This window comes from Rhodococcus sp. NPDC054953, from assembly GCF_053609225.1.
Genome location: NZ_JBSGXD010000001.1, coordinates 1 through 92074, shown reverse-complemented (window position 1 = coordinate 92074; position 92074 = coordinate 1). Strand labels below are relative to the sequence as shown.

The 92074-nt window shown below is 72.2% G+C and carries 66 protein-coding genes and 1 pseudogene; 40 read left to right on the top strand and 27 right to left on the bottom strand.

The window, feature by feature from the left end:
• The first annotated feature begins 100 nt into the window (after window positions 1–100).
• Entirely contained in the window at window positions 101–472 is a 372-nt protein-coding gene (locus ACWF62_RS00335) for a hypothetical protein (protein ID WP_452629194.1), read from the top strand.
• 43 nt (window positions 473–515) lie between these two features.
• Here ACWF62_RS00335 and ACWF62_RS00330 read toward each other — a convergent pair whose 3' ends face one another.
• The gene (locus ACWF62_RS00330) at window positions 516–1241 is read right to left on the bottom strand and encodes a DUF1906 domain-containing protein (RefSeq protein ID WP_378505804.1); all 726 of its coding nucleotides are present in this window, start codon (window positions 1239–1241) and stop codon (window positions 516–518) included.
• A gap of 209 nt (window positions 1242–1450) precedes the next feature.
• Between ACWF62_RS00330 and ACWF62_RS00325 the strand changes: the two genes are divergently transcribed.
• Window positions 1451–1666: a maltose regulon activator MalT gene (locus ACWF62_RS00325; protein ID WP_378505803.1), complete on the top strand. Its 216-nt coding sequence runs from the start codon at window positions 1451–1453 to the stop codon at window positions 1664–1666.
• Between the two features lie 163 nt (window positions 1667–1829).
• A complete protein-coding gene (locus ACWF62_RS00320; protein WP_378505802.1) occupies window positions 1830–2189 on the top strand; it encodes a PLD nuclease N-terminal domain-containing protein in 360 nt (119 codons plus the stop codon).
• Window positions 2190–2198: 9 nt separating this feature from the next.
• On the opposite strand, the gene ACWF62_RS00315 is transcribed toward ACWF62_RS00320, so the two are convergent.
• Window positions 2199–2954, bottom strand: a complete 756-nt coding sequence (locus ACWF62_RS00315) for a CPBP family intramembrane glutamic endopeptidase (protein ID WP_378505801.1) — start codon at window positions 2952–2954, stop codon at window positions 2199–2201.
• 120 nt (window positions 2955–3074) lie between these two features.
• Between ACWF62_RS00315 and ACWF62_RS00310 the strand changes: the two genes are divergently transcribed.
• Window positions 3075–4772: a fumarate hydratase gene (locus ACWF62_RS00310; RefSeq protein WP_452629273.1), complete on the top strand. Its 1698-nt coding sequence runs from the start codon at window positions 3075–3077 to the stop codon at window positions 4770–4772.
• Window positions 4773–4840: 68 nt separating this feature from the next.
• On the opposite strand, the gene ACWF62_RS00305 is transcribed toward ACWF62_RS00310, so the two are convergent.
• A complete protein-coding gene (locus ACWF62_RS00305; RefSeq protein ID WP_452629191.1) occupies window positions 4841–5296 on the bottom strand; it encodes a carboxymuconolactone decarboxylase family protein in 456 nt (151 codons plus the stop codon).
• A gap of 119 nt (window positions 5297–5415) precedes the next feature.
• On the opposite strand from ACWF62_RS00305, the gene ACWF62_RS00300 reads away from it, so the two are divergent.
• Together ACWF62_RS00300 and ACWF62_RS00295 are read left to right on the top strand one after the other, a co-directional pair.
• Window positions 5416–6309, top strand: a complete 894-nt coding sequence (locus ACWF62_RS00300) for a sigma-70 family RNA polymerase sigma factor (RefSeq protein WP_378505798.1) — start codon at window positions 5416–5418, stop codon at window positions 6307–6309.
• 52 nt (window positions 6310–6361) lie between these two features.
• On the top strand, window positions 6362–7492 hold the full coding sequence (locus tag ACWF62_RS00295; RefSeq protein ID WP_452629190.1) for a DNA glycosylase AlkZ-like family protein: 1131 nt from the start codon (window positions 6362–6364) through the stop codon (window positions 7490–7492).
• Window positions 7493–7766: 274 nt separating this feature from the next.
• On the opposite strand, the gene ACWF62_RS00290 is transcribed toward ACWF62_RS00295, so the two are convergent.
• Complete coding sequence (locus ACWF62_RS00290) at window positions 7767–9104, bottom strand: WS/DGAT domain-containing protein (RefSeq protein WP_452629189.1); 1338 nt, start codon at window positions 9102–9104, stop codon at window positions 7767–7769.
• Between the two features lie 73 nt (window positions 9105–9177).
• The gene (gene htpG / locus ACWF62_RS00285) at window positions 9178–11112 is read right to left on the bottom strand and encodes a molecular chaperone HtpG (RefSeq protein WP_452629188.1); all 1935 of its coding nucleotides are present in this window, start codon (window positions 11110–11112) and stop codon (window positions 9178–9180) included.
• Between the two features lie 228 nt (window positions 11113–11340).
• Between htpG and ACWF62_RS00280 the strand changes: the two genes are divergently transcribed.
• Window positions 11341–11961, top strand: coding sequence for a hypothetical protein (locus ACWF62_RS00280; RefSeq protein WP_378505791.1), 621 nt, complete (start codon window positions 11341–11343; stop codon window positions 11959–11961).
• On the opposite strand, the gene ACWF62_RS00275 is transcribed toward ACWF62_RS00280, so the two are convergent.
• From ACWF62_RS00275 to ACWF62_RS00260, 4 genes and pseudogenes are all read right to left on the bottom strand, one after another.
• Complete coding sequence (locus ACWF62_RS00275; RefSeq protein WP_378506039.1) at window positions 11962–12513, bottom strand: O-acetyl-ADP-ribose deacetylase; 552 nt, start codon at window positions 12511–12513, stop codon at window positions 11962–11964.
• A gap of 66 nt (window positions 12514–12579) precedes the next feature.
• Window positions 12580–13422 (bottom strand): annotated as a pseudogene (locus ACWF62_RS00270) (ADP-ribosylglycohydrolase family protein); the annotation flags it as partial.
• A gap of 88 nt (window positions 13423–13510) precedes the next feature.
• Complete coding sequence (locus ACWF62_RS00265) at window positions 13511–14842, bottom strand: MFS transporter (protein WP_378505790.1); 1332 nt, start codon at window positions 14840–14842, stop codon at window positions 13511–13513.
• Between the two features lie 23 nt (window positions 14843–14865).
• On the bottom strand, window positions 14866–15312 hold the full coding sequence (locus tag ACWF62_RS00260; protein WP_378505789.1) for a hypothetical protein: 447 nt from the start codon (window positions 15310–15312) through the stop codon (window positions 14866–14868).
• 183 nt (window positions 15313–15495) lie between these two features.
• Here ACWF62_RS00260 and ACWF62_RS00255 point away from each other — a divergent pair, with 183 nt between their 5' ends.
• Window positions 15496–15912 carry a hypothetical protein gene (locus ACWF62_RS00255; RefSeq protein ID WP_378506038.1) on the top strand — a complete coding sequence of 139 codons (417 nt, stop codon included), beginning with the start codon at window positions 15496–15498 and terminating at the stop codon, window positions 15910–15912.
• Between the two features lie 96 nt (window positions 15913–16008).
• The gene (locus ACWF62_RS00250) at window positions 16009–16983 is read left to right on the top strand and encodes a pseudouridine synthase (protein WP_378505788.1); all 975 of its coding nucleotides are present in this window, start codon (window positions 16009–16011) and stop codon (window positions 16981–16983) included.
• Here the strand turns inward: ACWF62_RS00250 and ACWF62_RS00245 are convergent.
• Window positions 16940–17839 (bottom strand): LysR family transcriptional regulator, encoded by a 900-nt coding sequence (locus tag ACWF62_RS00245; RefSeq protein ID WP_378505787.1) that lies wholly within the window; start codon window positions 17837–17839, stop codon window positions 16940–16942. The two genes, ACWF62_RS00250 and ACWF62_RS00245, sit on opposite strands and share 44 nt — an antisense overlap.
• A gap of 78 nt (window positions 17840–17917) precedes the next feature.
• Here ACWF62_RS00245 and ACWF62_RS00240 point away from each other — a divergent pair, with 78 nt between their 5' ends.
• The 3 genes from ACWF62_RS00240 (at window position 17918) to ACWF62_RS00230 (ending at window position 21716) form a co-directional block, all read left to right on the top strand.
• Window positions 17918–18838: an EamA family transporter gene (locus ACWF62_RS00240; protein WP_378505786.1), complete on the top strand. Its 921-nt coding sequence runs from the start codon at window positions 17918–17920 to the stop codon at window positions 18836–18838.
• Between the two features lie 109 nt (window positions 18839–18947).
• Window positions 18948–19304 carry a hypothetical protein gene (locus tag ACWF62_RS00235; protein ID WP_378505785.1) on the top strand — a complete coding sequence of 119 codons (357 nt, stop codon included), beginning with the start codon at window positions 18948–18950 and terminating at the stop codon, window positions 19302–19304.
• A gap of 48 nt (window positions 19305–19352) precedes the next feature.
• Window positions 19353–21716 carry a sulfatase-like hydrolase/transferase gene (locus ACWF62_RS00230; RefSeq protein WP_378505784.1) on the top strand — a complete coding sequence of 788 codons (2364 nt, stop codon included), beginning with the start codon at window positions 19353–19355 and terminating at the stop codon, window positions 21714–21716.
• Between the two features lie 86 nt (window positions 21717–21802).
• Here ACWF62_RS00230 and ychF read toward each other — a convergent pair whose 3' ends face one another.
• Entirely contained in the window at window positions 21803–22882 is a 1080-nt protein-coding gene (ychF, locus tag ACWF62_RS00225) for a redox-regulated ATPase YchF (protein WP_378505783.1), read from the bottom strand.
• Between the two features lie 170 nt (window positions 22883–23052).
• On the opposite strand from ychF, the gene ACWF62_RS00220 reads away from it, so the two are divergent.
• Window positions 23053–23256 carry a hypothetical protein gene (locus ACWF62_RS00220; protein ID WP_378505782.1) on the top strand — a complete coding sequence of 68 codons (204 nt, stop codon included), beginning with the start codon at window positions 23053–23055 and terminating at the stop codon, window positions 23254–23256.
• Between the two features lies 1 nt (window position 23257).
• Here ACWF62_RS00220 and ACWF62_RS00215 read toward each other — a convergent pair whose 3' ends face one another.
• Entirely contained in the window at window positions 23258–23833 is a 576-nt protein-coding gene (locus ACWF62_RS00215; RefSeq protein ID WP_378505781.1) for a class I SAM-dependent methyltransferase, read from the bottom strand.
• Between the two features lie 115 nt (window positions 23834–23948).
• On the opposite strand from ACWF62_RS00215, the gene ACWF62_RS00210 reads away from it, so the two are divergent.
• The 6 genes from ACWF62_RS00210 to ACWF62_RS00185 all read left to right on the top strand — a co-directional run bounded on the left by ACWF62_RS00210 (window position 23949) and on the right by ACWF62_RS00185 (window position 31386).
• Entirely contained in the window at window positions 23949–25526 is a 1578-nt protein-coding gene (locus ACWF62_RS00210; RefSeq protein WP_378505780.1) for an FMN-binding glutamate synthase family protein, read from the top strand.
• A gap of 90 nt (window positions 25527–25616) precedes the next feature.
• Entirely contained in the window at window positions 25617–27917 is a 2301-nt protein-coding gene (locus tag ACWF62_RS00205; RefSeq protein ID WP_378505779.1) for a carbon starvation CstA family protein, read from the top strand.
• Window positions 27917–28099, top strand: coding sequence for a YbdD/YjiX family protein (locus ACWF62_RS00200; protein WP_378505778.1), 183 nt, complete (start codon window positions 27917–27919; stop codon window positions 28097–28099). Before ACWF62_RS00205 ends, ACWF62_RS00200 begins: the two co-directional genes overlap by 1 nt.
• Before the next feature lie 62 nt (window positions 28100–28161).
• Window positions 28162–29640, top strand: coding sequence for a DNA-3-methyladenine glycosylase 2 family protein (locus ACWF62_RS00195; RefSeq protein ID WP_378505777.1), 1479 nt, complete (start codon window positions 28162–28164; stop codon window positions 29638–29640).
• Complete coding sequence (locus ACWF62_RS00190; RefSeq protein WP_378505776.1) at window positions 29637–30140, top strand: methylated-DNA--[protein]-cysteine S-methyltransferase; 504 nt, start codon at window positions 29637–29639, stop codon at window positions 30138–30140. The genes ACWF62_RS00195 and ACWF62_RS00190 overlap by 4 nt, the downstream gene beginning before the upstream one ends.
• A gap of 46 nt (window positions 30141–30186) precedes the next feature.
• Window positions 30187–31386 carry an AI-2E family transporter gene (locus ACWF62_RS00185; RefSeq protein WP_378506037.1) on the top strand — a complete coding sequence of 400 codons (1200 nt, stop codon included), beginning with the start codon at window positions 30187–30189 and terminating at the stop codon, window positions 31384–31386.
• Window positions 31387–31419: 33 nt separating this feature from the next.
• Here ACWF62_RS00185 and ACWF62_RS00180 read toward each other — a convergent pair whose 3' ends face one another.
• Window positions 31420–34398 (bottom strand): AAA family ATPase, encoded by a 2979-nt coding sequence (locus ACWF62_RS00180; protein ID WP_378505775.1) that lies wholly within the window; start codon window positions 34396–34398, stop codon window positions 31420–31422.
• Entirely contained in the window at window positions 34395–35588 is a 1194-nt protein-coding gene (locus ACWF62_RS00175) for a metallophosphoesterase family protein (protein ID WP_378505774.1), read from the bottom strand. The genes ACWF62_RS00180 and ACWF62_RS00175 overlap by 4 nt, the downstream gene beginning before the upstream one ends.
• A 118-nt stretch (window positions 35589–35706) precedes the next feature.
• Between ACWF62_RS00175 and ACWF62_RS00170 the strand changes: the two genes are divergently transcribed.
• On the top strand, window positions 35707–36690 hold the full coding sequence (locus ACWF62_RS00170) for a DUF6542 domain-containing protein (RefSeq protein WP_378505773.1): 984 nt from the start codon (window positions 35707–35709) through the stop codon (window positions 36688–36690).
• On the opposite strand, the gene ACWF62_RS00165 is transcribed toward ACWF62_RS00170, so the two are convergent.
• On the bottom strand, window positions 36681–37685 hold the full coding sequence (locus tag ACWF62_RS00165; RefSeq protein WP_378505772.1) for a 4-hydroxy-3-methylbut-2-enyl diphosphate reductase: 1005 nt from the start codon (window positions 37683–37685) through the stop codon (window positions 36681–36683). The genes ACWF62_RS00170 and ACWF62_RS00165 overlap by 10 nt on opposite strands.
• Window positions 37686–37781: 96 nt before the next feature.
• Here ACWF62_RS00165 and ACWF62_RS00160 point away from each other — a divergent pair, with 96 nt between their 5' ends.
• The 3 genes from ACWF62_RS00160 to ACWF62_RS00150 are packed head-to-tail and all read left to right on the top strand — an operon-like array spanning window position 37782 to window position 39861.
• Window positions 37782–38372, top strand: coding sequence for a lipid droplet-associated protein (locus tag ACWF62_RS00160; RefSeq protein WP_378505771.1), 591 nt, complete (start codon window positions 37782–37784; stop codon window positions 38370–38372).
• Window positions 38369–39655, top strand: a complete 1287-nt coding sequence (gene xseA, locus ACWF62_RS00155; protein ID WP_378505770.1) for an exodeoxyribonuclease VII large subunit — start codon at window positions 38369–38371, stop codon at window positions 39653–39655. Before ACWF62_RS00160 ends, xseA begins: the two co-directional genes overlap by 4 nt.
• On the top strand, window positions 39652–39861 hold the full coding sequence (locus ACWF62_RS00150) for an exodeoxyribonuclease VII small subunit (RefSeq protein ID WP_378505769.1): 210 nt from the start codon (window positions 39652–39654) through the stop codon (window positions 39859–39861). The genes xseA and ACWF62_RS00150 overlap by 4 nt, the downstream gene beginning before the upstream one ends.
• Here ACWF62_RS00150 and ACWF62_RS00145 read toward each other — a convergent pair.
• Window positions 39858–40427, bottom strand: coding sequence for a DUF4245 domain-containing protein (locus ACWF62_RS00145; RefSeq protein WP_378505768.1), 570 nt, complete (start codon window positions 40425–40427; stop codon window positions 39858–39860). The two genes, ACWF62_RS00150 and ACWF62_RS00145, sit on opposite strands and share 4 nt — an antisense overlap.
• Window positions 40428–40524: 97 nt before the next feature.
• Between ACWF62_RS00145 and ACWF62_RS00140 the strand changes: the two genes are divergently transcribed.
• The 3 genes from ACWF62_RS00140 to ACWF62_RS00130 all read left to right on the top strand — a co-directional run bounded on the left by ACWF62_RS00140 (window position 40525) and on the right by ACWF62_RS00130 (window position 44455).
• A complete protein-coding gene (locus ACWF62_RS00140) occupies window positions 40525–41802 on the top strand; it encodes a hypothetical protein (protein ID WP_378505767.1) in 1278 nt (425 codons plus the stop codon).
• A gap of 114 nt (window positions 41803–41916) precedes the next feature.
• Window positions 41917–42951 (top strand): class II fructose-bisphosphatase, encoded by a 1035-nt coding sequence (gene glpX / locus ACWF62_RS00135; RefSeq protein ID WP_452629185.1) that lies wholly within the window; start codon window positions 41917–41919, stop codon window positions 42949–42951.
• A 94-nt stretch (window positions 42952–43045) separates the two neighbouring features.
• A complete protein-coding gene (locus ACWF62_RS00130; protein WP_452629184.1) occupies window positions 43046–44455 on the top strand; it encodes a class II fumarate hydratase in 1410 nt (469 codons plus the stop codon).
• 36 nt (window positions 44456–44491) lie between these two features.
• Here the strand turns inward: ACWF62_RS00130 and ACWF62_RS00125 are convergent, their stop codons facing one another.
• A complete protein-coding gene (locus ACWF62_RS00125; protein WP_452629183.1) occupies window positions 44492–45373 on the bottom strand; it encodes a glycoside hydrolase family 16 protein in 882 nt (293 codons plus the stop codon).
• Window positions 45374–45679: 306 nt separating this feature from the next.
• Here ACWF62_RS00125 and ACWF62_RS00120 point away from each other — a divergent pair, with 306 nt between their 5' ends.
• From ACWF62_RS00120 to ACWF62_RS00095, 6 genes are all read left to right on the top strand, one after another.
• Entirely contained in the window at window positions 45680–46639 is a 960-nt protein-coding gene (locus tag ACWF62_RS00120) for an NAD-dependent epimerase/dehydratase family protein (RefSeq protein ID WP_452629182.1), read from the top strand.
• 7 nt (window positions 46640–46646) lie between these two features.
• Window positions 46647–47894, top strand: coding sequence for a hypothetical protein (locus ACWF62_RS00115; protein ID WP_452629181.1), 1248 nt, complete (start codon window positions 46647–46649; stop codon window positions 47892–47894).
• 92 nt (window positions 47895–47986) lie between these two features.
• Window positions 47987–49984: a glycosyltransferase gene (locus ACWF62_RS00110; RefSeq protein ID WP_452629180.1), complete on the top strand. Its 1998-nt coding sequence runs from the start codon at window positions 47987–47989 to the stop codon at window positions 49982–49984.
• On the top strand, window positions 49981–52221 hold the full coding sequence (locus ACWF62_RS00105; protein WP_452629179.1) for a hypothetical protein: 2241 nt from the start codon (window positions 49981–49983) through the stop codon (window positions 52219–52221). The genes ACWF62_RS00110 and ACWF62_RS00105 overlap by 4 nt, the downstream gene beginning before the upstream one ends.
• Window positions 52218–52415 carry a hypothetical protein gene (locus tag ACWF62_RS00100; protein ID WP_378505759.1) on the top strand — a complete coding sequence of 66 codons (198 nt, stop codon included), beginning with the start codon at window positions 52218–52220 and terminating at the stop codon, window positions 52413–52415. The genes ACWF62_RS00105 and ACWF62_RS00100 overlap by 4 nt, the downstream gene beginning before the upstream one ends.
• On the top strand, window positions 52412–53359 hold the full coding sequence (locus tag ACWF62_RS00095; RefSeq protein WP_452629178.1) for a glycoside hydrolase family 16 protein: 948 nt from the start codon (window positions 52412–52414) through the stop codon (window positions 53357–53359). The genes ACWF62_RS00100 and ACWF62_RS00095 overlap by 4 nt, the downstream gene beginning before the upstream one ends.
• Here the strand turns inward: ACWF62_RS00095 and ACWF62_RS00090 are convergent.
• Together ACWF62_RS00090 and ACWF62_RS00085 are read right to left on the bottom strand one after the other, a co-directional pair.
• On the bottom strand, window positions 53338–54672 hold the full coding sequence (locus ACWF62_RS00090) for a lipopolysaccharide biosynthesis protein (protein ID WP_452629177.1): 1335 nt from the start codon (window positions 54670–54672) through the stop codon (window positions 53338–53340). The genes ACWF62_RS00095 and ACWF62_RS00090 overlap by 22 nt on opposite strands.
• Entirely contained in the window at window positions 54669–55520 is an 852-nt protein-coding gene (locus ACWF62_RS00085) for a glycosyltransferase family 2 protein (protein WP_452629176.1), read from the bottom strand. Before ACWF62_RS00085 ends, ACWF62_RS00090 begins: the two co-directional genes overlap by 4 nt.
• Window positions 55521–55720: 200 nt before the next feature.
• On the opposite strand from ACWF62_RS00085, the gene ACWF62_RS00080 reads away from it, so the two are divergent.
• The 8 genes from ACWF62_RS00080 to ACWF62_RS00045 all read left to right on the top strand — a co-directional run bounded on the left by ACWF62_RS00080 (window position 55721) and on the right by ACWF62_RS00045 (window position 65412).
• Window positions 55721–56911, top strand: a complete 1191-nt coding sequence (locus ACWF62_RS00080) for a 4-hydroxybenzoate 3-monooxygenase (RefSeq protein WP_452629175.1) — start codon at window positions 55721–55723, stop codon at window positions 56909–56911.
• Window positions 56912–57028: 117 nt separating this feature from the next.
• Window positions 57029–57844, top strand: coding sequence for a 2-amino-3,7-dideoxy-D-threo-hept-6-ulosonate synthase (locus tag ACWF62_RS00075; RefSeq protein ID WP_452629174.1), 816 nt, complete (start codon window positions 57029–57031; stop codon window positions 57842–57844).
• Window positions 57845–57891: 47 nt separating this feature from the next.
• Window positions 57892–59076, top strand: a complete 1185-nt coding sequence (locus ACWF62_RS00070; protein ID WP_452629173.1) for a 3-dehydroquinate synthase II family protein — start codon at window positions 57892–57894, stop codon at window positions 59074–59076.
• A 4-nt stretch (window positions 59077–59080) separates the two neighbouring features.
• Window positions 59081–60211, top strand: coding sequence for an LLM class flavin-dependent oxidoreductase (locus ACWF62_RS00065; RefSeq protein WP_452629172.1), 1131 nt, complete (start codon window positions 59081–59083; stop codon window positions 60209–60211).
• Complete coding sequence (locus ACWF62_RS00060; protein WP_452629171.1) at window positions 60204–62762, top strand: AMP-binding protein; 2559 nt, start codon at window positions 60204–60206, stop codon at window positions 62760–62762. Before ACWF62_RS00065 ends, ACWF62_RS00060 begins: the two co-directional genes overlap by 8 nt.
• A complete protein-coding gene (locus tag ACWF62_RS00055; protein WP_452629170.1) occupies window positions 62759–63643 on the top strand; it encodes a beta-1,6-N-acetylglucosaminyltransferase in 885 nt (294 codons plus the stop codon). Before ACWF62_RS00060 ends, ACWF62_RS00055 begins: the two co-directional genes overlap by 4 nt.
• Window positions 63640–64941 (top strand): lipopolysaccharide biosynthesis protein, encoded by a 1302-nt coding sequence (locus ACWF62_RS00050; protein ID WP_452629169.1) that lies wholly within the window; start codon window positions 63640–63642, stop codon window positions 64939–64941. Before ACWF62_RS00055 ends, ACWF62_RS00050 begins: the two co-directional genes overlap by 4 nt.
• 45 nt (window positions 64942–64986) lie before the next feature.
• Window positions 64987–65412, top strand: coding sequence for a Rieske (2Fe-2S) protein (locus ACWF62_RS00045; protein ID WP_452629168.1), 426 nt, complete (start codon window positions 64987–64989; stop codon window positions 65410–65412).
• Here ACWF62_RS00045 and ACWF62_RS00040 read toward each other — a convergent pair.
• From ACWF62_RS00040 to ACWF62_RS00005, 8 genes are read right to left on the bottom strand one after another with little or no spacing between them, the layout of a single operon-like run.
• Window positions 65396–66280 carry a glycosyltransferase family 2 protein gene (locus ACWF62_RS00040; RefSeq protein WP_452629167.1) on the bottom strand — a complete coding sequence of 295 codons (885 nt, stop codon included), beginning with the start codon at window positions 66278–66280 and terminating at the stop codon, window positions 65396–65398. The two genes, ACWF62_RS00045 and ACWF62_RS00040, sit on opposite strands and share 17 nt — an antisense overlap.
• A gap of 11 nt (window positions 66281–66291) precedes the next feature.
• Window positions 66292–67266, bottom strand: coding sequence for a glycosyltransferase family 2 protein (locus ACWF62_RS00035; RefSeq protein WP_452629166.1), 975 nt, complete (start codon window positions 67264–67266; stop codon window positions 66292–66294).
• A gap of 5 nt (window positions 67267–67271) precedes the next feature.
• Window positions 67272–68294: an endonuclease/exonuclease/phosphatase family protein gene (locus ACWF62_RS00030; RefSeq protein ID WP_452629165.1), complete on the bottom strand. Its 1023-nt coding sequence runs from the start codon at window positions 68292–68294 to the stop codon at window positions 67272–67274.
• Between the two features lie 9 nt (window positions 68295–68303).
• Complete coding sequence (locus ACWF62_RS00025; protein ID WP_452629164.1) at window positions 68304–68534, bottom strand: phosphopantetheine-binding protein; 231 nt, start codon at window positions 68532–68534, stop codon at window positions 68304–68306.
• Window positions 68535–68584: 50 nt separating this feature from the next.
• Window positions 68585–69850: an enterobactin transporter EntS gene (gene entS, locus ACWF62_RS00020; RefSeq protein WP_378505743.1), complete on the bottom strand. Its 1266-nt coding sequence runs from the start codon at window positions 69848–69850 to the stop codon at window positions 68585–68587.
• A gap of 2 nt (window positions 69851–69852) precedes the next feature.
• On the bottom strand, window positions 69853–70899 hold the full coding sequence (locus tag ACWF62_RS00015) for an ABC transporter substrate-binding protein (RefSeq protein ID WP_452629163.1): 1047 nt from the start codon (window positions 70897–70899) through the stop codon (window positions 69853–69855).
• 38 nt (window positions 70900–70937) lie between these two features.
• Window positions 70938–83225: an amino acid adenylation domain-containing protein gene (locus tag ACWF62_RS00010; RefSeq protein ID WP_452629272.1), complete on the bottom strand. Its 12288-nt coding sequence runs from the start codon at window positions 83223–83225 to the stop codon at window positions 70938–70940.
• 55 nt (window positions 83226–83280) lie between these two features.
• Window positions 83281–92070, bottom strand: coding sequence for an amino acid adenylation domain-containing protein (locus tag ACWF62_RS00005; RefSeq protein ID WP_452629271.1), 8790 nt, complete (start codon window positions 92068–92070; stop codon window positions 83281–83283).
• Window positions 92071–92074 lie beyond the last annotated feature (4 nt).

Here is a 92074-nt window from a genome sequence, read left to right as displayed (position 1 = left end):
GACCTCCCCGCGCGTTTCGCTTTCTGGGTGGGAGGGAGAGGAGAGAAACAAGACGAACCCCACAAAACCAACACCCACGGAAACTTCCCTCGACCTCACTTTGTCCCCTCCCTCCCCCCCCCCCGAGGCCGCACAGGGTGCCGTCTCCTCCGCGCAGAGCGCCGCGCAGGGCGCGGTCTCCTCCGCGCAGTCCGCCGCGAGCAGCCTCGCGGACCGTGCCACCGGGGCCGTCGACGCCATCCAGGCAGGCACCTTCACCGCCGCGTTCCGGGCGGGCTACCCGGAACTCGCCGAGGGCCGCGACGACGCCGCCATCGAGGACATCTACGCGCAGACCTGCGCCGCGATCGATCAGAACATCGACGAGTCGACGGTCATTGCCGAACTTGAGGTCCGCGCGGGCAACAACGGCACGCTCGCCACCGAGCAGCAGGCCAAGCAGATCTACAACATCGCCAAGCCGCTGTGCTAGCGAACCGGTGACCGCGGCCTGACGGGTCCGCCAAGCAGGCCCGTCAGGCCAGCGACCATTGGCCGTAGTCGGCCCGGAGGATCGAGTTCAGGTCGACACCGACGCCGCCGACGGCGCGCTTGTCGATCTCGAACTGGTGCAGGTGCGCCTCCGGGTGCACGTACCCCTCGGGTGTCCCCCAGTCGTGCTGCCAGAAGTACGCGCCAACGCCGGCGTCGAGGAGACGGTCGATCGTGCCGGAGTTCGCGTAGACGCCGGTGTTCTCCTGCCCGACGACCGCTTCCCATCCCCGCAGGTACGGAATGATCTGGGTGGTGATCTCCTGCGCGGTCGGGTTGTCGTCGATCGACGCGTAGATCGGCCTGCCCTCCGGTCCGCCGGCGGCGCGGTGCAATTCCAGGCCCCGCTCGGCGTGCCGGGTGCCCGCGTCGAGCCCGCCCCGCCAGTCCGAGGTGGCGCCCTTGCCGAACTGGTAGCAGGAGACCACCTCGAGTCCCGCCGCGGTCAACGCCGACGCCTCGTCCGCCCGCATCGGCTTCCCGAGCATCCACTGCGCCTCCGGCCTGCGGTCGGAGACGTACCGGATCGCACCCGCGTGCCCGGCCGCGGAGATCGCGGCGGCGTCGGGAACCCCGCCGGAGTAGTCGATCAGCGTGCCACCGACCGGCGCCGCGGACGCCGCGAAGCTGCCCGCCCCGAGTGCCGCGGCACCGAGCGCGGCCGACCCGACCGCGGCGTACCGGAACAGTTCACGTCGGGTTACCTGCACGGTGCCTCATTTCGCCGGGGACGTTTGCAGAATTGCACCACACCACAGTGGTGCCTGCCAGTCGCACGAACCCCTTCCGGTCTCACCCGCACCACGACCGGCGCTGCCCTGCCCGGCGTCGGCGGTACGCTCGGGACATCACCGCCGGTCGGCGGCACCCGTCGATCACACGACCTCCCATCCGACCTCCCCGAGGAGCGCGAGGCGTCATGTCGAAAGAGACCTGGTGGGCGATCGCCCCCGAAAGCCCCTTCACGTTCGAGCAGCGCCCCAACGGCGACCTCGTCGTCGCGAACCGCGACGGCGCCGAGGAGCACGTGCTGCACGGGTACGAATGGATGCACATCACCCCCGACGACCCGCAACGAATCAAGGTGCACGGCGAGGGCCCGCCGCCGTTCGGACGCTGGGTGCGGCTCGACTAGCAAGTTCCGCGTTTCTGAGCAATCCCTAAGTACTGCTCACAACCCCGGCGGAACGCCGGACCCACCCCGTAGCCTCCCTGCGGGGGTCAGGGGAACGGCCGACCCGGTCGATCCCCCGGCGACAGGCGTCACACACGCCCGGAAGGGGAGGAACGACTTCACCATGACACTCATCGTGTTGGCAGGGATCACCGCACTGGTCTGGGTCTGGCCCGTCGTGGATGTCCATACCAGGGCGCCGTGGCAGGTCAGGGTGTTGCCGCGCACCGCGTGGCTCGCGGTGACGCTCCTGCTACCGGGTATCGGCGGCGCATTGTGGCTGCTCGTCGGCAGGCCGCGTCGTCCGATGCCGCTTCCCGAGCAGCACGTCCACCCGGCCGTCCACTTCGCCCGCGAACGCGAACGGGCCAGGGAGCAGGCGCTGCTCGACGAGGAGGACGAGTTCCGCCGTCGCTTCCGCGAGCGGGTCGCCGACCAACGTCAGGCCGGTCACGCGCACCGCCTCGAACTCGACGACGCCTGAACCGCGCGGTCAGCTCGTCGTCACATGCCAGACGAGGGCCGCGGCAAGGGCGCCGACCCCGTTCAGCGACCAGTGCAGCGCGATCGGTGCGAGCAGGCTGCCGCTGCGCCGCCGCAGCCAGGTGAACGCGACACCGGCCAGCGCCGTCGCGGCGACCGCCCCCGCGATGCCGAGCACCTGACCGACCAGTCCGCCACCGAGCACCCCGGACAGCCCCGCGTTGCCACTGGTCAACCCGAGCGACGACGCGATGTGCCAGAGCCCGAAGAGCAGTGAGCCCGCGGCGAACACCCCGCGGGCACCCCACAGCCGGTCCAGGGTCCCGTGCAGGACACCGCGGAACGCGAGTTCCTCGGGAATCACCGTCTGCAGCGGAATGATGATCATTGATGCGATCAACGCGCCGGACACCGTCGCGTACCGATTACTCAGGAAGAACTGCCGCGTGAGCGGCACCGCGATCGCGACCGCGACGACGCCGAGGACCAGTGCGACCGCTCCCACCGCGTAGAGGCTGCCCTTGCGCCAGTGCCGCGGCGACAGACCGAGCTCGGCCCAGCCGAGGCCGCGTCCACGCCCGAGGCCGAGCAGCACCGCGGCCGAGATCGGGACGGCGGCGATCGACGCCCACACCGTGGTGAAGTGCGCGATCAGGTTCGTGGCGACCAACACCACCACGACGATGGCCACGTCGAGATACGCATGGAACCTCGGTCGCGTGATCGCGGGGAGGCCAGGCCCTGCCGCGGCAGCTGTATCCGACACCGCACCGAGTGTACGGACCCCACGACGGGTGCCTGGGCCGTATGATCCCCGCCGTCGTCGGCGCCGGACGGCAGGTTTAGCCTGGTTCTCGACTTCACACGCCCATTCCCAGGAGAGATGATGGCCGACTTCCTCTACGAGGACCTGCTGCCGATCGGGGAAGATCCCACCGAGTACCGGCTGCTGACCACCGAGGGGGTGTCCACGGTCGAAGGACCGGACGGCCGCACCTTCCTGCAGGTCGAGCCCGAGGCGCTGCGGCTGCTCACCGAGACCGCGCTGCACGACATCTCCCACTACCTGCGCACCGACCACCTCACGCAGGTCGCAAGCATCCTCGACGACCCCGAGGCGTCGAACAACGACAAGTTCGTCGCGCTCGACCTGCTGAAGAACGCGAACATCGCCGCGGCCGGGGTGCTGCCGATGTGCCAGGACACCGGCACCGCGATCGTGATGGGCAAGCGCGGCCAGCACGTGCTGACGCCGGGCGACGACGACGAGGCGATCGCCCGCGGCGTGTACGACGCCTTCACCCGGCTGAACCTGCGCTACTCGCAGAACGCCCCGATCACGATGTGGGACGAGAAGAACACCGGCAACAACCTGCCCGCGCAGATCGAGCTGTACGCGGACACCGCCAAGGGCCACGAGAACTCATACAAGTTCCTGTTCATGGCCAAGGGCGGCGGGTCGGCGAACAAGTCGTACCTGTACCAGGAGACCAAGGCGATCCTGAACCCGGACTCGATGATGCAGTTCCTCGAGGCCAAGATCCGTTCGCTCGGCACCGCGGCCTGCCCGCCCTACCACCTGGCGATCGTGGTCGGCGGCACCTCCGCCGAGTTCGCGCTCAAGACCGCCAAGTACGCGTCCGCGCACTACCTGGACGAGCTGCCCACCGAGGGCGCGATGACCGGCCGCGGCTTCCGCGACCACGAGCTGGAGAAGAAGGTCTTCGAGCTGACGCAGAAGATCGGCATCGGCGCGCAGTTCGGCGGCAAGTACTTCTGCCACGACGTCCGCGTCGTCCGCCTGCCGCGGCACGGCGCCTCGCTGCCCGTCGCGATCGCGGTGTCCTGCTCCGCGGACCGGCAGGCGAAGGCGAAGATCACCCCGGAGGGCGTGTTCCTCGAGCAGCTCGAGTTCAACCCGGGCCGGTTCCTGCCCGAAGTCACCGACTCCGAGCTGGACGCCGAGACGTCCGGCGTCTCGGGCACCGGCAAGGGTGCCGCGGTGAAGATCGACCTGACCCGCCCGATGCCGGAGATCCTCGCCGAACTGTCCAAGCACCCGGTCAAGACCCGGCTGTCGCTGACCGGTCCGCTGGTCGTGGCCCGCGACATCGCGCACGCGAAGATCAAGGAACGCCTCGACGCAGGCGAGGACATGCCGCAGTACCTCAAGGACCACCCGGTGTACTACGCCGGCCCGGCGAAGACCCCGGAGGGCATGGCGTCGGGTTCGTTCGGACCGACCACCGCGGGCCGGATGGATTCCTACGTCGAGCAGTTCCAGGCGGCGGGCGGCTCGATGGTGATGCTGGCGAAGGGCAACCGCTCCAAGCAGGTCACCGACGCGTGCGACGCGCACGGCGGCTTCTACCTCGGCTCGATCGGCGGTCCCGCGGCGCGGCTGGCACTGGACTGCATCAAAAACGTCGAGGTCATCGAGTACGAGGAGCTCGGCATGGAGGCGGTCTGGAAGATCGACGTCGTGGACTTCCCGGCGTTCATCGTCGTCGACGACAAGGGCAACGACTTCTTCGCGCACACCGGCGAGGTCACCCTCACGGTCGGGAAGCGTCCCGGCCTGTAAGGGCGGTGATGACTCAGGGCCCGGTGGGAGCGATCCCGCCGGGCCCTCGTCGTGTCGCCGTTGCATCGTCACCAGGACTGCCCCGCGGGCTGCCGGACGGTGACGTTGAGCCGGTTCCACAGGTTGATCGTCGCGATCTCCAGCGTCAGCGCGGCCAGCTGCTGCTCGTCGAAGTGGTCGGCGGCGTCGTCCCACACCGGGTCCGGGACGGCGTCCGGCCGATCCGCGATCCGGGTGACGGCCTCGGTGAGGGCGAGCGCCGCCCGCTCGGGATCGCTGAAGTGCGGCGACTCCCGCCATGCGGCGACCGCGAGCAGCCGGTCGGTGCTGTCCCCGTCGCGCAGCGCCTCCTTCGAGTGCATCTCGAGGCACACGCTGCAGCCGTTGATCTGGCTGGCCCGGATGTGCACCAGGTGCACGATGCCCGGGGGAAGGCCGCTGCCCGCGGTGCTGGCACTCACCGCTTGCAGCGCGGCGACCGCGCCGGGCAGGACCATCGCCGGGTTGTTCATGCGAGCCTTCATGGTGTGCTCCTTCATCGGTGCTTCGGACTGATCGGTGCTTCGGACTGATCGGTGTTCCGGTCGTTCGATGTTCGTGTTCGTCATCTCGTTGACGGATCGGGCGGGAAGAATGTGACAGCGTGAACGACGAACTTCTGGCACGGCAGTTCGAGGAGCACCGCGACCATTTGCGCGCGGTCGGCTACCGGATGCTCGGATCGACCAGCGAGGCCGACGACGCGGTGCAGGAGACGTGGCTGCGGCTGAGCCGCTCCGACGCCGCTGCCGTGCAGAATCTCGGGGGCTGGCTGACGACGGTGCTGAGCCGGGTCTGCCTGGACATGCTGCGGTCCCGCGGATCCCGTCCCGAGGTGCCGCTGGACGAGCCGTCCCCTCGGGCGGTGTCCGATCCACGGCCGGATCCGGCACCGGAGGACGAGGCCGTCCTCGTCGACGAGATCGGCATCGCGATGATGGTGGTGCTCGACACCCTTGCCCCAGCGGAACGGTTGACGTTCGTGCTGCACGACATGTTCGCGGTCCCGTTCGACGAGATCGCGCCGATCGTCGACCGGTCCCCCACCGCGACCCGACAGCTGGCCAGCCGGGCCCGTCGCCGGGTCCGCGGTGCGTCGGTCCCCGACCACGCCCGGCACCACCGGCGCCGGGTGGTCGACGCCTTCCTCGTCGCCGCCCGCGAGGGCCGCTTCGAGGACCTGCTCACGGTGCTCGACCCCGACGTGGTGCTGCGCGCCGACGGTGCCGCGGTCTCCTCGGCGACCGCGGCGCTCGCCTTCGGTGCGCCCGCGCTGGCGGCGCGGATGCACGGCGCCCCCGCGGTGGCGGAGGCGTTCCGTGGCCGCGCCACCGGCGCCCGGCTCGCCACCATCGGCGGCGACCTCGGTGCGGCATGGGCGCCCGGGGGCACGCCGCGGTCGGTGTTCACCTTCACGGTCGTCGGGGATCGGATCGTTGGGCTCGACGTGATCGCCGACCGGAGCGCGATCGCGGCGCTCGACCCGCAGCTGGTGTGACGGGTCGCGTCGCTGCGCCGGGAGGGTCGGCGCCCGGCCCTACACTCGCGCCATGACGACGGACGTGTCTCGCGCACAGGTTCTCTCGTACCGGTGGCGGGTCCACCAGCTCGGCAGGGCCGTCGGCGACGCGGCCGGGCCCACCGACTGCGACGTCCTCGACATCGGCGTCCAGAACACCGGACCGGACGGCGCGGCCCTTGCGCTGCACCTGCGCGGCACCCCGCCGGACACGGCGGGCGACCTCGCCCTCGCCTGGACCATCCGCGGCGCACCGCACTGCTATCGCCGAGCCGACCTGCCCGCGGTTGCGGTGGCGACCGCACCGCTGTCGGAGTCGGACGCGGGCAAGCGCATCTTCGATGCGAACCGGCCGCTGAAGGCAGCCGGGATCCCCGCGCTCGACGCGCTGCGTGCCGTCGCGGCCGCGATGCGCGATATCGTCCGGGAACCGACCGTCAAGGGCGACATGTCGGGTGCGTTGTCCGAGCGGATGAGCGAGCCGTACCTGCGGTTCTGTCGGCCGTGCAACACCACGCACCTGTACGAGATGCCGTTCCGGCTCGCCGCGCTGCACGCGGGCCTGGAACTGCGCCGGGGCACATCACCGCCGATCCTCGAACGCATCCCCGGCTGGCGGCCGGCCCCGTACGACCGGCTCGCGACCGACGCCGACCCCCGGGTCGACGTGATCCGCGGATACCTGCGCTACTTCGGCCCGACCGACCCGAAGTCCGTCGCCTCCTACCTCGATGCGCCGGTCGCGGAGGTGAAGCGGAACTGGCCCACCGACACCGTCACCGTTGCGGTGGACGGTGTGTCCCGGTCGATCCTGGCCGACGATGCCGATGCGCTGTTCGCCGCACCGGCCGACGGGTCGGTGCGGCTGCTCGGCCCGTTCGACCCGTACCTGCAGCTGAAGGACCGGGACCTGCTCGTCCGCGACGAGACCCGACGGAAGGCGTTGTGGCCGACGCTGGGTCGGCCGGGGGCCGTCGCCGTCGGCGGTGAGGTAATCGGCGAGTGGCGGCCGCGGACGACGGGGCGGCGGCTGGCGGTGGAGGTGACGCGGTGGCCGACGGAGAGCGGGCCGTCCGCCGCGGCGGAGGCGGTCGAGGAGCAGGCCGCCGCGCTCGCCGCGTTCCGCGGGGTCGAGTTCGCTGGCGTCACCTGGCGCGGCTAGGGCGGCCGGACGCACCCCGCGGACAACGCGGGGCCCGGCGGAACACTGGGTTCCGCCGGGCCCCGGCAGGTTTCGGGTGTGCCCGAACGATTACGGTCCGACGGCAAGCAGGTTCGCCAGGTCGGTCGCGGGCTTCTCACCGACGTAGGGCACGAGCGCATCGAAAATAAGGGTCGACATGTCGGGACTCCGTTCGTTTGGTGCAGACGCCGGTTCCGTCCGGCACCGGTCACAGTAGCGGGCCGGCGACGAGTTCGCCACGACTCACCCCCGATCAGGGCGTATCCCGGTCCCGACCCGCGCCGAGGCGGCGCACCGCGTCCCTGAGCAGATCGACGTACCCGTCGAGGTCGGGCAGTACCGCGGGTGAGGTGACGACCGAGATCGTGACCCGACCCCCCATCCCGTGCACGCCGTGCGTGAGGCCCATGAACTGCGACAGCGCAGGGAATCCCGCGGTGAACCGCACCCGGCCGCCGCCGAGGGTGAGGTCGTCGGGGCCGCGGTCCACGCTGGAGACCACGGTGTTGCCGGTGACCTCGTCCGGCACCGCGGTGAAGTCGAAATGCTCGACGCCGTGCCGCAGCAGCGGCGCGGGCACGGCGGCCAGCACCCGGTCCTCCGCCGCACCGGACGGGTGGTCGGCGCGCAGCCGCCTGCGCCGGAGCGACTCGGCGATCGCGGCCGCCCGCTCCGCCGGATCCTCGATCCGTGGGTGCAGGTCCACCGCCACGTTGCGGAAGTGGTTGCGGGACACCGGCCGCCCCGGCTTCGCGACGGTGACCTCGGCGGCGAGGCAGGCGGCCGGGTCGGCGCCCCGCCCGCGCAGGTACCGGGTCAGTGCCATCGAGATCGCGGTCATCGCGCCGACCGTGACGGTGCTCCCCGCGCCGCGCAGGGTGTCCGCATCGACGACCACCGTCGCGATGGCGCGGCGGCCGTCCGGCGCGGCGTTCGTGAGCAGCTTCGGCAGGCTCGGCGGGGCCGCGGGGATCACCCCCGCCGCGGTGTCCCGGACCAGCCGCTGATGCCCGAGATAGGCGGGGCGGGCCCGCACCAGCATCTGCCCGACCTGGATCGGGAGCCGGATCGCGGCGGCGGCGACGGCCTGCGCGGGTCGCCAGGGCGCGGCGGCGGCGGGTGGGGCGGGCGCGACGGGCGCGAACAGGTCGCGGGCGATCTCCGAGGCCCGGCGCCCGTCCCCGAGTGCGTGCGCGACCTGCAGCACCGCGACCACCGCGTCCCCGGAGCCGCATTCCGGCGCCCCCGCCACGGGGCCGAAAAGGTGGAGCCGCCAAGGCGATTGGGTCGCGTCGAGCCGGTCGGTGAGCAGCGCCGCGACGGCCTCCCGGCAGCCGTCCCACGACATCGGTCCGGCGTGCAGCCGGATCGGGGCGGCGGCGGGGTCCATCGGCACCCAGTGCGGCAGGTCCATCCCGCCCGGCACCTCCCGCACCCGGATCCGCAGGTCCGCGACCGCGCACGCGCGGACCCGCAGCTGCTCGCCGATCACCGCGAGCGGGTGCGGGGTCGCGGCGAAGCAGTAGAGCAGGAACTGATCGGTGGGTATCCGCCGGGAAATCCAATACGACTGCGCATCCTGGGCGCTCATCCGCGGCACCGGCCGACGATAGCAGCGGCGGCCGGCCCGAATCGGACCGACCGCCGCGGCGCGGAAACCGGCGTCAGACCGTGGCGGCCAACCGGTTCGCGAGCAGGGTGGTGAACCGGGCCGGGTCGGCGAGTTCGCCGCCCTCGGCCAGCAGCGCCATGCCGTAGAGCAGTTCCGCGGTCTCCGCTGCCGCGGAATCTTCGGGCCGCTCGGCGCGGGCGGTCCGCAGCGCCTGCACCAGCGGATGATCCGGGTTGAGCTCGAGGATCCGCTTGGTCGCCGGGACGGGCTGGCCGGACGCCCGGTACATCCGCTCCAGCGCCGGGGACATGGAGAAGTCGTCGCCGACGATGCAGGCCGGGGAGGTGGTCAGGCGGGTCGACAACCGCACCGACTTGACGTGGTCGCCGAGGGTGTCGGTGAGCCAGGTCAGCAGGTCCGCGAAGTCCTTCTCGCGCTCCTCCCGCGCGGAGTCGTCCGCACCATCAGCCTCGGCGTCGAGATCGACCTCGCCCTTGGCGACGGACTGGAAGGTCAGGCCCTCGAACTCCGGCACCTGCGAGGCCCACACCTCGTCCACCGGATCGGTGAGCAGCAGCACCTCGAGGCCCTTCGCCTTGAAGGCCTCCAGGTGCGGCGAGTTCTCCAGCAGCTGACGCGACTCGCCTGCCGCGAAGTAGATCTGCTTCTGCCCGTCCTTCATCCGCCCGACGTACTCCGCGAGCGTGGTCTGCGCGTCCTCGCTCGCGGTCGACGCGAACGACGAGATCTGCAGCAGCACATCACGATTGTCCGCGTCGGCGACCAGGCCCTCCTTCAGCGCCCTGCCGAACTCCGACCACAGGGTGCGGTAGTCGTCGGGCCGGGTTGCCTGGATCTCCCGGATCGTGGTGAGTACCTTCTTGGTGAGGCGCCGTCGGATCGCCCGAATCTGCCTGTCCTGCTGCAGGATCTCCCGCGAGACGTTGAGCGAGAGATCCTGCGCGTCGACGACACCCTTGACGAATCGCAGATACTCGGGAAGCAGTTCGTCGGCGTCGTCCATGATGAACACCCGCTTGACGTACAGCTGCACGCCGGTCTTGCCGTCCCGCATGAACAGGTCGAACGGCGCGTGCTTCGGGATGAACAGCAGCGCCTGGTACTCGAAGGTGCCCTCCGCCTTCATCGGAATCGTCTCGAGCGGGTCGTCCCAGGCGTGCGCGATGTGCCGGTAGAACTCGGTGTACTCCTCGTCGGACACCTCGTCCTTCGACTTCGCCCACAGCGCCTTCTGCGAGTTCAGCGTCTGGCTCTCGATCTCGACCCGCTCCGGCTCGTCACCCTCGGCGGGGGTGCGGCGTTCGACGTCCATCCGGATCGGCCAGGCGATGAAGTCGGAGTACCGCTTGACCAGTTCCTTGATCTTCCACTCCGCGGTGTAGTCGTGGAGCTGATCCTCGGTATCGGCGGGCTTGAGGTGCAGGATCACCGAGGTTCCCTGCTGCGCGTCGTCGACGGCCTCGATCGTGTAGGTCGCCTCGCCGCTCGACTCCCAGCGGGTGCCCGTCGCCTCGCCCGCCTTGCGGGTCAGCAGGGCCACCCGGTCGGCGACCATGAACGTCGAGTAGAAGCCGATGCCGAACTGGCCGATCAGCTCTTCGCTGGCGGCCGCGTCCTTCGCCTCCTTCAGCTTCCGCCGCAGCTCGGCGGTGCCGGAGCGGGCGAGGGTGCCGATCAGGTCGACCACCTCGTCGCGGGACATGCCGATGCCGTTGTCCCGGATCGTCAGGATGCGCGCATCCGTGTCGACGGCGATCTCGATGTGCAGGTCGGCGGTGTCGGCGTCCAGGTCCTTGTCCTGGAACGCCGCCAGCCGCAGCTTGTCCAACGCATCCGACGCGTTGGACACGAGCTCCCGCAGGAAGGAGTCCTTGTTCGAGTAGATGGAGTGGACCATCAGGTCCAGCAGCTGGCGGGTCTCCGCCTGAAACTCCAGTTGTTCACGTTCCCCGGTGTGCGCGTTCAATCCGATTCCCTTCGACAGCGGACGGGCACAAGTCGACCGAATTTTACGCCTGCGACCAGCGCGGCAGACCTACCGGCCGGTAGTGCAATCGGCGCGGCGGGGCCATTGCCTCGCGCCGGGCCACGGAGGAAGGTGAAGAACGGAGACACGAGCAGTCCCGGGGGGGGTGGGGAATCAGGGGAGCCGGTGGCGCCGCCGGGGTGCCGCCTCGACCGGAAGGGGTAGGCCGTGTACGCACGTTCCACCACGATTCAGGCGCACCCGTCGTTCATCGACGCGGGCATCAAACACATGAGTGACACGGTCATGCCCGCTCTCGCGGACTACGAGGGGTGCGCGGGCCTGTCCCTGCTCGTCGACCGCGAGTCCGGCCGGTGCATCGCGACCAGCTCCTGGATGGACGAGGACGCCCTCCGCGGCAGTGAAGGTCCGGTCCGGGAGCTGCGGGACCGCGCGACCGAGATGTTCCACGGCACCGCGACCGTCGAGCGCTGGGACATCGCGGCACTGCACCGCGACCACCACTCGGACCGCGGATCCTGCGTCCGCGTGACCTGGCTCAAGCTGGAGCCGGGGCACATGTCGCGGGCCGTCGACGTGTTCCGGCTGACCGCCCTGCCGCGCATGGAGGAACTCGACGGGTTCTGCAGCGCCAGCATGATGGTCGACCACGCCGCAGGCCGCGCGGTGGTGTCGGTGACCTGGGACAGCCGCGCAACGTTCGAGCGCAATCAGGAGACCGCGGACGAGATGCGCGCCGCCGTGACCCGGGAGATGGGTGCCACGGTGCTCGACACGTGCATGTTCGACCTCGCGATCGCGCACCTGCATGTTCCCGAGATGGTCTGATCAGAGCGCCCGCCGCATCAGGTCGGCGGTGTCCCGGTCATAGGCGACGAGGACGATCCGTTCGACCGCCGTCCCGGCGGCGGTGACCGCGGCGATCGCCTGGCGGACGGCGTCCTCGCGCGGCCACCCGTACGCGCCAGCGGAGATCAGCGGAAACGCGACGCTGCGTGCGCCGAGGCCGTCCGCGACGGCGAGGCTCCGGGTGTAGGCGGATCGCAGCACCGCCGAGCGGTCCTCACTCCCGGAGTACACGGGCCCGACCGTGTGGATCACGTGCTCGGCGGGCAGGTCGCCCGCCGTCGTCGCGACGGCCGCGCCTGCGGCCAACCCGTCGGGCAGCGTGGTCGCCCGCAGGTGCCGGCAGGCGTCCAGGATCCGCGGGCCCCCGGCCCGGTGGATCGCGCCGTCCACGCCGCCCCCACCGAGCAGCGACGAGTTCGCGGCGTTGACGATCGCGTCCACCCGGACCGCGGTGATGTCGCCCTGCCGCACCTCAATCACCGGCCGCCGATCGCCGCCGGAGCGGCCGCTGGCGGTCGCGCCCGCGGCCATCCGGACCAGGTCGGCCGCGGTGTGACCGGGCCAGCCGTGCAGGATCCGGCGCCACCGGTCCGGGATCGCCGACGCACCCCAGCGCGCCCCGAGCAGGCCGCCCGCGATCGCGGCGGTGGTGTCGGTGTCACCGCCGGCCCGCACCGCCGCCTCCAGTGCGCGCGGCAGGTGACCGGGGTCGGAGGCGTCGGTGCTGCGGATCGCCCACCAGGCGGTCTGCAGCGCGTGCACCACCCAGCCGTTGTTGGAAAAGTCTGCGGGCGAACCGGTTTCGGCCTCGTCGAGCAGCGGCGTCCAATACCCGGCGACCTCGGCGTCGGCGGTGGCGAGGTAGCCGCGGACACCGTCGAAGCTGCCGTGCAGGACGGCGTGCCGGATCGCGTGCGTCCACATCCGGCACGCCGCGGTCGCCTGCGGGTCGTCGTGGGTGAGCGCCCCGACCGCCGCCGCCGCGTCGGCGCAGGCGCGCTCGTCGTCGAGGTAGCCGAGCGCCACCGGTGCGGTGCGCATCAGCGAACCGTTGCCCGCCTTACGGCCGGGAATGGCGCCTGCCCTGGCGAGCATCGCCGCAGCGGTGGCGGGGCGGGCGGAGAGCACCGCGCGGGTCTGGTTGCCGATGTCCGGCGGGGAGGAGTCGTACCATCCGACGAACCGCGCGGCCACCGCGTCGAGTCCCGCGCCCGCACGCACGTCCGCGCCGGTCGCGACGACCTCGGCGATCGCCACCGCCATCGAGGTGTCGTCCGTCCACTCCCCCGGCGCCCAGTCGAAGGTGCCGCCACCGATCATGTCGATCGGCACGTCGGCGCCCGGATGCGTGAACTCGTATCCGGCGCCGAGCGCGTCACCCGCGGCCGTTCCGAGCAGGACCCCGGCCGCCCGGTCCGCCTGCGCTGTGCTCAGTTCCACCTTCACTCCCGTCGTCGACGCCGACTGCGGTCCCCACTGTCGCACCCCGCACCGACACCCGACGGCACCACCCACCGATCGCCGGTGGTCAGTGCTCAAGGGCGAGCCCGCGGCGTTCCGGCAGCGTCAGTGCCGCGGCGGCCGCAAGCACGAATGCCGCAGCGAAGACCGCGAAGACCAGCCCGTTGCCGCCGCCGTCCAGCAACACCGGCACCATCAACGGGGACGCGATCGACGCGATCCGGCCGAACGCGGCGGCGGCGCCGGTCCCCGACCCGCGCACCACCGTCGGATACAGCTCCGGCCCGATCGCGTACAGGGCACCCCAGGCGCCGAGGTTGAAGAACGACAACGCCATCCCCGCGGCGATGATCTGCGCCGGGGTGTCCGCGAGTCCGAACAGGCCAGCGGACACCGCGGACCCGGCGAGGAACGTCGCCAGGGTGCTGCGCCTGCCCCACACCTCAATCGACCATGCGGCGACGGCATACCCGGGCAGCTGCGCGAGCGTGATGACGAGCGTGTACTGAAACGAGGTGACCAGGTCGAATCCCTGGCGGACGAGCAGGCTCGGCAACCAGATGAACGCGCCGTAGTAGGACAGGTTGACGCAGAACCAGACCACCCACAGGGCGCCGGTGCGGCGCCGCAGCCGGGTCGACCAGATCGATTCCCGCACCGGTGTTTCCGCTGCCGGCCGGACCCGTTCCCGGCCACCGCCCCACGCCGGTGGTGCGACCCCGGCTGCCGCCTCGAACTGCCGGACCGCGACCTCCGCCTCGGCGTCCCTGCCGCGGCTCTCGAGGAACCGGACCGATTCGGGCAGACCGAAGCGGATCACCGCCGCGTACACCGTCGGCACCAGCCCGACGGCCAGCGCCCACCGCCAGCCGTCGTCGCCGAGCGGCACCACGAGGTAGCCGATCAGCGCGGCCAGCACCCAGCCGACCGCCCAGAACGCCTCGAGGGCGACCACCATGCGGCCCCGCAGGGTTCGCGGCGCGTACTCGCTGACCAGGGTGGACGCGACGGGGAGTTCGGCGCCGAGACCGAGGCCGACGACGAACCGCAACAGCATCAGCACCGCAACCGAACCGGCCAGCGCGGCCGCGCCGGTGGCCAGGCCGTAGACGAGCAGGGTCGCCGCGAACACCTGCCGCCGTCCGAGGCGGTCGGCGAGGAGTCCGCCGATGCTCGCCCCGATCGCCATGCCGACGAAACCGATCGAGCCGATCCACGACAGCTGCGTGGTGGTCAGGCCCCACTGCACGGCGAGGGCCGCCATCACGAAGGAGATCAGGCCGACGTCCATCGCGTCGAGCGCCCACCCGATCCCGGACCCGACCAGCAGCCGGCCGTGACGACGAGTGAATGGCAGCTCGTCGAGCCGTTCGCTGCGGGTCATCGGGCGTTCGACCATGCCCGTCAGCGTACGATCGCGGGCTACCCGCGGCGGTCCGGGTCCGTTCCGAACACCGAGAAGGTCGTGTAGTACCGGTCGGGGTCCGCCTCCGGTTTCGCGGGCGGCGCCGCGGCGATCCGGCCGAGCGCGCGGGCGACGCGCGGGTCGGTGAGTAGCCCGGCCCGCAGCGGGTCGGCGCTGGCCTCGGCGTCCTCCCGCGCGGCGGCGTGCAGATCGGTGATCGTCCTTGCCAGCCGGTCCGCGCCGAGCCGCAGCGCGTCGGGGTGCAGGTCCAGCACCGTCATCCGGCCGTCCACCCCGACCTCGATCCGGACCCGGCCGTCCGGGGTCTGTGCGCGGCCGCGCACCCGGTCCAGGTCCAGCTGCAGCCTGCGCGCGGTGACGGCCAGCTCGGCGAGGTCCTGCTCAGCCGGACACTCCTCGGCGGACTCGGCCGAATGCCCGTCCGCGGCCGACGATGTCGGCATCACGAAATCCCCCACGATCCCCCCGGCTCGTTCGCGGCGGCTGGTTCGCTGCCGCGCCCGCAGGGTAGCAACTCGCCGGGCGGGCCGCCCGACAATCTGCGCCGGAGTGGACCCGGCGCGGTATGCGGGAGAGGATGGGATGACGCCCGGCCGGTTCGCCCCGCCACCGAGGAGGTCATCGTGATGAATCCCGTTCGCGGACTGGCCATGTGCGCGGCCGTTGCCGCCGCATTCCTGACCACGACGGGGGTGGCATCGGCCGCGGCTGCCGTTCCCTTCCAGGTCGCACCCGCGCCGTTCGGCAACCCGAACGGCAGCTTCGATGTCCCGGCGATCCGCTGCGCGACGGTGGTCGGCGAGCGGCCCGGCGACCTGACGATCACCGGTTCGATGCCCGGCCGGTGGGGCTGCCTGATCAACGCCGAGGCGCGCTGGCTGAACCTGTCGACCGGGGCGTCCGGCACGGCCCGACTCTCGGACGGGCTGCACGGGTATCCGCCGGAGGCGACCGTGCACACCGGCGCCGGGCAGGTCGCCGTCGTCCTGATCCCGCTCCCCGGCTCGGTCACTCCGGGCGTCGCCGCGGTCGCCGTGCCGTGAACCGTGGGCGCCGCCACCGAACGGGCGGTTACCGGGCCGCGCACTCGGCGGATGGTCCGGTAACCACCCGTTCGACGAGGTTCCGCCGATGAGAGGATGGCGGGCGTGCCGATGCCCCCACCGCTGCCCGTCCGGAACGGGGTCGGGCCGACCCGACTGCGGGTCCCGGCGGCCGGGCCGTGGGCGACGATCGCCGAGTACATCGTCACCCGATTCGACCACCTCGACGCGGACGACCTGTACCGACGCGTCGACGCCGGCGAGATTGTCGGGGCCTGCGGCGACCCGATCGGACGCGGCACGGAGCTGGGTGCGCACCGCTTCGTCTGGTACTACCGCGACCTGCCCGCCGAGGATCCGATTCCGTTCCGCGAGGAGATCCTGCACCACGACGACGATCTCGTGGTGATCGACAAACCCCATTTCCTGCCGACCACGCCGGGTGGGCGCTATCTGCGGGAGTCGGCGCTGGTCCGGCTGCGGACCCGACTCGACAATCCGGACCTGACGCCGATCCATCGTCTGGACCGCGCGACCGCGGGACTGGTGATGTTCTCGGCCCGGCCCGCGACCCGCGGCGCCTACCAGTCGCTGTTCGAGCAGCGGCAGGTCGGGAAGGTGTACGAGGCGGTGTCGCGGCAACCGGCCGGCTGGGACCCTGCCGCTCCTACCCTGGCGGGGCGCCCGCTTCCGGTCGTCTACCGGAATCACCTGACCGTGCGCCGCGGCGAGTTGCGGGTCGTCGTCGACGACGACCGCGAGCCCAACGCCGAGACGGTGGTGGAGGTGCGCGGCCGCGGTGTGAGCCGGTCCGGGCTGGACGTGCTGCACACGGTGCTGCGCCCGCGCACCGGGCGGATGCACCAGCTGCGGGCGCATCTCGCGGCGCTCGGCGTCCCGATCCTGGGTGACAGGTGGTATCCCGACCTGCTGCCGGAGGCGCCGGACGATCACCGCCTGCCGCTGCAACTGCTCGCGCGGGAGTTGATGTTCACCGATCCGCTGTCGGGGGCGCCGCGGCGGTTCGTCACCCGCCGGACGCTGGCCGAGGCGCCGGTGACGGACGGCTGACCACCTCGACGAACGCCCGCGCGGCCCGCGACGGGTTGAAGTCGCTCCACGCCAGGTATTCGACGCGACGCGGCCCGTCCCGCACGGTGACCGCGCGCAGGTCATCGCCCTCGGGCATCACCCCCGGCGGCAGCAGTGCGACGGCGAGACCGTTGCGGACCAGCCCGAGCATCAGGCCGGTGCTCATCACCTCGAAGGCGATGTCGCGACCGAGCCCCGCCTCACGGAAGGCGAGATCGCTCTGCGCCCGCCCGCCCGACCCCTCGGGAAAGTCCACGAAAACCTCGTCCGCAAGGTCCGCGAGCCGCACGCTGCGGCGGTCGGCGAGCGGATGCCCGACCGGAACGACCGCCACGTGCCGGGCACTCGCGAGCACCCTCGCGCCGACACCCGTCCGTGCCAGCGCACCGGGCAGGCCGAGCACCGCCACGTCCATCGAGCCGTCCGCGATCGCCTCGACGAACACGTCGCTGGCCCCTTCCCGCACGGTGACCCGCACCCCCGGATGTGCGCGGCGAAACTCGCCGAGCGCGGCCGGGATGTCGACGGCGGTGACGGTGGGGATGAGGCCGATGGTCAGCGTGCCCCGGAGCTGCCCGGCGGCCGCGGCGGCGTCGGCGGCCGCGCGCTCCGCGGATCGCAGGCACGCACGGGCCGCGGCAAGGAACGCCTCGCCCGCGTCGGTCGTCTCGACCCGGCGGCTGTTCCTGGCGAACAGCGCGACGCCGAGCTCGCGCTCGAGGGCCTTGATCTGGTGACTGAGCGCGGACTGCACGACGTGACAGCGGGCGGCGGCGCGGGTGAAGCTGCGCTCCTCCGCGACCGCGAGGACGTACCGCATCTGCTGAAGCTCCACCGCAACATGATGACCGTTCATTGTTCCTATGACAACAATGTGTTGGATTCATGGTTCGGACGGGCAGACGATGACTCCATGACCACGACGATCACAGCACCCGCCCCGCGGACCACCGCACCGTTCCCGGTGTCCCTGACCCTGCTGACCGCCCTCGCGCCGGTCCTGTGGGGCACGACCTACATCGTCACCACGCACCTGCTGCCCGCCGGCCACCCGCTGTTCGCGGCGTTGATGCGCTCGCTGCCCGCGGGGGTGATCGCGCTGCTGATTGCCCGCCGCCTGCCGCACGGATCGTGGTGGTGGAAGAGCCTGGTGCTGGGCACCCTGAACATGGGCGCGTTCTTCCCGCTGCTCTTCCTCGCCGCGCAGCGCCTCCCCGGCGGCGTCGCCGCGACCCTGGCCGCCGCGCAGCCGATCGTCGTCGCCCTGCTCGCCGTTGCGGTCCTGCACGAACGGCTGTCCGGGTGGCGGGTGGCCTGGGGCGTGATGGGCATGGTCGGCGTCGCCCTCGTGGTCCTCGGCCCCGCGGCGGGCCTCGACCTGATCGGCATCCTCGCCGGTCTCGGCGGCGCCGTCTCCATGGGCACCGGTGTCGTGCTCACCAAGAAGTGGGGCCGCCCCGACGGCGTCTCCGCGGTCGGGCTCGCCGGCTGGCAGTTGACCGCGGCAGGCCTGGTCCTGCTCGTTCCGGCCCTGGCGATCGACGGCATCCCCGAGGGCATCGACGGTCCGGCCGTCGCGGGCTACCTGTGGCTCGGGCTGGTCGGCGCGCTCGCCGCCTACAGCCTGTGGTTCGCGGGCATCCGCCGACTTCCCGTCACCGCGACCGCGCTGCTCGGGTTGCTCTCGCCGCTCGTCGCGGCGCTCCTCGGCGCCGTCGTCGCGGACGAGTCACTCCGCCCCGTGCAGCTGCTCGGCTTCGCCGTCGCGTTGACCGCGATGCTCGCCGGCCAGGTGTCCCGCGCCACCCGGTCCGGAAAACAGGTAGTCGCGTAGGTAGTTCGACGCATGACACCGGCGTCGCCGGACCCGAGGATGTGACGGACCGCACATCCGGATCGTGCGGACCCTCCCCGAACGGCCTCGAGAAAGGCGCCGCACCCCGATGAACCCCCACCTGCGCACGTGCAACGACTACCTGGCCGCGACCCTCTCCCACGACTTCGTCGCGGACGGCGTCGACGCGGACGCCGTCGAACGAATCCACCGCGGCGAGGTCGGTGACTGGGTACACGCGTTGGCCCGGTCGGGCCTGTTCGCCAACCTGGTCGTCGCGAACGCCGCGCACGCGTGGCGGTACGACCCGCGCTCGCTCCTCGACGCCCTCATTGCCGAGGCCGACGAGGTGACCGCCAAGCGCTACGACTCGGCGTGGCGGGCGATGGATGCCCGCCGAACGGGCGGTTACCGGGACACCCACTCGGCGTTCGCCCCGGCAACCGCCCGGTCGGAGACGAGCTGAGCTGTGTCGTTACCAGCCAGGCTCATCGCCTGGTGATGCAATGCCCACATGAGCGAGCACACCACCGCTGCGTCAGCCGCGGGCCGATCGGCGATACCCGAGCCGTTCCCACCGTTCGAGGGCACCGTCGGCACGACCTACAAGGAGTCGACAGCCGCGTGGCCGCAAATCCCGACACCGGCGGAGGGCGCACCGAACATCGTCGTGATCATGCTCGACGACGTCGGGTTCGGTCAGACTTCCACGTTCGGCGGGCTGATCCCGACACCGAACCTCGACAAACTCGCCTCCGAGGGGCTGCGGTACAACCGCTTCCACACGACCGCGGTGTGCGGGCCGTCGCGCGCTGCCCTATTGACCGGACGCAACCACCATGACGCGGGCAACGGCTACCTCATGGAGTGGTCGACCGGATTCCCGAGCTACACCACGATGATCCCGCGCACCACGGCCACGGTCGCGGAGGTGCTGCGCGGCAACGGCTACTCCACCTGGTGGTACGGCAAGAACCACAACACCCCCGACTGGGAGACCAGCGTCGCAGGACCGTTCGACCGGTGGCCGACCGGGATGGGGTTTGACTACTTCTACGGTTTCAACGCCGGTGAGACGCACCAGTTCTACCCGGTCCTGTTCGAGAACACGACCCCGGTCGAACCGGACAAGGGTCCCGAGGACGGCTACCACCTGATGACGGACATGACCGACCGGGCAATCACGCGGATGCGGTACGCCAAGTCGGTCGCACCGGACAAGCCGTTCTTCATGTACTTCGCTCCCGGCGCGATGCACGCCCCGCACCACGTCACCAAGGAATGGCGCGACCGATTCGCGGGCGCCTTCGACATGGGCTGGGAGAAGTACCGGGAGATCGTGTTCGAGAACCAGAAGAAGATGGGCATCATCCCGCCGGACACCGAACTGACCCCGCGCCCGGAGTGGGTGCAGGAATGGGACACGCTCAGCGATCAGCAGAAGCAGGTGTACTGCGCTCTGTTCGAGAACTACGCCGGATATTTCGCGTTCACCGACCACGAGGTCGGCCGCCTGCTCGATGCGATCAAGGATCTCCCTGACGCCGAGAACACCCTGGTCCTGTACATCGTCGGTGATAACGGCGCTTCCTCCGAGGGCGGCCCCGACGGCACCCTCGACGAGATCAAGAACCTCGGCGGGATCATGCCCACGATCGAGGAGATCATTGCCGACCTCGACAAGCTGGGTGGCCCGGAGACCGAACCGCACTACCCGCTGGGCTGGGCGTGGGCCGGCAACACCCCGTTCCAGTGGGTCAAGGCCGTGGCCTCGCACCTCGGCGGGTCCCGCAACCCGATGGTGGTCAGCTGGCCCGGGAGGATCACGCACGACGACGCCCCCCGCGATCCGTTCCTGCACCTCGTCGACATCGCCCCGACGATCTACGCGGCCGCGGGAGTGACGATGCCCGACACCGTCAACGGGATCGAGCAGCTGCCGCTGGCCGGGAAGTCGTTCCTGGACAGCTTCACCGACCCGACGTTCCAGGGCCGAACAGAGCAGTACTTCGAGATCATCAGCAACCGCTCAATCTACGAGGACGGCTGGAAGGCGAACGCGCAGCACACCCTGCCGTGGCGGCAGGACCTCGCCCCCGGCGACTGGGAGAACGACAGGTGGGAGCTCTACCACCTCGACGATGACTTCTCCGAGGCCCGCGACTTGGCCGACACAATGCCCGACAAGCTCGAACAGATGAAGGCCGCGTTCGATGAGGCCGCCGAGAAGTACCACGTGTACCCGCTCGACGACCGCGGCGTCGCGCGGGCGATCCTGCCGAAGCCGACGCCGCCCGGCTCGGACCCGAAGGCGACCTCGTTCACGTTCTACGAGGGTGCGACCCGGCTCCCGGAGAGCGCGGCGCCGTCGATGAAGAACCGCAGCTGGACACTCGCTGCACACATCCGCACCGATGGCGCGGCGACGAACGGCGTCGTCATCGCCATCGGTGGTGTCGCCGGCGGCATGTCGCTGTACCTGAAGGACGGGGTGCCGACCTTCGACTACAACTACTATGGCGACCACTGCACGGTCCGGGCCGCAGGAACGCTGACCGCGGGCGATGCCGTGATCGGTATCGAGTTCGACTACGACGGTGGCGGTATCGGCAAGGGCGCGAATCTCATCCTGACCGTCGACGGCACCCGGGTCTGCGACGGCCGACTGGAGGCCACCGTGTTCGCCCGCTTCGGTGTCGACACCTTCGGTATCGGCGAGGACACCGGCCAGCCCGTCACCGCCGACTACCGTCCACCGTTCCGGTTCACCGGCAGCATCGACCGGGTCCGGATCGACCTGGGCCCGCTGGACCTGAGCCCAGAGGATCAGCACCGGGTGCACCACACCGAGATCAAGGCCGCACAGCGCAGGGAGTGACAGCGCACCGTCCGGGCACCGTCGAACGGGCGGTTACCGGGACACCCACTTGGCGTTCGTCCCGGCAACCGCCCGTTCGGTGGGTGCTACACGTTGAAGCGGAACTCGACGACGTCGCCGTCCTGCATGACGTAGTCCTTGCCCTCCATCCGCACCTTGCCCGCGGCCTTGGCCGCGTTCATCGAACCCGCCGCGGCGAGGTCCTCGAAGGAGACGATCTCGGCCTTGATGAAGCCGCGCTCGAAGTCGGTGTGGATGACGCCGGCGGCCTGCGGGGCGGTGTCGCCCTTGCGAATCGTCCAGGCGCGCGACTCCTTCGGCCCCGCCGTCAGGTAGGTCTGCAGGCCGAGGGTATGGAAGCCGGTGCGGGCGAGGGCGTGCAGGCCGGGCTCGGTCTGGCCGATGGACTCGAGCATCTCCTGCCGGTCCTCCTCGTCCAGTTCGAGAAGTTCCTGCTCGACCTTCGCGTCGAGGAACACCGCGTCGGCGGGCGCGACGGAGGCGCGCAGCTCGGCGACCTTCGCGTCGTCGGTGAGGATCGCCTCGTCGGCGTTGAAGACGTACAGGAACGGCTTGGTGGTGAGCAGGTGCAGCTCGCGCAGCAGGCCGAAGTCGAGGGTGTCCTTGACGGAGAATAGGGTCTTGCCCTCCTCGAGGACGGCCTGCGCCTTGACGGCCTCCTCGTGCTGCGGCTTGAGCTCCTTGTTCTTCTTCGCTTCCTTCTCGAGGCGCGGCACCGCCTTCTCGAGGGTCTGCATGTCGGCGAGGACGAGTTCGGTCTCGATGATCTCGATGTCCGACGCCGGGTCGACGCGGCCGTCGACGTGCACGACGTCGTCGTCGGCGAACACCCGGACCACCTGGCAGATGGCGTCGGCCTCGCGGATATTGGCGAGGAACTTGTTGCCGAGGCCCGCGCCCTCGGAGGCGCCCTTGACGATGCCCGCGATGTCCACGAACGACACCGTCGCCGGGAGGATGCGCTCGGAGCCGAAGATCTCGGCGAGCGTCACCAGCCGCTCATCGGGCAGCTCGACCAGGCCGACGTTCGGCTCGATCGTCGCGAACGGGTAGTTCGCCGCGAGCACGTCGTTCTTGGTCAGGGCGTTGAAAAGGGTCGACTTGCCGACGTTCGGGAGGCCGACGATTCCGAGGGTAAGGCTCACGGATTCCACAGTCTACGGTGGTCGCCCCCGGTTCCGACACCCACCGCCCACAACTCGGCCGCCCCTCGACAGGCGCTGGCCGCTGCGCTCACCATGGGAGGGCACGATCCGAGCGCGCCGACCGGACGCTCCCCGCGGTGCGTCACCACCCTTCGGGCAGGAGGAACCCCATGTCCAGGACCTCGCTCCGCGCGGCGGTCGCCGCCGCGGCCGCAGGCGCGGCGATCGTCGTCGCCCCCGCCGCCGCGGCGGCTACCCCGGTGCCCGTCGTCTACAACCCGCAGCAGGGCCCGCTCACGGCCGCGGTCACCTGCGCGCCGAACCTGCTCATCCCGTTCTTCGGCGGCATCGCGTTCGACATCTGCTGGGCCTGAGCTAGGGCCTGCGCGCCACCGTCACCGCCCAGCCGGCGTCCGGGTGCCACGGACGCAGATCCCAGGTCGAGAAGCGGTGCTCGCGGGCCAGGCCTGCCGCGGCCAGGTCGGCGTCGAAGGCGTCCACCGTGTACCGGTGGTCGGTGGCGAACCCGGCGACCAGCAGCCCGCCCGGCGTCAGGTGCGCGGCGAGCCTGCGGCATACCTGCGCCTCACTGCCCGGCGCAAGGAAGATCATCACGTTGCCCGCGACGACGACCGCGTCGAACGGCTCCCCCGGCAGGTCCAGCTCCGCCAGATCGGCCTGCACCACCTCGAGCAGGCCGGTGCCGCGGGCAGCGGCGAGCAGCACCGGGTCGAGGTCGACCGCGGTGACGGCGTGGCCGCGGCGCGCGAGTTCGGCGCCGACCCGTCCGGTCCCGCAGCCCGCGTCGAGGATCCGCGACCCGCGGCCGACCATCGCGTCCACGGCCCGCGCCTCGCCGTGCAGGTCGGCGCCCGATTCGGCCAGCTCCTCGAAGCGGCGCACGTAGTCGCGGGAGCCGTCCGGGCCTCGTTCGTCCTGCCATCTGGTCATGCGCACACCCTAGGACGGTTCTCCCGACACCCGCGGCGTGGCGTCGACGCCCGGACCGGCCGGACGGTGCCACCATCGGTGTCACCAATGACGTGCACGCGTGGGAGGAACGTGGATGACGAGGAGCCTGATCGTCGCCGGACTGTGGGTGGCCGGGATCGCGCTGGCGGCGGCCGCCGTCGCCGCCGGGTGGGGGTGGTGGATCCCGGCGGCCGTCCTGCTTGCCCTCGCGCTGGTCGGGACGTGGGACCTGCTGCAACCGCGGCACAGCATTCTGCGGAACTATCCGGTGCTTGGGCATGCCCGCTTCCTGATGGAGAAGATCCGCCCGGAGATCCAGCAGTACTTCATCGAATCCGCCACGGACGGCAAGCCGTTCGACCGGGAGACCAGGGACCTGGTGTACGAGCGGGCGAAGGGAACCAAGGACGACGAACCGTTCGGCACCGAACGGGACGTGCACGCACCGGGCTACGAGTTCATGACCCATTCGCTGCGCGCCCGGCACGCCACCGAACTCGCGCCGACGGTCCGGATCGGCGGGCCGCACTGCACCCGGCCCTACGACATTGCGCTGCTGAATGTTTCGGCGATGAGCTTTGGGTCGCTGTCCGGGAACGCGGTCGAGGCGATGAATGCGGGCGCGGCCCGCGGCGGCTTCGCGCACGACACCGGGGAGGGCGGGATCAGCACCCACCACCGCAAGCACGGCGGCGACCTGATCTGGGAGATCGGGTCCGGCTACTTCGGCTGCCGCACCCCCGACGGCGACTTCGACCCGGAGGCGTTCGCCGCGAAGGCGGTCGACCCGCAGGTCAAGGCGATCTCGATCAAGTTGTCGCAGGGCGCGAAACCCGGCCTCGGCGGCGTCCTTCCCGGCGCGAAGGTGTCCGCGGAGATCGCGGAGGCCCGCGGTGTCCCGATCGGCCGCACGGTCGTCTCGCCGCCCGCGCACACCGCGTTCGGCACCCCGACCGAACTGGTCGACTTCATCACCACCCTGCGCACCCTGTCCGGCGGCAAACCGGTCGGGTTCAAGCTGTGCGTCGGGGCCCGCACCGAGTTCCTGTCGATCTGCAAGGCGATGCTCGACCGCGACATCGCCCCGGACTTCATCATCGTGGACGGGTCGGAGGGCGGAACGGGCGCGGCGCCGGTCGAATTCGAGGACCACATGGGCATGCCGCTGACCGAGGGCCTGATGCTGGTGCACAACGCGCTGGTCGGCACCGGGCTGCGGGACCGCATCCGGATCGGCGCGTCCGGGAAGGTCGCCAGCGGCAGCGACATCGTCAAGCGGATCATCCAGGGCGCCGACTTCACGATGGCGGCCCGCGCGATGATGTTCGCGGTCGGCTGCATCCAGGCACAGGCCTGCCACACCAACCACTGCCCGGTCGGTGTCACCACGCAGGATCCGGCGCGGGTCCGGGCGTTGGTGGTGGCGGACAAGGCGACCCGGGTGCGCAACTTCCAGCGGTCGACGGTGGCCAGCGCGGCGCAGATGGTGGCGTCGATGGGCCTGGACGGGTTCCACGAGCTGCGGCCGTCGATGCTGAACCGGCGGGTCGACGCGCACACCACGAAGACGTACGCCGAACTGTACGAATGGCTGCAGGACGGGGAGCTGCTCGACGATCCCCCGCAGAGCTGGCGCACCGACTGGATCGACGCGGGCCCCGACCGATTCTGAGGTCCCGCGGTCGGTTTCTCCACCGGGCGGCGGCGGCACCCGACCCCTAATGTGAGGCGGGACACATCCGCTCCCGGAGGGAGGCCCGCCATGACGACGGCAACGAGTCCCGGCACCCCGAGCGCCGACCCGAACGTCGAGTACCTGTACACCGACCCGGCGCTTCCGCCGGTCGGCGTCGTCGACCGGACCCCGATCACCCCGGCGAAGAAGCTGATCTTCGCCGCGATCGGCGTGCTCGGCGCGGTCGCCTGGTCGATGATCGCGATCGTCCGCGGCGAGTCGGTGAACTCGGTGTGGTTCGTGATCGCCGCGGTGTGCACGTACCTGATCGCGTACCGGTTCTATGCCCGGCTGATCGAGAACCGGATCGTCAAGCCCCGCGACGACCGCGCGACGACGGCGGAGGTGCTCGAGAACGGCAAGGACTACATGCCGACGGACCGTCGGGTGCTGTTCGGCCACCACTTCGCCGCGATCGCCGGGGCGGGTCCGCTCGTCGGTCCGGTGCTTGCCGCGCAGATGGGGTACCTGCCCGGCACCATGTGGATCATCATCGGTGTCGTTTTCGCTGGCGCGGTGCAGGACTTCCTCGTGCTGTGGATCTCGTCGCGCCGCCGCGGCCGCAGCCTCGGTCAGATGGCCCGCGAGGAACTCGGCGTGGTCGGCGGCGTCGCCGCCCTGATCGGCGTCTTCGTCATCATGATCATCATCATCGCGGTGCTGGCACTGGTGGTGGTCAATGCGCTCGCCGAGAGCCCGTGGGGCGTGTTCTCGATCGCGATGACCATCCCGATCGCCCTGTTCATGGGCGTCTACCTCCGCTACCTGCGCCCGGGGAAGGTGTCCGAGGTGTCGCTGATCGGGGTGGTCCTGCTGCTGCTGGCCATCATCGGCGGCGGCTGGGTCGCCGACACCGAGTGGGGAACGGACTGGTTCACCCTGTCCAAGGTCACCATCGCCTGGTTGATGATCGCCTACGGCTTCGCCGCCTCGGTGCTGCCCGTGTGGCTGCTGCTCGCCCCCCGCGACTACCTGTCGACGTTCATGAAGATCGGCACCATCGCGCTGCTCGCCGCCGGAATCCTGGTGGCGCAGCCCGCGATCCAGATGCCGGCGATGACCGAGTTCGCGAAGAACGGCGAGGGGCCTGCGTTCGCGGGATCGCTGTTCCCGTTCCTGTTCATCACGATCGCCTGCGGCGCACTGTCCGGGTTCCATGCCCTGATCTCGTCCGGCACCACCCCGAAGCTGCTGGAGAAGGAGCGGCAGACCCGGATGATCGGGTACGGCGGCATGCTCACCGAGTCGTTCGTTGCGATCATGGCGCTGGTCACCGCCTGCATCCTCGACCAGCACCTGTACTTCGCGCTGAACGCCCCCGCCGCCCTCACCGGCGGCACCGCCGAGTCCGCACCCGACTACCTCAACGGCCTCGGGCTCCCCGGCAACGACATCACCGCGGCGCAGCTGAACGCGGCAGCCGAGGCCGTCGGCGAGGAGTCGATCGTTTCCCGCACCGGCGGCGCCCCCACCCTCGCGTTCGGCATGTCCGAGGTGATGCACCAGGTGATCGGCGGCGAATCGTTGAAGTCGTTCTGGTACCACTTCGCGATCATGTTCGAGGCGCTGTTCATCCTCACCACCGTCGACGCGGGCACCCGCGTCGCCCGGTTCATGCTCTCCGACTCGCTCGGTAACTTCGGCGGCGCGGCGCGGCGGTTCAAGGACCCGTCCTGGCGTCCCGGCGCCTGGCTGTGCTCGGCGATCGTCGTCGGCCTGTGGGGCGGGGTGCTGCTGATGGGCGTGACCGACCCGCTCGGCGGCATCAACACCCTGTTCCCGCTCTTCGGCATCGCGAACCAGTTGCTCGCCGCGATCGCGTTGACCGTCGTCCTTGTCGTGGTGATGAAGAAGGGCCTGTTCCGGTGGGCGTGGATCCCGGCGATACCGCTGGTGTGGGACCTGGTGGTCACGATGACCGCGTCCTGGCAGAAGATCTTCTCCGACGTCCCCGCGATCGGGTACTGGGCGCAGTACAACGCGTTCCGGGAGGCACGGGACGCGGGCCAGACCTCCTTCGGTACCGCGAAGTCCCCGGAGGCGATCGACGCCGTCATCCGCAACACCTTCATCCAGGGCACGCTGTCGATCGTGTTCGCGGTGCTGGTGCTGATCGTCGCGGTCGTCGGACTGCTCGTGTGCATCAGGGCGTATCGGGCGGGCGGACTGCCCGACACCGAGGCGCCCGCGGTGCCGTCGACGATCTTCGGTCCTGCCGGCTTCGTCCCGACCAGGGCCGAGCGGCAGATCCAGCAGGAGTGGGACACGCTCATCGCGGAGGGCAAGGTCCGAGCCCCCGGCGCGGCGCACACGACGGGACACCACTGATGCGCGGGCTGGGGCGCGGCGTGCTGTGGTGGATCACGTCGCTGATGGGCGACCACGACTACCAGCGGTTCGTCGCGCACCGGCGGCGCGCGCATCCGGGCGCACCGGTCCCCACCGAGCGCGAGTACTGGCGCGAGCGGCACGCCGCCGCCGACCGGAACCCGGGCGCCCGCTGCTGCTGACGCCAGCCGTGACGGCCGATTTCCGCTAGCGCGGGGGCGGGTCGGACTGCCACGCTGGAGCCATGAACCTCGACTTCGACCGGTGCTACCGGGCCGTCTCGTCGCGGGACCCGCGCTTCGACGGACAGTTCTACACCGCCGTCCGCACCACCGGGATCTACTGCAGGCCGTCCTGCCCGGCGATCACCCCGAAGCGGGCGAACGTCACCTTCCTGCCCACCGCCGCAGCCGCCCAGCAGGCCGGGTACCGCGCGTGCCGCCGCTGCAGGCCCGACGCCGCCCCCGGCTCACCGCAGTGGAACGTCCGCTCCGACCTCGCCGCCCGCGCGATGCGACTGATCGGCGACGGCGCCGTCGAACGGGACGGCGTCACCGGACTGTCCGCCGCCCTCGGGTACTCGTCCCGCCAGCTCACCCGGACCCTGACCGCCGAACTCGGCGCGGGCCCGCTCGCGCTGGCGCGGGCCCACCGCGCCCACACCGCGCGCCTGCTGATCGAGACCACCGCGATCCCGATGTCCGACATCGCGTTTGCGGCGGGCTTCGCCAGCATCCGGCAGTTCAACGACACCATCCGGGAGGTATTCGCCGCGACCCCGACCAGGATGCGGGCGGACGCCGCCCGCCGCGGATCGGCACCGGCACCGGCGGGCAGCGTGTCGCTGCGGTTGCCGTACCGCCCGCCGCTCGACCGACACTGGATGGCCTGGTTCCTGTCCGGGCACGCGGCGGCGGGCCTGGAGTCGTGGTCCGGCGGCAAGTACCGACGGGTGCTGCGACTGCCGCACGACGTGGGGGTGGCCGCGGTGCGGTTCCGCGACGGCCACGTCCGCGCCGACCTGACGCTGCGCGACATGCGCGACCTCGCCCCCGCCGTCGCCCGGCTCCGGCACCTGCTCGACCTGGACGCGGACCCGCGGGCCGTCGACGACGCCCTCGGCGGCGACCCCGGGCTCGCCGGGGCGGTCGCCGCCGCACCGGGGATCCGGGTGCCCGGCTGCATCGACCCGGGAGAACTGCTGCTGCGCACCATGATCGGGCAGCAGATCTCGGTCGCGGCCGCGGCGACCCACACCGCAAGGCTGGTGACCGAACTCGGCGAGCCGATCACCGACCCGCACCTGACGCACGCCTGGCCCACCGCGGCCGCGGTCGCCGAACGGGGACGCGAGATACTCACCGGGCCCGCCTCCCGGGTCGACGCGATCGTCGCGGTGGCTGGCGCGCTCGCGGACGGATCACTGTCATTGCACGGCGGTCGCACCGCGGCCGACCTGCGCGCGGACCTGCTCTCCCACCGGGGCATCGGGCCGTGGACCGCCGACTACGTCACCATGCGCACCCTCGCCGACCCCGACGTGCTGCTCGACACCGACCTCGTCGTCCGCCGCGGCGCTGCGGCCCTCGGCATTCCGCTCACCGTGCCGGACCGGTGGGCGCCGTGGCGCTCGTACGCGTCGATGCACCTGTGGCGCACCGCGCTCACGGCCCGCGGCAGCATCCCGACCACCCCGACCCTCGACCCGAAGGACCCCCGATGACCGCCGCACACAGCACCGTGACCACCCCGGCCGGACCGTTCACCGCCATCGTCGACGGGGACGGCGCGGTCCTCGCCTCCGGGTGGACCGACGACGCGGACACCCTCCTTGCCCTGATCCACCCGGCGCTGCGCCCACCCGGCACCGCAGCCCGCCCCGACCTCGGGCCGGTCACCCGAGCCGTTGCCGACTACCACGCGGGCGACCTGACCGCGATCGACCCGATCCCCGTCGCGCAGCGGTCGGGCGAGTTCCTCGAGTCGGCGTGGCGGGTGCTGCGGAAGGTGCCCGCCGGCGATCCGGTGACCTACACCGAGTTCGCCGCGCTCGCAGGCCGACCGGCCGCCGTCCGCGGCGCGGCGTCCGCGTGCGCCCGCAACGCCGCAGCCCTGTTCGTGCCCTGCCACCGGGTGATCCGGGTCGGCGGCGGGCTCGGCGGCTTCCGCTGGGGATTGCCGACGAAGCGCTGGCTCCTCTCCCACGAGCGGACCGCGGGGTAGATTCGGCCGCGTGCCCCAGGACGAACCGACCGTCAGCGAGACGCCCATCACCACCGGCCCGACGCCGCGGCGGCACCGGTTCCGCGACCGCGGTGAGGTGATCGGCGCTGGCGGCCTGTGGCTTGCCAAGTGGTCGCTGTGCCTGGTCGCGATCGCCGCGGGCGCGTGGGTGGTGTGGGCGGTGCTCGGCCAGCTGTGGGTGGTGGTGCTGCCGGTGCTGATGGCGATCGTGGTGTCCACGGTGCTGTGGCCCCCGACCCGGGGGATGGTGCGCCGCGGCATCCCGCCCGCCGCCGCGGCCGGGATCACCCTCGCCGGGTTCATCGCCGTCTTCGCGGGCATCGTCGCGTTGATCGTGCCGTCCGTCGTCGACCAGGCCCCGGAACTGGCGAACAAGGCCAGCGACGGGCTGCGGCAGGTGCAGGAGTGGGTCAAGGGCCCGCCGTTCAACCTGGGCGACGACCAGATCGACTCCGCGGTGCAGGCGGTCATCACGAAGATCCAGGAGAGCGCCCAGTCCATCGCGACCGGCGTGTTCAGCGGCGTCAGCGCGACCGCGTCGATGCTGATCGCCCTGTTCCTGGTGCTGGTGCTGACGTTCTTCTTCATCAAGGACGGGCCCCGGTTCCTGCCGTGGCTGCACTCGGTGAGCGGCGGCCGCGCGGGCAGGCACTTCGAGGCGGTCGCGGTGCGGGTGTGGGACACCCTCGGCGGCTTCATCCGGACGCAGGCGCTGGTCAGCTTCGTCGACGCGTTCTTCATCGGCCTCGGGTTGGTGGTCCTCGGGGTCCCGCTGGCACCGGTGCTCGCGGTGCTGACCTTCCTCGGCGGCTTCATCCCGATCGTCGGCGCGTTCGTCGCCGGCGCGCTGGCCGTGCTCGTCGCGCTGGTCGCGAAGGGCTGGACCACCGCCCTGATCGTCCTGCTCATCGTGCTCGCGGTGCAGCAGCTGGAGGGCAACGTCCTGCAACCGGTGCTGCAGTCCCGCAGCATGAACCTGCACGCCGCGATCGTGCTGCTCGCGGTGACCGGGGGCAGCTCCCTGTACGGCATCGTCGGCGCGTTCCTCGCGGTCCCGGTCGCCGCGTGCGTCGCGGTGGTGATCCGCTACATCGGTGAACAGGTCGACCGGAAGCTCGACGACGGTGACCCCGCGCCCGATCGCCCCGCCGCGCCGCGGGATGCGGAGGGCGACGAACCGGGTCCGGCGGGCGACCCGCGCCCGGTGGTGGCGGATCCGCGGTAGCGGCTATCCCGACGGCGATGCGCGCGGGCCGCGCTACGCGACGACCTCCAGGGTGGATCCGGCCCGGCCGCGCAGCACGTGCAGCCGGCTCGGGATCCGCTGCCGCATCTCGTCGACGTGGCTGACGATCCCGACGACCCGGCCACCCTCACGCAGTTCGTCGAGCACCCCCATCACCGCCTCGAGGGTGTCCGCGTCGAGGGTGCCGAACCCCTCGTCGATGAACATGGTGTCCAGGACGAGGCCCCCGGATTCGGCGGCGACGACGTCCGCCAGGCCGAGCGCCAATGCCAGTGACGCCAGGAACGACTCGCCGCCGGAGAGGGTCTTCGCGGAGCGCACCACGCCGGTGTAGTCGTCCCGGATGTCGAGGCCGAGACCGCCCCGCTTGCCGCGCGGGCCCGCGCCGTCCTCGTGCACGAACTCGTAACGGCCACCGGACATTCGGCGCAGTCGCACCGACGCCGACAGCGCGACCTCCTCGAGCCGGGCGGCGAGGACGTACGAGCGCAGCGACATCTTGCGCGCGTTCTGCCCGCGGCCGGCGATGACCTCGGCCAGCGCGGCCAGTTCCTCGTACCGGCGCAGCGCGGGGCCGAGCGCGGCGACCTCGTCGGTCAGGGCCAGCGCATAGTGTTCGACCTTCGCGGCGCGGGCGTCCGCGGTGGTCGCCGCCGCGGCTGCCGCGTCCCTGCCCTCCCTGGCTGCCGCGTCCGCGGCCTCCGCGGCGGGCACATCCGCGGGACCGAGGCGGACCGCCTCAACCACCGCCGGATCGGCGAGGACTGCCTCGGACAGCAGCCGTTCCTCGGCCGCGGCGGCGAGAATTGCGTCGATCTCCGCGATCCGCTCCCCGGTCCGCGCCGCCGACCGGGCGTCGGGCAGGTCCACGAACCCCGCGTCGGAGGACGCCCGTGCGGCCCGATCCGCCGCGTCCGCCGCCGCGACCGCGGCGCTCGCCGCGGCGGCACGCTGGTCTCGCAGTGCGGTGGCCGCGTCGGCGAGTGCCCCGAGGCGGTCGTGCCTGGCCTGCAGGTCGGACTCGCCGCCGATCGCGTCCTCGACGGCCCGGTCCAGCTCGGCGAGCCGCGCCGCACCGTCCGCGATCCGCTGTTCCAGTGCCGCGAGATCGGCGGACAGCCGCTGCGCCCGGGCCGCCAGGTCCTCGCTCTCCGCGCGCAGCCGCGCCACCGCCGCCTCCGCCGTCGCCAGGGTGGCCGCCGTTGCCTCGGCCGCGGACCGCGCCGCGTCCGCCGCGGTCGCTGCGGCGGCCAGCGCGTCCGCGTCGGCGTCCCCGACCCGGTCGGCGAGCACCCCCGCCGTGCGATCCAGGTCGGCCAGCGCGGCGGTCGCGGCCTCGAGTTCCCCGGCGCGGGTCTGCTCGACCACGCGGGCGTCGTCCTCGTCGGACTTGGACACGGCATCCGCGGCCGGACGGGCGGGTGTCGGATGCTCGTCGGAGCCGCACACCGGGCAGGGCGCCGCGGTCGCGAGTCCGGCCGCCAGTTCCGCGGCCATCCCCGCGATCCGCTGCTCGCGCACCGTCGCCAGCACCTCACGCGCATCCAGGTGGGTGTCGCGGGCCCGCCGATGCCGGTCGGCGGCCGCGGCGCGCCGGGCCCGCACCCGGCCGAGTTCCCGTGCCGCGGTGAGGCGTTCCCGGGTCGCCTCGCACTGCGTCGTGAGGGCGGGCAGCGACGCCGCGGCGGCACGGGCCCGCATCAGCTCCGCGTCGGCCCGCTCCACCTCGGCGGGAATCTCGGCTCGCCTCGACTCGAGAGTGGCTGTGGCCGTGATCAGTTCGTCGCGTCGGACGTGTGCGGCGTCCTGGTCCCGCCGCGCCGATCGGCGCTGTTCGTCCCGTCGGATCAGCTCACCGAGCCGTGCGACCTCGGCACTCCAGCCCCGCACCGCCGCGGCCAACACCTGCGCGTCGTCCGGCGCCGCAGGCCAACTGACCCGCTCGAGCAGCGCCGCGCCCTCCGGCTCCCGCCGCACGACGCTGGCGAGGTCCTCGGTGCGGGCCCGTTCCCGACCCGCGACGCCCGCGGCAGCCACCGCGAGCTCCTCCGCGGTCGCCACCGGCACCGCGCGGACCGCCCGGTCCCGTTCCGCGGCGAGCAGCTCCCGCGCCGACTGCCCGGTAGCGAGCTCGGCGAGCCGGGCCTTGGCCCGGGCCGCGCGGTCCTGCGACTGCCGCACCTCCCTGGCGCGGCCAAGGGCGTGCTCGGTTCGCTCCGCCGTCGCCCGCGCGGTCGCCAACACGGTGGAGGCGGCGTCCGCGGCCTCCCGCGACTCGTCGACCAGCCTGCCCGCCCACGCCACCGGATCGGCGTCGGCTCCCGCCTCGATGCCCGCCGCCGCCGACACCTGCGCCGCGATCCGGTCGACCGTCGTCTTGGTGCCGGACACCGCCGCCTCCGCCTCGCGTCTGCGCTCCGCGAACCACTCCTCGACGGTGGCGAACCGGCCCGTGTCGAACAGCCGTTCCAGGAGCACTCCCCGCTCCTCGGTGTCCGCCCGCAGGAACCGCGCGAAGTCGCCCTGTGGGAGCAGGACGACCTGGAAGAACTGGTCCGCGCTCATCCCGAGCAGCCGGCCGACCGCGTCACCGATCTCGTCGAGACGGGTCAGGTTCTCACCGCGCCCGTCGAGCCACTCGAGGGTGGCCTTGGCGTTCTCCTTGGTGGTGCCGGTGCCGCGCAGCTTCGGGCGCTGGTATTCGGGGCTGCGGGTGATCCGCAGTCGCCTGCCGCCGATCGTGGCCTCGAGCACCACCCGCGGCGGCGTGCCCGGTGCCGCGTGATCGGACAGCAGTCGCTTGCCCTCCTGCCTGGCTCCGGGCACCCGCCCGTACAGGGCGAACGCGACCGCGTCGAGGATCGTGGTCTTGCCGGCGCCGGTCTGCCCGTGCAGCAGGAACAGCCCGTCCGCGCCGAGTTCGTCGAAGTCGACGGTCACGGTGTCCCCGAACGGCCCGAATGCGGTCACCTCGAGGTCGTGCAGCCTCACGCGACGGACTCCGCGTCGCGGTCGTGGCCGCCGGAGGACCGGCCGTCGACCTCCCGGTCCGCGGCACCGAGCGCCCGCTCCACCCAGCGCAGCTCGCCGGGCGTCGGCTCGGCGCGCACGTCGGTCAGGAAGCTGGCAACGATCTCCCGATCGGTCCGTCCGCGCACCTTGTCCCGGTACTTGAGGTCCGAATCATCCTGCGGTCTCACCCATTCCAGGTGGACCAGGTGCGGGAACCGTCCCCGCAGGACCCGCATCGCATCGACCGGTCGCACCCGGTCGGTGAGCACGGCGGAGACGTAGTCGTCGGTCGCCGCCGCGAACGCGTCGTCGGTGAGCAGGTCCTCGACGGTGCCGGTCACCTGACTCAGGCCGCGCACCACCGGAAGATCGTGCCGCTCGACCGCGGCGAGCCCGTCGGCGTCGAGGTCGACGATCCACACCGCCTTCCGGTGCGACCGTTCCCCGAACGAGTACGGCAGCGGCGAGCCGGAGTAGCGCACCCGGTCCGTCAACGTCTGCGGCGAGTGCAGGTGCCCCAACGCGACGTAGTCGACCCCGTCGAACGCGGATGCGGACACCGTCTCCACCCCGCCGACCGAGATCGACCGCTCCGATCCCGTCGCCTCCGCGCCGACCACGAACGCGTGCGCGAGCACCACCGACCGGGCCGCGGCACCGGTCGCGGCGCGGGCAGCGAGATCCGCGCGGACGCGGGCCATCGCCGCGTCCAGGATGTCGGCGTGCGTCCGCGCCGCCGGGACCCCGAGCTCCGCGCGGGTGGTCTCCGGTTCCAGGTAGGGGATGCCGTAGAACGCGACGGGCCCGTGCTCGTCGCTCAGCAGGACCGGCGCCGCCACGTCGGCGACCCGCGTCAGCAGGTGCAAACCCCCGGCCGCCGCGAACGCCGCGCCAGCACCGAGCCGCGCGGGCGAGTCGTGGTTCCCCGACGTCGCGACGATCACCGCACCGGCGGCGCGGATTGCCTCGAATCCCCGGTTGCACACCGTGACGGCGTCCGCGCTGGGGACGGCCCGGTCATAGACGTCCCCGGGCACCACCACCACCTCCACCCGGTGCTCGGCAACCAGCCCCGCGATCGCGGCGAGCGCCGCGGCCTGGTCCGCCAGCAGGTCCACACCGTGGAAGGTGCGGCCGACGTGCCAGTCGGAGGTGTGCAGGATTCGCATGAGGCGACCGTAGACGAGGGCACCGACATCGACGCCCGGCCGGGGTCGCGGCGGAGATCGTTCCCACACGCGGTCCCACCGACGCCGGGTTCGGACCACGAGCCGCTAGTGTCTAGGCGTGTCTGCAACCCAACGCGCTCGATCCGGGGTGCCGCTCGCGCAGCGATCGGCGTTGCCCACCCTCCCGGGCGTGCCGGCCTGGGGCGCCGTCCTGATCGCGGCCGCGTCCGCCCTGCTCGGGATCGTCATCGACGCCGTCCGCGGCAGCGAACTGACCGCGACCTTCTCCGTGTTCTTCTTCCTCGGCTGCCTGGCCGCCGTCCTCGCCGTCCGCAACCGCGGCCTGTTCACCGCGATGATCCAGCCCCCGCTGATCCTCGTGGTCGCGGTGCCGCTCGCGTACCAGCAGTTCACCCCCGGCGGGGGCGGCATCAAGGATCTGCTGTTCAACGTCGCGATCCCGCTGGTCAACCGGTTCCCGCTGATGCTGACGACCACGCTCGTCGTGCTCGCGGTCGGGGCGGGCCGGATGTACATCCGGCACCAGGCGGCCGGCGTCGTCGCCCGGCCTGCGCGACGCACCGGCGAGCGCCGGACCGAGCCGAAGCGGACGGCACCGGACCGCCGCCCCGCCGCCGACGTGGACGACGACCGTCAACCCGACGAGCACCGCGCCGAGGACCAGCGGTCCCGCCCGACACGGGATCGACGGCCGGGTCGCGGCACCGATCGGCCCGCGGATCCGGTCCGCCCGGCCCATGCGACGGGCAGCTTCCCGACCGGCCGCTACCCGGCCCGCGGCGGGCACGACGAGGCCTCGGAGGAACGAACCGAGTCCTTCGACCGCCCGCAGCCATACGCGGGCCCCCGGGACCGGGTGCCACCCCACGACCAGGACCGGCACGTCAGGCCGGACCGGGCACCCGGATACCGGCACGACACCGCCCCGGCGACCGCGTCGTTCCCGGGACCGCGCCCGGCACCGCACGCCGAGCGCCGCGCCCAACGACCCGATCCGGACGTCCCCGTGCACCCGGTCCCGCAGGTGCGGTACCGGGACCGGGACGACGCCAGGCAGGACCCCCCGTACCGCTACCGCTGAGCGGGCTTGCGCAGCTCGCGGGGCAGGGAGAACACCAGCGTCTCGTTCGCCGTGGTCACCGTCTGCACGTCACCGAATCCGTGCTCGGCGAGCAGGTCGAGCACGCCGCTGACCAGGATTTCCGGCACCGACGCGCCGGAGGTGACGCCGACCGTGCGCACCCCGTCCAACCAGGTCGGGTCGATCTCGCGGGCGTAGTCGACCAGGTACGACGCCGTCGCCCCCGCACCGAGCGCCACCTCGACGAGGCGCACCGAGTTCGACGAGTTCCGGGACCCGACGACGATGACGAGGTCGCATTCCGGGGCCATCGCCTTGACCGCGACCTGCCGGTTCTGGGTGGCGTAGCAGATGTCGTCGCTCGGCGGGTCCTGCAGCTTCGGGAACTTCTCCCGCAGTCGGGCCACCGTCGCCATCGTCTCGTCGACGCTCAGCGTCGTCTGGGACAGCCAGATGACCTTGTTCTCGTCCCGGACCGTGACGGCGTCCACGGACTCGGGGCCGTCCACCAACTGCACGTGGTCGGGCGCCTCACCGGCGGTGCCCTCGACCTCCTCGTGCCCCTCGTGACCGATCAGCAGGATGTCGAAGTCGTCGCGGGCGAACCGCTTCGCCTCCTGATGGACCTTGGTCACCAGCGGGCAGGTCGCGTCGATGGTGTGCAGGCTGCGGGCCTCCGCCGCCTCGTGCACGGCCGGGGAGACACCGTGCGCGGAGAACACCAGCACCGACCCCTCCGGCACCTCGTCGGTCTCGTCGACGAACACCACGCCGCGCTCGGAGAGGGTGTCGACGACGTGCCGGTTGTGCACGATCTCCTTGCGCACGTAGATCGGCGCGCCGTGCTTCTCCAGCGACCGCTCCACCGTTTCCACCGCGCGATCGACGCCCGCGCAGTAGCCGCGCGGCTCGGCGAGCAGGACCCGCTTGCCACTCACCGTGGACGACGTGCCGGTGCCGGCGATTCCCAGATTCAGGGGGACAGCAGATGACATGCCTCCAGGGTACGGGTGGCGGCCCGCCGCGACCCGCCCAGCCGGGCGGGGCGTGCCCGGCTACCAATTGCCGCGTCGGTAGGGCACCCTGGGACCATGTTCCGTCCCCCATTCGCGGCCCGGGTGGCTGCCGGCATCGCGGTCACCCTCGTCGAAGAGGTGCAGAAGCTTCCGACCACCGCGGTCACCCTGCCGATGACCGCGATCTCCTCGATGCTGCAGACGGGCATGCAGGTGCAGCAGACCGTCACCGCCCTCGCCATCAAGGGGGACGAGGCGCTGGCCGGGTTGTTCCCGCAGTCCGAGGAGCAGCCCACCTGGGCGACGTTCGACGAGGACGCCGCACCGGCCGCTGCGTCCGACGGCGCCGGGCGGCCCGCACCGTCCGCGCCTGCGAATCAGGGCCGGTTCGAGCTGTATTCGATGTCGCCCGCGGAGCCGGCCCCCGCGCCAGCGGCCGATGCGGCGCCCGGCGGCGCCGCGTCGGCGGCCGCGGACGGCGACCGCGCCGAGATCGTCGACTACCTGGACTACGACAACCTCACCCTCGCCCAGCTGCGGGCCCGGCTGCGGACCCTGTCCGTGGAGGAACTGACCGCGCTGCTCGACCACGAGAACGGCACCCGGAGCCGGGCCCCGTTCCAGACGATGCTCGGCAACCGGATCACCTCCGCCACCGCCAAGTGACCGCGGCCAGCCCCACCCCGTCGACCGCCCGGCCGTCCGCGCAGACGTCGAACTCGGCGGAGAATCCATGGCCGGTCCGATCGGTGTCGACCAAGGTCGCGGCCTGGATCGACCGGCTCGGCAGCATCTGGGTCGAGGGCCAGATCACCCAGATCAACGTCCGGCCCGGCACCAGGACCGCGTTCCTGGTGCTCCGCGACCCGTCCGCGGACATGTCCCTGTCGGTGACCTGCTCCCCGAACCTGATCCGGGACAGCCCGATCCCGTTGACCGAGGGCACCCGCGTGGTGATGTTCGGGAAACTGTCGTTCTACACCGGGCGCGGCACCGTCTCGCTGCGGGTGACCGAGATCCGGCCCGTCGGGATCGGGGAGCTGCTCGCCCGGATCGAACGGCTCCGCGGCCTGCTCGCCGCGGAGGGCCTGTTCGATCCGCGGCTCAAGCGCCCGCTGCCGTTCCTGCCCCGCACGATCGGGCTGATCACCGGCCGGGCGAGCGCCGCCGAGCGGGATGTGCTCAGCGTCGCGGGGGCCCGCTGGCCCGCGGTGAACTTCGCCGTCCGCAACACCGCCGTCCAGGGTCCGACCGCGACCGCGCAGATCGTCGCCGCGCTCGCCGAACTGGACGCCGACCCCGACGTCGAGGTGATCGTCCTCGCGCGCGGCGGCGGCAGCGTCGAGGACCTGCTGCCGTTCTCCGACGAAACGCTGTGCCGGGCGATCGCCGCAGCGACCACACCGGTGGTCAGCGCGATCGGACACGAGCCGGACAGCCCGCTCTGCGATCTGGTCGCGGACGTGCGCGCGGCGACACCGACCGACGCGGCGAAGCGGGTGGTTCCCGACGCGGCCGCCGAGCAGGCCCTGGTCGCGGAGTTCCGGGCCAGGGGCGCGGCCGCGCTGCGGAACTGGGTGGCGAGGGAGGCCCGCGCCCTCGCCGACCTGCGCAGCAGGCCGGTGCTGGCCGACCCGCTGGCCGCCGTGGATCGGCGGGCCGAGGAGGTGACCCGGCTCCGGGATGCGGCGCGTCGGGACATCCGGTGGCTCGTTGACGGGCAGGGCACCATCCTCGGGCACATGGCGGCGCGGTTGACCACCCTCGGCCCGGCCGCCACCCTCGCCCGCGGCTACGCGGTGGTGCAGCGGGTGGTGCCGGGATCGGATCCGGAGGTGCTCAGGTCGGTCGAGGACGCACCGCCGGGGACGCAGCTGCGGGTGCGGGTCGCGGACGGCGCGGTGATCGCGGCAACGATGGGCAGGGACAAGGCAGGAGAGCAGAAGTGAACGAACCGGTGTCCGAACTCGGCTATGAGGCCGCCCGCGACCAGCTCGCGGAGGTGGTCAAGCTGCTCGAGCAGGGTGGGCTCGACCTCGACCACTCGCTGGCACTGTGGGAGCGCGGCGAGGCGCTCGCCACCCGGTGCGAGGAGCACCTCGCGGGCGCGCGGGCCCGGGTGGAGAAGGCCCTCGCGCACACCGAGGATTCCTAGGGATCGATCGGCTGGGCCTGGCCGACCGCGGTCGCCAGGTCACCGAACTCCTCCGCGGTGCCGCTGCCGGTGATCAGGACCCGGGCATCGGCGAGGTCGGCCACCCAGATCGGTTCGCTGCCCTCCTCGGCGAACTGCACCCAGGAGGTACCCGCGAAGGTCTCGGCGCCTGCCGCGGCCCGTGGTGCGCCCGCGACCCACTCCACCAGGGCCTGCTCCGCGGCATTCGACTGGCTGAGCTGCACGTAGCGGCCCGCGTCGGTGATGTAGCCGACGGTGCTGACGTCGCCGCCCGCGTCACCGCTGACCGTGCCGCGGCTGCCGGAGTTCGGCTGCCAGGAGTCGGGCACCGCGGGGTTGCGGACCGGGAAGCCCAGTTCGGCGGCGTCGAACGTCAACGCGGTGTCGATGTCGAACTGCGGAACCGGCCCGGCGGTCGGGCCGCCAGGGCTGAACGAACACGATTGTGCGACCGCCGCGATCACGATCGCGAACAGGGCGAGGGGAATCAGCGACCAGATGATGTCGCGATTGTCCTGCAGATACCGGGGTTTCTTGCCAGCCACGTGGTCGAGTATCCCAGCACAGCGCGCGGTGGCGGCGATCGGGACCACCGACGAAACCCTTACGCAAAGTTACATACATGTGATTGGTTATCCGACCATGAGCCTTCGCAGACGACTCCCCCGGCCGCATCGTCTGGTGCTGGCGTGCGCCGGCCTGGCGCTCGCCGCCGCCGCGACCGCGCTGCCCGCCGCCGCGGCCCCGCGCGCTGCGGTCGACCTCGGCTACCACGACCTGCTCGATCTGGTCCCGGCCAACGCCGACGCCGAGTTGCCGGGCGGGCTGGATCCGAGACTGCCCACGGACTCCCGAACCCTCGATGCCGCGGTCGACGCGGCCCGAGCCGACGGCCTTCCGCCCGCCCGCTACGCGGCCCTGCTCCACCAGTACTGGCTGGCCAGGGGTGCCGAGGCCGCCGGCATCGACCTCGGCGCCTGGGATCCCGGCACCGGGTTCCTGGCGAACGCGGACCTGGTGAACCGCGTGTACGCGAACTACGGCAGGTACCAGCGGGAGCGCGACGAACTGAACTGGGCGGGCATGGCCGGGATGGCAGGCGCCTCGTTCACCGCCGGTTTCCTGGACATCGACACGGGCCGGGTCGTGCTGTCGGTCGAGGCGGTGCACCGGATCGGCGAGGCGGTCGCTGCTGCGGTCGGCGCGCTGCCGGTCGGCGTCGCCGCCGGCCTGCCCGCGGACGTGCGGGCGCTCGCCACCGTCGCGCCCACCCTCACCGCCGACGACCTGGACTGGTACCAGCGGCGGCTGCTGGTGATGCAGAAGCACATCTACTTCGACATGGTGCCGATGCACGAGGCGTACCTGAACGGGGGATTCCCCGCGATCGAGGAGATGCGGGCGGCCGGGCTGTTCGACGACAACACCGCGGCCGCCTGGGACGCGATCCGGACCGGCACCCCCGCGGGGCGCGCGGACGCGGTGCTGCGGATGGCGGACCGTGAACAGAACACGATCGTCGCCGACCAGTGGGACGCGACCGCGCGCGGGCGGGACGGCGCAGGCCGGGTGCTCGCGTACCTGACCACCGTCGCCGCGCAGCCGTCGATTCCCGGCACCCGAGCACCGGGCGTCTTCGCACCGCTCACCGCGCACGCGACGGTGGCCGACGGGTCAGGCGTCCGGGTGCAGGCCCCGCTGCCCGACTTCAACTGGGCCGACCGGGGCCCGCGGTGGCGGTACATCGCCGACGACACCGCGCCCGCCTACCAGCGCCTGGCCGAGCAGCGACCCGAGCAGGTTGACGCGCTGCTGGGGCAACCGTTCGCGGAGTTCGCCGACCGGCAGCGGATGGTGTCCCGCGCACCCGCCCTGGTTCGGGACCTGACCTCGGGATGGTCGGTGGTCCGGGAGCCGTAGACCGGAGCGGGGCGATCCGGGCGCGGGATGAGATAATTGCGCGGCGCGATCTGCTTCGCGCCACAGCCGGAACACCAGGGCGGCCCCCGCGTCGCCAGCAAGGAGACACCGCCGATGACGGCCAACACGGGTCACCGCGAGGCACCGGACCGCAACCTCGCCCTCGAGTTGGTGCGGGTGACCGAGGCGGCGGCCATGGCCGCGGGCCGCTGGGTCGGGCGGGGCGACAAGGAGGGCGGCGACGGTGCCGCCGTCGACGCGATGCGCCACATGGTCAGCTCGGTCTCGATGCAGGGTGTCGTCGTCATCGGTGAGGGCGAGAAGGACGAGGCCCCGATGCTGTACAACGGCGAGGAGGTCGGCAACGGCGACGGCCCGCTGTGCGACGTCGCGGTCGACCCGATCGACGGCACCACGCTGATGAGCAAGGGCGCGCCCGGCTCGATCGCGGTGCTCGCGGTCTCCGAGCGCGGTGCCATGTTCGACCCGTCGGCCGTGTTCTACATGGACAAGATCGCGGTCGGCCCCGAGGCCGCCGACGTGATCGACCTGGCGGCGGGCGTCGCGGAGAACATTCGTCGGGTCGCGAAGGCGAAGAACCGCGCCGTCTCCGACACCACCGTGACGATCCTCGACCGTCCCCGGCACGCCGACATCATCCGCGAGATCCGGGACACCGGTGCCCGGATCCGACTGATCTCCGACGGCGACGTCGCGGGCGCGATCGCAACGGCCCGCCCGGATTCCGGGGTCGACATGCTGCTCGGCATCGGCGGCACCCCCGAGGGCATCATCGCCGCAGCGGCAATGCGCTGCATGGGCGGCGCGCTGCAGGGCAGGCTGGCCCCGAAGGACGACGAGGAGCGCGCGAAGGCGATCGCCGCGGGCCACGACCTGGACCGGGTGCTGCGCACCGAGGAACTGGTCACCGGCGAGAACATCTTCTTCTGCGCGACCGGCGTCACCGACGGCGAACTGGTCAAGGGTGTCCGCTACTACGGCGGCGGCGCGACGACGCAGTCGATCGTGATGCGGTCGAAGTCCGGCACGGTCCGGATGATCGAGGCCTACCACCGCCTCGAGAAGCTGCACGAGTTCTCGTCGATCAACTTCGACGGCGTCGACGGCGCCAACCCGCCCCTCCCCTGATGTAGGCGCTGCGCGCCTGTGAGTCCTTTTGGCCCCTACCGGGGCCAAAAGGACTCACAGGCGGCGGAGCCGCTTGGGTGGCAAGCTTGGCGGCATGGCTGAGAACAGCGAACCGCGGTTCCGTATCGAGCACGACACGATGGGCGAGGTCCGGGTTCCGGTCGACGCACTCTGGCGTGCCCAGACCCAGCGCGCGGTGGAGAACTTCCCGATCTCGGGGCGCGGTCTCGAGCGGGCGCAGATCCGGGCGCTCGGCCTGCTCAAGGCGGCCTGCGCGCAGGTCAACCACGACCTCGGGCTCCTCGACGGCGGCCGGGCCGCCGCGATCGTCGCCGCCGCGACCGAGATCGCCGACGGCCGCCACGACGACCAGTTCCCGATCGACGTGTTCCAGACCGGGTCCGGGACGAGCTCCAACATGAACGCGAACGAGGTGATCGCGTCCATCGCCCAGGCGAACGGTGTGGACGTCCACCCGAACGACCACGTCAACATGTCGCAGTCGTCGAACGACACCTTCCCGACCGCAACCCACCTTGCCGCGACCGAGGCGGCGGTCCGGGAGCTGATCCCGGCGCTCGACCATCTCCGGCTGGCGCTGGTGGACAAGGCGACCGAGTGGCGGACGGTGGTGAAGTCGGGGCGCACCCATCTGATGGACGCGGTACCGGTGACCCTCGGTCAGGAGTTCGGCGGGTACGCCCACCAGGTCGAGGCGGGCATCGAGCGGGTCGTTGCGGCTCTCCCCCGGCTCGGCGAGCTGCCGATCGGCGGCACCGCCGTCGGCACCGGGCTCAACGCCCCGGACGGCTTCGGCCCGAAGGTCGTTGCACAGCTGGTGGCCTCGACCGGGATCGACGCCCTGTCCCCGGCCCGGAACAGCTTCGAGGCGCAGGCGGCGCGGGACGGCCTCGTCGAGGCGTCCGGTGCGCTGCGCACGATCGCGGTGTCGCTGACGAAGATCGCCAACGACATCCGCTGGATGGGCTCGGGTCCGCTGACCGGCCTCGGCGAACTCCACCTGCCGGATCTACAGCCGGGCAGCTCGATCATGCCGGGCAAGGTGAATCCGGTTCTGCCGGAGGCGGTCACCCAGGTCGCCGCGCAGGTCGTCGGCAACGATGCGACCGTCGCCTGGTGCGGCGCCGCCGGCGCCTTCGAGCTCAACGTGTACATCCCGGTGATGGCCCGCAACATCCTGGAGTCGATCCGGTTGCTGGCCAACGTGTCCCGATTGTTCGCCGACCGGTGCGTCGCGGGGCTGGTCGCGAACACCGAGCACCTGCGCAGGCTCGCGGAGTCGTCCCCGTCGATCGTGACGCCGCTGAACTCGGCGATCGGCTACGAGGAGGCCGCCGCGGTCGCGAAGGAGGCGCTGCGGGAACGGAAGACGATCCGGCAGACGGTCATCGACCGCGGACTGGTCGGCGACGGACTGTCCGAGGAGGAACTGGACCGCAGGCTCGACGTGCTCGCGATGGCGAAGGTCCCGCCGCAGCGGTAGCACCCGGCGGGCGACCCGGCAGGCCACCCGCTCCGGTCAGGCAGCCGGGTCGTACGCCCACACCGACACCCAGTCGACGAGCAGGTTGCCGTTGCTGGTGCCGTTGCCGTTGGTCTCGGCCTGCAACTGCCAGCGCATCGGCGTCGACGGGACCCAGGCCGTGCTGTCGAGGACCACCCGGTCGTCGAGCAGGTAGCGGATCCGGCCGGGCGACCATTCGATCGTGTACGTGTGCCAGTCGGTGAACCGGGCGCCGATGTCCGCGGCGACGTCCTGACACCCGCCGACGCACGAGCCGGCGCCGGAGTAGTGGTGGAAGCCGCCGACGGTGCCAGCGAGGCCACCCTCGGGGAAATCGAATTCGCCGTCGGCCGGCCACCGCTCGGACTGCGGCCACAGCAGCCAGGCGACGTAATACTCGTTCAGGTTCGGATTATCGACCTTGAATCGCGCGGAATAGCGACCGTAGGTTTGATATTGGTTCGCCCCGTCGATCAGCGGGGACGGATTCGCGCCGGCCGGAACCCCGTTCACCGGGCGCAGATGGAAATTCATCACACCGTTCCCGACGCTGAGCACCTGGTCCGGTCGATAGGGCCGCTTCTGATAGGTGTCCAGATAGCAGCTGGGATAGGTGCGCCACTTCTGGCCCTCGGCACCGGTGTAGACGATGCGGTCCGGCTCGCAGGCGTTCGCCCAGCTTCCGACCGCGGCGTCCCTGGTGAAGTCGTCGACGAAAATCTGCCGCCAGCCAGGGCGGTTGCCGCGGGGTGCGGCGACACCCGACGGCGCGGGTGTCGCGACGTCGGTGCCGGGCGACGGCGCGGCAACGGATCCGGGGAAGGCGCCCGCCTGCGGCACGCCGACGGCCGCGCCGACCGTCGCGGCGACGACGAGGGACAGCAGGCACCGGGTCACCCGGCCCGATGTCGACGCCCGCGCACTGGTGCGGGTGAGTTCTCGAATGGATCCGGTTTCGCGCACACGACTTCGAACCATGTGGTTCCCCATTCACGACAAAGAGCGATGAGCGGGTGGTTCGCATGCGATGCCCGAGAAAATGTTCTCGAATCCGACGCTAGCACGGTGCATTACGAATTTCCGGGCAGGCGCGACCCGACATGCGGGAGTCGCCGCGCAGCGGGGTGACCCTGACGCCCCCATGGTCGCTGCGGTGCGCCTAGACTCCCGAGCGACATCGGAGAAGTAAGGGAAGGCAAACCTGTGCGAGTGGTGGTCACCGGCGGTGCCGGGTTCATCGGGTCGACGCTGGTCGACCGGCTACGCGGTGACGGCCACCGGGTACTCGTCGTCGATAACCTGAGCCGCGGCCGGGAGCACAACCTCGCCGCCGCACTCGCCGCCGACGGCGTCGACCTCGAACTCCTCGACGTCCGGCACGACGACATCGACCGCATCTTCGGGGTGTTCGCGCCCGAGGTGGTCTTCCACCTCGCCGCACAGATCGACGTCCGACGCAGCGTCGCCGACCCGGTCGCGGACGCCGAGACCAACATCATCGGCACGCTCCGCGTCGCCGCGGCGGCCGTGCGCGCGGGGGTCCGCAAGATCGTCTTCACCTCGTCGGGCGGATCGATCTACGGAGCCCCCGCGACACTCCCCGTCTCCGAACAGGTTCCGGTGCGGCCCGCCTCGCCGTACGCGGCGGGCAAGGTCGGCGGCGAGTACTACCTCGACAGCTTCCGCCTCCTGCACGGCCTGGACTGCTCCCACATCGCCCCCGCCAACGTCTACGGCCCCCGTCAGGATCCGCACGGCGAGGCCGGAGTGGTGGCGATCTTCGCGCGCGAGATGCTCGCCGGACGGCCGACCACCCTGTTCGGCGACGGCGGCAACACCCGCGACTACGTATACGTCGACGACGTCGTCTCGGCGATGGTCGCCGCGTCCGGGGCCGCCGGGTCGGGTCTGCGGTTCAACATCGGCACCGGCGTGGAGACGAGCGACCTGGAACTCAACCGCCTCGTCGCCCGCGCCACCGGCACCACGGTGGACCCCCTGTGGAAACCCGCGCGTCCCGGCGACGTCCGGCGGTCCGCGCTCGACGCGGGCCAGGCCCGCCGCATCCTCGGCTGGCACCCCACGGTCGGGCTCGCCGAGGGCATCGCCCGCACGGTCGCCCACTTCCGCGAGTTGGGCGTGAGCCGACCGGTCGCCGTCTGAGGTGTCCGTGACCGACCGTTCCACCGTCCGGGTCGGCCACCTGGACGTGATGCACAGCCGCACCCGGATCACCGCGATCATCGGGCCCGTCGAGCTGCCCCCGGTCGACGTCGTCGCCGACCGCCTCGCCGCGATGGCCGCGGTCGGTCCCAATGCCCGGCTGGGTCTGCACCCGTCGCCGGTGTCGAACCGGTGGACGTTCGACCCCGCCGCCCACCGACCCACGGTCAGGCGCGTCGCGCCCCCGCGCTCACCGATGGACCTGTACGACCCCGAGCCCGACACCGCCGCGCCCGCACCGGAACCCGACGACCATCGCCCGCGTCCGACGAGCATCGTCCTCGCCGGCGACTACCTGCGCACCGATCACAGTCACGGCCTCGGCGAGGTTGCCCTCGCGCTCGCGATGCACGGCGTGATCCTGGGGACGATCGACCCGACCGACCCGAACGTCTGGCGTCCGTCGGGTCGCCGCGGCAGCGGAATCGCGGCGGCACTGGCGCGGACCTACGGGACCGACCCGCTACGGCTCTTTGCGTTGCGCAGTGCACTGCACCGGCGTCCGGAATCGGCACCGCCCGAGACGATTCCGTGGGTCCCCGATCGCTCGGGGGCCGCGGCGACGATGCCGCCGGAGACGGTGGCGCGGCTGCGCGCCTGGCGGGACAGCAACGACCCGAGCGTGTCGATGTTCGCGGTGATCGCCGCGACGCTGCACCGCGGGCTGGCCGCGTCGGGCATCGAGATCGACGACGTCGTGACGGTGACCCTCGACGCCCGCCGCTACCTGCCAAAGGGCCGTGTCCCGCTGGGCAACTTCGTGTCCGGGCTGGAGTTCGACCTCGGCCGCGCACCGAGCCCGCGCCGGATCCACCGGGCCAGCGCGGGCGCGACGGCGTCGGGTCGCCCGGTGGCAAACCTGGCACTGAACGCGGCCCGGACCCGCGTCGGCCTGCGCACCGGACGGCAGGCCGACGCGCGGCGGGACCGCCCGCGCCACCCCCGGGCCCGGCTGCTGTTCTCCAGCCTTGGCGTCATCCCCCGCACCGGACGCGTTCCGTGGCGGGACACCGCGGCGCCGTTCTACGCGGCGCACAACGATCCGACCGGACCCGACGGCGTCACCGTCACCTGGGCGATCGTCGAGGGCGCGGTCATCGCGTCGGCCTCGTTCCACGGCAACGTCTTCCCGCGCGCGCAGGTCCAGGAAGGCCTGACACGGGCGGTCACCGATCCGCTCACCCTGCTCGCCTGACCCGATTCCGCGACCACAACCCCGTTCCGTAAGATAGGCAAGCCTTCCCTACGATGGGTGGCCGCGCCCCATGACGATCCCGGAGATTCGCCTTGGCCTCGACAACCCGTCCCGACCCCGGGCTCGCCATCCTCATCAGCTGCTTCACCACCGCCCGGCTCGACCTGCTGCTCGCGGGCATCGAGCGGGCGCGCGCCCAACTGCGGGACGGTGACGAGGTGATCGTCGTCGTCGACCACAACCCCGAATTGCTCTCGATCCTCCGGGAACGCTGCCCGTCCGACATCACCCTCACCCCGAACCGGCACCGCCGCGGGCTGTCCGGGGCACGCAACACCGGGCTGGAGATCGCGGCCGCCGAGATCGTCGTCTTCCTCGACGACGACGCCTCGGTTCGTCCGCACGCGCTCGACGCCGTGCGAACCGCGTTCACCGACCCCGCCGTCGTCGCGATTGGCGGTGCGGTGCACGCGAACTGGGAATCCGGCCACCCGCCTGGCTGGTTCCCCGACGAGTTCGGATGGGTGGTCGGCTGCGACTACCGCGGCCTGCCCGCGGACGGCGCCGAGATCCGCAATCCGATCGGTGCCGCAATGGCGGCCCGCCGCGCCGAACTGCAGAAGATCGGCGGCTTCTCCGACCGGCTCGGCCGGGTCGGCACCGTGCCGGCAGGGTGCGAGGAAACCCTGATGGGAATCGAGCTGCGACAGCAGTTTCCGGGCACCCGGATCGTCCGGGTCACCGGTTTCGCCGTGGACCACTCCGTGCCGGACCGCCGGGCGACGGTGCGCTACTTCGTCTCCCGCTGCAGGCACGAGGGCCGCTCGAAGGCGGTGCTCACCGGCATGGTGGGGGCCGACGCCGGACTGTCCGCCGAACGCAGCTTCGTGGTGCGCACCCTCGGCACCGGGGTGCTGCGGTACCTGCGGCGGACGGTGGCCGGTCGGGACCGGTCCGCACTGACCCGCATCCTGACGCTGACCCTCGGCCTGGCCGTGACCGTGGCGGGCACCGCCGAGGGCATGCTGCGCCGGGGATCTGCCGGGTCCGACCGCGCTGCCGCTGCGCTTCCCCTGGCCGCCGGGGATCCCGCGGTCGGCGAGGACGAACTGGTGACGATCGTGATCCCCACCGTCGGGCGTGACTCCCTGCGCACCACCGTGCGGGCCGTGCTTGCGCAGCAGCACCGCACCATCGAGCTGATCGTCGTCGACAACCGGCCACACCGCGGCGCCGTTGCGCGCGCGCTGGACAGGATCGACGATCCGCGCCTGCGCATCGTCGACCAGCCGGTGCCGGGGGTGTCGGCCGCCCGGAACTTGGGGCACCACCACGCGAGCGGCCGGATCGTCGCCTTCACCGACGACGACGCCCTGCCCGACCCCGGCTGGATCACCGGCGTCGTCGCGAGCTTCCGGGCCGATCGCGGCGGTGCGGTCGGCGCGGTGACCGGGCGCGTTCTCGGCACCGAGGCAACCAACCGCATGCAGGAGTGGTTCGAGGAGGCGAAGGTCTTTGACAAGGGCGAGTCCGCGACGGTGTGGGCGCTAGGCACCCACGAAACGGACCCGGCGCTCGGCGACTTCGGCGCCCACGGGCCCTTCTTCCCCTACACCGCGGGCGAGTGCGGGTCGGGCAACAACATGGCCTTCCGGTCGAGCGCGCTGACGTCCATCGGGGGATTCGATGAGCGCCTCGGCACCGGAACCCCCACCCGCGGCGGCGAGGACCTCGACGCGTTCCGCGCCACCCTGCTGCGGGGCTGGTCGATCGCCTACAACCCGGACGCTGTCGTCCGGCACTACCACCGCGACAACATGGCCGACCTGCGCACGCAGAGCTACGGATACGGCACCGGGATGGCGGCGTCGCTGACGAAATTCGTCGGCACCGGGCAGCTGTGGCCGATCCTGTCCCGTGTCCCGCGGGGACTCCACATGCTGCTGTCCCCCGCCTCCGCGAAGAACGCGGACGTCCCGTCCGACTGGCCGCTGCACCTGCGGGCCCTCGAGGTGTGGGGCTACCTGACCGGACCGGTGCTGTTCGTCCGCAGTCACCTCGCGGCCCGGCGGACCGGAGCGACCCGATGACCGCGACGGACCTGCCCACCGACCACCTCACCGCCGCCAGGCGAACCGAGGTCCGGTACGGCTGGCGGCCGCGGCCCGCGCTGCTCCTCGGCGCCGTCGTCGCGGCGCTCATGCTCGCGTTGAACCTGCTGGTCGCCACCGGGTCCGCGGACCTCGTTCCCACCCCGATCCGGATCCTGGTCGTGCTTGCCGGCGCCACCCTGGTCCCCGGCCTCCCCGTGGTGGTGGCCCTGCGGATCCCCGGGCGAGCGCTGTTCGCGTCGCTGGTCGTGTCGGTCTCGCTGGCAACGACGATCCTCGCCGCCCAGTTCACGATGGTCCCGCAGTGGTGGGATCCGGCGACCGTGCAGACCCTGCTCGCGGCCGGGTCCCTGCTTGCCTGTGTGCTGGTGCGCCGCACCGTTCCCGCCGACATCGCCTGCCCGCGCAGCAAACTGCACTACCTGCGGTCCTGGAGTCGAGCCCGCACGACCAGCCTGGTCGCGCTCACCGCATCGATCGTCCTGTTCGCGGTCGCGGCGGCGACCCTGGACTATCTCGACGCCGGGCGCTACGGGATCATCACGCAGATCGGGGTCGTGTACGCGCTCGGGCTCGTCGTCCTGTGCGGCACCATCGTGGTCGGGCTCACCCGCCCGCGTATCGACCCGGTCGTGATGTCCGCGGCGACGCTGGTGCTGATCGGCTACACGACGATGCTCGTCCCGGCCGCCAGCGGCCAGACGACGGTGCCCACCGCGTTCGTGCACCGCGGCTTCATCGCGGCCCTTGCCCAGGGTGAGCGGCTCCCCGACGCGATCGACGCCCGGTTCAGCTGGGCCGGGTTCTTCTCCGCCGGAGCGCATCTGGTGACGGTCGCCGACCTTCCCGACGCGACCGCGCTGCTGGCATGGGCGCCGCTGTTCATGGGCGCCCTGCTCGCCTTCCCGCTGTACGCGATCGCGATCGCGATCACCGGCCGGGCCCGTCTGGCCTGGCTGGCGGTGATCCTCTACCAGCTGTTCAACTGGTATCAGCAGGACTACTTCGCTCCGCAGGCGGTCGCGATGGTGTTCTACGCGACCGTCGTCGCGACCCTGCTCTGGCAGCTGCGCAGGGCCCCCCTTCCCGGCATCGGTCCCGGGGTCGGACGGTTCCTGATCGACGCGCCGCGGCGCACCCCGGGGCTGGTCCCCGGTTTCGGATCGGTTCGCACCCTGGCACTCGGCGCCGTGCTGCTGCTGGTGCTCGTGGCGAACACGGTCACCCACCAGATCACGCCGATCCTGGCGATCATCGCGCTCGCCTTCTTCTCGCTGTTCGGCCTCACCCGGTACCGGACACTATGGCTCGCCGCGGGTCTCGTCTTCGCCGCCTGGTTCAGCTACGGCGCCACCGACTTCTGGACCGGTCACCTGCAGTCGATCTTCGACGAGCTCGGCCAGATCGGTAACTCCGTGAACCGCGGTGTCGGCGACCGCATCTCCGGCGATCCCGACTATCAGCAGATGCAGTACCTGCGGATGGCGGCGTCCGGCCTGTTCGCCTGCGTCGCGTTCGTCGGGTGGCTGCTCGCCCGGGGCCGGCGGGCCTGGCTGGTTGCGGGCGCGCTGTGCGCTGCCCCGTTCACCCTGGTGCTGCTGCAGAGTTACGGCGGCGAGATGATCATCCGCTGCTTCGTCTACGCGTCGCCGGTCCTCGCGCCGTTCGCGGCAATCGCCGTGGCCCGCGGTATGACCCTGATCCGCCGCCGATCGGCGGTGCGCGGCAGGGGCGCCCGCCCGGTGGCGCTGGTCGCGGGGACCGTCGCCCTCGTGATGCTCGGCGTGCTGCTGACCACCAACCGTGGCCTGAACACGGCGTTCGAGGCGTCGACGACCGAACAGGTCGCGATCACCGACGAGTTCATCGCCGCCGTCCCGCCGGACACCACGATCATGTCGTGGTCGCACGCCCCGCACAGCAGCGGTGTCCGCCGCACCCTGGACCCGCGTGGTCCGCGGATGATGTTCATCGACAGCTACCCGTGCCTCGACGACCTCGCCAACTGCGCGAGGACCCGGGACCCGTCGTACCTGTACCTCACGACCCAGGGCACCGGCATGCTGCGGTTGCAGTACGGCATGTCGCAGCGGTATCTCGACGACCAGGTGCGGGCCATCCTCTCCGGGGGTCGGTACCTGCCGATGCTCGAGCGCGAGAGCATCACCATCCTGCGCCGCGTCGACTCCCCCGTCATCGAATTCGAGACCTCATGAACCTGACCGTCCTGTTCTTCCTGCTCGCCGCCGCTCTGCTGGTGGCGGGCGTGCTGCTGCGCGAACGCGAGGTGCCGGACACCGGCGGCATCGGCAGACGCCCACCCGCCCAGGTGATCTCGCTGCTGCTTGCGTCCTGCGTGGTGACGGCGGCGGTGCTGACCTTCGCCCGGCTGATCGCGATGGCGGTATGACCCGTCGCCCCCTCCGGGTGGTCGCGGCGGCGCTCGCCGTTGCCACCTGCGCCGCCTGCACGATCCCGACCGACGACACCGCGACCTCGTCCCCCGAGGCGCCGGACGGCCCGGGGAACGCCGTGGTCGCCGAGGTCGACTGCGGGCAGGGCCAGATCCCCGGCGGCACACCGGTCCCGGTCGGCGACCTGCCCGGCTGGAAGCAGATCTTCACCGACGAGTTCGACCGCTGCGAACTCGGCAGGCAGTGGAGCACCTACAGCGGTCAGCCCGGCGGCAACCCGCACGGCTGGTGGGACGGCACGATGGTGCAGGTCTATGGCGGTGCGCTGAACCTGCTGTCGGAGCGCAGCGGCGACGGGTGGGTCAGCGGCGGCGTCTCGAACTTCCCGGTGACCCAGCAGTACGGCCGCTGGGAGATCCGCATGCGGGCCGACCGCAGCGACGACATCTCGTACCACATGCTGTTGTGGCCGCAGCGCGAGCAGTGGCCCCCGGAGATCGATTTCGCCGAGTCCGCCAGCGGCGAGCGGACCCAGCTGGATGCCTTCCTGCACTGGGTCGGTGACGACGGGAACCGGAAGTCACACGCGATCGTCACCGGCGACTTCTCCGAGTGGCACACCGTCGGCGTGGAATGGGGGCCCGGCATCATCCGCTACCTGCTCGACGGAAAGGTCTGGGCGGAGGCGCATTCGGAGACGATGGTGCCGGACGAACCGATGTGGCTGGGGCTGCAGGCGGAGGCGGGCGCCTGCGAGCGGCGGGCCGACTGGGGCATCGAACCGTGTTCGGAGACCGATCCCCTTCGCCCGGACCGGGTTGCGGTGCAGGTGGACTGGGTGACGGTGTACGAGCCGGTGATGTCCGATCTGGAGTGGATGCAGGAGCGCGGTGTGTTCGATCCGAACCCGGACGTGGTTCAGATGTCCGAGGACCGCTGAGCACCGACGGCATCCCGGTCCAGTGACCGCAGCGCCCGCAGCAGGGGTACCGCAAGTACCGCGGCCGATGCGGATTCGGCGACAAGGTACGCCAGCCCCATCGCGGCAAGCCCGTGGTCGCCGATCAGCGCGACGCTCAGCCCGAGGATCAGGGCCGCGTTGCCAATCTGGACCGTGATGGCCAGGGTCAGCCTGCGCCGGACCCTGGCGATCGCGGTGTACGCGAACGCGATCGACGCGGGCAGCACCGCAACGGCGGCGAGCCGCAGCAGCGGTGTTCCGGTCTCGGCGTACTCGGCTCCGACGACGTCGAGGAGGACCGGGCCGAGGATCGCGAACAGGACCACCGCTCCGGCCGTCACCGCGGCGAGCACCAGGAGGAATCGGCGGGTCAACTCCCGCACCCGGTCCGGGTCGGCGGCAACGCCGGACACGTACGGGCCCATCAGCATCGTCATCAGGACGAGCACCGCCGAGACGAGCGACCAGGCGATCGCAAAGTGCGCGTTGGCGTCCGCGCCGAGTCGGGTCACGACGATCAGGGGAAGCATCAGCGGCGCAAGCGCTCCCACCACGTAGATCCCATAGGATCCGGCCAGGTAGGTACCCATCTCGCGGGCGGGCGGCAGCGCGGGCGGGACGTCCCTCAAGTCGGGTCCACGCAGCCGACGGGCGACGGCGACGCCGAGCACCGCAGCGCCGATCAACGCGGGCACCGTCCAGGTCCAGACGATCGCCACTCGCGACGCGGTGAACGCGAGCGCGGCCGCGGCGACGAGCTTGACCGCCGCGTGGACCACGTTCTTGGTTGCGGCCCACCCGGCCTCCCGCAACCCGACGGCGGTGTGGTCGAGCAGGGCGAACCCGGAGAAGACCGCAACGACCAGCGGGAAGGACGCCGCCTGCAGCGGGTGGGCGAACATCTCGTCGGTCGGCCCCCAGACCAGGAACGATGCACCGAGCAGCAGCCCGCCGCACCCGCCGATCGCGAAGCCGTTCCGGACGAGGGTGGCCGCCCTGGTGCCGGCGAGCGGAAGGAACCGCTCGAACAGTGCACCGAGAGCAAGGTTTCCGAACGCCGACAGCATGGTGGCGGTGGTGATCACCGCCGACGCGGCACCCACCTCACTTGCCGGGTACAGGCGTCCGAGCACCGCCCAGTAGGCGAGGCCGAGCCCGCCGGTCAGCGCGGCGGACACGGTCAGTGCGAGGCTGTTGCGCTCGAGGCTCTTGCCCGGACCGGCACCAACCGCGGTGCGGTCGGTCGTGTCGACAAGCGTCGTCGGCGATGACCCTGGCGCCGCCGCGGTCACCGCGTCAGTTCGCGCACGTCAGCACGCGCCGACTCCTTGCGAATGTGCTTGGTGTCGCGCCAGTGCTGCCATTCCTGGCCGATGGTGCGCAGCACCCGCATGCCGTCGCTGTAGGCGTTGAGGTTGCTCCGACCGTGGATGCGGGGTCCCTCGAAGCTGCCGACCTCCGCGATGACCAGTCCGGCGGTCGCGAGACGGACGTTGATGACGGTCTCGATCTCGAAGCCGTCGCCCCACTGGGCCCGCTGGTACTCGACGGGCGGTAGTTCGATCAGCGGGACATGCTTGCGCCAGAAGGCGTTGTAGCCGTAGCAGAGGTCGGAGAAGTCGGTCCGGAAGATGATGTTGACCAGGCCGTTGAGGCCCTTGTTGCCGAGGTTTCGGAGGGTGGTGATGTCGGAGCTGCCGCCGCTGCCGACGAAGCGGCTGCCCTTCGCCAGGTCGGCACCGCCGACGAGCGCCTCGACGAACAGCGGGATCTCGGCCGGATCGGTGGATCCGTCGGCGTCGATCATCACGATGATGTCCTCGGTCGCGACGGCGAAGCCACAGGCGAGGGCGTTACCCTTGCCGCTGCGGGTCTGCGTCACGACGGTCGCGTCCGGCCACAGCTCGCGCGCGACGGACACCGTGTCGTCGGTGGAATTGCCGTCCACGAACACGATCTGGTCGATTCCGTCGGGCATCCGGGAGGCAACGAACGGCAGGTTCTTCGCCTCGTTCATGGCCGGGATGATGACCGAGACCGTCGGCCGACCGGTGCCGCGCCCGGCGAGGCCCTCGACCGGGGGCGGGGCGGTGGTGCCCGCGTCCGCGCCGGAACCGTCGGTCGGTGTCGTGGTGCTCAAGTCGATAGCTCCAGTCGTGATCAGGGGGACGACCCCGCCAGGTATCGGCGAGTCCGGGCAATCTCGTTGCCCGCTGGTCGATTCGGGGGTCCCGCAGTTCGTCGAACCGCGTGTCATACAGTAGAAGGTAGGCAAGCCTAAGCAAAGCGACAGGTACCCCATGTGACGACTGTCACACAGCAGACGAGGAGCGAGGCCGCGTGCACACCCAGGTAGCGATCATCGGCGCGGGCCCCGCCGGCCTCACCCTCGCCCACATGCTCCACCTCCAGGGCATCTCCTCGGTGGTGATCGAATGCCGCGGCCGCGAGCACATCGAGACCCGCACCCGCGCGGGCATTCTCGAGCAGCCGACCGTCACGCTCTTCGAGGAACTCGGAGTGGCCGACCGACTGAATCGGGAGGGCCTGTCCCACAACGGTTTCTACGTTCGCTTCGACCGCAGCACGCACCACCTGGACTTTCACCGACTGATCGGCGGCAACGCGACCGTCTATCCACAACAGGAGGTGGTCAAGGATCTCGTCGCCCACCGGCTCGCCGCGGGCGGGCCGATCCTGTTCGACACCGCGGTGACCGCGATCGAGACGACCGCGGACGAGGCACGCCTGCGACTCGATCACCGCGGCACCACGACGGAGCTGACCGCGGACTTCGTCGCCGGCTGCGACGGCTTCCACGGAGTGAGCCGTGCGCACCTTCCCGCGGCAGGACTCCGGGAGTTCACCCGCACCTACCCGGTCGCCTGGCTCGGCATCCTGGCCCACACCACGCCGACCACCCCGGAGGGCATGTACTGCGCGCACGAGAGCGGCATCTCGGTGCACAGCATGCGCGGACCGCGAATCACCCGGCAGTACCTTCAGGTTCCGGCCGGGACCGATCTCGCCGACTGGCCCGACGACCGCATCTGGGACGAGCTGACGGTCCGCAGCGCCAGCGACGACCACCCCGAACTGGAGCGGGGCGAGATCGTCGACCGCTCACTGGCGCCGCTGCGGTCGTATGTCTGCGAGACGATGCAGCACGGCAGGCTGTTCCTGCTTGGCGACGCGGCCCACATCGTCCCGCCCACCGGCGCCAAGGGCCTCAACCTCGCGGTCTCCGACGCCTGCGTCCTCTCCCACGCCCTCGGCGGGTGGTACCGGGCCGGGACCCGCGCCCATCTCGACGCCTACAGCCAGACGTGCCTGCCCCGGGTCTGGAAGGCGCAACACTTCTCGTGGACCCTGACCACGACCCTGCACGCCCTCTCGGACGACCCGATGGACTGGCCGCTGCGTCGGGCCCGGCTGGCGCGCTGGGTGGAGTCGGAGGCCGAGCAGGCCGCGCTCGGCGAGGTCTACCTCGGCCTTCCGTTCCCCACCCCGTGGCGGCACCCGGCCGCCTGAGCGTGATCCGGGAGGGCCCGCTACCCTCCCCGCTGGCGTTTGTGTAGCCTACCCTAATTACGCGAGGCCCCCGGGCCGTTCCCACGCATGCGTGCTGTCCGAATTGGAGTCCGGTCGATGCTCAGCTTCCCCACGCCCCACCGCACTCAGCCCCTGAGCGGCAAGGGCATTCGCATGTCCCGGATCACCAAGCACGGGCGGACGATGATCGTGCCGATGGACCACTCGGTCACCGTCGGACCGCTCGGCAGCGCCGACCACACCGACAGCCTCGTGCGCACCCTCGCCAATGCCGGGGCCAACGCCGTCGTGCTGCACCGCGGCCGGGCCAAGCTGGTCGACCCGTCGTCGTTCTCCCGGATGGGGCTGATCGTGCACCTGTCCGCCGGGACCACCCGCAGCATCGACCTGCACGCCAAGGTGCTCGTCGCCGGTGTCGAGGACGCCGTGCGGTCGGGAGCCGACGCCGTCAGCGTGCACGTGAACATCGGGTCGCCCACCGAACGCGAGCAGCTCACCGACCTCGGCGCCGTGTCGAGGGAGTGCGACCTGCTCGGTGTCCCCCTGCTTGCGATGATGTACGCCCGCGGCCCGCTGCGCGCGGATCTCCCCCCGGACACCGACGAACTGGCCCACCTGGCCGCGATCGCAACCGATCTCGGCGCCGACCTGGTCAAGCTCGACTACTGCGGTGACCCGGACGCGATGCGCGGGGTTGTCGAGTCCTGCCCCATCCCGATCTGCGTCGCGGGTGGTCCCGGATCCGGCGGCGATGAGCAGACCATCGCGCTCGGCGCGGAGGTGCTCTCGTCCGGCGTCGCCGGGTTGAGCTTCGGCCGCACCGTGTTCGAGGCACGGGACCCCTACGGCGTCACCGCCGCGCTCGCCCGGCTCGTCCACTCCCCCGTCGCCGTCGAACTCGAAAGCGCCTGACGGCAGCCGACCCACCGCTCCACGACCCGAAGGGAACCCGTCCGCACATGGACAGCACCATCGTCACCGACCAGATCGTCCCCGCAGCGGGCGCAGGCTCGGACACCCGCCGCACTCCGATCAGCCGGGAGGGCCACTTCGCGTGGCTCGACGTGCGCGCGGTGGACCGGGACCTGCTACCCGCGATCGTTCAGGCGGCACTGCACCACCGGATCGACGGCATCCTGTCCGACTCGGTCGCGACGTTCGAGGGACTGCCGCCGACGGTGCGCCGCATCCTCGCCGTCGCCGCCCCCGTCGCCGCGGACTTCCCGTACGACGCGGTGGATCTGGTGGTCGTCGCCGACCGCGCCGACGTGCACTCCCCGCACATCGGGCACACCCCCGACCGCGGTGTGCACGTTATCGTCTCGGACGCCCCGACGTTGCAGGTGGCGTGCGAGGTGGTCCGCGAGGTTCCGTGGACGCTGCTCACCTTCACCGACCCGACCAAGATCCCGCTCGAGATTGTCATCGCCGCCGCCGAGAACTCCGGCGGCCGGACGATCACCACGGTCACCGACATCGAGGACGCCGAGATCGTCAAGCTCGTCCTCGAGCACGGGTCCGACGGACTGCTGCTTGCGCCCCGCACCGCCGACGACGTGGTGAAGCTGGCGCGCATCGTCGACCACCGGCTCGAGGGCATGGAGCTCTCCGAACTGGTCATCACCAAGGTCGAGCACATCGGCATGGGCGACCGCGCCTGCATCGACACCTGCTCGCTCCTCGAGCTCGACGAGGGCTGCCTGATCGGGTCCTTCTCCACCGGCATGTTCCTGTCCTGCAGTGAGACCCACCCCCTGCCGTACATGCCCACCCGACCGTTCCGGTGGAACGCGGGCGCGGTGCACTCGTACGTGCTCGGGCCGGACAACCGCACCCGCTACGTCAGCGAACTGCAGGCGGGCTTCCCGATCCTCGCCGTTCGCACCGACGGCAGCGTCCGCGAGGTGCGGATCGGCCGGGTCAAGATCGAGAAGCGCCCGCTGATCTCGATCACCGCGGTCGCGCCGAACGGCAAGAACGTCAACGTGATCGCGCAGGACGACTGGCACGTGCGGCTGCTCGGCCCCGGTGGCAGCGTCAACAACGTCACCGAACTGGCCCCCGGCGACACCCTGCTCGGCTACGTCCCGACCGAGGCCAGGCATGTGGGACTGCCGATCACCGAGTTCTGCGACGAGCGTTAGGACCGTGAGCACGACGACGCCCGAGGTTCTCTGGTACATCGGGGCGAACGACGGTGCGGCGCCGTGGGATCCGCGGCATCGCTTCCCGCCGTCCTTCGCCGCGCTGCGTGAGCAGGCCCGCACTCTCGACCGGCTCGGGTACTTCGGCGCCCTGACCACCGCGCGGGAGGCGATCTCCCTGGTCGCCGACACCGAGCGGCTGCGGTTCCTGGTCCCCGAGTACCCGGGCGTCAAGCCGCCCGCACTGCTCGCCGAGGAGGCGCAGGTCTTCGACCAGTACTCCGGCGGACGATTGATCTACAACCAGGTGAACGGTGCCGACCCGGTGCTGTCCCGGTACGGCCGCTTCCACTCGAAGTCCGAGCGCTACGCGATGTCGGCGGAGTACTGGTCGCTGGTCAGGCGGCTCTACCTCGACGACACCGACGCCCACGCCGGAACGCACTTCGAGTACGGCCCGCGGTACAAGCCCGCGATCGCCGGGCCCCGGCAGCCCGGCGGTGTCCCGCTGTGGGGCACCGGCGCGTCGCCGGAGGGCATCGCGCACGCCGCGCAGGTGCTCGACGCGTACCTCATGTTCATGAGCCCGGCGCAGGCGATGGACACGGTGTTCAGCAGGGTCCGCGCGGCCGCCGCCGACACGGGTCGGGAACTGCGGTTCGGGGTGCTGGCGAGCGTGCTGGTCCGGGAGACCGAGGAGGCGGCCTGGGAACGCTTCGAATGGCAACTCGCGCAGACCGATCCGGCGTCGGTGCTCGCCACCGCGGACCGCAACCTCACCAGCTTCGGGTTCCCCCCGCTGGCGGAGCTGACCTCCGACGACCCGCAGGTCCGGGCGCGGATCGCGGCGCTGCGCGCGGGGCGGTTGCCGACCCGGGCCGAGCTGGAGTACGCGCCGAACCAGGCCGCCGGACTGACCACCTGGACCGGGGCCGAGCCGCCGTTCGACGTGGCGGGCAAGGGCACCGGCAACTACCTGGTCGGCAGCGCCGACAACGTGGCCGCCCGGATCCGGGAGCTGTCCGAGCAGCTGGGCATCGACATCTTGATCCTGTCCGGGTGGCCGCTGATCGACGAGGCCCGGGCCGTTGCGGAACTGCTCTTTCCCCGACTCGGGATCCGCACCGGTGTCTGAGCTCCCCGGTGACGGTGCCGTTCACCCCGTCCAACCGGTCACAGGTGCCCTTCACCGGGGGGCGCCGGACCTGGCGACGCCGCAGCGCGGCTACGCGCCGTTCGCGGTGCCGTGGACGTCGATCCGGGAGCGGTTCGCGGTGGTGGCGGCGGCCCTGCCCGACGAGTTGGCGGTGGTCTGCCGCGGCGAGTCGATCACCTACGCGGCGCTGCACGCGCGGGCGGCGGCCGGGGCCCGCGCCCTGGTGTCCCGGCTGGGCGGGGTGCGCCGACCCGTCGCGATCGACACCGACTGCAGCCTCGACTGCGTCGTCACGATCGTGACCATCCTGCTGTCGGGGAATCCGTTGGTGCTGCTGGACTCCCGACTTCCTGACGAGCGCCGCACCGACATCCTCGCCCGCAGCGGCGCCCTCCGCTACCGGGCCGCCGACCTCGAACCGGCCGATGCGGGCGCGCCGCTGCCCGCCGTCGCCCGCACCGATACCGCGGTGCTGCTGTTCACGTCTTGGTCTCACGGCCCGCCTCAAAAGATGCGGCAAGGGCCACAGCAGCTGCCTCACCCAGCGGCGGACTTTCACACCACCCTCGGGATCGGTGCGGGCGACCGGGTCGGGATGGCCCTGCCGATCAGCTTCGGCGGCGGCATGGACGTGGTGGTCAGCGCGCTGCTCAACGGCGCGACGCTGCACTACCTCGACCCGCGCGAGGTCGGCAGCGACGCACTGCCGCAGTGGATCCCCGGCGAAGCGCTGACCACCCTGCACGCCACCCCGTCGCTGCTGCGCGCGGTGCTGACGGTGTGCGCGGGCGGCCCCGCGCTCGGCAGGCTCCGACTGGTCACCACCTGCGGCGAGGCGGTGCACGGCGACGATGTGACCGCGCTGCGCACACAGCTGGGGCCGCACGGTGTCTACTGCAACCTGTCCGGCTCGTCGGAGACCGGGAACCTGGCGTTCAATGTGTTTCCGCCGGAGCGGCCGATCCCGGACCGGGTCCTCCCGGTCGGGGTGGTTGCCGCAAACAAGACGGTTCGCCTGCTCGGCCCCGACGACACGCCGGTCCGGCCGGGGGAGGTCGGGGAGATCGTCGTCGACTCCGACTACCTCGCCGAGGGCTATCACGTGGACCGCGACGGCGGGGCCGGCGCCGACGTCGACCGGTTCGGTGTGACCGCCGCAGGCGCCAGGTACTTCCGGATGGGCGACCTTGGCCGGTTCGACGGGAACGGGGACCTGCATCTGGTCGGGCGCGGCGACGACGCCGTCAAGGTCCGCGGCTATCTCGTCGAGCCAGCGGAGGTGGAGTCGGCGCTGCGCAGGCTGCCCGCGGTGAACGAGGCGGTGGTGCTCGCGCGCAGCACCGATGCCGGGCCCGCGCTGGTCGGCTATGCCGCGGTCCGGCCGGACGGCCGGGCGCCATCTGCGGCCGATCTGCGACGGGACCTGCGGGCCGCATTGCCGGACTGGATGATCCCGGCGCACCTGGTCCTGCTTCCCGCGCTGCCGCGCAACGAGCGGGGCAAGGTGGATCGGTCCGCGCTGCCCGGGCCCGCGCCGCGGCCGCCGGTGGTCCCGCCCGCCGCAGGCACCGAGACCGACCTCGCCGCCCTGTGGGCGGAGATCCTCGGCGTCGAGCGGGTCGGCCGCGACGACGACTTCACCGCCCTGGGCGGGGACTCGCTGCAAACCCAGCAGATGCTGACCCGGGCAGGTGAACGGTTCGGGGTGGCGCTCACGTCCGCGACGCTGGCGAACCATCCCACCCTGCACCGGTTCGCCGGGCACCTCGACGCGCACGCCGGGGGCGCGGGTGGCTCGGTGCTGGTCCCGCTGTCCCCGACCGGGACCGGCACCCCGGTGTTCGCCGTCGCCGGGGCGGGCTCCACCGCACTGGCGCTGCTGCCCCTCGCGCGTGAACTCGACCGCCCCGTGTACGGGTTGCAGGCGCACGGCCTCGAGGGCCGCGGGCTGCCGGACTGGACGGTGGCCGCCGCCGCCCGCCGCTACCTGCGCGAGATCCGCAGGGTGCAGCCGCGCGGCCCGTACGCCCTCGTCGGGCACTCCCTCGGCGGTGTGATCGCGACGGAGGTGGCCCGGCGACTGGAGGCGGCCGGGGACACCGTGCACGCGGTGGTGTGCCTGGACACCCTGCTCGGCGGACCGCTCTCGGTCGGCGGGCCGAATCTGCCCCGGACCGCGGACACCCCGCCCGCGGTGGCGGCGGCGCCGCCGTCCCGCCACGACCTGTGGCGCACCCGGCTCCGACTGGTCACCGCGGGCCTCGTCCCCCGGCCCGCCCAGCAGCAGTGGGACCTGTTCCACGAGGTGGGTCGGCGGGTGGCGCTGCTGCACCGGCTCCGCCCGTGGCACGGCCGGGTCGCGGTGGTGATGGCCGAGGATAACCCGGACGATCCGGCGTGGTGGCCGATCGTCGCGCCGAATGTGGTTGCGGTGGACCGGGTTCCCGGCGATCACGTCGGAATGCTGCGCGCCCCGCACGTGGCCCGCACGGCGGCGCTGGTCCGCACCGCCCTGGAGCCGACCCGATGACGGACCGGTTCGCGGTGCTGGTCCTCGCGCACCACCAGCCGCGGGTGCTGGCCGCGCTCCTCACGTCGCTGCGGCACCCGGCGATCGACGTGTACGTGCACGTCGATGCCGATGCCGACCTCGCCCCGTTCCTCGCTGCTGCACCGCAGCGGGCGGGGCTGACGTACCTGCGGGGCAGGCGGCCGGTCCGCTGGGGCGGCATGAGCGTCGTCCTAGCCACGCTGGATCTGCTTGCCGCAGCAGCCGATTCGGGCTCGCATTACCGGAGGTTCACGCTGCTGTCGGGGTCGGATCTGCTGATCGCCCCGCTCGACACGGTGCTGCGGGTGTGGTCCGGGCGCACCGAGTACCTGCGCATCGACCGCCGGGTCCGCGAGCCGGGGACCGTGCGCGCCAGGCAGATCGCGCGCCGGTACTTCCCCGACGACCGGGTCCGGTGGCGGCGGCTCCTCGACGGCCGGATCCCGCGCCGCGTCGACGACACCGTTGACCTGCTCCAGGGTTCGCAGTGGTGGTCGCTGACCGACGCGGCGGTCGAGCACGTCCACGGATTCCTCACCGCCAACCCGGCATGGCTGCGGTTCCACCGGCACACCCGGTGCCCGGACGAGGTGGTCTTCCACTCGATCGTCGCGGCGTCCCCGGTGGCGCATCGGATCGCCCAGCCGCTGGGCAGGCCGGGCGCCACCGACGGCAGCGACCCGGTGCACGGCCTGCACCACATCGACTGGTCCGACCCCGCCGCGATCAGCCCCCGCGTGCTCGGCGCCCCCGACGAGGCATCGCTGCGGGCCTCACCGGCACTGTTCGCCCGCAAGGTCGACGACTCCTCGCTCGCGCTGATCGACGCGTTCGCCGCGAACCCGGCGCGGCCGCGGTGAGCCCGCGGGCGACGCGGCTGACCGCGTTGGAGTCGAATGCCGCGGCGCTGATGCTGTCGTCGGTGGTGACCGGGGCGCTCGGCCTGGTGTACTGGGCCGTCGCGGAACGGTTCTTCGCGACCGCGGAGGTGGGGCGGGCATCGGCGGTGATCAGCACCGCGACGATGCTGGCCTCGGTGTCCTGCCTGTCCCTCGGCGGCGCCTATCAGCGGTTCCTTCCGGTCGCCGGGCGCGCGTCGGCCCGGCTGATCGTCGGCGGGCTCGCCGTGACCGCCACCGTGGCTGCCCTGCTCGGCGTGCTGTTCCTGCTGCTGAATCCGTCCAACACCCGACTGTTCGCCGCCACCGCCGAGTACGCGGCGTTCCCGTTCCTCGTCGTCGCGTTCGCCGTGTACGCGCTGACCGATCCGATCCTCACCGGACTCCGGCTCGCGAAGGCGGTTGCGGTCAAGAACATCGCCCTGTCGGTGCTGAAGATCGTTCCGGTCGTCGCGCTGGCGGGGGCAGGATCGGCGATGGCGCTCAGCGGATCGTGGGCGGTGTTGGCGTTCGGGGTGACGGCGGTCGCGGTGTTCCACCTGCTCCGCGTTGCCCGCGGTCGCGCGGAGATCGCGCCGCAGCTGCCGCCGGGGCGGGAACTGATCGCGTTCCAGGGCGTCTACTTCACGATGACCCTGGTGCTGACGGTGACTCCGCTGATGCTGCCGCTGATCGTGGTGTCGCAGCTGGGAACCGAGCAGAACGCCTACTTCAACCTGGCGTGGACGATGTGCTCGGCGGTGGGCCTGCTGCGCAGCGCGGTGGGATCGTCGTTCGTGGTGGAGGCATCCGCGCCGGATGCGGACCGGGCAGCGCTGCTGCGCAGGCTGCTCCGGATGCTGGGGGCGGTCGCGGTGGTGTCCGCCGCTGGCCTCGCGGTCGGCGGGCCGCTGGTGCTGTACCTGGTGAGCCCGGCCTACTTCCACGCGGCCACCGGGCTGGTGCTGGTGATGGCGGCGGATTCCCTGGTCGGCACCGTGGTGCTGCTGTATTTCCTGCTCGCCCAGATCCTGCGGAGGCTGCGGCTGATGCTCGTCATGCAGATCCTGATCGTGGCGACCACGCTCGCGGTCACGCTGGCCCTGGTGCCGAGGCTGGGCCTGATCGGTGTCGGGTTGGGGTCGTTGACCGCCCAACTCGTCGCGGTGGCAGTGCTGGCGGTCCCGCTCCGGCGGGCGATCACCGATCTAGTGCGCTCCGCGCCCGTGGGGGGGGTTTGGCCCCACCCTGGGGGAACCCCCCCAACAGTCTCGGGGTGAGGGCGCGGCCGGGGAGTCCTCCCGGCGCCACTAGAGTGGTGGACCATGACTGCACCGGGCCGGCCCCTGACCCGCCGCGCGTTCGTCGCCGGAGCGTGTGCGGCGGGCTGCTTCGCCGTCGCCGGCTGCGCGAGCGGCGGCACCGAGCCAACGCAAGCCCGCTCCGGCCCGGTCCGGATCCCGGTGGGCGACGTCCCGGTCGGCGGGGGCGTCATTCTCGCCGCCGACCAGGTGGTGGTGACCCAACCGGAACCCGGGGTCTTCCTTGCGTTCTCCGCGGTGTGCACGCACGACGGCTGCCTGGTCTCGTCGATCCGGAACGGGCGGATCGTCTGCGGCTGCCACGGCAGTTCCTTCTCGGTCACCGACGGTTCGGTGGTGCGCAACCCCGCTCAGCAGCCGCTGCCGCGGCGCACCGTCGAGGTCGCCGGTGACACCCTGACCGTCGCCGCGGCTACCGGCCCCTCCTGACCGCCGCCAGCGCCTCCACCACCTTGCGCCCGGTGAACCTGGCCGTCTCGACTCCGGGGCGCCGGACGAGCGCGGCGGCGGAGGGCCCGGCCAGCGCGGCGACCGTCCTTGCCGCCGCGGGGATCACCGCGACCCCGGCAGGGGGCCGCGGCCACAGCAGCGTGCCGAGCGTCCGGTCGGGCAGCGGGCGCACCCCGGCGGCGAGCGCGTGCTCGCGCGCGATCCGCAGGTGCGCGCGCCGCTGCTCCTCGGCGTGGACGGCGCTGACCTGCTCGGGGTAGATCCGGTACCGGTACCCGAGCATCGGCAGGTTGCCGAGCCTGCCGTGCTCGGACAACTCCGCCCACATCCGGTAGTCCTCGGCGTGCGCGAACTCGGGTCGGAACCGGACGCCGCTGCGGTCCAGCACGGACCGGCGGATCATCACCGACGCACCACAGTGGCAGCTCGACAGCAGCAGACGCTGCCTGCACGCGGTATCGGTGCGCGGCATCCGGACCCGGCCGGTGAGCGCACCGAACAGTTCGTAGTCGGTGCCGCACACGACCAGCGCCGGGTCGTCGTGCATCGCCCGCAGTTGCGCGGACAGCCTGCCCGCAGGCATCAGGTCGTCGGCGTCCATCCGGGCCAGGAACTCGCCGCGGGCCTCGTCGAGCCCCCGGTTGAGCGCGCCGACCAGGCCGGTGTTGGTCTGCCGCACCACCCGCAGCCGGGGGTCGCGCACCGCAGCGAGGACCGCGGCGGTGTCGTCGGTGGAACCGTCGTCGATCACCAGCAGCTCAAAGTCCCGGAAGTCCTGGGACAGCACCGAATCCAGCATCGGACGCAGGTAGCGACCCGCGTTGTAGGCGGGGACGAGGACGGTCACCGTTGGCACATTCATCGATACCTCAGGATCGTCGAGTACAGCCGGGGCGCCACCGCGAGCAGCGCGGCGAATACCGCCTCCCTGCGGTGCCCGGTCCGCACCAGCGGGACAATGTCGCGCACCGAGACGACGCCGCGCACCCTGCCGAGAGCGGTGTCGTAGAGCTCCGGCCGCGACGGTGCGACGTGGTCGGCGCGCATCGCGACATGCGCAACGGACCGCAGCACCTCGCGGTACCGGAACCCGAGCAGCTCCTGAGCCCAGCGCCCGCTCAGCCCGGCGGCGGCGACCGCGGCCCGCACGTCCCGGTCGACCGTGAACAGGTCGAGGGTCCGGGTGCTCAGCGAGGTGCTGATCGATCCCTCCCGGTACAGGTACCGGTACAGCGGTTCGTCGACGAGCGCGACCCGCGCGGCCGCCAACGACATACGCATCAGCGGTGCCATGTCCTCGTAGCCCTGGTCCTCGTCCCAGGGCCGGTCCCCGAGCACCGCGCGCCGGAACAGCTTGGTGCATGCGTACGCCTTCGCCCGACCGGTGACCAGTCGGTGCGCAAAGTCGGTGCCGGACACCACCATCGCGCCGTACGGCTCCTCGTCGACCTGCAGCACCCGACCGTCCTCGTCGACCCGCAGGGTGCGGGTGCAGGCGAAGTCCGCGGACCCGTCCTCCAGTGCCGCGGCGAGGAGTTCGACGAACCGGGGGTCGGCCTGGTCGTCGCTGTCGAGGAACCAGATCAGGTCCCCGGTTGCGGCGGCGAGGCCGGAGTTGCGGGCCCGACCAAGGCCGCGGTTGCGGTCGTGCACGACGGTGCGCAGCGGTGCGCCCCGTTCGGTCAGGTACCGCTCGGCGACCGCCATCGACGTGTCACCGCCGCGGTCGTCGACGAGGACGATCTCGTCCACCGGCCGGGTCTGCGCGAGCACCGACCGCAGGCAGCCCTCGACGTACGGCAGACAGCGGTACACCGGAACCACCACACTCACCCGGGTCACCGCTTCGCCCCCGTCCCGTCGAACCCCGTCCCGTCGAACCCCGTCCCGTCGAATTGCGGTGTCACGGTGGCGAAGATGCCGTGGTGATCGGAGCCGGGCAGGTCCACCCGCTCGTACTCCCCCACCACCGCGTCCCTCAGCACGATCCGGTCGATCGCGAGCATCGCCGGATACCACCGGTCCGCCGGGTAGGTCGGCACCAGCCCGGCGCCCGCCTGCTCACCCGCGTCGACGAAGCCGCCGGTGAGGATGCTGCGGTACCGGCTGTGCGAGTACGTCGAGTTGAAGTCGCCGCTGACGATGACCGGGTCGCCCTCGCCGCCGATCCGGTGCAGCAGTCCGGTGAGCTTCGACATCTCCGCCGCCCACATCCAGGACGGCGACGGGTACGGCGGCATCGGGTGCACCGCAACCACCGTCACGCGGCGCCCCTCCCCGACGTCGATTCCGGCGACCAGGTTCGCCATCGAGAAGCGTCCCAGCATCCGCGGATCGTGCATCGGGAACCGGCTGTAGATGCCGGTGCCGCCGCCGCCCGACTCCTTCGGTTTCAGGAACGTGACGGGCAGCAGATCCTCGAGTCCCGCCGCCCGCAGCCGGGTGACCGCCGCGTCGGTGAGTTCCTCGACCGTCAGCAGATCGGCCCGGCGCGACCGCACCAGGTCGACGAGGGCGTCGGGGTCCGCCTCACCGAGCCGAATGTTCGCCTGCAGCACCCGGATCTGCCCGTCCGCCGCGGCCGCGGCTGGAGCGTTCCGGACGAACAGCGGTGCCTGGGTGACGATGCCCGCGAGGAGCACCAGCAGCCCGGCGAGCAGGGTCCGCCTGGCTCGCACCGCCGCCAGCGCCACCACCCCGGCCACGCCGACCGCGAGCAGCACCGGCACGAACGACGACGCGATGATCAGCGTGTTGCTCTCCGGCCCGATGTAGTGCAGAAGGACGCCGAGCGCGGCGACCGCGACCGCCCCGACGCCACCGCCGAAGCAGATGCGGCGCACCGCCTCTCGCGGTGTCACGGGTGACACTCAGCTCGCACCGAGGACCTCGACCCAGGCGCCGAGGTGCGGATCGGAGGCGAGGTCGACGAAGTCGACGACGGCGCCCTCGGAGCGCCACCGCTCGACCAGCGACATCAGCCGGACCGAGTCGAGGCCGAGATCGAGGAGATCGGCCTCGTCGGTGAATTCGTCGGCGGGCAGGTCCAGCAGGGCGGCGAGGTCCGCGATCACGCGGCCCCTGGTCAGTGCAGTGCTCATGTGGTGGGTCTTTCGCAGTGTGGGCGGGGTTCGGGCGGGGATCGGGTGGGTCAGGCGGGCACCGCGGTCGCCGCGTCGGCCGGGTCGGCGACGGTGCGACGCAGGGACCCGAGTACGACGAGGAAGACCACCGCGACGGCGCACATCGTGAGGCTGTAGGTGACCACCGCCGACGACGGGGCGACGACCCCGCCGAACGTCCCGGCGATCAACGCGCCGACCGAGACACCCGCGACCTCCTGCGCCGACCAGAGACCGTTCACCCGTCCCAGCAGGTGTTCGGGTGTGTGGGTCTGGATGAGGGCGTACCGCAACACTTCCTGGACGGAGGCGATCGCGCCGACCGCGACGAGCACCAGCACCGCGACGACGAGGGCCCCGGTGAACCCGACCAGGGCCTGCGCCGCGAAGCCGGCCGCGAGGGCGACCAGCAGCACCGTCCCCGGCCGGGTGAGGCGGTTCAGCCATCCGCTGGTCACCGTCGCGATCACCGCTCCGACCGCGCTGGCCGCGTAGAGCAGACCGGCGGCCCTGGAGTCTCCTGCCCACTGTTCGTCCACCAGGCCGGGCACCAGCACCAGCACTCCGCTGCCGAGCATGGCGATCACGCCCGCCACCATCACCCCACCGATCACCCTGTGTTCGAGGATGAACCGCGTCATCGACACCGGCTGCGGCGCGTCGCCGCGCCGATCCGGTTCGGTGGCCGTCGGTGCTGGCAGCGGCGGCAGCCCGGCGAGCAGCGCGATCGTGATCGCGGTGCCGATCGCGGCTACCCAGTAGTTCCAGGACACCGAGAACGCCGCGATGACCAGGCCGCCGAGCGCGGGCGAGACCACCGCACCGACGCGGGCGCCGAGCACGTTCAGTGCGCCGACCCCGACCAGCTGGTCCCGCGGGACCAGGGTGGGCACCACCGCGAACAGCGCGGCGATGCTGATCGATCCGATCAGCCCGTTGATCACCGACAGCACGATGATCGCCTGCCACGACGGGTCCGCGAGCATCGCGTTGACGGCGAGCCCGACGAACGTCAGCCCGGACACGGTGCGGGCGAACAGGATCAGCCTTTTGCGGTCGTATCGGTCGGCGAGGGTGCCGCCGATCATCATGCCGCCCATGGACGCGGCGCCCTCGACCGCGGCGACGAGCCCGACCAGGAATGTCGATCCGGTCAGGTCGTACATCTGCAGGGGCACCCCGACCATCAGCATCCCGATCCCGAAGATCGAGATGGTGCGGGCGATGAACACCCGCCGGAACGGTGCGCTCTCGCGCAGCGGCCGCAGGTCGAGGAGGACGCCGCGTTCACTCATCGTCAGCCCGCGATGCTCTTGGCGACGGCGTCCGAGATCATCGGCATCACCTGGTCGGTGGCCCAGCCGAGCGAGAGCGCCGACGGGAACCCGACCGCGTTCGGGAGACCGGTGGTGCGGGCCAGGGACACGACGGCGCCCTCCTGGACGGCGGGCAGCGCGTTCCAGGCCGCGAACTTCGTCAGGTAGCCGAGGTCACCGGTCGGCGACACGACGACCTCCACGTCGGCGTTCATCTCGCTGATGTTTTCGTAGGACAGCACCCCCCGGCCGTCGGCGTCGACCGGCAGCGTCGTCGCGTACGGGCTCAGCACCAGCCCGAGCGAGGTGAGGAACTGGCCGATGCCGCGCTCGTCGGAGGCCAGCACGGACAGCTGGCCGCCGGTGTCGCCGATCACCGCGTTGTAGGTCTTGCCCGCGATCGCCGGGTTGGCGGCCTTCGCCGCGTCCAGTCGCGCCTCGGCGTCCGCGATCACCTGATCCGCCTTCGCCGGGATGCCGAGCGCGGTCGCGACCTTGCGGGTCGAGTCCTGCCACGGCTCCCCGTTGGCCTTGGTGTCGAAGTGCACGACCGGGAACTGGGTGCTGAGCTGGTCGAAGATGGACTGGTCGAGGCCCCAGAAGCCGGTGGAGACAATGATGTCCGGCTGCAGGACGGCCAGCTTCTCGGCGATCGAGTCGGCCCCGGTGTCCATGTCGAGGGTCTCCGGCTGCGCCCCGCCGAGCGCCTCGCGCTGCCACGGCCAGATGCCGGATCCGCCGGTGGCGGCCCGGTTCTGCGCGTCGACGGGGAACGCGACGGGGGTGACGCCGAGCGAGAGCAGGATGTCCGCGTCCTGCGGGGACAGCGGCACCGCGCGCACCGGCTGCGCCTCGATGGTCGACTCGCCGAACTTGCCGGACACCGTCACCGGGAACTGCGCCGACGCCGTGTCCGCACCGGTCGGGGTGTCGGCGGAGCCGGAATCCGAGCCGCACGCGGCGACCCCGAGCATCACGGTCGCCGCCGCGAGCGCGGCCCCGATCCGTCTGGTCCATCGAGCGTTCATCTGAGTCCCTTCATCCTGACGTGTGGTGGTGCGGTGGTTCATCGGTGAATTCCGGTCCGGTCCAGGTCGGCAGCGAGATCCTCGATCGAGGGGGCCGCGAAGACCTGGGCGGCGTCGGCCTCGATTCCGGCGGCCCGCAGCCTGCTCAGCAACTCCATCACCCCGATGCTGTCGACGCCGAGCGCGAACAGGTCGTCGTCGATGCCGACCCGGTCGGCACCGAGCTGCGCGGCAACGACGGTGCAGAGCACCCGCTCGGTCGCGGTGCGCGGCGCGCGCTGAGCACCGGCCGCCCGGAGCTCCGGACGCGGCAACGCGGACCGGTCGAGTTTGCCGTTCGGCAGGGTGGGCAACGCGGGCAGCACGACGATCGAGGTCGGCACCAGGTAGTCCGGGAGGATCGCGGCCAGCCTGCGCCGCACCGCGGCCGCCTCGATGTCCCCGCCTTCGGCGGCGACCACATAGCCGACGAGCACCGCGGATCCGGTGTCGGTCCGCGCCTGCACCACGGCCTCGGCGACCGCGGGGTCGGCGAGCAGCGCGGCCTCCACCTCGGCGGGCTCGATGCGATGCCCACGAATCTTGACCTGGTCGTCGCCGCGTCCCCGGTACTGGATGTGGCCGTCGGCGGTCCACCGGGCCCGGTCGCCGGTCCGGTACATCCTGGCGCCGCGGGCACCGAACGGGTCGGCGACGAAACGTTCAGCGGTACGGCCGGATTCGCCGCCGTAGCCGCGGGCGAGGCCGTCTCCGGCGAGGTACAGCTCCCCGTCAACGCCGACCGGGACGGGCCGCAGCGTCGCATCCAGGATGTGGGCGCGGGTGTTGCCGACGGGCCTGCCCGCGACCGGAACACCGGCGTCCGACGCCCGCGCCACCAGCGCGTCGACGGTGCTCTCGCTGGGGCCGTACAGGTTGTACGACTCCGTTCCGTCGACCGCGCGGAGCCGCTCCCACAGCTGCTGGGACACCGCCTCCCCGCCGAAGCCGAGGGACGACGGAGCCCGGTCGCCGTCGAGCAGGCCCGCGTCGAGCAGTTGCGCCAGGTGCGACGGGGTCACCTCGACGAAGTCCCAGCCCTGGGCAGCGGCCTGCGCCACCATCTTCCGCGGGTCGCGCTGCGTCTGCTCGTCGACCAGGCACAGCGCGTGCCCGTCGAGCAGCCACAGCTGCGGCTGCCACGACGCGTCGAACGCGAACGACCAGGCGTGGCCGACCCTGAGGCGTTGCCGCCGGGACCGGCGCTGCGTCGGCCGGTACAGGTCGGTGCGGTGACTGTGGAACAGGGTGACCAGCCCGCGGTGCACCGCGACGACGGCCTTCGGTGTCCCGGTCGATCCGGAGGTGTGGACGATGTACGCGGGATGCTCGGGGCGCAGCGGCGCGATCCGGTCCCGGTCGCTGACCGGCGCCGGATCCCGGTCGGCGATCCGGGCGGCGACGCCGGGATCGTCGAGGGCGAGCACCGTCGCGGTGGTGTCCGGCAACCGCTCGGCCAGCGCCGCGGTGGTCAGCACCATCGCCGGTGCGGTGGTGGCGAGGATCGCCGCGGTCCGCGCCGCCGGGGCCTGCGGATCGCACGCCAGGTAGGCGCCGCCCGCCGTGAGCACGGCCAGCATCGCCGTCACCGCGTCCGCGGTGCGCGGAAGCATCAGCGCCACCGGCACTTCCGGACCGACACCGCCCGCGATCAGCAGCCGGGCGAGCCGGTTGACGCGATCCGCGAGGTCCCCGAAGGTCCATTCCTCGTCGCCGGCGAACAGCGCAGGTTCGGCTCGGTAGCGCTGCGCGGCGTCCCCGAACAGCGCGGGCACCGTCGTGGCGAGCGCGTCGATCGGGTTCGTGTTCCACTGCCGGGTCATCGCCACCCGATCCGCGGCAGGGATCGCGTCGATCTGCGCCAGCCGATACTCGCCGGGGCGGTGGGCGAACTCCCGAAGCACCTGTTCGAGTCCGGCGGCGAGACGCTCGGCGGTGCGGCGATCGAACAGATCCGAGCTGTACTCGACCATCCCGACGACGGTGTCGGTGCCCGCGTACTCGACGAAGTCGAAGGACAGGTCGAACTTCGCGGTGGTGACCTCGATCGGTTCGGGGACGAGGCCGCCGAATCCCTCGCCCGGCCGCGGCTCGGTGAGGTACACGATCATCGTCTGGAACAGCGGGTGCACCGACCGGGAGCGGGCGCCGGCACCGAGAACCGCGTCGACGACCTGTTCGAACGGCAGGTCCTGGTTCTCGAACGCCGCCAGGTCGGTGTCCCGGATCCGGCCGAGCAGTTCGGCGACGGTCGGGTCACCGGACAGGTCGGCGCGCAGCACCATCGTGTTGAGGAAGAACCCGACCAGGTCCTCGAGCCCGCTGTCGGTGCGGCCCGACACCGGCGTGCCCAGCGGAATGTCCACGCCGGCACCCGATTTGTGCAACAGCACCGCGACGGCGGCCTGGACGAGCATGAACATGCTCACCCCGTGCGCGCGGGCGACCTCCCGCAGCCCGGCGACGACGTCCGCGTCGAGCGCGAGGTACACCGCGCCACCGCGATGGCTGACGCGGGCGGGCCGGACGCGGTCGGTGGGCAGCGGCAACTCCTCGGGCAGGCCGGCGAGCGCGGCCCGCCAGTAGGCGGCCTGCCGCGCCGCGACGCTCCCCGGTTCGGCGCCGTCGCCGAGCATCTCGCGCTGCCACAGCGTGTAGTCGGCGTACTGCACCGGCAGCGGCGACCACTGCGGGGCCCGGCCCTGCTGCCGCTGGGCGTATGCGGTCATCAGGTCGGTGAGCAGTGCCCTGGTGGACCACTCGTCGGTCGCGATGTGGTGGATCACCAGCACCACGACGGTGTCGTCGCCGGTCTCGATCACGGTGACGCGCAGCGGCGCCCGATGTTCCAGGTCGAACCGGTGCGCCGCGGCAGCAGCCGCGGCGGCCGCGACGTCCTCGGCGCGCACAGTGCACCGCTCGAGGTCCACCTCGATGTCCTCCGCGGGCAGGATCACCTGGCGCGGCCGCCCGTCCGCCTCGGCGAACACGGTGCGCAGCGGTTCGTGCCGGATCATCAGGTCCCGCACCGCCTCCGCGAGCGCGACGACGTCCACCGCGCCTGCCACCCGCCACGAGATCGGCACGTTGTATGCGCCGGCAGCGCCACCCGCACCGAGCCGGTCCAGGATCCACATCCGCTGCTGCGCGAACGACAGCGGCAGCGGGTCGGGCCGCTCCCCCGACGCCAGCGCCGGACGTGCCCCGCGGCCGGACCGCTGCGCGAGCGGCGCGAGCCGGGCGACGGTCGGCGCCTCGAACACGGCCCGCACCGGCAGCTCCACCCCCAGCTCGCTGCGCAGCGCGTTGACGAGGCAGATCGCGGTCAGTGAGTGGCCGCCGAGCGCGAAGAAGTCGTCGTCGATGCCGACCGTGTCCACTCCGAGGGCGGCGGCGAAGACCCCGCACACCCGTCCCTCGAACTCGGTGCGCGGTGCCCGCGACGCGGCGGCGGTGTCGAAGACCGGCCGGGGCAACGCCTTCCGGTCCAGCTTGCCGGTGAAGCCGACGGGGACGGTGTCGATGACCGTGATCAGCGCGGGGATCAGGTGATCGGGGACGGTCCCGACGAGGTCGCCGCGCACCGCGGCCGGGTCGACGGCCGTTCCCGCAGCGGGAAGCACGTACCCGACGAGGACCGGGTCGCCACTCGCGTTGGGGACGACGGCCGCCACCGCGCGGAGCACCGTGGGCAGCGACTCGAGCGCGGCCTCCACCTCGCCGAGTTCGATCCGCATGCCGCGGATCTTGACCTGGTCATCGATCCGGCCCAGGTAGCCGAGCTCACCGGACGCGGTCCAGCGCACCAGGTCACCGGTGCGGTACAGGCGGGCGCCCGGCTCCCCGTACGGGTCCGCGACGAAGCGTTCCGCGGTCAGCGCGGGGCGGCCGAGGTAGCCGAGGGCCACCTGGACGCCGCCGAGGTACAGCTCCCCCACCACCCCCGACGGAACCGGCCGGAGCCGCGAATCCAGTACGTACAGGGACACGTTCGCGCCGGGCCCGCCGATCTCGCAGGCGCCGTCGGCGCCGGTCCGCGCGGACAGATCCGCGGCGAGGGTGACCTCGACCGCCGCCTCGGTCGGGCCGTACAGGTTGTCGATCCCCGCGCCGGGCAGCGCCGCAGCGAACCGTTGCACGGTGCGGTACTGCAGGGCCTCACCGGAACACACGACGCGCCGGAGCGCGGGCAGGTCCAACACCGGCAGCGTCAGCGCCTCATCCAACACCGGCGGCGTCAGCGCCTCATCCAACACCGGCAGCGTCAGCGCCTCATCCAACACCGGCGGCGTCAGCGCCTCATCCAACACCGGCAGCGTCAGCGCCTCATCCAGCACCGGCAGCGTCAGCGCCTCATCGAGCATCGACGGGACGAAGTGCGCGACGGTGACCGCCTGCTCGCGCAGCAGCCGCACCAGCGCGGCCGGGTCGCGGTGGTCGTCCGGACCGGCGACGACGGTCACGGCACCGTTCACGCTGGGCCAGAACAGTTCCCACACCGACACGTCGAACGTCGCGGGCGTCTTGAGCACCACCCGGTCGGCGGCGGTGAGCGGAAGCCGGTCCTGCACCCAGTGCAGCCGGTTCACCACCGCGCGGTGCGCGACGACGACGCCCTTCGGGTTGCCGGTCGAGCCGGAGGTGTGGATGACGTAGACCGGATGGCCGGGGGTCAGGCGTCCGCGCCGGTCGCGGTCCGTGACCGGGGCGTCCGGCAGGTCGGCGAGCCGTCCCAGCACCGCGGGATCGTCGAGGTCGGTGCGGGCCGCGGCATCGGGCAGCACCGTCGCCGCGGTGGTCAGCACCCGGACCGGTGCCGCGTCGTCGAGCAGGTACTCGATGCGGGCGGCGGGCAGCCCGGTGTCGATCGGCAGGTAGGCGGCACCGGACTTCACGACCGCGTGGATCGCGACGACCTGGTCGACCGATCGGGGCACCGCGACGGCGACCAGGTCGCCGGGCCGGGCGCCGTCGGCGATCAGCAGGCGCGCCAGCCGGTTCGAGCGCAGCTCGAGGTCCGCGTAGGTGAGGGTACCGGCGCGGGAGGTCAGCGCGAGCGCGTCGGGGGTGCGCGCGGCCTGCCCGGCGAGCAGGTCGGCGACGGTCAGGTCGGGGTACACCGCGGTCGCGCCGACACCGATCGCCCGTTGCCGCCGACGGGCGTCCGGGTCGTGCAGCGTCAGGTCCGCGAGGCGGACCGCCGGGTCGGCGGCCACGTCGGCGGCGGCCGCGACCAGCGCGGCCAGGATGGTCTGCGCGGCGGCGGGGTCGAACAGGTCCGCTGCGTACTCGGCGGAGACGGTGATCTCGCCGGTGTCGGGCGCCTCGACAAAGGTGACGTTCAGGTCGAACTTCGCCCGGACGTTCGTCAGCGGCTGCCAGGTCGTCGGCACGCCGAGCAGGTCCGGCAGCACCGCGGGGCGCTGCAGGTAGCCGACCATCACCTGGAACAGCGGGTTGCGGCCCTCAACGCGGGCCGGCGCGAACTCCTCGACGAGCCGCTGGAACGGCACGTCCTGGTGCGACATCGCCGCCAGGTCGGCCTCCCGCACCCGGTCGAGCAGGGCGTCGAAACTCGGGTCACCGGATAGGTCGGTGCGCAGCACGACGGTGCCGACGAAGAAGCCGACGAGGTCGTCGAGTGCGGTGTCGGCCCGCCCCGACACCGGGCTGCCGACCACCACGTCGTCGCCCGCGCCGAGCCGGGACAGCACCGCGGCGGTCAAGGCGTGCAGCGCCATGAACATGGTGCCGCCGCGGGATTCGGCGACCTCCCGCAGCCGGCGCGTCACCTCCGGCGCGAGGACGGTGCTGGCGTTGCCCGCCCGCCCGGTCGGCTGCGCGGGCCGTGGGCGGCTGGTGGGCAGCGTGATCTCCTCGGGCAGGCCGGCGAGGGTCTGCCGCCAGAAGTCAAGCTGGCCCTCGATCCCCTTCTCGCCAAGGACGTCCCGCTGCCACAGCGCGTAGTCGGCGTACTGCACCGGCAGCGGCGACCAGTCCGGTGCCTCGCCTGCGGCGCGGGCCAGGTAGCCGCGGGTGAGGTCGCCGAGCAGCGGGGCGTCGGACCACTCGTCGGTGGCGATGTGGTGCAGCACCACGACGAGCACGGCGCGCTCCGGTCCCTCCCGCAGCAGGGTGACCCGGAGGGGTACATCGGTGCGCAGGTCGAAGTTCGCGGTCAGCCGGGCGAAGGCGAGCGCGTCGACGGTGTCGGACGCGGCGTCGACGACCTCGAGCTCCCCTCCCCCGGGCAGGATCACCTGGTGCGGTTCGCCGTCGGTGACCTCGATGACGGTGCGCAGGGTCTCGTGCCGCGCGGTCAGGTCCCGCACCGCCGCGGCGAGTGCGTCGGCGTCGACGGGTCCGTCGAGCCGGGCGACGTGCGCGTAGTGGTAGCCGAGGCTCTCCGGGACGGGCCCCGTCGCGCCGCCCGACAGTTCGGCGAGCAGCCACAGCCGTTCCTGGGCCGCGGACAGCGGGATCCGGTCGGGCCGGTTGCCTGCCGTGATCGCGGGCAGCGCGGTTGCCGCGGTCGGCAGCAGCCGCGCGATCTGCGCCGGGGTGCGGGCGTCGAACAGGTCCCGGATCGTCAGCTGCACGTCGAACGCGGCGCGGACCCGGCTGACCACCCGCATCGCGATCATCGAGTGTCCGCCGAGGTCGAAGAAGTCGTCGTCGGCGCCGACCGTCTCCAGGTCGAGCAGTTCGGCGAACAGGGCGCACAGCACCCGCTCGGCCTCGGTCTCCGGCGCCCGGCCGTCCGCGGTGGCCCGCACCTCCGGAACGGGGAGCGCCTTCGCGTCCAGCTTGCCGTTGACGGTCATCGGGATCGCGTCGATCTCCACGAACACGCTGGGCACCATGAAGTCCGGCAGCAGGGCCCGCAGCGCCTGTGAGTACTTTCGGCCCTCCTGGGGACCAGAAGTACTCACGGGCCCGGAGGGCACCACGTAGGCGACGAGGCGGGCGAGCCCGCCGGGACCGGGCAGCGCGAGGACCGCGCACTGGGCAACCCCGTCGACGCCGGCGAGGGCGGACTCGACCTCGCCGAGTTCGACGCGATAGCCGCGGATCTTGACCTGGTCGTCGATGCGGCCGAGGTAGTCGATCATGCCGTGCACGCGGCGCCGCACGATGTCGCCGGTGCGGTACATGCGGGCGCCCGGCTCGAACGGGTTCGCGACGAACCGGTCTGCGGTGATGTCGACGCGGCCGAGGTAGCCGCGGGCCAGGCCCGCGCCGGAGATGTACAGCTCACCGGCGACCCCGTCCACGACGGGACGCAGCCACCGGTCGAGGATGTGTCCGCGGGTGGCGCGGATCGGCACCCCGACCGTGGGGGTGTCGCTGTCCGCGGTGCCCGCCCCCAGAGTGTTGATCGTGTATTCGGTCGGCCCGTACAGGTTGTAGCCGAGGGTTCCGTCGGTGTCGCGCAACCGGTTCCACACCGAATCGGGCACCGCCTCACCGCCGAGCAGCACCAGCGGCGGCCGGTGCGCGGCGGCCCCGTCGGCCCGGACGCCCTCGGCGAGGAGCCCGTCCGCGAACAGCGCGGCGGCGTAGGTCGGCGTCACATTCACGACGTCGATCCGCTCCCGGTCGCAGTACCCGACGAGGGCGTGCGCGTCGCGGCGCAGGTCCTCGTCGCAGATGTGCACCTCGTGGCCCTCGACCAGCCAGAGCAGTTCCTCCCAGGACATGTCGAACGCGAAGGACACGGTGTGCGCCACCCGCATCCGTCGTCCCCCTGCCGCGGCGACGACCGGATCGAAGATCTCCTGCTGGTGGTTGCGCTGCATGTTGGTCAGGCCGCGGTACGGGGTGACGACGCCCTTCGGCTTCCCGGTCGACCCGGAGGTGTAGATGACGTAGGCGGGATGGTCGAGCCGGTGCGGGCGGCCCGGCGCGAACGCACCGAGGTCGGCGGCGCCGAGCGGGCGGTCGTCCCACTCGTGGTTCTCGTCGAGCCGGATTGCGCTGTCCGCGTCCAATTTCAGCCGAGTTGCGACCGCCGAGGTGGTGACGGCGAGTGCGGGTCGGGCGTCGCCGAGGACCACCGCGAGCCGCTCGTCGGGCTGGTCCAGTTCGAGGGGAAGGTACGCGGCGCCGGTGCGCAGCACCGCGAACAACGCGACCACCATCTCCACCGTCCGCGGCAGCGCGAGCGCGACCACGGTCTCCGGCCTGGCGCCGCGGCCGATCAGGTGTCGGGCCAGGCCCTCGACGCGACGGGCCAACTGCCCGTAGGTGACCCGCTGCTCCTCGAACACGAGCGCAACCTCGTCCGGCATCCGGGCTGCCGTCGCGATCAGCATCTCGGCAATCGTGGTGTCCGGGACGGAGGGAAGGGGCTGGCGCCACCGCGCATCCGCCGCGGCGAGTTCGGCGACGTTGAGTGTCGGGATCGACCCAACGACCCGGTCCGCGTCGCGGGCGACGATGCCGAGCAGGTCGACGAACCGGTCGTGCAGGCCGTGTGCGCGGGCCGCGTCGACCACGTCGGACCGGTAATCGATCTTGACGTGCAGCCGCTCCCCGGGGGACACGACGACGGCGAGCGGATAGTGGGTGTGGTCGAGGCTGTCCTCGGCGATGATGTCGTGCTTGGCGGACTGCGCGGCCATCTCGGCGGCGTTCTTGAAATTCTGCAGCACGAACAGCGTGTCAAACAGCTCGCCGTGCCCGGTGGCGCGCTGGATCTCGCCGAGCCCGAGGTACTCGTGGTCCATGCGCGTTGCGTACTCGTCCTGCATCCGGCGCAGCAGCCCGCCCAGCCGTTCCGTCGGGTCGAGGGTGACCCGGACCGGGACGGTATTGAGGAACATGCCGAGAACCCGGTCCAGGCCGACGATCTCGGTGGGCCTGCCCGCGACGGTGGACCCGAACACGACGTCGGTGCTGCCGGACTCGGCGGCGAGCAGCAGGCCCATCACCGCGTTCATCAGCGCGTTCAGGGTCACCCCCGCCGTGCGGGCGCGCTCCCGCAGGGCGGCGGTGAGCTCGGCGTCCACCCAGGATTCGATCCGGGTCGGCTGGACCGGGGCGCGGCCCGCGACGGAGCCGGCGACGAGGGTCGGGGTGTCGAATCCGGCGAACGTGTCCCGCCAGGCCGCCGCCGCGGCGTCGGGGTCCCGGTCGGCCAGCCAGGCGAGGTAGTCGGTGAACCCGGCTTCCGGCGCGGCGACCGCCTCCCCCGCGTACCGGGCAAGCAGCTGGTCCACGAACAGGGCACCGGACCAGCCGTCCCACAGGATGAACTCACGGTTCACGACGAGGCGGTCGACGCCGCCTGCGAGGTGGATCAGCAGCATCCGCCACAGCGGCGGGGCGGTCAGGTCGAACGGTCGTGCCCGGTCGGCGGCCATCAGCTCCGCGGCCCGCGCCGCCTGCACCTGCTGCGGCAGCTCGGACAGGTCGACCTCGGTGAACGGCACCTCGAGACCGGTGCCGATGAACTGGACCGGGTCGGCGAGGCCGTCGTTGGTGAAACCGGCCCGCAGGGTGGGATTCTGCTCCAGCAGTGCGGCGGCCGCGGCCCGCAGCCGCGCGATGTCGATCCGGTGCCCGAAGTCGAGGGAGAACTGCGCAGTGTAGATGTCCCGGCCCGAATCGAACACGGACTGGAAGAACAGGCCACGCTGGAGCGGGGACAGCGGCCAGATGTCCTCGACGACAACGGGGGCGACCGCCACGATGCGGTCGATGTCGTGCTGTCCGAGGTCGATGTGGGCCAGGTCGGACGGGGTCAGTCCGCGCGCCGCGGTGCCGGTGAGCGCGACGAGGTCGGTCACCGCCTCCCGCCACAGCAACGCGATCCGATCGAGGGCGTCGCCGCCGAGCCCATGATCGGATGCGAAGTGCACCTGCGCGCCGCCCGCCGCGTCGGGTCGGATGCACACGTCGAGGACGTGGGTCCCGATCCGGTCGCCTCCGGTGCGGATCGACACCTGAGGTGCGGGGAGGGCGGCGAGCGCGGGGCCCGCCTGCACGTTCGCGTACCGCAGCATCGGCCACCCGGCGGAGCCAGCGGCGCGGATCCGTTCCTTCGCGGAGCGCAGCGCGTCGAGCGGGTCGGCGGCAAGCACCAGCCGCGCGGGCGCGGTCCAGTCCAGCGGTCCGACGGTGCGGCCGGTGTCGGGAAGATCACGCCCGTCCCGCCACAGGTCGACCACCAGTTCGCCTGCGTCCGTGGGTCGTTCGCCCCAGCGGGCGACGGCAAGCGCGGTCGCCGCCGCCCAGGCGTCGACGGGGTCCCCCTTCACCAGGGCGGGCACCGCGGTCGTTGCCGCGGCGAACGCGTCGGCCCCGATCGTCACCGCGGCGGACGCCTGCTCGCCCGCCGTCCCTGGCGGCACCAGTTCGCCGCCCGGACCGAGCACCGACATCCAGGTCACCAGTTCGGCGAGCCGGGCCGGTTGCGCCGCCTCCGCGGTGAACCGGTGGACGTGGGTCTTCAGGGACACCGGGACGGCGGGCAGCGTCACGGCGCGACCGCGGCGCAGGCAGCGCAGTGCGGTCCGGATGTCCTCGGTGACGATGCCCCAGGACCGCTCGTCGACCAGCCCGGCGGGCGCGAGCAGCACCACTTCGCCGCTGCCCCCGGTCACCCGGACGATGCTCAGCACGTGACCGGTCGCCGGGTCCGGGGCGACCCCGGGGAGCGCCGCGAGGTCCGCGACCGGGACGCCGGGGTTCCGATCGCAGTCATGCACATGGGATTCGGCGTCCACCGTGTCGGGAACCGCGAGCAGCCAGAGGATCGGGGCGGGCGCGGTGAGCGTCGCCCGGAGCGCGGGGTGCCGGGTGAGGACGGCCCCGGCCGCGGCGACCAGCTCCGCTCGGGTGAGTGACTCGGTGAGCGGGATGCGCCTGCTGCGCAGGGTCGCGTCGACGGGGAGCTGCGCGTCGCGGCGCCGGGCAAGCGCGGCGGGCAGCGCGAGCGGCCCGGCGCCGTCCTCGTCGTGCGGCGCGGTCGAGACCGGTCCGCCCGCGGGCAGCACACCCACCGGTTCGTCGACGCCGTCGAGGAACGCGTCGACGAAATCGGTGAGGTCGTCGGCGATCTCGGCGCAGCGGTCGGCGTTGTCCGGGTGGCTGCGCAGGCCGATCTCGATCGGATCGCCCGCCTTGTGCAGCAGCACGATGAACTCAAGTTCCCCGACCGGGCCGGACGCGAGCATGTGCGCCTGCGATTCGCGGCCGATCAGGAATCGGGAGGTGGACGCGGGCATGATGTTGATGCCGATGCTCGGCGGGCGCCAGTCCGGGTTGCGGGCGGCGAGGGCCTGACCGATCGCCTCGCCTCGGAATCGGCCGTGCTTGAGCAGCGACCACATCTTCCGGTCCACGGTGGCGGCGACGTCCGCGATGCGGGCGGCGGCGGGCACCTCAAACCGCATCGGCAGGACGCTGGCGACCATGCCGGGCACGGCGCGCAGTTCCCTGGTGCCGCGGGCGGTGGTGGGCAGCGAGAGGACGACGTCGGTGGTGTCGGTGGCACGGGCGACGTAGCCGCCGAGCAGTCCGATCATCAGCACCGGCAGCCGCAGCCCGTGTGCCCTGGCGTGCGACTCCAGCCTGCGGCGTCGATCGACGTCGAGGGTGACGGTGGTGTGGGTGACACCCGGCGCGGGCGGGTGGTCGGCGTCGATCAGCCGGGGCACGGCGGGCAGGTCCGCGAGTTCGGTGAGCCAGTGGTCGCGGTCGGCCCCGATCTGGGCGCCGGAGGTGTACGCGAGGTCGGTCTCGACGAACCGGGCGAGGGACCATTCGGCGGCCAGGTCCGGCGCGGAGCCCTCCACGTAGGCGCGTTGAATTCTGCTGAGCGCCAGCGAGATACCGTATCCGTCGTTGACGATGTGATGGTACTGCTGGTACAGCCGCATCGTCTCGTCGCCGACCAGGTGCACGGCGAAGGTGAACAGCAGGTCAGTCGCCAGGTCGACGCGGGTCCGCATCGCCTCGCGCATCCACTCCAGCGACGCGGCCTCGGGGTCGTCCTCGCCGCGGAAGTCGAGCACCGGAAGATCCCAGTCCCGGCCGGGGCGGGGGATCTGCACCAGCGCGCCGTCGGCGTCCACGTCGAAGTTCACGTGCAGCGTCTCGGCCTGGTCGAGGACGGACCGGCACGCGGCGACCACCCGGTCGATGTCGACGTCGCCGAGCGTCTCGGTGTAGATGCCGGTGTTGTAGAGGTGCCCGACGGGGTCCAGCTGGTGGCCGAAGTAGATGCTGCGCTGGGCCGCGGTCACCGGAAACGCCGACTGCACTGTATTTCTCTCCACCATCTCCGCCGCGCCGGGCACGGACCACCCACCAGAAGTTCTGGTTAGCCTAACCAAACTAGGACACGGTACTCAATCCCGTCCTCCCCGGCGTCCCGATCGTCCCGATCGTCCCGATCCGCGCGGCAGCGGCCGCGGCGATCACCCGTGCGTCCGCCTCCGGCACCGCGGTGGTGTCGTGGTCGAGCCGGACGGTCACCCCAGAACCATCCGCGGCGAAGGCCACCGTGACGTCCAGCTGGCGCGGGTCGACGGCCGCCTGCCCGGGCAGGCGAGCGTCCGCCACCCGCAGGCTCACCTCCGGGCGCGCCAACGCCGCGAACACCGGCGCCGTCTGCGCATTCAGGTACCGGAGCATGCCGTAACCCGCGGCGGACGGCGCCGCGTCCAGTGCGGCCAGCACCGACGGCCCGGTCGGATCGGGAAGCCGGACCGGAACGCCGACCTCGAACGGCCCGACCGTGCCGGTGTCGTCGGGGTCCGGCTCGCCGGAGGCTGGCGCATCCCGCCGCAGCTCCACGGTCAGCTCCCCCGCCGCACCCCGCCACTCCGCGACCGCGGCGGCGAGCGCGGTCAACGCCAGCGCCTCCCGGTCCGCGGCGGGCACGTCCGGCGCGTCCGCCGCGACGACGACCTCGCCGCGCGGGCCGGGCACCGGGACCGCGGGCACGCCGAGCCGCAGCGCACCGCCGGGGGCGAGCACCTGCGACCAGTGCGCGAGTTCGGCCATCAGCGCGGGATCCTGGGCCCGCGCGTTGACCCGATGGGCGAGCCCATGCGCGGTCGCGGCGGGCCGGGAGACGGGTTCGCCGTGCAGCAGGCGCTGCAGGTCGTCGCGCAGGACCGCCAGCGACCGGTCGTCCGCCGCGAACGGGTGCACCGCGAGCCGCAGTTCGCCGCCGTCGGCGCCCGCATCCCGCCACGCGGCGGCCAGCATCCGGCCCGCCTCCGGGTCGAGACCCGCCACCAGGGCGTCCGGGCCGGGGTGCGCCGGGTCCCCGTCCGCGAGCACCTCCACCGGGAGCGGCGGCTCCCCGATCTCGAGTGACCACAGCACCGACGCCACCCGGGTCAGTCGCAGCCGCAGCGCGTCGTGCAGGTCGATCAGCGCACCGAGCGCCGCCAGCACCTCCGCGCGGCCCGCGCCCGCCGGGGTCGCGATCGTCAGGACCGCCCCGATCCCGGCCGGGCCAACGCCCGCCTCCCGTGCCCGGTGCACCAGCGCGGTGACCGGCAGCGGTCCGGTCTCCGCGGCGTCGCGGGGCCCGGTGTCGGCGCCCGCAGCTGCGGGCGCGAACTCGGCGACCCTGGCCAGCGCCGCCGGGGTCCGCCACTGGAAGATCTCCCGCGGCCCGAAGCTGATGCCGCGCCGGGCCGCCGCGTTGACCACCTGGATCGAGATGATGCTGTCCCCGCCGAGGAGAAAGAAGTCGTCGTCGGCGCCGACCTCGTCCAGCCGCAGCGCCTCCGCGAACAGTGCACACAGTGCCTGTTCCGCCGGGCCGTCCGGGGCGCGCCGCTGCGCGGTGTCGGGCAGCGCCGGGTCCGGGAGCGCGGCCCGGTCCAGCTTGCCGTTCGCGGTCAACGGCAGCGCGTCGAGGACCGTCACGGCGGTCGGGATCATGTGTTCCGGCAACGAGATCGCGGCGGCGGCCAGCAGGTCCGGCGCCGCAACCGCGCGACCGGCGGCGGGCACGACGTAGGCGCACAGGCGCCCGGCCCGGGCAACGACCACCGCCTGCCCGACCGCCTCGTCGCCGAGCAGCACCGACTCGATCTCGCCGAGTTCGACGCGCTGGCCACGGAGCTTGACCTGGCCGTCGGTGCGACCAAGGTAGTCGAGCGCGAGGACCGGCTCCCGGCCCGCCGTTGTCGTCGGCCGCCACCGCACCAGGTCCCCGGTGCGGTAGAGCCGCTCCCCCGCCGTGCCGTCCGGATCGGCGACGAACCGGTCGGCGGTCAGCGCGGGCCGGTCGTGGTACCCGCGCGCCAATTGCACGCCGCCCAGGTACAACTCGCCGACCACCCCGGGCGGCACCCGGCGCAGCCGGTCGTCGAGGACGACGACCCGGGTGTTCCACACCGGCCGCCCGATCGGCACCCACGAGCCCGCTCCGGCGGGTTCCAGTGCGGCGGCGGTGACGTCGACCGCGGCCTCCGTCGGCCCGTACAGGTTGTGCAGTTCCGCGTCGACCAGCGCATGGAACCGCTCCCGGTGGTCGGCGGTGAGCGCCTCACCGCTGCACAGCACCCGCGCCAGACGCGGCCGCGGTCCGCCGGATTCGGCGAGCTCGTCGAGGAACGCCGCCAGCATCGACGGCACGAAGTGGACGGTGCCGACCGCGCGGCGGTCGATCACCTCGCGCAGGTAGCGCGGGTCGCGGTGCCCGTCCGGCCGGGCCACCACGAGGGTGGCGCCGGTGATCAACGGCCAGAAGAACTCCCAGACCGACACATCGAATCCGGAGGGCGTCTTCTGCAGCACCCGATCCCCCGCGGCCAGCCCGTACTCGGCCTGCATCCACGCCAGCCGGTTGCCGATCGCGCGGTGCGAGACGAGCACGCCCTTCGGTCGTCCGGTGGAGCCGGAGGTGTAGAGCAGGTAGGCCGCCGCGTCGGGGTGCACCACCGGGCGCCGCGCACCGCCCCCGGTCCGGGCCTCGCGCAGCACCCGCCCGTCCGCGTCGATCTCGAGGACCGGCGCCGTGACGTCGAGCGGGGCGACATCGGGCCCGCGCAGCACCAGGGCGGGGTCCGCGTCGGAGACCATGTAGGACAACCGTTCCGCCGGGTAGCTGTCATCCAGCGGCAGGTAGGCCGCACCGGCCCGGTGGATCGCCAACAGCGCGACCACCAGGGCGGCGCTGCGCCGCACCGCGACCGCGACGACGCCGCCCGCCGCGCCGGTCAGCTGCCCGGCGAGGGCAGCGACCGCCGCGTCGAGCTGCGCGTAGGTCACCTCCTGCCCGGTCTCGTCGACGATCAGGGCGAGCGCATCCGGGGTGTCGGCGACCTGCCTGGTGAACAGCTCCGGCAGCGTCCGGTCCGGGACCGGTACCGCAGGACCGGATTCCGCTGCGGCGAGCGCGGCGCGGTCGGCGCCGGTGAGCGGGTCGAGTGCCGACAGCCGCGCCCCAGGACGGTCCGCGATCCCGCGCAGCAGCAGACGCAGCCGGGCCGCGAACGCCTCGACGGTGGCGTGGTCGAACAGGTCGTCCGCGTACTCGACCCGCCCGCGCAGGCCGCCGCCGTCCGCGGCGGCGAGCTCGAAGGTCAGGTCGAACTTCGCGGTGCCGGTCTCGACGAACACCGGTGCCGCGTCGAGTCCGGCCATCGTGATCGGGTCGATCTCGTCGCGGTACTGGACCAGCACCTGGAACAGCGGCTGCCGGGCGAGAGACCGGGCGGGCGCCATCCGCTCGACCAGCTGATCGAACGGAACATCCTGGTGCGCATAGGCATCCAGGTCGGTTGCGCGGATCCGGGCCAGCAGGTCGGTGACGGTCGGGTCGCCGCCGAGGTCGGTGCGCAGCACCAGGGTATTGACGAAGAAGCCGACGACCCGCTCGACGGCGGTGTCGGTGCGGCCCGCGACCGGCGAGCCGACCACCACGTCGTCCCCGGCACCGAGACCCCGCAGCAGCACCGCGACCGCGGTGTGCACGAGCATGAACCGGGTGACGCCAGCGGCGGCGGCGACCGCGTCCAGGGCGCGCGTGGTGCCCGGGTCCACCTCGAACGGGACCGCGCCGCCGCGGTAGCTCGACACCGGGGGCCGGGGCCGGTCGTACGGCAGCGTCAGCTCCTCCGGTTGCCCGGCGAGCACCGACTGCCAGTGGTCGAGCTGCGCGGCGACCAGCGAGCCCGGGTCATCCGGGTCGCCGAGCACCTCGGGCTGCCACACGCTGACATCGCGGTACCGCACCGGGGGCGGCAGCGGCAGCGCGGTGTCCGCGCCGCGCAGGTGCGAGTACCCGGCGGCGAGGTCGGCGATCAGCGGCCGCGCCGACCACTCGTCGGCGGCGATGTGGTGCACCAGCAGCAGTAGGTGCGCGTCATCGGCGGCGGTGCGCAGCAGCACCGCCCGCAGCGGCAGCTCGGTGGTGATGTCGAACGGATACCCGGTCTCCGCGACCAGGCGCGCGTCGAGGTCAGCGGCGGCGACGTCGGCGACGATGAGCGGCACCTCGACGTCGTCGACCTCGAGCACCCGCTGGAACCCGATGTGGCCGTCGCCCGCGGTGAAGACGGTCCGCAGCCCCTCGTGGGTGGCGAGCAGATGACCGAGGGCCCCCCGCAGCGCCTCGACGTCCACCCCGCCGCGCAGCCGCATCGCGAACGGGATGGAGTAGGTGGCGCTGGGCCCCTCGAGCTGGAACAGGAACCACAGCCTGCCCTGCGCGGCGGACATCGGGGACAGGTCGCCGTGCTCGCGCGGCACCAGCGGGGGCCGGGTCGCCGCGGCACCGGTCTGCGCCGCGAGCCGGGCCGGGGTGCGCAGGTCGAAGACCTCCCGGATGCTCACCTCCCGGCCCAGCCGGGACCGGAGCGACGCCGACAGTCGGGTGGCGAGCAGCGAGTTGCCGCCGAGCGCGAAGAAGTCCTCGTCCGGGCCGACGGCCGGCAGGCCGAGCAGGTCCGCGACCACGGCGCAGAACTCCCGCTCGGCCACCGTGGCCGGCTCGCGGCGTTGCTCGGACCGGCTCGGTGCGGGCAGCGCGTCCCGGTCGACCTTCCCGTTGGGCAGCGTCGGCACCGCGTCCAGCACGACGAAGACCGACGGGATCATGTAGTCCGGCAGCAGGTTCCGCAGGTGGTTCCGCAGGGCCGCCTGGTCGATGGCCCCGGTCACGTACCCGACGAGCTGGTCGGCTCCGGTCGCCCCGCGCCGCACCATCGCCAGCGCCCGGTCGACGGCGGGGTGGGAGGTCAGTGCCGCCTCCACCTCGCCCGGCTCGATCCGGAACCCGCGCAGACTCACCTGGTTGTCGGCGCGGGAGACGAAGGCGAGCGCACCGGAGGCGGTGCGGCGCACCAGATCACCGGTGCGGAACAGCCGGTCGCCGCCACCGAACGGGTTCGCGACGAAGCGGGACGCCGTCAGGTCGGGCCTGCCGAGGTAGCCGCGGGCGAGTTGGACGCCGCCGACGTACAGCTCCCCGACCACACCGTCCGGGACCGGGCACAGGTACGGGTCGAGCAGGTACTCGTCGACCCCGGGCATCGCGGCGCCGATCAGCACCCGCTCGGTGCCCGTCGCGGCCCACACGTTCACGTCGCCGGCAACCTCCGAGGAGCCGTACGAATTGTGGATCGTCACGCCGTCGCCCGCCAGGGCGTCCACCACCCGCGCCTCGAGGGGCTCCCCGCTGAGGAACCAGGTCCGCACGCCGAGACCCGTCGGCCCGGCCGCATGCTCGGCGAGGACCGCGGCGAGCCCGGGGACCGCGGTCACCCCGGTCACGCGGTGCTCGGCGATCAGCGCGGCGAGCGCGGCGGCGTCCCGAGCGGTGTCGTCGTCGGCAAGCACCAGGCGCGCCCCCGACAGCAGGCCCGCGAGCAGTTCGGTGGATCCGTCGATGAAGCTCAGCGAGCTCTTCGCCAGCCGCACGTCCGCGCCGTCGTGCGCGAACAGGTCGCACTGCCAGCGCAGCCGGTTGGCCAGGGCCGCAGCGGTTCCCGCGACCCCCTTCGGGGTCCCGGTGGATCCGGACGTGTACACCACGTAGGCGAGGTCGGCGCCCGTGACGGGGCGGATCCGCTCATCGTCGCCGAGCGCGCCCGCGGCCCGCCCCGCCGCGGCGTCCTCGAGGTCGGGCAGCGCAACGAGCGGTGCGGCGCCCGCCAGCGCCGCGATCAGCGCGGCGCTGCCCGCGTCGACGAGCACCAGCGCAGGCGCCGCGTCGGTGAGCATGTGCTCGATCCGGGCCGCCGGGTAGGTGGGGTCGATCGGCAGGTAGGCGGCGCCCGCGGCGAGCACCGCGCGCAGGGCAACGACGGTCGCCGCGGTCCGGGACGCGGCGACCGCGACGATGTCGCCGGGGCCGACGCCGCGGGCGATCAGGTCCCGTGCGGCCCGGTTCGCCCGCGCCGCGACGGCGGCGTAGCCGTGCTCGACCCCGGCGGCGACGAGGGCCACCCGCTCGCCGAACTCGGCGTCGGCGGCGTCGAGCAGTGCGGGCAGCGGCGTCGACCCGCCGGGCGTCGCGGTCGGGGTGAGCGCGTCCCGTTCCGCGGGCAGCAGCACGTCCACCTCGCGCAGCCTCGCCGCGGGGTCGGCGGCGAACGCGGCGAGGACCGCGTGCAGCCGCCGCGCCAGCGCCTCCGCGGTGGCCCGGTCGAACAGGTCGAGGGCGTACTCGATCCGCACGTCCAGCCGGTCCGGGTACTCGACGAACTCGAAGGTGAGGTCGAACTTGGCGGTGCCGGTCGAGAGGTAGGACGGTTCGACCTCGAGTCCGGCGAAGGCGGGGGCGCGGTGCGGGGTGCGGTGCTGGACGAGGGTCTGGAACAGCGGGTGCCGGGCCAGGGATCGGGTGCCGCCCACCGCGTCGACGACGTCGTCGAACTGCGCGTCCTGGTGGGCGAGGGCGTCGAGGTCGGTGCGCCGCACCCGGGCCAGGACGTCGGCGAGGCTCGGGTCGCCCGCGAGGTCGACGCGCAGCGCGACGGTGTCGACGAACAGTCCGACGAGGTCCTCGACGCCGGCGACGCCGCGTCCGGCGACCGGGGCACCGAGGATGATGTCCTCTCCCGCACCGACTTTTGCGAGCAGCACCGCGGTGGCGGCGTGGGCGGCCATGAACATCGTCGTTCCGGTTGCCGCGGCGAGCCCGCGCAGGCCCGCGACGATGTCGGCGCCGGCGCGGCACCACACGTCGTCGCCGCGGTGGGTCGGGACGGCGGGCCGGGGCCGGTCGCGGGGCAGCGCCGATTCCTCGGGTGCCCCGGACAGCGTTGCCCGCCAGAAGTCGAGCGACTCCGCACGGGTCGGGGTGCCGTGCTGCCAGGCCGCGTAGTCGGCGTACTGGATGCGATCCGGTGCGTCCGGGAGCGCGGCGCCCGAGTAGGCCGCGGCCAGGTCGGACAGCAGCGGACCGGCCGACCACTCGTCGCCCGCGAGGTGGTGGATCACCAGCAGCAGCACCGCCCGGTCGGCGGCGGGGCGCACCAGGTGGGCGCGCAGCGGGATCTGGTGGGACAGGTCGAACGGCACCCGCGCCGCCGCGGCCAGCGCCGCCTCCAGGTCCGCGTCCGCGAGGTCGACCACCCGGAGGTCGATCGTGGTGTCGGCGGGAAGGATCCGGGCGGCACCGGCGCCGTCACGGTCGACGACGACGGTGCGCAGCACCTCGTGCCGCGCGATCAGCGCCGCGAGCGCCCGGCGCAGCGCGTCCTCGTCGACCCGGCCGCGCAGCCGCAGCACGAACGGCACGTTGTAGGTGGCGGAGGGCCCGTTCGCGGTGTGCAGGAACCACAGTCGCTGCTGCGCCGCGGACAGCGGCATCAGTTCGGCGCGGGGGGCGACGGCCGGACGGGGCAGTGCCGCGGGTCCGGTCAGCGGTGCGTCGGAGCCGTCGACCAGCGCGGCGAGCCCGGCGACGGTTGGCGCCTCGAACACGTCCCGCAGCGACAGGGTCGCCCCGAGCGTTGCCGCGATCCTGGCGAGCAGGCGGGTCGCGGACAGCGAGGTGCCGCCGAGGGTGAAGAAGTCCGCGTCGACGCCGGGGCTGCCCTGGCCGAGGAGGTCGGCGAACAGGCCCGCCAGGGCCAGCTCGGTGCCGGTGGCGGGCTCGCGGCCGGTGTCGACGGCACCGAAATCCGGTGCGGGCAGCGCCTTCCGATCGATCTTCAGGTTCGGGGTCAGCGGGAATTCGTCGAGGACGATCAGCGCCGTCGGCACCATGTAGCCGGGCAGCGCGGCGGCCAGGTGTGCCCGCACGGCGTCCGGGTCGACGACGGCGCCGTCGGCCGCGGTGAGGTACCCGACGAGGTGCACGGCACCGGTGGCGTCGGGCCGCGCGAGCGCGACCGCGGCCGCGACCGCGTCGAGGGTCGCGGCGACGGTCTCGATCTCGCCGAGTTCGATGCGATGCCCACGGATCTTGACCTGGTCGTCGCCGCGGCCGAGGTAGTCCAGGTGCCCGTCCGCGTTCCAGCGGACCAGGTCGCCGGTGCGGTACAGCCGTCCGCCGCCCACCGGGTCCGCGACGAACCGGGCGGCGGTCAGGTCCGGCCGCCCCCGGTAGCCGCGCGCCAGTTGCGGTCCCGCGACGTACAGTTCGCCGACCGCCCCCACCGCGGCGGGCTGCAGGAACCGGTCGAGCACCCGGACCTCGGTGCCGGGGAACGGGCCGCCGATGGACCCGGACCACGCGCCGCGCGCCGGTACCGGCGCGGATGTGCACCACACGGTGGCCTCGGTGGGGCCGTACATGTTGGTCACCGATCGGGCGCGGGCCGCGAGACCGACCGCGACCGGGGCGGGCAGCGCCTCGCCGCCGACCAGGACCGCGACCGACGTCAGGTCCGCACCGGGGTGGTCGAGCACCGCTCCCCACAGCGACGGCGTCGCCTGCATGACGGTGACCGCCTCGGCGGCGAGGAGGTCGGCGAGCGCGGCCGGGTCGCGTGCGGTGTCGTCGTCGGCGAGGACGACGGTGCCGCCCGCGCACAGCGGGACGAACAGTTCCAGCACGGCGATGTCGAAGGACAGCGTGGTGACCGCGAGCAGCCGCGTTGCGGTGTCGATTCCGGTGAGTTCGGTTGCCGCGTGTACGAATCGGGCCAGCGCCCGCCGGTCCAGCACGACACCCTTCGGGCTTCCCGTGGAACCGGAGGTGTAGATGACG

Coding starts and splice junctions, on each gene's coding strand:
- ACWF62_RS00325 (WP_378505803.1), top strand. CDS start 1,451: ATGTCGAAAGAGACCTGGTGGGCGATCGCCCCCGAAAGCCCCTTCACG.
- ACWF62_RS00320 (WP_378505802.1), top strand. CDS start 1,830: ATGACACTCATCGTGTTGGCAGGGATCACCGCACTGGTCTGGGTCTGG.
- ACWF62_RS00310 (WP_452629273.1), top strand. CDS start 3,075: ATGGCCGACTTCCTCTACGAGGACCTGCTGCCGATCGGGGAAGATCCC.
- ACWF62_RS00305 (WP_452629191.1), bottom strand. CDS start 5,296: ATGAAGGCTCGCATGAACAACCCGGCGATGGTCCTGCCCGGCGCGGTC.
- ACWF62_RS00295 (WP_452629190.1), top strand. CDS start 6,362: ATGACGACGGACGTGTCTCGCGCACAGGTTCTCTCGTACCGGTGGCGG.
- ACWF62_RS00290 (WP_452629189.1), bottom strand. CDS start 9,104: ATGAGCGCCCAGGATGCGCAGTCGTATTGGATTTCCCGGCGGATACCC.
- ACWF62_RS00275 (WP_378506039.1), bottom strand. CDS start 12,513: ATGGCCGCGGGCGCGACCGCCAGCGGCCGCTCCGGCGGCGATCGGCGG.
- ACWF62_RS00265 (WP_378505790.1), bottom strand. CDS start 14,842: ATGGTCGAACGCCCGATGACCCGCAGCGAACGGCTCGACGAGCTGCCA.
- ACWF62_RS00260 (WP_378505789.1), bottom strand. CDS start 15,312: ATGCCGACATCGTCGGCCGCGGACGGGCATTCGGCCGAGTCCGCCGAG.
- ACWF62_RS00255 (WP_378506038.1), top strand. CDS start 15,496: ATGAATCCCGTTCGCGGACTGGCCATGTGCGCGGCCGTTGCCGCCGCA.
- ACWF62_RS00250 (WP_378505788.1), top strand. CDS start 16,009: ATGGCGGGCGTGCCGATGCCCCCACCGCTGCCCGTCCGGAACGGGGTC.
- ACWF62_RS00240 (WP_378505786.1), top strand. CDS start 17,918: ATGACCACGACGATCACAGCACCCGCCCCGCGGACCACCGCACCGTTC.
- ACWF62_RS00235 (WP_378505785.1), top strand. CDS start 18,948: ATGAACCCCCACCTGCGCACGTGCAACGACTACCTGGCCGCGACCCTC.
- ACWF62_RS00230 (WP_378505784.1), top strand. CDS start 19,353: ATGAGCGAGCACACCACCGCTGCGTCAGCCGCGGGCCGATCGGCGATA.
- ACWF62_RS00220 (WP_378505782.1), top strand. CDS start 23,053: ATGTCCAGGACCTCGCTCCGCGCGGCGGTCGCCGCCGCGGCCGCAGGC.
- ACWF62_RS00215 (WP_378505781.1), bottom strand. CDS start 23,833: ATGACCAGATGGCAGGACGAACGAGGCCCGGACGGCTCCCGCGACTAC.
- ACWF62_RS00210 (WP_378505780.1), top strand. CDS start 23,949: ATGACGAGGAGCCTGATCGTCGCCGGACTGTGGGTGGCCGGGATCGCG.
- ACWF62_RS00205 (WP_378505779.1), top strand. CDS start 25,617: ATGACGACGGCAACGAGTCCCGGCACCCCGAGCGCCGACCCGAACGTC.
- ACWF62_RS00200 (WP_378505778.1), top strand. CDS start 27,917: ATGCGCGGGCTGGGGCGCGGCGTGCTGTGGTGGATCACGTCGCTGATG.
- ACWF62_RS00195 (WP_378505777.1), top strand. CDS start 28,162: ATGAACCTCGACTTCGACCGGTGCTACCGGGCCGTCTCGTCGCGGGAC.
- ACWF62_RS00190 (WP_378505776.1), top strand. CDS start 29,637: ATGACCGCCGCACACAGCACCGTGACCACCCCGGCCGGACCGTTCACC.
- ACWF62_RS00175 (WP_378505774.1), bottom strand. CDS start 35,588: ATGCGAATCCTGCACACCTCCGACTGGCACGTCGGCCGCACCTTCCAC.
- ACWF62_RS00165 (WP_378505772.1), bottom strand. CDS start 37,685: ATGTCATCTGCTGTCCCCCTGAATCTGGGAATCGCCGGCACCGGCACG.
- ACWF62_RS00160 (WP_378505771.1), top strand. CDS start 37,782: ATGTTCCGTCCCCCATTCGCGGCCCGGGTGGCTGCCGGCATCGCGGTC.
- ACWF62_RS00140 (WP_378505767.1), top strand. CDS start 40,525: ATGAGCCTTCGCAGACGACTCCCCCGGCCGCATCGTCTGGTGCTGGCG.
- glpX (WP_452629185.1), top strand. CDS start 41,917: ATGACGGCCAACACGGGTCACCGCGAGGCACCGGACCGCAACCTCGCC.
- ACWF62_RS00130 (WP_452629184.1), top strand. CDS start 43,046: ATGGCTGAGAACAGCGAACCGCGGTTCCGTATCGAGCACGACACGATG.
- ACWF62_RS00105 (WP_452629179.1), top strand. CDS start 49,981: ATGACCGCGACGGACCTGCCCACCGACCACCTCACCGCCGCCAGGCGA.
- ACWF62_RS00100 (WP_378505759.1), top strand. CDS start 52,218: ATGAACCTGACCGTCCTGTTCTTCCTGCTCGCCGCCGCTCTGCTGGTG.
- ACWF62_RS00095 (WP_452629178.1), top strand. CDS start 52,412: ATGACCCGTCGCCCCCTCCGGGTGGTCGCGGCGGCGCTCGCCGTTGCC.
- ACWF62_RS00075 (WP_452629174.1), top strand. CDS start 57,029: ATGCTCAGCTTCCCCACGCCCCACCGCACTCAGCCCCTGAGCGGCAAG.
- ACWF62_RS00070 (WP_452629173.1), top strand. CDS start 57,892: ATGGACAGCACCATCGTCACCGACCAGATCGTCCCCGCAGCGGGCGCA.
- ACWF62_RS00055 (WP_452629170.1), top strand. CDS start 62,759: ATGACGGACCGGTTCGCGGTGCTGGTCCTCGCGCACCACCAGCCGCGG.
- ACWF62_RS00045 (WP_452629168.1), top strand. CDS start 64,987: ATGACTGCACCGGGCCGGCCCCTGACCCGCCGCGCGTTCGTCGCCGGA.
- ACWF62_RS00025 (WP_452629164.1), bottom strand. CDS start 68,534: ATGAGCACTGCACTGACCAGGGGCCGCGTGATCGCGGACCTCGCCGCC.
- entS (WP_378505743.1), bottom strand. CDS start 69,850: ATGAGTGAACGCGGCGTCCTCCTCGACCTGCGGCCGCTGCGCGAGAGC.
- ACWF62_RS00015 (WP_452629163.1), bottom strand. CDS start 70,899: ATGAACGCTCGATGGACCAGACGGATCGGGGCCGCGCTCGCGGCGGCG.
- ACWF62_RS00010 (WP_452629272.1), bottom strand. CDS start 83,225: ATGGTGGAGAGAAATACAGTGCAGTCGGCGTTTCCGGTGACCGCGGCC.